100 protein-coding genes and 1 pseudogene are annotated in these 98,306 nt (G+C 66.0%); 40 read left to right on the top strand and 61 right to left on the bottom strand.

The window, feature by feature from the left end; genetic code table 11:
* Positions 1 to 284: 284 nt before the first annotated feature.
* The 5 genes from D4765_RS09075 to ychF form a co-directional block, all read right to left on the bottom strand.
* The gene (locus D4765_RS09075) at positions 285 to 1,532 is read right to left on the bottom strand and encodes an ATP-binding protein (RefSeq protein WP_136641972.1); all 1,248 of its coding nucleotides are present in this window, start codon (positions 1,530 to 1,532) and stop codon (positions 285 to 287) included.
* Between the two features lie 514 nt (positions 1,533 to 2,046).
* The gene (locus tag D4765_RS09070; protein ID WP_136641970.1) at positions 2,047 to 2,508 is read right to left on the bottom strand and encodes a hypothetical protein; all 462 of its coding nucleotides are present in this window, start codon (positions 2,506 to 2,508) and stop codon (positions 2,047 to 2,049) included.
* A gap of 168 nt (positions 2,509 to 2,676) precedes the next feature.
* A complete protein-coding gene (locus tag D4765_RS09065; RefSeq protein WP_201799269.1) occupies positions 2,677 to 3,000 on the bottom strand; it encodes a type II toxin-antitoxin system PemK/MazF family toxin in 324 nt (107 codons plus the stop codon).
* Between the two features lie 13 nt (positions 3,001 to 3,013).
* On the bottom strand, positions 3,014 to 3,241 hold the full coding sequence (locus tag D4765_RS09060; protein ID WP_136641967.1) for a ribbon-helix-helix domain-containing protein: 228 nt from the start codon (positions 3,239 to 3,241) through the stop codon (positions 3,014 to 3,016).
* A gap of 82 nt (positions 3,242 to 3,323) precedes the next feature.
* Positions 3,324 to 4,400 (bottom strand): redox-regulated ATPase YchF, encoded by a 1,077-nt coding sequence (gene ychF / locus D4765_RS09055; RefSeq protein WP_136641966.1) that lies wholly within the window; start codon positions 4,398 to 4,400, stop codon positions 3,324 to 3,326.
* Positions 4,401 to 4,489: 89 nt separating this feature from the next.
* Here ychF and D4765_RS09050 point away from each other — a divergent pair, with 89 nt between their 5' ends.
* Positions 4,490 to 5,869: a DNA recombination protein RmuC gene (locus D4765_RS09050; RefSeq protein ID WP_136641965.1), complete on the top strand. Its 1,380-nt coding sequence runs from the start codon at positions 4,490 to 4,492 to the stop codon at positions 5,867 to 5,869.
* A 28-nt stretch (positions 5,870 to 5,897) separates the two neighbouring features.
* Here the strand turns inward: D4765_RS09050 and glpX are convergent, their stop codons facing one another.
* Positions 5,898 to 6,887 carry a class II fructose-bisphosphatase gene (gene glpX, locus D4765_RS09045; protein WP_237280332.1) on the bottom strand — a complete coding sequence of 330 codons (990 nt, stop codon included), beginning with the start codon at positions 6,885 to 6,887 and terminating at the stop codon, positions 5,898 to 5,900.
* Between the two features lie 143 nt (positions 6,888 to 7,030).
* Here glpX and fbaA point away from each other — a divergent pair, with 143 nt between their 5' ends.
* Together fbaA and D4765_RS09035 are read left to right on the top strand one after the other, a co-directional pair.
* The gene (gene fbaA / locus D4765_RS09040; protein ID WP_136641963.1) at positions 7,031 to 8,083 is read left to right on the top strand and encodes a class II fructose-bisphosphate aldolase; all 1,053 of its coding nucleotides are present in this window, start codon (positions 7,031 to 7,033) and stop codon (positions 8,081 to 8,083) included.
* Between the two features lie 141 nt (positions 8,084 to 8,224).
* Positions 8,225 to 8,884: a DUF6264 family protein gene (locus D4765_RS09035; RefSeq protein ID WP_136641961.1), complete on the top strand. Its 660-nt coding sequence runs from the start codon at positions 8,225 to 8,227 to the stop codon at positions 8,882 to 8,884.
* Between the two features lie 38 nt (positions 8,885 to 8,922).
* Here D4765_RS09035 and D4765_RS09030 read toward each other — a convergent pair whose 3' ends face one another.
* Genes D4765_RS09030 through D4765_RS09020 form a run of 3 tightly spaced genes read right to left on the bottom strand, consistent with a single transcriptional unit; the run spans position 8,923 to position 12,331 of the window.
* Positions 8,923 to 10,500, bottom strand: a complete 1,578-nt coding sequence (locus tag D4765_RS09030; RefSeq protein ID WP_136641960.1) for a transporter — start codon at positions 10,498 to 10,500, stop codon at positions 8,923 to 8,925.
* Positions 10,482 to 11,252: an ABC transporter ATP-binding protein gene (locus tag D4765_RS09025; RefSeq protein WP_136641959.1), complete on the bottom strand. Its 771-nt coding sequence runs from the start codon at positions 11,250 to 11,252 to the stop codon at positions 10,482 to 10,484. The genes D4765_RS09030 and D4765_RS09025 overlap by 19 nt, the downstream gene beginning before the upstream one ends.
* A gap of 44 nt (positions 11,253 to 11,296) precedes the next feature.
* Entirely contained in the window at positions 11,297 to 12,331 is a 1,035-nt protein-coding gene (locus tag D4765_RS09020; protein ID WP_136641988.1) for a 4-hydroxy-3-methylbut-2-enyl diphosphate reductase, read from the bottom strand.
* 57 nt (positions 12,332 to 12,388) lie between these two features.
* On the opposite strand from D4765_RS09020, the gene xseA reads away from it, so the two are divergent.
* The 5 genes from xseA to D4765_RS08995 all read left to right on the top strand — a co-directional run bounded on the left by xseA (position 12,389) and on the right by D4765_RS08995 (position 16,658).
* Complete coding sequence (gene xseA / locus D4765_RS09015) at positions 12,389 to 13,633, top strand: exodeoxyribonuclease VII large subunit (protein WP_136641957.1); 1,245 nt, start codon at positions 12,389 to 12,391, stop codon at positions 13,631 to 13,633.
* 9 nt (positions 13,634 to 13,642) lie between these two features.
* Positions 13,643 to 13,879 (top strand): exodeoxyribonuclease VII small subunit, encoded by a 237-nt coding sequence (locus D4765_RS09010; protein ID WP_136641956.1) that lies wholly within the window; start codon positions 13,643 to 13,645, stop codon positions 13,877 to 13,879.
* A gap of 11 nt (positions 13,880 to 13,890) precedes the next feature.
* Entirely contained in the window at positions 13,891 to 14,553 is a 663-nt protein-coding gene (locus D4765_RS09005) for a DUF4245 domain-containing protein (protein ID WP_136641955.1), read from the top strand.
* The gene (locus tag D4765_RS09000) at positions 14,550 to 15,188 is read left to right on the top strand and encodes a carbonic anhydrase (protein WP_201799268.1); all 639 of its coding nucleotides are present in this window, start codon (positions 14,550 to 14,552) and stop codon (positions 15,186 to 15,188) included. Before D4765_RS09005 ends, D4765_RS09000 begins: the two co-directional genes overlap by 4 nt.
* 66 nt (positions 15,189 to 15,254) lie before the next feature.
* Positions 15,255 to 16,658: a class II fumarate hydratase gene (locus D4765_RS08995; protein WP_136641986.1), complete on the top strand. Its 1,404-nt coding sequence runs from the start codon at positions 15,255 to 15,257 to the stop codon at positions 16,656 to 16,658.
* Positions 16,659 to 16,712: 54 nt separating this feature from the next.
* Here the strand turns inward: D4765_RS08995 and D4765_RS08990 are convergent, their stop codons facing one another.
* The 3 genes from D4765_RS08990 to D4765_RS08980 form a co-directional block, all read right to left on the bottom strand.
* The gene (locus D4765_RS08990) at positions 16,713 to 17,276 is read right to left on the bottom strand and encodes a prepilin peptidase (RefSeq protein WP_136641954.1); all 564 of its coding nucleotides are present in this window, start codon (positions 17,274 to 17,276) and stop codon (positions 16,713 to 16,715) included.
* Positions 17,277 to 17,416: 140 nt separating this feature from the next.
* Positions 17,417 to 18,757, bottom strand: coding sequence for a PhoH family protein (locus tag D4765_RS08985; protein WP_237280331.1), 1,341 nt, complete (start codon positions 18,755 to 18,757; stop codon positions 17,417 to 17,419).
* A gap of 250 nt (positions 18,758 to 19,007) precedes the next feature.
* Positions 19,008 to 19,793 (bottom strand): isoprenyl transferase, encoded by a 786-nt coding sequence (locus D4765_RS08980; protein WP_136641951.1) that lies wholly within the window; start codon positions 19,791 to 19,793, stop codon positions 19,008 to 19,010.
* 69 nt (positions 19,794 to 19,862) lie between these two features.
* On the opposite strand from D4765_RS08980, the gene trhA reads away from it, so the two are divergent.
* Positions 19,863 to 20,585, top strand: coding sequence for a PAQR family membrane homeostasis protein TrhA (gene trhA / locus D4765_RS08975; RefSeq protein WP_136641949.1), 723 nt, complete (start codon positions 19,863 to 19,865; stop codon positions 20,583 to 20,585).
* A 17-nt stretch (positions 20,586 to 20,602) separates the two neighbouring features.
* On the opposite strand, the gene D4765_RS08970 is transcribed toward trhA, so the two are convergent.
* Both D4765_RS08970 and mca read right to left on the bottom strand, forming a co-directional pair.
* The gene (locus D4765_RS08970; RefSeq protein WP_237280330.1) at positions 20,603 to 20,893 is read right to left on the bottom strand and encodes a hypothetical protein; all 291 of its coding nucleotides are present in this window, start codon (positions 20,891 to 20,893) and stop codon (positions 20,603 to 20,605) included.
* Complete coding sequence (mca, locus tag D4765_RS08965) at positions 20,890 to 21,801, bottom strand: mycothiol conjugate amidase Mca (protein ID WP_136641948.1); 912 nt, start codon at positions 21,799 to 21,801, stop codon at positions 20,890 to 20,892. Before mca ends, D4765_RS08970 begins: the two co-directional genes overlap by 4 nt.
* A 120-nt stretch (positions 21,802 to 21,921) precedes the next feature.
* On the opposite strand from mca, the gene D4765_RS08960 reads away from it, so the two are divergent.
* Positions 21,922 to 22,398, top strand: a complete 477-nt coding sequence (locus D4765_RS08960) for a DUF4307 domain-containing protein (protein ID WP_136641947.1) — start codon at positions 21,922 to 21,924, stop codon at positions 22,396 to 22,398.
* A gap of 125 nt (positions 22,399 to 22,523) precedes the next feature.
* Positions 22,524 to 23,012 carry a transcription elongation factor GreA gene (greA, locus tag D4765_RS08955; protein WP_136641946.1) on the top strand — a complete coding sequence of 163 codons (489 nt, stop codon included), beginning with the start codon at positions 22,524 to 22,526 and terminating at the stop codon, positions 23,010 to 23,012.
* Positions 23,013 to 23,068: 56 nt separating this feature from the next.
* Here greA and ilvA read toward each other — a convergent pair whose 3' ends face one another.
* Both ilvA and D4765_RS08945 read right to left on the bottom strand, forming a co-directional pair.
* Positions 23,069 to 24,322, bottom strand: a complete 1,254-nt coding sequence (ilvA, locus tag D4765_RS08950) for a threonine ammonia-lyase (RefSeq protein ID WP_136641945.1) — start codon at positions 24,320 to 24,322, stop codon at positions 23,069 to 23,071.
* Positions 24,315 to 25,523, bottom strand: a complete 1,209-nt coding sequence (locus D4765_RS08945) for an AI-2E family transporter (RefSeq protein ID WP_136641944.1) — start codon at positions 25,521 to 25,523, stop codon at positions 24,315 to 24,317. The genes ilvA and D4765_RS08945 overlap by 8 nt, the downstream gene beginning before the upstream one ends.
* Positions 25,524 to 25,563: 40 nt before the next feature.
* On the opposite strand from D4765_RS08945, the gene D4765_RS08940 reads away from it, so the two are divergent.
* Positions 25,564 to 26,754 carry a winged helix-turn-helix domain-containing protein gene (locus D4765_RS08940; RefSeq protein ID WP_136641943.1) on the top strand — a complete coding sequence of 397 codons (1,191 nt, stop codon included), beginning with the start codon at positions 25,564 to 25,566 and terminating at the stop codon, positions 26,752 to 26,754.
* A gap of 45 nt (positions 26,755 to 26,799) precedes the next feature.
* Here D4765_RS08940 and D4765_RS08935 read toward each other — a convergent pair whose 3' ends face one another.
* From D4765_RS08935 to D4765_RS08910, 6 genes are all read right to left on the bottom strand, one after another.
* Positions 26,800 to 27,675, bottom strand: coding sequence for a M48 family metallopeptidase (locus D4765_RS08935; protein ID WP_136641942.1), 876 nt, complete (start codon positions 27,673 to 27,675; stop codon positions 26,800 to 26,802).
* 43 nt (positions 27,676 to 27,718) lie between these two features.
* A complete protein-coding gene (locus tag D4765_RS08930; RefSeq protein WP_136641941.1) occupies positions 27,719 to 28,285 on the bottom strand; it encodes a LemA family protein in 567 nt (188 codons plus the stop codon).
* A gap of 107 nt (positions 28,286 to 28,392) precedes the next feature.
* Positions 28,393 to 29,907: a glycoside hydrolase family 1 protein gene (locus D4765_RS08925; protein ID WP_323512331.1), complete on the bottom strand. Its 1,515-nt coding sequence runs from the start codon at positions 29,905 to 29,907 to the stop codon at positions 28,393 to 28,395.
* On the bottom strand, positions 29,904 to 31,232 hold the full coding sequence (locus tag D4765_RS08920; RefSeq protein WP_237280329.1) for a D-arabinono-1,4-lactone oxidase: 1,329 nt from the start codon (positions 31,230 to 31,232) through the stop codon (positions 29,904 to 29,906). The genes D4765_RS08925 and D4765_RS08920 overlap by 4 nt, the downstream gene beginning before the upstream one ends.
* Entirely contained in the window at positions 31,229 to 32,461 is a 1,233-nt protein-coding gene (locus D4765_RS08915; protein ID WP_136641940.1) for a type III PLP-dependent enzyme domain-containing protein, read from the bottom strand. Before D4765_RS08915 ends, D4765_RS08920 begins: the two co-directional genes overlap by 4 nt.
* Complete coding sequence (locus tag D4765_RS08910; RefSeq protein WP_237280328.1) at positions 32,462 to 33,712, bottom strand: MFS transporter; 1,251 nt, start codon at positions 33,710 to 33,712, stop codon at positions 32,462 to 32,464. It lies immediately after the preceding gene.
* A 248-nt stretch (positions 33,713 to 33,960) separates the two neighbouring features.
* Here D4765_RS08910 and D4765_RS08905 point away from each other — a divergent pair, with 248 nt between their 5' ends.
* The gene (locus D4765_RS08905; protein ID WP_136641938.1) at positions 33,961 to 36,402 is read left to right on the top strand and encodes a hypothetical protein; all 2,442 of its coding nucleotides are present in this window, start codon (positions 33,961 to 33,963) and stop codon (positions 36,400 to 36,402) included.
* A gap of 4 nt (positions 36,403 to 36,406) precedes the next feature.
* Positions 36,407 to 37,606, top strand: coding sequence for a glycoside hydrolase family 76 protein (locus D4765_RS08900; protein ID WP_136641937.1), 1,200 nt, complete (start codon positions 36,407 to 36,409; stop codon positions 37,604 to 37,606).
* Between the two features lie 51 nt (positions 37,607 to 37,657).
* Here the strand turns inward: D4765_RS08900 and D4765_RS08895 are convergent, their stop codons facing one another.
* On the bottom strand, positions 37,658 to 38,140 hold the full coding sequence (locus D4765_RS08895; RefSeq protein ID WP_136641936.1) for a pilus assembly protein CpaE: 483 nt from the start codon (positions 38,138 to 38,140) through the stop codon (positions 37,658 to 37,660).
* 96 nt (positions 38,141 to 38,236) lie between these two features.
* On the opposite strand from D4765_RS08895, the gene D4765_RS08890 reads away from it, so the two are divergent.
* From D4765_RS08890 to D4765_RS08865, 6 genes are all read left to right on the top strand, one after another.
* The gene (locus D4765_RS08890) at positions 38,237 to 38,911 is read left to right on the top strand and encodes a DUF2510 domain-containing protein (RefSeq protein WP_136641935.1); all 675 of its coding nucleotides are present in this window, start codon (positions 38,237 to 38,239) and stop codon (positions 38,909 to 38,911) included.
* 54 nt (positions 38,912 to 38,965) lie between these two features.
* Positions 38,966 to 40,147: an ROK family transcriptional regulator gene (locus D4765_RS08885; protein ID WP_136641934.1), complete on the top strand. Its 1,182-nt coding sequence runs from the start codon at positions 38,966 to 38,968 to the stop codon at positions 40,145 to 40,147.
* Positions 40,148 to 40,248: 101 nt separating this feature from the next.
* Positions 40,249 to 41,355: a sugar ABC transporter substrate-binding protein gene (locus D4765_RS08880; RefSeq protein ID WP_136641933.1), complete on the top strand. Its 1,107-nt coding sequence runs from the start codon at positions 40,249 to 40,251 to the stop codon at positions 41,353 to 41,355.
* Between the two features lie 113 nt (positions 41,356 to 41,468).
* Positions 41,469 to 42,392, top strand: coding sequence for an ATP-binding cassette domain-containing protein (locus D4765_RS08875; protein ID WP_136641982.1), 924 nt, complete (start codon positions 41,469 to 41,471; stop codon positions 42,390 to 42,392).
* Complete coding sequence (locus tag D4765_RS08870) at positions 42,389 to 43,642, top strand: sugar ABC transporter permease (RefSeq protein WP_136641932.1); 1,254 nt, start codon at positions 42,389 to 42,391, stop codon at positions 43,640 to 43,642. Before D4765_RS08875 ends, D4765_RS08870 begins: the two co-directional genes overlap by 4 nt.
* A gap of 84 nt (positions 43,643 to 43,726) precedes the next feature.
* Positions 43,727 to 43,942 (top strand): hypothetical protein, encoded by a 216-nt coding sequence (locus D4765_RS08865; protein WP_136641931.1) that lies wholly within the window; start codon positions 43,727 to 43,729, stop codon positions 43,940 to 43,942.
* A 3-nt stretch (positions 43,943 to 43,945) separates the two neighbouring features.
* Here D4765_RS08865 and D4765_RS08860 read toward each other — a convergent pair whose 3' ends face one another.
* Together D4765_RS08860 and D4765_RS08855 are read right to left on the bottom strand one after the other, a co-directional pair.
* Positions 43,946 to 44,305, bottom strand: a complete 360-nt coding sequence (locus D4765_RS08860; RefSeq protein ID WP_136641930.1) for a hypothetical protein — start codon at positions 44,303 to 44,305, stop codon at positions 43,946 to 43,948.
* 45 nt (positions 44,306 to 44,350) lie between these two features.
* Positions 44,351 to 44,644: a DUF7882 family protein gene (locus tag D4765_RS08855; protein ID WP_136641929.1), complete on the bottom strand. Its 294-nt coding sequence runs from the start codon at positions 44,642 to 44,644 to the stop codon at positions 44,351 to 44,353.
* Positions 44,645 to 44,831: 187 nt separating this feature from the next.
* Here D4765_RS08855 and D4765_RS08850 point away from each other — a divergent pair, with 187 nt between their 5' ends.
* Together D4765_RS08850 and D4765_RS08845 are read left to right on the top strand one after the other, a co-directional pair.
* Positions 44,832 to 45,851, top strand: coding sequence for an FKBP-type peptidyl-prolyl cis-trans isomerase (locus tag D4765_RS08850; RefSeq protein WP_136641928.1), 1,020 nt, complete (start codon positions 44,832 to 44,834; stop codon positions 45,849 to 45,851).
* A 17-nt stretch (positions 45,852 to 45,868) separates the two neighbouring features.
* On the top strand, positions 45,869 to 46,474 hold the full coding sequence (locus D4765_RS08845) for a nucleoside deaminase (RefSeq protein ID WP_136641927.1): 606 nt from the start codon (positions 45,869 to 45,871) through the stop codon (positions 46,472 to 46,474).
* Positions 46,475 to 46,614: 140 nt separating this feature from the next.
* On the opposite strand, the gene D4765_RS19185 is transcribed toward D4765_RS08845, so the two are convergent.
* Positions 46,615 to 46,782 (bottom strand): hypothetical protein, encoded by a 168-nt coding sequence (locus D4765_RS19185; protein WP_161580400.1) that lies wholly within the window; start codon positions 46,780 to 46,782, stop codon positions 46,615 to 46,617.
* A gap of 204 nt (positions 46,783 to 46,986) precedes the next feature.
* Here D4765_RS19185 and D4765_RS08840 point away from each other — a divergent pair, with 204 nt between their 5' ends.
* The 6 genes from D4765_RS08840 (at position 46,987) to D4765_RS08815 (ending at position 53,966) form a co-directional block, all read left to right on the top strand.
* Complete coding sequence (locus D4765_RS08840; protein ID WP_136641926.1) at positions 46,987 to 47,496, top strand: NUDIX hydrolase; 510 nt, start codon at positions 46,987 to 46,989, stop codon at positions 47,494 to 47,496.
* A 60-nt stretch (positions 47,497 to 47,556) separates the two neighbouring features.
* Entirely contained in the window at positions 47,557 to 49,176 is a 1,620-nt protein-coding gene (locus D4765_RS08835; protein WP_136641981.1) for an ABC transporter substrate-binding protein, read from the top strand.
* Positions 49,177 to 49,202: 26 nt separating this feature from the next.
* Positions 49,203 to 50,159, top strand: coding sequence for an ABC transporter permease (locus D4765_RS08830; RefSeq protein WP_136641925.1), 957 nt, complete (start codon positions 49,203 to 49,205; stop codon positions 50,157 to 50,159).
* Entirely contained in the window at positions 50,156 to 51,052 is an 897-nt protein-coding gene (locus tag D4765_RS08825; RefSeq protein WP_136641924.1) for an ABC transporter permease, read from the top strand. The genes D4765_RS08830 and D4765_RS08825 overlap by 4 nt, the downstream gene beginning before the upstream one ends.
* Positions 51,053 to 51,090: 38 nt before the next feature.
* Positions 51,091 to 52,788 carry a dipeptide ABC transporter ATP-binding protein gene (locus tag D4765_RS08820; RefSeq protein ID WP_136641980.1) on the top strand — a complete coding sequence of 566 codons (1,698 nt, stop codon included), beginning with the start codon at positions 51,091 to 51,093 and terminating at the stop codon, positions 52,786 to 52,788.
* Between the two features lie 206 nt (positions 52,789 to 52,994).
* A complete protein-coding gene (locus D4765_RS08815; RefSeq protein ID WP_136641923.1) occupies positions 52,995 to 53,966 on the top strand; it encodes a helix-turn-helix domain-containing protein in 972 nt (323 codons plus the stop codon).
* Here the strand turns inward: D4765_RS08815 and D4765_RS08810 are convergent.
* The gene (locus D4765_RS08810) at positions 53,929 to 55,386 is read right to left on the bottom strand and encodes an MFS transporter (RefSeq protein ID WP_338054631.1); all 1,458 of its coding nucleotides are present in this window, start codon (positions 55,384 to 55,386) and stop codon (positions 53,929 to 53,931) included. The genes D4765_RS08815 and D4765_RS08810 overlap by 38 nt on opposite strands.
* Positions 55,387 to 55,572: 186 nt before the next feature.
* On the opposite strand from D4765_RS08810, the gene D4765_RS08805 reads away from it, so the two are divergent.
* Entirely contained in the window at positions 55,573 to 56,547 is a 975-nt protein-coding gene (locus D4765_RS08805) for a phosphatase PAP2 family protein (RefSeq protein ID WP_136641922.1), read from the top strand.
* Between the two features lie 9 nt (positions 56,548 to 56,556).
* Here D4765_RS08805 and D4765_RS08800 read toward each other — a convergent pair whose 3' ends face one another.
* The 3 genes from D4765_RS08800 to D4765_RS08790 all read right to left on the bottom strand — a co-directional run bounded on the left by D4765_RS08800 (position 56,557) and on the right by D4765_RS08790 (position 58,055).
* Complete coding sequence (locus D4765_RS08800) at positions 56,557 to 56,967, bottom strand: PPOX class F420-dependent oxidoreductase (RefSeq protein WP_136641921.1); 411 nt, start codon at positions 56,965 to 56,967, stop codon at positions 56,557 to 56,559.
* 57 nt (positions 56,968 to 57,024) lie between these two features.
* A complete protein-coding gene (locus D4765_RS08795; RefSeq protein WP_136641920.1) occupies positions 57,025 to 57,429 on the bottom strand; it encodes an antibiotic biosynthesis monooxygenase family protein in 405 nt (134 codons plus the stop codon).
* Positions 57,430 to 57,503: 74 nt separating this feature from the next.
* The gene (locus D4765_RS08790; protein WP_136641919.1) at positions 57,504 to 58,055 is read right to left on the bottom strand and encodes a CGNR zinc finger domain-containing protein; all 552 of its coding nucleotides are present in this window, start codon (positions 58,053 to 58,055) and stop codon (positions 57,504 to 57,506) included.
* 113 nt (positions 58,056 to 58,168) lie between these two features.
* Between D4765_RS08790 and D4765_RS08785 the strand changes: the two genes are divergently transcribed.
* Positions 58,169 to 59,209 carry an EamA family transporter gene (locus D4765_RS08785; RefSeq protein WP_136641918.1) on the top strand — a complete coding sequence of 347 codons (1,041 nt, stop codon included), beginning with the start codon at positions 58,169 to 58,171 and terminating at the stop codon, positions 59,207 to 59,209.
* Positions 59,210 to 59,229: 20 nt separating this feature from the next.
* Here D4765_RS08785 and D4765_RS20130 read toward each other — a convergent pair.
* Positions 59,230 to 59,298 (bottom strand): annotated as a pseudogene (locus D4765_RS20130) (hypothetical protein); the annotation flags it as partial.
* Positions 59,299 to 59,554: 256 nt separating this feature from the next.
* Between D4765_RS20130 and D4765_RS08775 the strand changes: the two are divergent.
* Positions 59,555 to 60,235, top strand: coding sequence for an SOS response-associated peptidase family protein (locus D4765_RS08775; protein WP_136641916.1), 681 nt, complete (start codon positions 59,555 to 59,557; stop codon positions 60,233 to 60,235).
* A gap of 15 nt (positions 60,236 to 60,250) precedes the next feature.
* Here the strand turns inward: D4765_RS08775 and D4765_RS08770 are convergent, their stop codons facing one another.
* The 7 genes from D4765_RS08770 to D4765_RS08735 form a co-directional block, all read right to left on the bottom strand.
* Positions 60,251 to 61,798: a M81 family metallopeptidase gene (locus D4765_RS08770; RefSeq protein WP_136641915.1), complete on the bottom strand. Its 1,548-nt coding sequence runs from the start codon at positions 61,796 to 61,798 to the stop codon at positions 60,251 to 60,253.
* Position 61,799: 1 nt separating this feature from the next.
* The gene (gene nagB, locus D4765_RS08765) at positions 61,800 to 62,579 is read right to left on the bottom strand and encodes a glucosamine-6-phosphate deaminase (RefSeq protein ID WP_136641914.1); all 780 of its coding nucleotides are present in this window, start codon (positions 62,577 to 62,579) and stop codon (positions 61,800 to 61,802) included.
* A gap of 4 nt (positions 62,580 to 62,583) precedes the next feature.
* Positions 62,584 to 64,290, bottom strand: a complete 1,707-nt coding sequence (locus tag D4765_RS08760; protein ID WP_237280326.1) for a copper homeostasis protein CutC — start codon at positions 64,288 to 64,290, stop codon at positions 62,584 to 62,586.
* Positions 64,291 to 64,335: 45 nt separating this feature from the next.
* The gene (locus D4765_RS08750) at positions 64,336 to 65,220 is read right to left on the bottom strand and encodes an amino acid ABC transporter permease (protein ID WP_136641913.1); all 885 of its coding nucleotides are present in this window, start codon (positions 65,218 to 65,220) and stop codon (positions 64,336 to 64,338) included.
* Positions 65,217 to 65,861, bottom strand: coding sequence for an amino acid ABC transporter permease (locus tag D4765_RS08745; protein WP_136641912.1), 645 nt, complete (start codon positions 65,859 to 65,861; stop codon positions 65,217 to 65,219). The genes D4765_RS08750 and D4765_RS08745 overlap by 4 nt, the downstream gene beginning before the upstream one ends.
* A gap of 77 nt (positions 65,862 to 65,938) precedes the next feature.
* Positions 65,939 to 66,892 carry a glutamate ABC transporter substrate-binding protein gene (locus D4765_RS08740; protein WP_136641911.1) on the bottom strand — a complete coding sequence of 318 codons (954 nt, stop codon included), beginning with the start codon at positions 66,890 to 66,892 and terminating at the stop codon, positions 65,939 to 65,941.
* A 90-nt stretch (positions 66,893 to 66,982) separates the two neighbouring features.
* Positions 66,983 to 67,711, bottom strand: coding sequence for an amino acid ABC transporter ATP-binding protein (locus D4765_RS08735; RefSeq protein ID WP_136641975.1), 729 nt, complete (start codon positions 67,709 to 67,711; stop codon positions 66,983 to 66,985).
* Between the two features lie 213 nt (positions 67,712 to 67,924).
* Here D4765_RS08735 and D4765_RS08730 point away from each other — a divergent pair, with 213 nt between their 5' ends.
* On the top strand, positions 67,925 to 69,097 hold the full coding sequence (locus tag D4765_RS08730; RefSeq protein WP_136641910.1) for an ROK family transcriptional regulator: 1,173 nt from the start codon (positions 67,925 to 67,927) through the stop codon (positions 69,095 to 69,097).
* An 8-nt stretch (positions 69,098 to 69,105) separates the two neighbouring features.
* On the opposite strand, the gene D4765_RS08725 is transcribed toward D4765_RS08730, so the two are convergent.
* The 3 genes from D4765_RS08725 to D4765_RS08715 all read right to left on the bottom strand — a co-directional run bounded on the left by D4765_RS08725 (position 69,106) and on the right by D4765_RS08715 (position 70,791).
* On the bottom strand, positions 69,106 to 69,750 hold the full coding sequence (locus D4765_RS08725; RefSeq protein ID WP_136641909.1) for a hypothetical protein: 645 nt from the start codon (positions 69,748 to 69,750) through the stop codon (positions 69,106 to 69,108).
* A 106-nt stretch (positions 69,751 to 69,856) separates the two neighbouring features.
* On the bottom strand, positions 69,857 to 70,420 hold the full coding sequence (locus D4765_RS08720; RefSeq protein ID WP_136641908.1) for an SOS response-associated peptidase family protein: 564 nt from the start codon (positions 70,418 to 70,420) through the stop codon (positions 69,857 to 69,859).
* Between the two features lie 41 nt (positions 70,421 to 70,461).
* The gene (locus D4765_RS08715) at positions 70,462 to 70,791 is read right to left on the bottom strand and encodes a hypothetical protein (RefSeq protein ID WP_136641907.1); all 330 of its coding nucleotides are present in this window, start codon (positions 70,789 to 70,791) and stop codon (positions 70,462 to 70,464) included.
* A 184-nt stretch (positions 70,792 to 70,975) separates the two neighbouring features.
* On the opposite strand from D4765_RS08715, the gene D4765_RS08710 reads away from it, so the two are divergent.
* Positions 70,976 to 73,456: an HAD-IC family P-type ATPase gene (locus D4765_RS08710; RefSeq protein WP_136641906.1), complete on the top strand. Its 2,481-nt coding sequence runs from the start codon at positions 70,976 to 70,978 to the stop codon at positions 73,454 to 73,456.
* Here D4765_RS08710 and D4765_RS08705 read toward each other — a convergent pair.
* From D4765_RS08705 to D4765_RS08655, 11 genes are all read right to left on the bottom strand, one after another.
* Positions 73,438 to 73,893, bottom strand: coding sequence for a hypothetical protein (locus tag D4765_RS08705; RefSeq protein ID WP_237280325.1), 456 nt, complete (start codon positions 73,891 to 73,893; stop codon positions 73,438 to 73,440). The genes D4765_RS08710 and D4765_RS08705 overlap by 19 nt on opposite strands.
* A complete protein-coding gene (locus tag D4765_RS08700) occupies positions 73,890 to 75,902 on the bottom strand; it encodes an ABC1 kinase family protein (RefSeq protein ID WP_136641905.1) in 2,013 nt (670 codons plus the stop codon). Before D4765_RS08700 ends, D4765_RS08705 begins: the two co-directional genes overlap by 4 nt.
* 131 nt (positions 75,903 to 76,033) lie before the next feature.
* Positions 76,034 to 77,209 (bottom strand): hypothetical protein, encoded by a 1,176-nt coding sequence (locus D4765_RS08695; RefSeq protein ID WP_136641904.1) that lies wholly within the window; start codon positions 77,207 to 77,209, stop codon positions 76,034 to 76,036.
* A gap of 43 nt (positions 77,210 to 77,252) precedes the next feature.
* Positions 77,253 to 77,876 (bottom strand): LOG family protein, encoded by a 624-nt coding sequence (locus tag D4765_RS08690; RefSeq protein WP_136641903.1) that lies wholly within the window; start codon positions 77,874 to 77,876, stop codon positions 77,253 to 77,255.
* Between the two features lie 96 nt (positions 77,877 to 77,972).
* Positions 77,973 to 78,488, bottom strand: coding sequence for a peptide-methionine (S)-S-oxide reductase MsrA (msrA, locus tag D4765_RS08685; protein WP_136641902.1), 516 nt, complete (start codon positions 78,486 to 78,488; stop codon positions 77,973 to 77,975).
* 109 nt (positions 78,489 to 78,597) lie between these two features.
* Positions 78,598 to 79,281, bottom strand: a complete 684-nt coding sequence (locus tag D4765_RS08680) for a response regulator (protein WP_136641901.1) — start codon at positions 79,279 to 79,281, stop codon at positions 78,598 to 78,600.
* Positions 79,278 to 81,785: a sensor histidine kinase gene (locus D4765_RS08675; RefSeq protein ID WP_136641900.1), complete on the bottom strand. Its 2,508-nt coding sequence runs from the start codon at positions 81,783 to 81,785 to the stop codon at positions 79,278 to 79,280. The genes D4765_RS08680 and D4765_RS08675 overlap by 4 nt, the downstream gene beginning before the upstream one ends.
* A 78-nt stretch (positions 81,786 to 81,863) precedes the next feature.
* Positions 81,864 to 82,472: a potassium-transporting ATPase subunit KdpC gene (kdpC, locus tag D4765_RS08670; protein WP_136641899.1), complete on the bottom strand. Its 609-nt coding sequence runs from the start codon at positions 82,470 to 82,472 to the stop codon at positions 81,864 to 81,866.
* 42 nt (positions 82,473 to 82,514) lie between these two features.
* Positions 82,515 to 84,674 (bottom strand): potassium-transporting ATPase subunit KdpB, encoded by a 2,160-nt coding sequence (gene kdpB, locus D4765_RS08665; protein WP_136641898.1) that lies wholly within the window; start codon positions 84,672 to 84,674, stop codon positions 82,515 to 82,517.
* 2 nt (positions 84,675 to 84,676) lie between these two features.
* Positions 84,677 to 86,350, bottom strand: a complete 1,674-nt coding sequence (gene kdpA / locus D4765_RS08660) for a potassium-transporting ATPase subunit KdpA (RefSeq protein ID WP_136641897.1) — start codon at positions 86,348 to 86,350, stop codon at positions 84,677 to 84,679.
* The gene (locus D4765_RS08655; RefSeq protein WP_136641896.1) at positions 86,350 to 86,439 is read right to left on the bottom strand and encodes a potassium-transporting ATPase subunit F; all 90 of its coding nucleotides are present in this window, start codon (positions 86,437 to 86,439) and stop codon (positions 86,350 to 86,352) included. Before D4765_RS08655 ends, kdpA begins: the two co-directional genes overlap by 1 nt.
* A gap of 349 nt (positions 86,440 to 86,788) precedes the next feature.
* Between D4765_RS08655 and D4765_RS08650 the strand changes: the two genes are divergently transcribed.
* The 6 genes from D4765_RS08650 to D4765_RS08625 all read left to right on the top strand — a co-directional run bounded on the left by D4765_RS08650 (position 86,789) and on the right by D4765_RS08625 (position 92,011).
* Positions 86,789 to 87,298 carry a GNAT family N-acetyltransferase gene (locus D4765_RS08650; RefSeq protein WP_136641895.1) on the top strand — a complete coding sequence of 170 codons (510 nt, stop codon included), beginning with the start codon at positions 86,789 to 86,791 and terminating at the stop codon, positions 87,296 to 87,298.
* A gap of 194 nt (positions 87,299 to 87,492) precedes the next feature.
* On the top strand, positions 87,493 to 87,933 hold the full coding sequence (locus D4765_RS19180) for a hypothetical protein (RefSeq protein WP_161580399.1): 441 nt from the start codon (positions 87,493 to 87,495) through the stop codon (positions 87,931 to 87,933).
* Positions 87,930 to 89,267 carry a ferredoxin reductase family protein gene (locus tag D4765_RS08640; RefSeq protein WP_136641893.1) on the top strand — a complete coding sequence of 446 codons (1,338 nt, stop codon included), beginning with the start codon at positions 87,930 to 87,932 and terminating at the stop codon, positions 89,265 to 89,267. The genes D4765_RS19180 and D4765_RS08640 overlap by 4 nt, the downstream gene beginning before the upstream one ends.
* Before the next feature lie 50 nt (positions 89,268 to 89,317).
* Positions 89,318 to 90,268 (top strand): heavy metal-binding domain-containing protein, encoded by a 951-nt coding sequence (locus tag D4765_RS08635; RefSeq protein WP_136641892.1) that lies wholly within the window; start codon positions 89,318 to 89,320, stop codon positions 90,266 to 90,268.
* Between the two features lie 58 nt (positions 90,269 to 90,326).
* Positions 90,327 to 91,151, top strand: coding sequence for a heavy metal-binding domain-containing protein (locus tag D4765_RS08630; RefSeq protein WP_136641891.1), 825 nt, complete (start codon positions 90,327 to 90,329; stop codon positions 91,149 to 91,151).
* A complete protein-coding gene (locus D4765_RS08625) occupies positions 91,148 to 92,011 on the top strand; it encodes a hypothetical protein (RefSeq protein WP_136641890.1) in 864 nt (287 codons plus the stop codon). The genes D4765_RS08630 and D4765_RS08625 overlap by 4 nt, the downstream gene beginning before the upstream one ends.
* A 269-nt stretch (positions 92,012 to 92,280) precedes the next feature.
* Here D4765_RS08625 and D4765_RS08620 read toward each other — a convergent pair whose 3' ends face one another.
* From D4765_RS08620 to D4765_RS08605, 4 genes are all read right to left on the bottom strand, one after another.
* Positions 92,281 to 92,574: a hypothetical protein gene (locus D4765_RS08620; protein ID WP_136641889.1), complete on the bottom strand. Its 294-nt coding sequence runs from the start codon at positions 92,572 to 92,574 to the stop codon at positions 92,281 to 92,283.
* 284 nt (positions 92,575 to 92,858) lie between these two features.
* A complete protein-coding gene (locus tag D4765_RS08615) occupies positions 92,859 to 93,260 on the bottom strand; it encodes a hypothetical protein (RefSeq protein ID WP_136641888.1) in 402 nt (133 codons plus the stop codon).
* 62 nt (positions 93,261 to 93,322) lie between these two features.
* Positions 93,323 to 93,832: a hypothetical protein gene (locus D4765_RS08610; protein ID WP_136641887.1), complete on the bottom strand. Its 510-nt coding sequence runs from the start codon at positions 93,830 to 93,832 to the stop codon at positions 93,323 to 93,325.
* Positions 93,829 to 94,152, bottom strand: coding sequence for a hypothetical protein (locus D4765_RS08605; protein WP_136641886.1), 324 nt, complete (start codon positions 94,150 to 94,152; stop codon positions 93,829 to 93,831). Before D4765_RS08605 ends, D4765_RS08610 begins: the two co-directional genes overlap by 4 nt.
* Positions 94,153 to 94,468: 316 nt before the next feature.
* On the opposite strand from D4765_RS08605, the gene D4765_RS08600 reads away from it, so the two are divergent.
* Positions 94,469 to 94,855: a DUF4190 domain-containing protein gene (locus tag D4765_RS08600; protein ID WP_136641885.1), complete on the top strand. Its 387-nt coding sequence runs from the start codon at positions 94,469 to 94,471 to the stop codon at positions 94,853 to 94,855.
* A 479-nt stretch (positions 94,856 to 95,334) separates the two neighbouring features.
* On the opposite strand, the gene D4765_RS08595 is transcribed toward D4765_RS08600, so the two are convergent.
* The 5 genes from D4765_RS08595 to D4765_RS19175 form a co-directional block, all read right to left on the bottom strand.
* Positions 95,335 to 95,580: a hypothetical protein gene (locus tag D4765_RS08595; RefSeq protein WP_136641884.1), complete on the bottom strand. Its 246-nt coding sequence runs from the start codon at positions 95,578 to 95,580 to the stop codon at positions 95,335 to 95,337.
* Between the two features lie 247 nt (positions 95,581 to 95,827).
* A complete protein-coding gene (locus D4765_RS08590; protein ID WP_136641883.1) occupies positions 95,828 to 96,067 on the bottom strand; it encodes a hypothetical protein in 240 nt (79 codons plus the stop codon).
* A gap of 558 nt (positions 96,068 to 96,625) precedes the next feature.
* The gene (locus D4765_RS19955) at positions 96,626 to 96,757 is read right to left on the bottom strand and encodes a hypothetical protein (protein ID WP_272898615.1); all 132 of its coding nucleotides are present in this window, start codon (positions 96,755 to 96,757) and stop codon (positions 96,626 to 96,628) included.
* Positions 96,758 to 96,887: 130 nt separating this feature from the next.
* Positions 96,888 to 97,124: a hypothetical protein gene (locus tag D4765_RS08585; protein WP_136641882.1), complete on the bottom strand. Its 237-nt coding sequence runs from the start codon at positions 97,122 to 97,124 to the stop codon at positions 96,888 to 96,890.
* 76 nt (positions 97,125 to 97,200) lie between these two features.
* Positions 97,201 to 98,306, bottom strand: a 1,106-nt coding sequence (locus tag D4765_RS19175) for an RHS repeat-associated core domain-containing protein (RefSeq protein WP_201799266.1), incomplete at its 5' end; no start/stop codon positions are given.

Here is a 98,306-nt window from a genome sequence, read left to right as displayed (position 1 = left end):
GGTTCGGGGGTGGGCACGGCGGGCGAAGCGGGGGCCGGAACCGGAGTCGGAGTGAACCTCGGTGCGGGGGTGGGCGTGGGAGTCGGCGTCGCGGTGGGCGTCGGCGTGGCCGCGGTCGAGTGAACGGCGTTCAGGTCGAGGCCGATCGCCGCGCATCCGGTCGCACCGCCGACGATGAGTGCGCACACCAGCACGGAGCGCGCTGCGCGGGAGAAGAAAGGCACACTTCATACTGCCTTGGGCTGTGGGCGTCTGCAGTCCTCATTTGCGCCGACACCGGATGCTCACAACTCCCAGAGCGCTGAGATGGGCAACCCGTAGAGGCCCCGCGAGAACTGGTAGCCCTGGTCTGACGTGTTGAGTACGACTCCGCCCAAAAATCTTTCACCGGCTCGGGCCGCCAGAGCGCTGAGCCCAGAGAAGTGTTCGGCTTTGAACGTCTTCCCCGCCTTCACCTCGACCCCGAAAACTGAGCCGTCAGCAAATTCGATCACCACATCGACCTCGACACCGTTTCTGTCGCGGTAGTGAAACAGCTCGAACTCTTCGTCGCTCCAGCCCGACTGTTTCATCAGCTCCTGAACCACCAGGCCTTCGATGAGTGCGCCGAGATGGTCACTGCCGTCGAAAGACTTCAGCTGATTTTCGGTAAGCCGACTCAACCGCACGGCCAGAGCAGAATCGTTGACGATCGCTTTCGCTCGGCCAACCTCTCTCTTTGTGAGGTTGGGCGTCCATGGAGGGAGCGTAGCGATCAGAAACAGAGTTTCAAGAAGATCTAGATAGCCGCCGATCGACGACGCGGGAATGTTCGCTTGCGCTGCAATACGCGCCTTCACGAGCTCGCCCGACTGATTGGCGGCCAGAAGGCGCATCACAGAATCGAGACGAGCCGGCTGCGTGTCTCGTCGAATCTCGACGGCGTCGCGTTGAAGTATGCGGGAAAGATAGCTGTCGAGCCAGACATTGCGGAGCCGACCTGACAGGCCCTGGGCCTCGGGATATGAACCACGAGAAAGAGCTTCAACGTAGTCGTTGCGTTGCCAGGTAGTGGCGAAGTCGACAAACCTCGCACCCTGCCTGACAGCACTGGCGAAGTCGCCGCGCCGACGGGCCAGCTCGTCTTGGCTGAACCCGTGGAGCGCGACCGTGACGGCCCGCCCCGCCAGGCTGTCGGGCGTTCGTTCGAGTCGAAGAAGGTTCAACGAACCCGTGAGGATGAATCGCCCGGGGCGCCTGTCTCGGTCGACGCTCGCTTTGACCGCCAGGATAAGCCCAGGCGCTCGTTGAACTTCGTCGATGACGATTGTCGCTGCCGGGTTCTGATCGACGAACCCTCGAGGGTCGGCTCGCGCCGCGTCGAGCGATGCTTCATTGTCGAGGGTGAAGAGTCGGGATTCGCGGCCCTGAGCAAGTCTCTGAGCGAACGTGCTCTTGCCCACCTGCCGTCCGCCCTGAATGACGAGCACAGGAAACGCCTCCTGCGCTTCCCGCGCAAACGGCAACAGATTTCGCTCTATCAGTTCGGGCACAACCACAGCCTAGCCGAGTTGAGCATTTATCCCGCAGTTTCGCTGGCCCCTGCTCGTAGGTTCGCTGCCTCGCGCTCGTTGTTTCGCTGCCTCTTGCTCGTCGTTTCGCTTTCCCTGTGGCCTGCCGAGTAGGACATCTGCGTGTCCGCGTCAGTGCTCCAGCCGCTGTTTCGTCAAAATCAGTTGAGCCCCGCTGCCGATTGCAATCTCTACCTCGAGGTCGCTGCCCACCGGAGTGAACCGGAACAGGCTGCTGCTGATGGCCAAACCTCTGTCATACACTTTGTGCAGCCTGACTTAGTCGACCTCGGCCAGCACGAAGCTCCTGCCGTTGTACTCGAGCTCGTATGTCGTGGCTTCCATACCCGAACAGTAGCGCTCAGCGCTAAGCGGCGGCCTATATCTGGCGCGGCAGATCTTCAGACGTCATAGCGGATGCTCACTCACTGAGACCCTGCGCCGCGGCACGTGCCCTCCACACAGGTCGACGCATGATCAAGCCGTCGATGAGAGACTATTTGCGGACGCGACGCAGCTGTGAACCCGAGACCAGGAAGATGGCGCCGAGCCCACCAGCGAACAGGCTCACCCCGTACGCGAGTACCGATGTCATGAGCGATGTGCGGAGGGACGCGCCCGTCGACAGCGACAGACTCTGTTTGCGGAGTTCAGCCGCCTCGTCGCTGCCAGCCTCGACACCGCGCAGGGCCGCACTGATGTCGGCAAACGTACGCCCGCCGGCACCGCGCTCGGCGTTGCTCTTGATGACGAGCGCCTCAACGTAGGCCGTCACTGGCCCCTGTACGCGCTTCCCCGCGAGGATGGGCGCATTGGGAGGCACCGTGATCCCCTCGTCGTGCAACTGCTTGGTGACCGTGATCCACGCGCCTGCCCCGGCGGCAACGAACAACGAACCGGCAGCGATGGCGAGGGCTCCGACGCGGCGAAGGGCGAAGGCAGTGGGTAACGACGTCAACGGTCATCCTCTCGTGGCGCGAACGGCTGGAAGATCATCCGGGGCCGCACTTCGACCTTAGATGGATCCAGGAGCATGCCCAACCCGAAGCGCCCTGACGAGCTCGCTACTGGTTCGCTACGAACTCCGCAGCGTCACCGTCGTGACCCCTCCCTTGAGTCTGCGTAATCACGGCAGAGCGAGGAAATCACGAAGCCATCCGTCGACCTCACGCATTGTGGCAGCGTCAACTACACCAGCCAGGTCGAATAGGCGCTCGCGCGTGATTGCTCGCGGCTGTTCGGTCATCGCGTATGTCTGTTGAACAAGCGCGAGATTCGCACCCCTCAATGGCACGTGGTTCGGCCAGCCGCGGTTTGTTGTGGTCGCGGGCACAACGATGGCAAGCGTGTCGGCCTGTTGCAGGTAGAGGTCACTTGCTACAACGAGCGCTGGTCTTCGACCGGCCTGCTCTCGCCCGCGCACGGGATCGAGTTCAGCCCACACGACCATTCCCCGACGAAGTTCAGCCACCATTGTTCGTGTCACTCAGGGCGACATCCCAATCGCGGAACTCATCCCAATAACTCTGGTCGGCGCCTCGAAAGGCTCGACCGAACGACTCCATGCGCGAACGCCGCTCGTAGCCGTCGAGCAGCCCCTCGATGAACCCAGCAGCCGACACACCCCGCTCGCGCGCGTCGCGGTTGATTCGATCGCGCAGTTCCTCTGGAACTTTGATTGTCGTCACCATCAGGTAAGTATACGCGGAGGTATACCAAAGGGGCTACTCTTCAGGTGGTTGATTGTCGCTTCGGCGAAGCGATACCACCCTCCTAAACGTTGAAGCGGAACTCCACCACGTCACCGTCGTGCATCACGTACTCCTTGCCCTCGATGCGCACCTTGCCCCGCGCCTTGGCCTCCGCCATCGACCCGGCCTCGATGAGGTCGTCGAACGAGACGATCTCCGCCTTGATGAAGCCTTTCTGAAAGTCGGTGTGGATGACGCCGGCGGCCTGCGGGGCCGTCCAGCCCTTACCGATGGTCCAGGCGCGCGACTCTTTGGGGCCGGCGGTGAGGTAGGTCTGAAGGCCCAGGGTGTCGAAGCCGATGCGGGCGAGCTGGTCGAGGCCCGACTCGTCTTGGCCGGTCGAGGCCAGCAGCTCGGCGGCGTCTTCGGGGTCGAGGTCGATGAGCTCAGACTCGAGCTTGGCGTCGAGAAAGATGGCCTGGGCGGGCGCGACGAGCGCGGCGAGGGAGGCGAGCGCAGCGGGGTCGCCGAGAATGCCTTCGTCGACGTTGAAGACGTAGATGAAGGGCTTGGCGGTGAGAAGCCCGAGTTCGCGGATGGGTTCGATGTCGAACTTCGGTGCGCTGGAGAGAGGCTTGCCCGCATCCAGAATCGCTTGCGCGGCCCGAGCGGTATCGAGCACGATGGGCTCGATGCGCTTGGTCTTGACCTCTTTCTCGTACCGGGCGACAGCCTTTTCGAGGGTCTGCAGGTCGGCGAGTATCAGCTCGGTGTTGATGGTCTCGAGGTCGCTCGCGGCGTCGACCTTGCCGTCGACGTGCACCACGTCGGGGTCACTGAAGCCGCGCACGACCTGCGCGATGGCGTCGGCTTCCCGGATGTTCGCGAGGAACTTGTTGCCGAGCCCCTCGCCCACGCTCGCACCTTTGACGATGCCGGCGATGTCGACGAACGACACCGGTGCCGGCAGCAACCGCTCGCTGCCGTGGATGCCGGCGAGCGCCGCCAGGCGGGGGTCGGGCAGGTTCACCACGCCCACGTTCGGCTCGATGGTGGCGAACGGGTAGTTCGCCGCCAGAACCTGGTTTTTGGTGAGCGCGTTGAACAGGGTGGACTTGCCCACATTGGGCAGCCCGACGATCGCAATAGTAAGAGCCACGAGCATCCATCGTACCGGCACCGGCTGCAGTTGGCGGCGGGCCGGGGTCGTGAGGGGCCAGTGTCGGATGCCCCTGCAAGACTCTGCGCATGGAGACAATCGTTACTCTGCTCATCGGTCTGGCCGTGGGTCTCGTGCTGGGCGTTGTCGCAGCGCGCCTGCTCTTCGTTCGCGGCGCCGCAGCCGCCGCGGCCGAGACCGCCGCCCTCGCAGCCACCACCGCCGCCACCGGCGCAGCAACTGCGGCCACCGCTGCGGGGCTCCGCGAACAGCTCAGCGACGCCCGGGAGCAGTTCGCCGAGCGCCACGCGCAGCAAGAGTTGCAGCACCACACCCAGCTCGCCCGCCACGATGCCCAGTACCGCGAGCAGATCGGGCAGCAGGAGGAGAGGCTGGCCGAGTTCCAGCAACGGCTCGCCGAGATTCAGAAGACCGACGCCGAGCGCGAGAGGTCTGACGGCCGGGTGCTCGTGGCGCTGAGCCCGGTGCAGGAGAGCCTGCGGCTCGTTCAGGCGAAGGTCACCGAGCTCGAGGAGCAGCGCCGGCAGCAGCACGGCGAACTGAGCGAGCAGCTGCGCTCGGCAACCGAATCAGAGGAGCGGCTCCGCACGACGGCAGAGTCGCTCGCCTCGGCCCTGCGCTCGAACAGCACCCGCGGGGTGTGGGGCGAGACCCAGCTCCGCAACGTGGTCGAGGCGGCGGGGCTCCTCGACCGGGTCGACTTCTCGGTTCAGTCGAGCATCACGAGCGACAACGGCGCGGGGCGTCCCGACATGGTGGTGCACCTACCGGGAGGCAAGAACATCGCCGTCGATGCGAAGGTGCCGTTCACGGCGTATCTCGAGGCCAGCCAGATCGCGGCCACGGCAACAGGCCCCGAGGGTGCCCGGCGCGCCGAACTGATGAAGGGGCACGTCAAGGCCGTGCGCGATCACATCACTGCGCTTGGGTCGAAGGGGTACTGGGCCGGCCTCGACGCGAGCCCTGAGCTCGTGGTGGCGTTCATTCCGAGCGAGTCGCTCATCTCGAGCGCGATGGAGGCCGACCCGAGCATCATGGATTTCGCATTCAGCAAACGCGTCGCCCTCGTCTCGCCCGTGACGCTCTGGTCGCTGCTGAAGACGGTGGCGTTCAGCTGGCAGCAAGACGTGCTCACCCACGAGGCCAAGACCCTGTTCGACCTCAGCAAGGAGCTGTACGGTCGCCTCGCCGTGACGGCCGGCCACATCGACAAGCTCGGCCGTACCATTACGACGAGCGTGAAAGACTACAACGCCTTCGTCGGCTCGTTCGAGCGCAACGTGTTCTCCACCGCGCGCAAGCTGAACTCCCTCGACGAGTCGACGGTTCTGAAGACCGTCGAACCCATCGAGGAGACCACACGCTCGCTCACCGCCACCGAGCTGGTCGCCGAACTCGACCTGGCCAGCGACCTCTCGAGCATCGGCGACCCCAACCGATTGATCTAGAGGCGAAACGCAGCAGACGAACGGCTCGCTAGAGCCATTTGTCTGCCTGGTGGTCGGCCACGATGCGGCGAATCGTGCCCGAGTGCGAACGCAGCACGATGCTCTCGGTGCGAATGATCGGCCCCTTGCGGCGAACGCCGTTCACCAGCCCACCGTCGGTCACGCCGGTGGCCACGAAGAACGTGTTGTCGCTCGACACGAGGTCGTTCGCTTCGTACACGTGATCCATCTTCAGCCCCGCGTCGATGCCGCGCTGGCGCTCGTCGTCGTTGCCGGGGCGCAGGATGCCCTGAATGAAGCCGCCCAGAGCCTTGATGGCGCACGCGGTGACGATGCCCTCCGGGCTACCCCCGATGCCCACGCACATGTCGGTGCGCGTCTCGTACCGGGCCGCGTTGATGCCGCCGGCCACGTCGCCGTCGAGCAGCAGTCGGGTGCCCGCACCCGAGGCGCGGATCTCGTCGATCAGCTGCGCGTGCCGCGGCCGGTCGAGCACCGCGATCTTCATCTCGGAGACGTCTTTGCCCTTGGCCTTCGCCAGGGCCCGGATGTTCTCACCGATGGGCTTTCGAATGTCGACGACCCCGATGCCCTCGGCCCCGGTGACGATCTTGTCCATGTAGAACACCGACGAAGCGTCGAGCATCGAGCCGCGGTCGGAGACCGCCATGACCGAGATGGCGTTCGGGCGGCCCGCGGCCGTCAGCGAGGTGCCGTCGATGGGGTCGACCGCGATGTCGCAGGCCGGGCCCCGGCCGTTTCCGACATGCTCGCCATTGAACAGCATCGGCGCCTTGTCTTTTTCGCCTTCACCGATGACGACGACCCCGTCGAAGTTCACCGTGCCGAGCAGCAACCGCATAGCATCCACAGCCGCGCCGTCGGCGGCGAGCTTGTCACCCTTGCCGATGTAAGGCCACGCACGGATGGCGGCCGCCTCTGTTGCACGCACCAGTTCGAGCGCGAGGTTGCGGTCGGGGTGTTCGAGATAGAGGGAGGGGAGATCGATGCTGGTCACGACTGATCCTTCGTTCGCATGTCGGCGAGATGGGCGGGCAGGGTGCGGCGCGCCTCGCTTACAGATTAGCGGTCGTGCCGCGCAGACCCCCGGGTTTCTCGAGGCTCGGTATGCTGGAGGCGACATCAGCACAAAGGAGACTCATGCCCATCGCAACGCCCGATCAGTACGCTGAAATGCTCGACAAGGCGAAGACGTCGGGGTTCGCATACCCCGCCGTGAACGTGTCGTCGTCGCAGACGCTCAACGCCGTTCTGCAGGGGCTCAGCGAGGCGCAGTCCGACGGCATCATCCAGGTCACCACCGGCGGCGCCGACTACTTCGCCGGCCAGAAGGCCAAGGCCGCATCGGGCAGCGCGCGCGCCACCGGTGCTCTCGCCTTCGCTGCGTTCGCGCACGAGGTCGCCAAGAACTACCCGATCACGGTGGCACTGCACACCGATCACTGCCCGCAGGGCGCGCTCGACACCTTCGTACTGCCGCTCATCGCGGCCAGCGAGACCGAAGTGAAGGCAGGCCGCAACCCCATCTTCCAGTCGCACATGTGGGATGGTTCGGCCATCGCGCTCGACGAGAACCTGAAGATCGCCGAAGAGATGCTGAAGCGCACGAAGGCCATCAACGCCATCCTCGAGGTCGAGATCGGCGTTGTCGGCGGCGAAGAAGACGGCGTCAGCCACGACATCAACGAGCATCTCTATACGTCGGTGTCGGATGCCCTGGCCACCGTCGAAGCGCTCGGGCTCGGCGAGAACGGTCGCTACATGGCCGCCCTCACCTTCGGCAATGTGCACGGCGTGTACAAGCCGGGCAACGTGAAGCTGCGCCCCGAGCTTCTGAAAGAGATTCAAGACGGCGTCTACGCGAAGTACGCCTCGAGCCTCGGCAGCAACACGAAGCCCTTCGACCTCGTCTTTCACGGCGGCTCAGGTTCGAGCGACGCCGAGATCTCCGAAGCCGTGTCGAACGGTGTCATCAAGATGAACATCGACACCGACACGCAGTACGCGTTCACGCGCTCGATCGCCGGCACCATGTTCAGCAACTACGACAGCGTGCTGAAGGTCGACGGCGAGGTGGGCAACAAGAAGATCTACGACCCGCGGGCCTGGGGCAAGATCGCCGAGACCGACATGGCCGCCCGCGTCATCGAGGCAACACAGCAGCTGGGGTCAGCCGGGCACTCGGGCCACTAGCCTCTGCCGGGTGGTGGATGCCCGGGGCCCGTCTCCGCGCATCCACCACCCGTTCAGCCAGACCCTGCGCCCTGCCCCTGCGCAGCACCGACTTTCGCACAGCACAGACATTCGCACAGCCGAGTGGGAGAGACTGTACTCATGCCTGACGAACGCCCCCGCCCGAAGTACGGCGAGCTCGCGCCCGAAGGTTGGCAGTGGACACCACCTGCCCCTCCCGCGGGCAGCGACGTACCGGTGCCCTCCGGCGAATCCACTGGTAGACCCGCTGACGCAGAACCACGCTCGGCAGACCCCCGTGCGACCGGGACCTCGACCGATGGCCGCTACGGCGGCCCCGCAGCTCCCTACTCCGGCGCGCCCCGCCCCTACTCCCCCGCGCCGCACGGCCGCGACGGGCTCACCGGCACCGCGGCGGGCCAGCGGCCCGTGCGGGTCGGCGATGTCGCCTTCACGGCTCTGATCCTCTTTCTCGGGGTACTGTTCTCGGCGAGCATGCTTCCGGCGCTGTTCGACTTCAACACGGTGCTGGCCCAGGCCGCGGCATTGCAGGGCTACGGCACCTACACAGCGAGTGCCGCAGCGAGCACCGCGGGCGTGATCGCCGGCGTGGTGACGATCATGCTGCAGCTCGGGTCGATCGTGGTCTGTGTGCGGCGCATCGCCGTGCGGCGGCTCGCGTTCCCGTTCGCCCTTATTTTCGGCGTGGCCACGTTTCTCGCCTGGGTCGTCGCCATCTCGTTCGCGTTCTTCAACGACCCGTCGTTCGCGCAGCAGCTCATGACGCGCCCGACGCCGTAGCCGATTCCAGGGTTTTCTCGAAAGCGCGAGCGGGCGGGTCACGCCCCGCGAAGCGCCTTGAGGCGGGTGAGTAGGTCGGGGCCTGTGCGGTCGAGCAGTGCTCCACCGACGCGAATGCCCACGACCGCGAGCACCGACCCGAGCAGCACCCCCACCACGAGCGCGAGCCAGCCGAGCAACGGCAACACGAACACAATGCTCAGCACCGCGAGCACGATCTCGGGCAGAACCAGCACGAGCAGTATTCCCCAGGTCGCGAACGAGCTGAGCGCGGTTGTGAGACCCGCGCCGGGCGCCGCCTTGAACGGGTTGTCGCCCGACGCCGGCACAGCAACGATGACGCGCGCCGACGACACGCTCGTGAGGCCGAGCCCGGAGAGCATCGATCCGATGGCGAGGCCGAGCAGCGCGGGCAGGTTCGCCCACGACTGGGTCACCGCGACCGAGGCGATGGTCAGAACAACTACGAGCGGCAGCCCGAATGACCCCAGCGCTGCGGCACGGCCGAGCCGGTCATCCCGACCCCGCACGCCATCGGCGAGGTGGGTGGCGAACGCGGTGCCGTCGTACGAGATGTCGGTGTAGATCGCCAGGGTCAGCAGAAACGCGATGATCGGCCCGGTGAGGTTCAGCAACGCGAGCGAACCCGAGGTGTGCGAGTAGAAGTAGAGCAGCACGGGAATGGCGGGCACGACGATGAGCTGGCGTGCGTACCGCGGGTCGCGGCGCCAGTAGGTCAGCGAACGGGCGGCGATCGCCCCCGCCGGGGTGGCCGGCAGCACACCGAACAGGCCGATCTTTCCCCGGCTCACACTGCTGCGAGCGGATGCCCGGGGGGTCACCAGCGCAATCGCCAGGCTGCGCCGCCACACCGCGAAGAGCAGTGCGAGAGTGGCGAGCGCAATGAGCAGCTTCAGCGCCGCCGCCGCACGGTCGCCCGCCGCGATATCGGCCGGCACAGCCCAGGCCGCACCGAGCGGACTCCAGCTGAACCCCTCGGCGAGCCCCGGCAGAGCGTCGGCCGACTGGCTGACGCCGCGGGCGACCCCGAAGATGATGGGCCCCAGCAGAATGAGCGGGATGAAGATGAGAATGCCGCTCAGCTCACGAAAGCGGCGCTGCGACGACAGGCTCACGCTCAGGGCGGCGACCATGCGCGAACCGACCACGCAGGTGAGTACACCCACGACGGCGGCTACGAGCGCCGCAACCGCAGCCAGCGGCGACCGCGACCAGGTGGCGATCGTCGCCAGCGCCGCGATCGACGTGATGATGCCGGGCACGCCGAGCACTCCGGTCAGAGTAAGACCGGCGAGCATGGTCTTCATCGACAGCGGAAACTGCACGAGCCGCGCCGGGTCGAGAGTCTGTTCGATACCGGTGGCCACCAGGGGAATGACGATCCAGCCGAGCACCACGGCCGATCCGGCCAGCACCACAACCGTGCTCGCGAGCTCGACGGGCGCGAACCGCAGCGCGACGAGCCCCGACACGGCAACGAACAGAACGCCGAGGCCGTAGAGCGCCCCGATGATGACGGCCACCAGCTGCCAGGGGCTGCGCTTCAGGGAATTGCGCAGAACCAGGAACCGCAGCTTCAGGAGTGACGCAACCATTCGGGCCCCTCTGCGTGGTGGCGGCCTCCGACGAGTTCGACGAAGCGGTCTTCGAGCGATGATTCGCCCCGAACCTCGTCGACGGTTCCGGCGGCGAGCACACGGCCGGCCGAGACCACGGCGACGTGGTCGCACATGCGCTGAACGAGATCCATGACGTGGCTCGAGACGATCACGGTGCCACCGCCCCGCACGTAGTCGGTGAGCATGTCGCGGATGTTCGCCGCCGACACCGGGTCGACCGATTCGAACGGCTCGTCGAGCACGAGCAGCCGCGGGGCGTGAATCAGCGCGCAGGCGAGGGCGATCTTCTTCGTCATGCCCGCCGAGTAGTCGACGACCAGTGTTCCGGCCGCGCTCTCGAGGTCGAGCAGGCGCAGCAGGTCGGCCACGCGCTCGGCGACGGTGTCGCGGGCCATTCCGAAGAGCAGCCCGTTGTAGGTGACCAGTTGCTCGCCCGTGAGGCGGTCGAAGAGCTTCACGCCGTCGCTGAGGTTGCCGACGAGCCGCTTCGCTTCAAGCGGGTGCTGCCAGAGGTCGACGCCGTGGATGAGCGAGTGCCCGGCATCCGGTCGCAACAGGCCCGTCGCCATCGACAGCGTCGTGGTCTTGCCGGCACCGTTCGGGCCCACGAGCCCGTAGAACGAACCGGTGGGAACCGTGAGGCTCAGGTCATGAACGGCTACTTTGTCACCGAAGTGTTTGGTGAGCCCCCGCAGTTCGAGAGCGGCGGTGCTGGGGTCTGACGGCATTGGGATCCCTCCTCTTTGCAGCCCACCCTAGCGAGAGCGAACCGTCAGGGGCGGGTGCGCCCGCCGATGGCACGTGAATCGGTATTGCCGCTCGCATCGTGCCGCAGCTCTTTCGGTAGCGAGAAGATCAGGTCTTCTTCTGCCGTCTGAACGGTCTCGATGTCGCCGTAGCCGGCACCTGCCAGGTCGTCGAGCAGTTCTTGCACGAGAACCTCGGGTACGGATGCCCCTGACGTGACCCCGACCGTGTTCACACCGTCGAGCCACTCCTGCTTGACCTCGTGCGCATAGTCGACGCGGTAGGCGGCCTTCGCCCCGTACTCGAGCGCGACTTCGACGAGCCGCACAGAGTTCGACGAGTTGGCCGAACCGACAACGATGACGAGATCACTGCCGGCGGCGACCTTCTTGATGGCCACCTGGCGGTTCTGCGTGGCGTAGCAGATGTCGTCACTCGGCGGGTCTTGCAGGTTGGGAAAACGGGCGCGCAGGCGCCGAACCGTCTCCATGGTCTCGTCGACGCTCAGCGTGGTCTGCGACAGCCAGACGACACGGTCGGGGTCGCGAACGACAATGGTGTCGGCTTCGTCGGGGCTGCCGACGAGCGTGGTGTGCTCGGGCGCCTCTCCGGCGGTGCCCTCGACCTCTTCGTGGCCGGCGTGGCCGATGAGCAGAATCTCGAAGTCGTCGCGGGCGAAGCGCACGGCCTCACGGTGAACCTTGGTGACCAGCGGGCAGGTGGCGTCGATGGCCTGCAGGCCCCGGTCTACGGCCCCCTGCACGACGGCAGGCGACACTCCGTGGGCGCTGAAGACGACGTGCGAGCCCGGCGGAACCTCATCGACCTCGTCGACGAAGATGGCTCCCAGCTTCTCGAGAGTGCTCACCACGTGGATGTTGTGCACGATCTGCTTACGAACGTAAACCGGCGCGCCGTACCGCTCGAGCGCCTTCTCAACGGCGACCACCGCCCGGTCTACTCCTGCACAGTACCCGCGGGGGGCGGCCAGCAGAACCCGTTTGGGGCCACTGACAGGGGTATCCTTTAGCCTGTTGCGTACGCCGGGAATTCTCGGCATTGGCAGGCTGATGGTTGCGTTACTCACGTGCCAATTCTACGTGCAGGAGGTACGCGCATGGCCGACACGAATGACGTTCCCGGCGCACCCACATTCGAGAGCCCCTGGCCGGTCTCGCTGTTCTCGAGCAAGATCAAGGCCTACATCGACCGGCTCGGTACGGCATGGGTCGAGGGCGAGATCACCCAGTGGGGCGTCAGCGGCGGCAATGTCTACGGCAAGCTGAAAGACACCACCGACGATGTCACGGTGGGCTTCAACATCTGGTCGTCGGTGCGCGGCAAGATCCCGGCTGACCTGAAACAGGGCGACCGGGTCATCGCGCTGGTGAAGCCGAACTACTGGCTGAAGGGCGGCACGCTCACCATGCAGGTGTTCGAGATGCGCCACATCGGCCTCGGCGACCTGCTCGAACGTCTCGAACGCCTGAAACAACAACTGGCGAGCGAGGGGCTGTTCGACGCGTCTCGCAAGAAGCGGCTGCCGTTTCTACCGGGCTGCATCGGGCTCATCACGGGCAAAGACAGCGACGCCGAGAAAGACGTGCTGCGAAATGCCCAGCTGCGCTGGCCGTCGGTGAAGTTTCGTGTCGTGCACGCGGCCGTGCAGGGCGACCGGGTGCCGCGCGAGGTCATCTCGGCGCTGCAGCAGCTCGACGCCGATGCCGAGGTCGACGTCATCATCGTGGCCCGTGGCGGCGGCGACTTTCAGAACCTGCTCGGCTTCAGTGACGAGGGGGTGCTGCGAGCGGCGGCGGCGTGCGCCACCCCGCTGGTGAGCGCCATCGGGCACGAGGCCGACCGGCCACTTCTCGACGAGGTGGCCGACCTTCGGGCATCCACTCCCACCGACGCCGCGAAACGGGTCGTGCCCGACGTTTCAGAAGAGTTGAACAAAGTCGAACAGGCCCGTGCCCGCCTCAGCTTGAGGGTGACCGCGTTCGTGCGCGGTGAGATCGACCGCATCGAACAGGTGCGCTCGCGCCCAGTGATGCTGAACCCCGCCTACATCGTCGACTCGCGGGCCGAAGAACTCACCCGTTACGTGTCGCGCGGGGTCGAGCTCATGCACCGTACGCTCGAACGTGCGTCAACGTCGACCAGCGAACTGTCTGCTCGGCTTCGCGCGCTCTCACCCCAGAGCACGCTCGACCGCGGGTACGCCATCGTGCAGGTCGACGGCCGGCACATCGTGCGCCGGGCTCCGGATGCACCGCGAGACTCCTCGCTCACAATCACTCTTGCCAGCGGTTCTGTACAGGCTCGCTCGCTGGGTGAGGTCACCTCCACCACCCGCGATTAGGATTGAGTCATGCCACAGACCCCTGTTTCAGGCGATGCCCGCCTCGACGTGAGCGCCCTCAGCTACGAAGAGGCCCGCGACGAGTTGGTACGCGTCGTGAGTGAACTCGAGCGGGGCGCATCCACCCTCGAGCAGTCGCTCGAACTGTGGGAGCGGGGCGAGGCGTTGGCCGGCCGGTGCGAAGAATGGCTCATCGGCGCAAAGACGCGGCTTGATGCTGCGCGCGCGGCCCAGGCCTCGGAGTAGGTGCGCCGGTCGTGAGCGCACAGAAGGCACCCCGGGTCGTCGCCGAGCTCGGCCGCCCCGAGACCTATGAAGAGACGGCCGCCCGCAAGGCCGAACAGTCTCGCAAGTACCGGGCGAACAAGACCATCAACAATCTCTGGCTCTCGCTCATCGTCTGCGTGGGCGTGGTGATCGTCATCGTGCTGCTGGTGCCGCGCAACGACTCCTCGCAGCTGGCCTCCGTCGACTACCGCTCGGTGGCCACGAGTGCCCAGGCTGCGCTGCCCGTTCCACTCGCCGTGCCCGACCTGCCCTCGAACTGGAGCGCGAACGCCGCCGAGATTCGCACCGGCATCGACAAGACCCCGGCCTGGTACATCGGCCTCATCACCCCGGTGAACACCTTTCTCGGGCTGAGCCAGGGTGTCAACGGCACTGACAACTGGCTCGCCGATCAGGTGCACAACACCATCGCGTCGGGCACGACCACCATTGCCGGCGTGCAGTGGACCATCTATGACAACCGCACCGCTACCAGAGATGTAGGCAACGTGAATTACGCACTCACCACGCAGTCGGGCGCGAGCACCTACGTGCTGTTCGGCAACGCCAGCGACGGCGACTTCAGAACCGTTGCGACAGCCCTCGCTGCGAACGTCGAGGCACAACCCGCGACGGCGATGGTCGCCAAATGAGCGCCTTCGACGCCACAGAGCCAGCAACACCGGCCAAGGTGTGGGCCGAAATGATGCGAGGCAACGAGCGCTTCATCGCCGGCACGCCACAGCATCCTCGGCAAGACGTCGACCGGCGTCACCAGCTGGCCGAACGCCAGACGCCGCGCGCCGCCCTCTTCGGCTGCAGCGACTCGCGACTCGCCGCCGAGATCATCTTCGACAAGGGGCTCGGCGACCTATTCGTTGTGCGAAACGCGGGTCAGGTCATCTCCGAATCGGTCGTCGGCAGCCTCGAGTACGCGGTGAGCGTTCTCGGTGTGAAGCTCATCGTTGTACTCGGGCACGATGCGTGCGGCGCCGTTCAGGCCGCCGTCGACTCGGTCGATCCGTCGGTGGCCTCCCTGCCGCCGCACATCGCGAACCTCATCGACAAGATCGTTCCGTCGGTGCGCCGTGTCTCCCAGGAGAGCGACGGCCCCATCGACCCGAGCGTGGTGGGCAGGTACCACCTCGAAGACACCGTCGCCGAACTGCTCGAGACCTCCGAGTTGATCTCAGAGGCCATCGCTGAAGGGCGCCTCGCCATCGTCGGCGCCAACTACCGGTTGTCAGAGGGTCGGGCCACGCCCGACCTTGTTGTCGGCAACATCTAACGAAAGGAAAACCACGAAGTGGTGGAGAACTCCCCCAACGGCACGCCCAGCAGCACGCCGCCCAGCATCGAGAGCAATGCCGAGTACCGCATCGAGCACGACACCATGGGCGAGGTGCGTGTACCGGTGAACGCCTTGTACGGCGCACAGACACAGCGTGCCGTCGAAAACTTCCCGGTCTCGGGCGACGTTCTTGAATCGGCCCAGATCGCAGCGCTCGCGCGCATCAAGAAGGCGGCGGCCCTTGCCAACGCCCGGCTCGGCGTGCTCGACGAAGCCATCTCCGCGGCCATCGCAGCGGCCGCCGACGACGTCATCGCTGGTGGCTACGGCGACCAGTTCCCCATCGACATCTACCAGACCGGCAGCGGCACCTCGACGAACATGAACATGAACGAGGTGCTGGCCTCGCTCGCCACCGCCCGTCTCGGTTCGAAGGTGCACCCGAACGACCACGTCAACGCGTCGCAGTCGTCCAACGACGTGTTTCCCACCTCGGTTCACGTCGCCGTGACCCAGGCCCTCATCCACGACCTCATTCCCTCGCTCGGGCACCTCGCCGAGTCGCTCGAGGTCAAGGCCGAACTGTGGAAGACCGCCGTCAAGTCGGGGCGCACCCACCTCATGGATGCGACGCCCGTCACCCTCGGCCAGGAGTTCGGCGGCTACGCCGCCCAGATCCGTCTCGGCATCGAGCGCGTCGAAGGCACGCTCAAGCACGTCGCGGAGGTTCCCCTCGGCGGAACAGCGGTGGGCACGGGAATCAACACCCCCGCCGGCTTCTCGCAGCTCGTCATTCAGCTACTCGCCGAAGAGACCAAGCTGCCCATCACCGAGGCTCGCAATCACTTCGAGGCGCAGGGTGCGCGCGATTCGCTCGTCGAGGCATCCGGAGCCCTGCGGGTGCTCGCGGTGAGCCTCACCAAGATCTGCAACGACCTGCGCTGGATGGGCTCTGGCCCGAACACCGGTCTCGGCGAACTGCACATCCCCGACTTACAGCCCGGTTCGTCGATCATGCCCGGCAAGGTCAACCCCGTGATTCCCGAAGCGGTGCTGCAGGTGTGCTCGCGTGTCATCGGCAACGACGCCTCGATCGCGTGGTCTGGTGCGTCGGGTTCGTTCGAGCTGAACGTGGCCATTCCCGTCATGGGCACAGCGCTGCTCGAGTCGATCCGCCTGCTGTCAACCTCGTCTGTACTACTGGCAGACAAGACCATCGACGGGCTCGAGGCCAACCTCGAACGCGCCCGAGCGCTGGCCGAGTCGTCACCGTCGATCGTCACCCCGCTGAACCGCATCATCGGCTACGAGGCTGCGGCGAAGATCGTGAAGCACTCGGTGGCGAAGAGCCTCACCGTGCGCGACGCTGTCATCGAGCTCGGGTTCGTCGAACGCGGCGAGCTCACCCTCGAGCAGCTCGACACCGCGCTCGACGTGCTCTCGATGACGAGGCCGCCCCAGGCCTGACCTGCGCCGCCGGCACACCCGCCGCGCGACCGGCAACCGTCGAGAGGGTATTCATCAGGTGAGTGCGGCGTAGGCCACCCAGAACCCGAACAACAGAGCGGGGCCGAAGGCAATCGTCTTCGGCCCCGCTCTGTTCGTCACCCGTGCCCGGGCAGCCTGGCCGAGCGCCAGCACTCCCCCGGCCGCTACCGCCATCACCAGAGCGCCCGCCATCGCGGCCACGAGAGCCGTCGGGCCGCGATCGGCCGTGGCCAGCGTTCCAGAAAGCAGAGCGGCAAGCTTCACGTCACCCATACCGACCACCCCGGTGGCCCTGAGCAACGCGAACAGCGCAAAGCTGCCCGTCGCGGCCAGCAGCACAGCGGGCATCCGGGGGCCGAGCGCTGCCGAAACCGTGAGCGCTGCGAACCCGACCGCGATCATGCCATTCGGCAACCGTCGCCACGCCAGGTCAGCCGCGACAAGCGGCGGCGTCACAACCGCCATTACAGCCGCCGCCAGCAGCGGTGCCGCCAGCGCCACCGCGCCCGACCCGGCTGCCGCCCACGCCTCACCTGGGCGCAGCACCACTACCAGGGCCACCACAGCGCCCGCCATCCAACACGCTGCCTTCTCCATGCGGCGACTGTAGCCACCCTGCCCCACGCCGCGCAGAAGTTATCCACAGCCCGCGCACAAGACGGCCACGAGGGGGCGGCGATCGTGCCCCCCGGTGGCCGTCTCAGCGCGGCGCCAAGCCCATTCGCCAGGCGCAGCCGCTAGGCGAGCTCGTTCGACTCAAGCATCTCGGTGACGAGCGCCGCGATGGCCGAGCGCTCCGAACGGGTCAGGGTGATGTGCCCGAACAACGGGTGACCCTTCAGCGTCTCGATGACCGACGCGACGCCGTCGTGCCGGCCGACGCGCAGATTGTCGCGCTGCGCCACGTCGTGCGTCAGAATGACGCGCGAGTTCTGCCCGATGCGCGACAGTACGGTGAGCAGAACGTTGCGTTCGAGCGACTGCGCCTCATCGACGATCACAAATGCATCATGCAGCGACCGGCCACGAATGTGGGTGAGCGGCAACACCTCGAGAATGCCGCGCTCCACTACTTCGTCGAGCACGTTCTGCGACACCAGAGAGCCGAGCGTGTCGAACACCGCCTGCGCCCACGGGTTCATCTTTTCCGACGCGTCGCCCGGCAGAAAACCGAGCTCCTGGCCACCTACTGCGTACAGCGGCCTGAACACCATAATCTTCTTGTGCTGTTGCTTCTCGAGCACGGCTTCGAGCCCCGCACACAGGGCCAGAGCAGACTTCCCTGTACCGGCTCGACCCCCCAGCGAGATGATGCCGACCTCTTGGTCGAGCAGCATGTCGATCGCGATGCGCTGCTCGGCAGAGCGGCCGTGCAGCCCGAAGACGTCGCGGTCTCCGCGCACCAGCTGAAACGTGTTCTTGCCATTGACCCGCCCGAGTGCCGAACCGCGATCCGAGTGGATCACCAGGCCGGTGTTGATCGGCATCTTCTCCACCAGCGGGGTTTCGAGCTCTTCCTGATCCCACAGCTTCGACATGTCAGAGGCACTCAGCGTGATGTCATCGAGCCCCGTCCATCCGGAGTCGACGGCGAGTTCTGCCCGGTACTCTTCGGCTGCCAGCCCGATCGAGGCGGCCTTGACCCGCAGCGGCAGGTCTTTCGAGACTACGGTGACGTTGAGCCCGTCGTTCGAGAGGTTCATGGCCACAGCGAGGATGCGCGAGTCATTGTCGTGCAGCTGCAGACCCGATGGCAGCACCGACATGTTCGAGTGGTTCAGCTCGACCCGCAGGCTGCCGCCAGCGTCACCCACCGAGATGGGAAAGTCGAGGCGCTCGTGCAGTACCCGCAATTCATCTAGGTTACGGAGGGCCTGCCGGGCAAAATATCCGATCTCCGGGTCGTTGCGTTTCGCTTCGAGTTCAGAGATGACCACGACAGGCAAAACCACCGGATGCTCGGCGAACCGAAAGATGGCCTTGGGGTCAGACAGCAAAACCGAGGTATCTAACACGTAGGTACGCTCGGTTTGGGCGGTGCTGGTCGTGACGGACTTTTGAGTTTTCTGATCGGGCACAAGTACTCCAACCCCGGGCGGCGAAGCTCGCGCCCGGATTTCTCCGGCGAAGCGGCCCTTCAGTCTCTTTCAAGACCGAGTCGGTATCGAAACGTACGTATGTGGCCGCTTCGATCAGGTGCCATACCTGATGGCTTCAAGCTACGACCGTCAGCGCCGCTCTGGCGAATCGACACGCCACCCTTGCATCTTCAGGAAGGTTAACATTGCGTTACGCGATTCACCCTCAGGTGGAGGGTTAGAGAGGCCGTCAGCTGCCGAAGCGGCGGTGCCGTCGGCTGTAGTCGCGGAGGGCTCGCAGAAAGTCGACCTGGCGAATGTCAGGCCCCAGCGCCTCCATGAAATAGAACTCACTGTGGGCGCTCTGCCAGAGCATGAAGTCGCTCAGCCGCTGCTCGCCCGAGGTGCGGATGACGAGGTCGGGGTCGGGCTGGCCGCCGGTGTACAGGTGGGCGCCGATGAGGGCAGCGTCGAGGTTCTCGGCGAGGTCGTCGAGCGTGTGCCCGGCCGCCTGGTGACTTCGGATGATGCTCAGCACGGCATCGGCGATCTCTGTTCTGCCGCCGTACCCCACCGCGAGATTGACGTGCAGGCCGGTATTGCCTGCCGTTGCCCCTTCGGCTGCGGCCAGGGCATCCACCAGCCGCGTGGGCAGGCCCTCGTTGCTGCCGACGTGTTTGATGCGCCAATTGCGCCCGTTGGCGAGTTCTTCGGCGAGCCGCGCGATGATCTCGATGAGAGCGACGAGTTCTTCTTCGCTGCGGCTCTTCAGGTTGTCTGTCGACAGCAGGTAGAGCGTCGCGACGGAGATGCCCAGGTCTTCGCACCACTGCAGAAACTCGACCACCTTGGCCGCCCCGGCACGATGGCCGTGCGCGGCGGTTTCGAGAAAGTTCTGCTTGGCCCACCGGCGATTTCCGTCGATGATCATGGCGACGTGGTGCGGCAACTGGCCCTCGTCGAGTTCGCGGCGCAGGCGTTTCTGGTACAGCCCGTAGAGCAGCCCTCGCCCCGGGGAATCCTGCCTGTTTCGCACGCACCTACGCTACCGGTCGCTGGCGCAAACTCCCAGCGGGCTGCAGGCGAGCCCCAGTACTCTGGGAGTATGCCTGAACCCATCCCGCACCTGCCGTTGTTCGAGGCGGCCGATGCCGATGCGAATGGGGCAACGGGCGCCCCGCCGCTGGAGGTCAAACCCACTTGGCGCGGGTGGATTCACGCCGGCACGTTTCCGGTGGCCATCGCCGCGGGCATCGTGCTCGTCATCGTCGCCGAGGGCCCGGCCGCGAAGGCGGCGAGTGCGGTCTTCGCTCTCACCTCGCTGTTGCTGTTCGGCAATTCGGCGCTCTATCACCGCTTCAACTGGAAGCCGACGACCAAGCGGCTGTTGAAGCGCATCGACCACGCCAACATCTTTCTGCTGATCGCCGGCACCTACACGCCCATTGCCGTGCTGGCCCTGCCACCCGGCAAGGGCACACTGCTGCTCATCCTGGTGTGGGTGGCCGCCGTGCTGGGAATTGGTTTCAGAGTGTTCTGGATCGACGCGCCACGCTGGCTCTATGTGCCGCTGTACGTGCTGATGGGCCTCGCCGCGCTGCTGTTCATCGTCGACATCTTCAACGCGAACGCGGCCACGATGACGCTGGTGCTGGTGGGCGGCCTGAGCTACACGATCGGCGCGGTCATCTACGGCCTGAAACGGCCGAACCCGTGGCCCGGCGTGTTCGGGTTTCACGAGATCTTCCACGCGCTCACGCTGATCGCGTTCGCGTGCCACTGGGTGGGTATTCTGCTCATCGCAACGCACCCGCCGTTCAACGGCTGAGCCGGGCGGGGCGCGCCTCAGCCCCTGCGCTTGCCCTTCGCTGCAGCCTCAGCAGCAGCAGCCGCTTCGGCGTCGAGCTTCTCGGTGACCTGCTGGCGCAGGTTCACGCGCCTGATGCGACGAACCATGTCGATGATGAGCAGAACCGCCGCAACAGCCACGAACAGCGTGATGACAAAACCGATCGTGCCCGGAGTCACGGTGTCGGGGTTGTAGTTCGGGTCGGTGGTGGGAGTGGGAGTCGGGGTGTCGTCAGCGAGCAGGGTGAAGGCCCACGACTGCACGGTGGAAACCGCGTAGAGCATCATTCTGCGGCTCCGCTCGGTGCAGCGTCAGCGGCCTCAGGTACCGGCAGAGCGTCGTCGATGATGCCCTCGAAGAAGTCGGCCTCGAACCCGTCACCGCGCTCGGGCAACGGCACCTTCGAGTCGACCAGCTGAAAGTCTTCGTACGGCCAGGCCTCCCGCTGCAACTCGTTCGGCCAGAAGAAGAACGAGCTTTCGGGCGAGACCTGCGACGCGTGTGCCAGAAGCGCTGAGTCGCGAGCCTCGAAGAAGGCCCCCGCGGGAATCTGTGTGGTGGCGAGAAACGGGCTCTCGGTCATCCAGCGCCGCATGCCGGTGAAGGCTTCGAGCAGCGGGCTCTCGGGGTCGGTCGCCACGAGAAGTGTGTGAATCGACTGCATGCGCTGGTAGCTGAAGATGCGGTCGTAGTAGAGCTTCGAAACCTGCCAGGCCTCGCCGAGTTCGGGAAACTGCTCAGGGTCGGCCGCTGCGGCGTACGCCAGAACCGAGATCTCGTGGCAACGGATGTGGTCGGGGTGCGGGTAGCCGCCCTTCTCGTCGTAGGTGACGAGCACCTGCGGCTTGAACTCGCGAATGAGCTTCACGAGCGGGCGCACGCTGATCTCGGGCGGGATGCTCGCGAAGGCGTTGGCCGGGAGAGGGTCTCCCTCTTCGGGCAGGCCTGAATCGGCGTAGCCCAACCAACGATGCTCGAACCCCACGGCCGCCTGGGCTGCCGCCATTTCGACCCGGCGGAGCCCGGTCATGTCGCGCTCGGCGCGCGGGCGCTCGGCGAGGTTGTCGTTCAGCACACTGCCGCGTTCGCCGCTTGTGCAACTGACAACCATCACCTCATCGCCACGATTCACGTAGTAGGCGTATGTTGCGGCGCCCTTACTCGACTCGTCGTCGGGGTGGGCATGGACGGCCATGAGACGCAGTGACAGGTGTCTCAACTCCTCAGGAAAGCGAACTACCCTAATAACTAGGTCGTGCCAGCGATTTCTGCACCCGACCAGACTAACGTTTTCAAGAAGAGAGAATCGAACGCTGTGAGCGAAGACGAGCTGAGCGAAGACGGGCCTTTCGCCGCCACGATGGCGCCGCTGGCACCATCGTCGACGGCCGCCCCGGCCTCCACCGTGCGGGCCGAACGCTACGGCAGCACGCAGAAGACCCGGCATCGCGGGCGGGTCATCGCACTCGCCTTCGGCGGAGCAGTGGTACTGGTGATCGGCTCGTGGGTCATCTGGGCCGGGCTCGACGGAACACAATCCACGGTTGATGCACAGGATAAGGCGCACACCATCGTGAGCAACACCCGTGTCGACGTCACGTTCGACGTGTCGGCCGACCGCGGAAAATCGATGGCCTGCGCGGTGGAGGCGCAGAACGAGTCTCACGCGGTGGTGGGCTACAAGATCGTCGACATTCCGGGCTCACAGCAGCGCACGCAAGAGATCACGACGACCGTACTCACCGTAGAGCCTGCCGTCACGGGTTTGATCGACAGCTGCTGGCTCACGTAGACTTTCGTGATCGCTCGGGAGACGCCACTAGGCTGCCCGGGCTCATCACTTTTAACACGGTGCATGACGGCCCACCACGGCCCATCACGCCCCACCAGCACACACGCAACGACAAGGGAGTTTTCATGGCAGAGCAACCAGACGTCAGCTGGCTGACGCAGGCGGCATACGACCGCCTTGCGAACGAGCTCGAATACGCATCGACGACGGGCCGGCAGGAGATCACCGACAAGATCCAGTCGGCGCGCGAAGAGGGCGACCTGAAAGAGAACAGCGGGTACCACGCCGCGAAAGACGAGCAGGGTAAACAAGAGGCGCGCATCCGGTTTCTCATCAACCTGTTGAAGACCGCACAGGTCAGCGAGGCGCCAGAGAGCCACGGCGTGGTTGTTCCCGGCACCGTCATCACGGCAACCGTCGCCGGTGACGAGACCGTTTTTCTCCTCGGCAGCCGCGAGATCGCAGGCCAGAGCGACCTCGACGTCTACTCGGAGAAGAGCCCGCTCGGTGCGGCCATCATCGACCTCAAAGTGGGCGAATCAACGACCTACGAGGCACCCAATGGGCGTGCCATCTCGGTGAAGATCCTCAAGGTCGAGAACTACACCGGCTGAGCCATCGAGGCAGATGGATGCTCAGCCGGCGCAGTGCGCGTCGCCGGCGCTCTGCCTCAGTCTTCGTCGAGCTGCACGTCGTAACCGGCCTCGACCAGCTTCGCCACCACCTCGGCGCGATGCTCGGGGCCCCGCGTCTCGACGCTGAGCTCGAGTTCGACCTCACTGAGTTGAAGCCCACGCCCGTGGCGCGTGTGCAGAACCTCGATCACGTTGGCGTTCGCTTCTGCCACGATCTCGGCCGTGCGGGCGAGCTGGCCCGGCCGGTCGGGAAGCATGATGCGGAGCTTGAGATAGCGGTCTGACGCGGCCAGGCCGTGGCTGATGACCCGCTGCATGAGAAGCGGGTCGATGTTGCCACCCGAGAGAATGACGACCGTCTGCCCCGAGGCCGGGATGAGACCGGCCAGAATGGCCGCCACTCCCACCGCGCCGGCCGGCTCGACGACGAGCTTCGCCCTCTCGAGCAGCACCAGGATCGCGCGGGCGATATCGGCCTCGCTCACGGTGACAACCTCGTCGACAAGCTCTTTGATGATCTCGAAGTTCAGCAGCCCCGGCTTGGCAACCGCGATACCGTCGGCGATCGTGGCGGAGGTGTGGATGAGTGTCGGCTCACCCGCGGCCAACGACACCGGGTACGCGGCCGCGTTGGCCGCCTGCACACCGATGACCCGCACGGTTCGACCCTCGGCCGCCGCGCGCTGCTTGACCGCGCTCGCCACGCCGGAGATCAGGCCGCCCCCACCGATCGGAACGATGATCGTCTCGAGCCCGGGCGCCTGGTCGAGAATCTCGAGCCCCAGGGTGCCCTGCCCCACGATCACATCGGGGTGATCGAACGGCGGAATCAACACCGCACCGGTCGCAGCCGCGTACTCCGCCGCCGCCTTCAGCGGTTCTTCGACAGTGTGGCCGCGGAGCAGCACGTCTGCGCCGTAGTCTCGGGTCGCCTGCAGCTTCGGCAGGGCCACGCCCAGAGGCATGAAGATCGTCGCCTTGATGCCGAGTTCACGCGCGGCGAAGGCCACACCCTGTGCGTGGTTTCCGGCCGAAGCCGCCACCACACCGCGGGCCTTCTCTTCATCGGTGAGCCTCGACAGCCGGTAGTACGCCCCGCGAATCTTGTACGCACCCGTGCGCTGCAGGTTCTCGAGCTTCATCAGAACCTCGGCCCCGAGCACCTCGGTGAGGTAACGCGAACTCTCGAGTGGCGTGACCTGCGCCACACGCGCCACCACCGCACGAGCCGCTTCGATTTCGGCCAGCAACGGTACGGCCGACAGGGTCTGTGCGGGGGTCTCAGGCATTGAGTTGGGGTTCTTTCGGTTCGGCTCGTGAATGCCAGACGCCACTCGCGATGTACTTCACGATCACGTTCAACACGGCGATGAAGGGCACCGCGAAAAACGCGCCCGGTATACCAGCGATAATACTTCCCCCGGCTACAGCCAGAACGACGGCGAGTGGATGCACTTTCACCGCCGTTCCCATCACGAGTGGTTGCAGCACATGCCCCTCGACCTGCTGTACGAGCAGAACGACTCCCAACATGATGAGTGCCACCACCCAGCCGTTGTAGATCAACGCAATGAACACGGCTACGGCCCCTGTGAGCACGGCGCCCACCACGGGAATGAACGAGCCGAGAAAGACCAGTACCGCGATGGGAATCGCCAGCGGAACCTGCAGGATGAGCGCGCCGGCACCGATTCCCACGGCATCGACGAAAGCCACCAGTATCTGCACCCTGATGAAGCTCTGCAGGGTGCTCCAGCCGGCCTTACCCGCGCCGTCGACCGCCTGGCGAGCTCGCTTCGGGAAGACCCGAACGACCCACTGCCAGATGCCCTGGCCGTCGATCAGAATGAACAGCGTCGAGAACAGCACCAGCAGCACCCCGGTGAGCACGTGCGTCAGCGTCGAACCGACGCTCAGCGCGCCGCTGACGAGAGCCGAGCTGTCGTTCTGCAAAGCGGTGAAGATCTGGCCGATGTAGCCGTTGATCTGGTCGTCGGAGAGCTGCAGCGGGCCCGTGTGCAGGTAGTCGCGCAGCATGTTGTACGACGCGGTGCTCTGCGTCTTCAGGTCGGCGTAGCCCGAAGACACCTGCGTGGCCACCAAGAACCCCAGACCTCCGATGACGATGAACACGCTGAGAATCGGCACGACAACGGCGAGCCACTTCGGCCAGCCGTGACGCACCAGAAGGTTCTTGAACGGTACGAGCAGCGCCGCCAGCACCACGGCGATGAACAGCGGAATGACCACCAGCGAGAACTGGGCGATGAGGTACAGCAGCACAGCCAGCGCACCGGCAATGACCAGCAGCCGCCACGCCCAGGCCCCAGCGATCTGCATTCCGGGCGGCACCGACCCCACTGCTTCGGCTGCATTCGCCGCGGCGTGCGCCACGGTCTCGGTTTCGGCTGCGACCCGTTTGCGGGGTGCCACTGCGGGCCGCCGAGAGAAGAGCCCCGGGCGGCGGCGGGCCTGGTCTGAGTCTGACATGACCTCATTCTAGACAGCGCCTCACGCTACGCTCGAAGACGTGGTTGCAACGATTTCGCCGGGTTTGGCTCGCAGGGTGGCGCTGGGGGCGCAGGGGTTCGGGCGGGCATCCGGAAGCCAGCCGGGCGTGCGCCAGCTCAACGCACTGGTGGGGCGGCTCGGGCTGCTGCAGATCGATTCGGTGAACGTGTTCGAGCGCAGCCACTACATGCCCGCGTTCTCGCGCCTCGGGGCGTACGACAAGGCCGAACTCGACCGCGTCACCTACGGCAAGCGCATGATCGAGTACTGGGCGCACGAGGCGTCGTTCATTCCGCTCGAGACGTTGCCTCTGATGCGCTGGCGCATGAACGACTACCGGGTTCGGGCCCTCGCCGAAAGCGATTCGTGGGCGGCGGCGAACCCACAGATGATCTCGTGGCTGCTGGCCGAGCTCGCCGAGAAGGGGCCCCTTGCGGCGAGTGCCATCGAGCACGAATCGAACGTTCGCAATGGTCCGTGGTGGGGCTGGTCAGATGTGAAGCGGGGGCTCGAGACCCTCTTTCGCTGGGGCGATGTGGTCACCGCGGGCCGCACCCGCTTCGAGCGGGTGTACGCGTTGCCGTCGCAGGTGCTGCCGCCCGCCATTCTCGATGCCGAAGTGCCGCGCGCTGAGGCCGTGCGCCAGCTGGTCTCGATCGCGGCTCGTGCACACGGTATCGGTACCGCCGCCGACCTCGTAGACTACTTTCGGCTGAAGGGGGTGGATGCCCTGCCCGCCATTCACGAGCTCGAAGAGTCGGGCGAGCTGCTGCCCGTCACGGTCGCTGGGTGGCAGAAGCCGGCCTGGCTGCACCGCGATGCCCGGCTGCCACGGCGCATCGAAGCGGATGCCCTGCTCACGCCATTCGACCCCGTGGTGTGGCTGCGATCGCGGGCGGAACGCATGTTCGACTTTCACTACCGCATCGAGATCTACACGCCCGAGCCGAAACGCGTGTTCGGATACTACGTTCTGCCGGTGCTGCTCGACGAGCGCATCGTGGGCCGCGTCGACCTGAAGAACGACCGCCAAGCGGGGCTCCTGCGCGTACAGGCGGCCTGGATCGAGCCGAACCCGCCCGACGGCACCGCCGAGCGTCTCGCCGCACTCCTGCGCCGCACCGCCGCCTGGCAGAACCTCTCTGACGTCACGGTCGCTCCCCGCGGCTCCTTCGCCGCGCCCCTCGCCGCGGCCCTCGCCGCCCCCTGACCCGCCCGCACTCACCCCGCTCGCCGGTGAGGTGGGGCCTGAGTGCTAGAAGCTGCCGCCCATTTTCTCGAGGCGGGCGACCCGCTCGGGGATGGGCGGGTGGGTGGCGAAGAGGCGGTTCATGAGGCCGGGCTTCAGGGGGTCGGCTATCCACATGTGAGCCATGCTGGTCGACTGCTTCTGCATGGGCCGACCGTAGGTTTCGAGTTTGACGAGGGCGCTGGCGAGCGCGTCGGGGTGGCGCGTGGTCATGGCACTCGTGGCGTCGGCCAGGTATTCACGCTGGCGGGAGACGGCCAGCTGTACCACGGTTGCCACCAGGGGCGCGATGATGGCGGCGACGAGGCCGAGCACCAGAACGACCGGATTGTTGTTGTTATTGTTGCCGCGGCCGAAGAAGGCCATGCGAAAGAAGAAGTCGGCGATGATGCCCACCGCCACGACGAGCCCATAGACGATGAGCGACACCCTGATGTCGTAGTTCTTGACATGGCCCATCTCGTGCGCCATGACACCTTCGAGCTCGGAGTCGGTCATGAGGTCGAGAAGCCCGGTGGTGACGGCGACGACGGCGTGTTTCGGGTCACGCCCGGTGGCGAAGGCGTTCGGCGCCTGGTCGTTGACGATGTACACCTTCGGCATCTCCATGCCGGTGGTGATGGCAAGGTTTTCGACGATGCGCCAGAGACGCGGGTTGTCGGACTTCTGTATCTCGACAGCGCCGCTCGAGATGACGGCCTGAGAGGCGGCGAAGAAGTACTGTACGACGGCGAACCCGAGCGCGAACACGAGGATGACCGCGGTGAGGCTGAAGCTCTTGTAGAGCAACCCCGCGAGGTAGCCGAGACCGCCGATCACGATGATGAACACCACGAGGATGATGACGGTGTTGCGCTTGTTCTGCGCTATGGCTTTGTACATTGAGTTTCGGGTTCAGCCGCTCTGTGATGGTGCGGAACGCGGGCTAGAACTGTACGCGCGGCGGCTCTGCGATGGCGGCCAGGTCGGCCACCTCGAAGAAGTCACGCGAGGTGAAGCCGAGGCGCTTCGCGAAGACGTTGTTCGGGAAGACCTTGATCTTGGTGTTCAACTCGCGCACACCGCCGTTGTAGAAGCGGCGTGACGCCTGCACCTTGTCTTCGGTGTCGACCAGCTCGGCCTGCAGCTGAAGGAAGTTCTGCGAGGCCTGGAGCTGCGGGTAGGCCTCGGCCACCGCGAAGATGCTCTTAAGGGCCGTCTGCATGTGGTTCTCGGCGACGGATGCATCGGCGGGGCCCTGCGCGCTGAGAGTCTCGGCACGGGCCTTCGTCACTGCCTCGAAGACACCCTTCTCGTGGGCGGCGTACCCCTTCACCGTTTCGATGAGGTTCGGCAGCAGATCGGCTCGTCGTTTCAGCTGGACGGTGATGTCACTCCACGCCTCGTCGACGCGCACGTTCAGCGTGACCAGCGAGTTGTAGGTAGCCCACAGGTAGATACCGATGATCACGACGAGTACAACAACGACGATAAGTGCGATTAGCCATCCCATAGCCACCACTATAACGACTGAGGGCTTCTCACACAGACCGCGTCAGGCAAGCTCTCAGCGACACATCAGTCTCGATCGATTCCGCCGAATTACCGGGCAAGCGGCCCTTACGAACGAGCCTCGAGAACCCGTTGCAACCACGCGAATGACTCTTTGGGAGTGCGGTCGCCGGTGCTGAAATCGACGTGCACGAGGCCGAAGCGCTGACTGTACCCCGCGGCCCACTCGAAGTTGTCGAGAAGCGACCATACGTAGTAACCGAGAAGGGTGGCTCCGCCGGGCGCGGCTGCCGCTTCGAGCGCGGCTTCGAGGTGCGTGGTGAGGTAGTCGATGCGGGCGGAGTCGACGATGCGGGTGACGCCGGTCTCGGCATCCGGTGCCGCCTCATCGGGCAGACTCACACCGCCCTCAGTGACGAACACGGGCGGCAGCGCGTCGCCGTAGCGGGCCGCGAGCTGTTCGAGCGCGACCGTCATGAACTCGGGGGCGACCGGCCAGCCGAAGTTGGTGCGCTGGAATTCGGGCCACGCCCCCAGGTGGAACGGCAGCGACGTCATGGCAGAGGCCTCGCCGTCGGGCGACGCCACTCCCCCGCTGCCCGACGCGATGCGGGTGGGAAAGTAGTAGTTCACCCCGTAGAAGTCGAGCGGCTGGTGAATCGTGGCTAGGTCAGCGGGGTCGGCCTCGACGATCGGCCGCAGCAGCCGGGCGAACGCATCGGGCACCTCGGGGTACCGGCCGAGGAGCACAGCGTCACCGAACATCGTGTTGTGCACGGTGTCGAACAGCCCGGCGAACGCCACGTCGTCGTCAGAACTCGTGACCGGCGAGGTCGGCGAGTACACATTGGCGATGCCGATTGCCCCCTTCACCGAGGCTGCCCGCAGCGCCTGTACCGCGAGCCCGTGGCCGAGCAGCTGGTTGTGGCCGGCCGGCAGAGCGTCGAACAGCAGTGTCGAGCCGGGCGCATGGATGCCCAGCGCATAGCCGTTCAGCATGACCGTCGCCGGTTCGTTCAGGGTCACCCACCGGTCGATGCGGTCGCCGAACACCTCACCGACCTCGTACGCGTAGTCTCCGAACCGGTGTGCGGTGTCGCGGTTCAGCCATCCACCGCGGAGTTCCACCGGGGTGTCCCAGTGGAAGAGCGTGGCCATCGGGCTGATTCCCGCGGCCAGCAACCGGTCGAGCAGCCGGTCGTAGAACGCGATGCCCTCGGGGTTCAGCGAGCCCGAGCCACCCGGCTGCAGTCGCGGCCAGCCGAACGAGAACCGGTAGGAGTCGATGCCGAGCTCGGTCATCAGGTCGACGTCTTCGGCGAACCGGCCGTAGTGGTCGGCCGTCGTGTCGGCGTTCGCGCCGCCCCGGATACGGCCGGGCTGGTGGCTGAAGTCATCCCACACCGAGAGCTCGCGCCCGCCGTCATGCACGGCCCCCTCGACCTGGAAGGCGCTCGTTGCCACGCCCATCACGAAGCCGGTCGGCAGGATGCCCGCGAACGCCTCAGCCTCCGGCCTCGCGCTGTCGCGCGTGGCACTCGTGGCGGTGGGCGCCGCGCTCAGGTTCGCACCCCGCACCCGCGCGCCGGGAACGGCCCGCCGGCCGGTATCGCCCCCGCTCACGCTCCCAGCACCCGGTCGACATAGTCGTTCGTGAACAGCCGCGCCGGGTCGAGTCGATCGCGAACCGCCCCGAACGCGTCGAAGTGCGGGTACACCTCACGCAACGACGCTGCGTCTCGCGTGTGCAGTTTGCCCCAGTGCGGCCGGCCGGCGTACGCCATCATGATCTCCTCGACCGCCTCGAAGTACTCGGCGTGGCTTTCACGAAAGTAGCGGTGAACTGCAATGTATCCCGTTTGCCGCCCCTCTGCGGTCGACAGCCAGAGGCCGTCGGCGGCCGCGAAGCGCACCTCGACCGGAAACGAGATGCGCCAGCCCCGCCGCTCGATCAACGCGTCGATCTCGCGCAGAACGGCCGGCACGGCCTCTGCCGGCAGCGCGTACTCCATCTCGCGAAACCGAACCGTTCGCCGCGAGGCGAAGACCCGGGCCGAGTGGTCGCTGAATTGGCGCGTACCGGTCAGCTTCTCGGCTGTGCGGTTCAGGCTCGGGATGATCGAGGGCACCACCCTCGCCACCGAACACGTCACCCGAAACACCTGGTTCGCCACCAGCCAATCGTCGATGAACCGTTTGCCCGCCCCGAGTGGCGCACGCGGAGCTTCGCCGGGCAGCCGCGTATTGGTCTTCGTCAGCGCCGTCTGGGTGTGCGGAAACCAGTAGAACTCGAAGTGGTCGGCCGCTTCGACGCGCTCATCGAGCCCCTCGAGCACCACGCCGAGCGGCTCGGCGGCCTCGCGGGCGTGCAGCACGAAAGCAGGCACGCACTGCAGCGTCACCGCCACGATGATGCCGAGCGCACCGAGCCCGAGCGCCACCGCCGGCAGCAGCTCGGCATTGTGCGTCTCGTTCACGGTGAGGAGCGACCCGTCGCCGATGACGAGCACCGCGCCGACGACCTGCGTCGAAATGCCGCCGAACAGGCGACCGGTGCCGTGCGTTCCGGTGGAGATCGCCCCGCTGATGCTCTGGCGGTCGATGTCGCCGAGGTTCGCCATCGCGAGCCCGAACGGCTTCAGCAGCGCCGGCACCTGGTGGAGAAACGTGCCGCCCCCGAGCGTCACCCGCTGGCGCGCGATGTCGACGGCGAGAACTCCGCTGAGGGCCGAGACGTCGAGCTGCACCCCGCGCGCCACAGCGATGCCGGTGAAGCTGTGCCCGGCACCGACGGCCTTGATGCGGAGCCTCGAGCGCCCGGCAGCCACGACCGCGCGCTGAACCGCTTCGACGCTGGCGGGCCGCTCCACTCGCAAGGGCGTCACCTTCTCGGTGCGGGCCCAGTTCTTCCACACGGCACCCGTGGCACCGGCGCCACCGGCGCTCACAGAAAGGCCTTGCCTTCGCCGCGATAGGTGGGCAGGGCATCCAGAACCGTCGACCCGTCGACCAGCTGGAACTCGTTCACGTGTTCTGACAGCTCGCCCGACTTCGTGTGCCGTAACCACACCCTGTCGCCCACCTGGAGCGCCCGTGCTGCGGCTCCCGAGAGCGGGGTCTGCACCTCGCCGGCCATCTCGCGCGGCTGCATCGAGAGCCCAGTGGGCCAAGCGATCTCGGGCAGGCGGTCGGGCTGCGACGGGCCAGAGGCGATCCAGCCGCCGCCCAGCAGCGTAGCCATGTCGGGGGTGGGCTTGCGCACAACAGAGAGCGCGAAAGCGGCGGCGGGAGCCGGTCTGAACCGCGAGTATGTGTCGAACAGGTGCCCGCCGAAGAGACCGCTGCCGGCCGCGATCTCGGTCACCGAGCCATCGGCAGAGGTGCTCTCGATGGAGCCCGTTCCGCCCCCGTTCACAAATTCGAGGTCGGCCACGTCGCGCACCGCGGCCACCACGGCGCCTCGGCGATCGGCCAGTTCGGCGATCGACCGGCGCTGCATCCAGTCGAGCACCCGGCCACGTGCCGGGTTGCCCCTCGGCCGATTGCCGACCCCAGCGATCTGCGCCTCGTAGCCCAGCAGGCCGACCAGCTCGAAGCCCCGCCGCGACGCGATGTGCTGCGCGAGCACACGTGCCTCACCCGCGGTGAACACCGGCGAGCGCCACACCCCCACATGCCCGAGCGCGCGAGTGACATAGGCCGTGTCGAGTTCGATGCAGACCCGGATGCCCGCCCGCTGCCCCGGCGCGACAACCGAGTCGATCAGGTCGAGCTGCGCGGCCGAGTCGATCATCAGCGTGACCCGCGCCGCCAGCCGCTCGTCGGCCCCGAGTGCCCGGATCGCCCCCCGGTCTGCCGTCGGATACCCCACCACCACGTCATCGATGGTCTCGGCGAGCCACAGCGCCTCGGGCAGGGTGTAGGCAAGCACCCCCGCGTAGCCGGGCAGTGCGAGCACGGCGTCGAGCACCTCGCGCACACGCACCGATTTGCTCGCCACCCGCAGCGGCTTGTCGGCCGCGCGATCGAGCATCGAGAACGCGTTGTGCGCCAGCGCCGGCAGGCTGAGGGCGGCCAACGGCGTGTCGAGGTGGGCCGTGGCCGCGGTGAGCTCCCCCCAGTAACGGGCCGGATTCTGCCAGACGAACTCGCGGGGGCGGGTGAGGGTGAAGGGCATTCAGCGAACCGATTTCACTCGGGCGACGGCGAGAGCACCGGCGAAGGCGAACAGGGCAGAGAGAACGAAGAGCCCGGTGAACCCGCCGAACAGGGCGACCACTCCTGCACCGAGCAGGGGCGCCATCGCCTGCGGCACCGCCGTGGCGATGTTCATGATGCCGAGGTCTTTGCCCCGGGTGACCGGGTCGGGCAGCACCTGGGTGGCGAGCGCCTGGTCGACCGAGAGAAAGCAGCCGTAGCCGAGACCGAGAAGCCCCGCGGCGACCATCGCGACGGTGAGGTTCGGAACGAAGGCCAGCAGCAGCGCGGCCACCGCCTGCAGCGCCGAAGCAGCGAACACGAACGCGCGCCGACGCTCGAGCCGGTCAGAGAGGGCGCCCGCGCCGAGCGAGGCGATGATGACGAACACCATGTAGATGAGCGTGAGCACGATGAGGTCGTCTTCGGGAGTGCTGTCGTTCAGCCCGAAGGTGAGAAAGTACAGCAGCAGCGCGGTTCCGAGTGCGTTGCCGGTGTTCACGAGTACGCGGCTCAGCAGAGTGAACCCGAAGTCGGGGTGGCGCTTCGGGTTGATCCAGAACCCGTCGACGAAAGCGCGGGCGGTGACCCGGGCACGCGCTTCGGGCGGCAGGCGGGCGTCGGGCATCCAGATACAGAAGGGAGCGACAAGCAGCACAAGGAGCACGGCCACCACGAGGTAGCCGGCGAACTGTGCGGTGAAGACGGTGGTCACCAGCACGAGCCCCAGAATCGTGCCGATGGCCTGGGGCGCTGAGAGCCAGCCCGACACGTACCCGCGCTGGCCCACCACCACCTGGTCGGAGATCACCGCGGTGAATGAGGCGGTCAGAATGCAGAAACCGATGATCGAGAGAGTCCAGAACACGCCGATGCCGACGAGAGAGCTCTGGATGCCGAGCAGAACCAACGCGACAGCGAACAGCAGTGCGCCGGCGGCGATGAACGGGCGTCGACGGCCCCATCGCGACGTCGAGCGGTCGGAGAGTGCGCCCGTCAGCGGAAAGGTGACGAGCGCGGCCACCCCGGCGATACCCGAGATGATGCCGAACGCCACGACGCTGTCGACCCAGTTCTCGGTGTGCACCCGGTTCTCGATCTGCAGAGGCAGCAGCAGCTGGATCGGTGTGAGCTGGGCCATCCAGATACCGAGCCAGGCCGCGGCGAAGAGGGCGATCCACCCGCCACCGACGCGCCGGGTGGGTTCGGCGAAGACGGTCTCGGTTTGCACTGTGACCCTTTGCACTGTGACCATCTCTTTCGTCGGCTTCTGCCAGAGAACGCCGAAGCGCCGCCGCGGGCTACGTGATCGAGCGATTATGTCGGCATTTGCGCGCCATTGTCTACCCTGGCACGCCCTTCGAATACCATCGCGGTGATCACCGGATGCCCGCGTAACCCTTTAGGGTGACGGTTTTGTTTGCATACAACCGCATGGTGCTTTGACTTTGCGCGGTTTTCCTTGCTAAATGGAACAACGTGACTGATTTGAGAAAGAGCACCGACCCGGGCGCGCCGACACGATCGGCGCCCGCCCGTTCTCATTCTCGCGCCCGATGGGTGCTTGCTCTCGCCATCATCGCCATTGCGCTGCCTCTTGCTGCCACAGCCGGTTTCGGAGCCCCGGCCGCCTCGGCAGAAGAGGCCCCCTCGGCACCGCCGAGCAGCACGGCGGCCACGCAGAGCACCCAAAGCACGCAAGCCACTCCGAGCCAGACTGTCGACCCTTCGACGGCACCAGCGCCAGCTCCGGCTCCCTCGCCGACATCGACGACCCCCACCGACGCCCCGGTGGCCAGCCCTTCGATCTCTTCGCCCAGCACGGGATCACTGCTCAGCGACTCAGTGATCGTGACGGGCACCGCCGAGCCGCGAAGCGACATCCAGTTGTCATCGAACACGCAGACCGATCCGCTCTGCCTCACCACGGCGGCCGCCGACGGCTCGTTCAGCTGCTCGAGCGGGAGCCTGCCGAGCGGCCCGGGAGTCGTTCTACGCATCACGCAGCTCGTCGCGGGCCACGACAACCAGAGCGCATCGGTGAGCGTGAACCTTCTGAACGCCCCGACGGCCGGTTCAGGCTCGAGTGGCGGCGTCACCACCGGGTACGGCACCGTGCGCGGCAACGGGTATCCGCAGGCCACCGTCACGGCCACGGCCGGTGCCTACAGCTGCTCGGCGATCGCCGACGCACGCGGCGGCTGGGCGTGCAACCTGGGGGCCGACATTCCCAGCGGAACGCTGGTGCTGCGTGCCAGTCAGGTCACTTCGTGGAGCGGGGGCTCATCGCCGTCGAGCGCGGGCGTGACCATCACGATTGACTCAGAGTCGCCTCAGCCGCCCACGATCACCTCGCCCACCACTGGCGGAACCGTCGCACTCACCGGAGCACTCATCTCGGGTGGCGGCGAGACCGGCGCTCTGGTCACCGTCTTCGCAGGCGCCTACGCGGCCTGCACGGCAACCGTCGTCGACTCCCTCTGGAGCTGCACTGCGGGAACGGTGGCAGCGGGTACAGCCCAGATGTCGGCGCTGCAGCAAGACGCGGCGGGCAACATCAGCAGCGAAAGCACTCCGTTCGCGCTCACGTTCAGTGCGGCATCCACCACCCCGACAGCACCGACGGGAGCCGGAACGGGAACGCCCAGCGGCACGCCCGCACCCGGGGCGGGAAGTACCCCTCCCACGCCCGGCCAGACCCCCTCGGCGACCGGATCACCCGGGGTGGCCGGCACGCCGCCGACCGGCTCGAGCGGCTACGGCGACGGCGCAGCACCCGGCGCCGGCGCCCCCTCGACCCCGGCGACCCCCACCGCGCCGAGCAGCCCGGGCGACTCCGGCAGCGCTGCTCCCCCAGCGGCAGGCCACACCCCCGGCACGTGGGCTGGGGCCACGCGGTACACCTCTGCGCTGCAGCCGGTCTTCGGCCAGGCGACTGCGTCGAACTGGTGGATCGCGTTGATCGTGGCGATGACGGCTCTCGTGCTCGTGGCGGCACCGGCACGGCTGCTGGCCAACGCCTTCGGTTCGGCTCGATCGGCGCTGGCCTCCACGACGGCAGCAAGCCAGGCGCGCTCTGCCCTTGCCTCGTCAGGGGCAGCCGTGGCCCTCCGCCAGCGGGCCGAACGTCGCGGCGCACTCACCGGCCGCAACCGGTCTCGCGACGAGTTCGACCGCGTTCCCGACATCGCGGTCAGCCCGAGGGTGATAGCGGTTCTGGCGCTCGTGGCGTCGGCTGCCATCGGAATGCTGTCGGGCCCCATCGACAATCAGCCCGCCTACCTTCGCCTGTTCGGCGCGATCATCGTGTCGTTCACCGTACTGAACCTCGTCTCGGTGGTGGTGCCGAGAGTGTTCGCGCGGCGCGCCCTGGGTGTGACCATCACGGCAGTCTTCGCGCCGAAGTACCTCCTGCTTGCCGCCGCCGCAACCGGGGTGTCACGTCTGTTCGACCTCGACCCTGCCCTGCTCTTCGGGCTTGTGCTCGCGGTGGGCGGTGCTGTTGAAGCCTCGCGGCGCATCCAGGGCCAGCTGGCGCTTGTGCAGACGGTCTCGCTGCTCGTTCTGGGCGGCGCCGCATGGGCCTCGAGTGGTCTGGTCGATGCCTCGTCGGGTGCCTTCAGCTCCTTCGTCGCCGAAGTTCTCAGCACCCTGACCCTCGGGTCGTTCGGCGCCGCCGCGATCGCGCTCATTCCCCTGGGTCCCCTCGCCGGCCGGGCGCTGTTCGCCTGGTCACGGGGCGTCTGGCTCGCCAGCACCGTGGTCTCATTCACACTGCTCGCGGCCGTACTCTGCTCGTCGATCGAGCGCGCCGGCGTCATGCCGACCGCGGTGCCCGTGCTGCTGGCGGCCATCGCCTTCGCGGCCGTGAGCGTGTCGGTCTGGGCCTGGGTCAGATACGTGGCGCCCGCGCTGCGCTGACCCGATGAGCACGCCGATGTCCTCGCACACGCCCTCGCACACGCCCTCTGCCGAGACTTCTCCGCCAACCGCGGCCGAACAGTGGGCCGACCGCGCCGATCTGCTGCAGAACGCCCTCAGCACCGAGTTCGGTGGCCGTTTCGGAATCCTGTTCGGCAGCCGCTCTGGCAGCCATCACGGCGGGCGGCTCCGCAACACGGCTCCGCTGCGGCTCTCACAGGTCGCGGCGTTCAACTACTGGTGGCTGGCCCACGCCGTGGAGGTGCGGGTCGACGCGGCCGAGCGCAGCGGCAGCACGGGGCCGCTGCGGGCCGCCCAGAAGACCTACGCGGGCATCCGGTCGCGCAATCACGGCAGCCTGTTCAACCATTATTTCGACGATATGGGCTGGCTCGGGCTCGCAGCCCTGCGGCTGTTCGACGCCCTGCCGACGGTGGCCGGCGAGCCGGGTGACCGGTACCTCATCGACGCCCAGGCCCTCTGGCTGCACCTCGTCGACCGCGGCTGGAACGACGCGGGCGGCCCGAGCCTGGCGTGGCGCACCCAGCAGCTCGACTATAAGAACGCCCCGAGCAATGGAGCGTTCGCCCTACTTTCGGCACGGCTGTTTCGTCGCACCCGACAGCAGCGCTACCTCGACTACGCCGAGCGGGCCCTGCACTTTCTCGAGACCACGCTCGTCGATGCCGACACCGGGCTGGTCGCCGACGGCCTCAACCGCACCGGAGACCACACACTCGACCTGGATTGGCGCTTCAGCTACAACCAGGGCCTCTACATCGGTGCACTGATCGAAGCCTTCGACCGTACCGCAGAGCCGGCACTGATCGAACGCGCGCTGCAGACCGCCCGAACCACCATCGGCACCCTGGCACCCTCGGGTGTCTTCACCGGCGAGAACGTGTCATTCGATTCGCACGGCGGCGGTGACATCGGCCTCTTCAAGGGCATCTTCGTGCGCTCCCTCGAGCGCCTCATCGAGGCCCTCGCCGCTGTCTCTGGCGAGGGGCTCCGGATGCCCGCCGGGTTTCTCACCGTCAGCACCGACCTGCTCTGGCAGAACCTCACGCCGCCGCGCTTTCTGGCGAACGACACCTGGACAACGCCCGCCGCCCCCACCACGTTTCTCGCCACGCAGCTGAGCGCTGTGCTCGCCGTCGAGGCGCGAGCCCGGTTCGAGGCGCGAGTCGCCGATACGCGCTGAGCCGCGTCACCCGCGTCACCCGCGTCACCGGCGTCACCGGCGTCAGACTCGTCAGAGCGAGGGCTCGACCGAGTCGCTCGATGCGCCGATGAGCACCAGCAGCGCTCCCGCATACGCGTCGGCTGGGTCGATGGCGGCGAACACTCGGGTCTGGCCGGCGAGAACGATCTCGACCTCGTACTCGTCGCCACCATCGTCTCCGAGCCCGAACGAGTCGTCAGAGCCGTCACCGGCCGCGCCGGCCGCGATACGACGGAGCACCCGAAAGGTCGACCCCAGCAACGCTCGCAGCTGGTGTTCGGCCGGCAGCCACAGGGCGTCGTCGAGGGCGACTGAGTCGAGCGCCCACTCGGTGGTGCCATTGAAACCGAGCACCGTGCCCGTTGCGAATTCGTGCGCTTCGATGGTCATGTCGCTGAGTGTGAAGACGTCGCCTTCGAAACCCGACTGATCGATGACAAACATGTCGCCGGAGGTCGGCCGCCATCGCAGGCCGGCAACACCGAGGGCGCGGGCGAGCTGAGGAGAGATCATGCATTCATTATCGACCGCAAGCCTGAATGAGCGGCGGCGATCTCGCATAGGATAACCACCGCGAGCGCCCGATCTGCGCTGGCGCTCGGAGGAGACATGACGACACCAGACGCATCGATCGCGCCGGCGGGCTGGTACCCCGACCCCGCGGGCCACCCCCAGCAGCGCTGGTGGAACGGGTCGGTGTGGACCGAGCATGTGTTCCCCGATACTTCCGGCGCGTATGCGGCCCCGCAGGCGGGTTTCGCCGCTGGCCCCGGCACCGCGGCTCTGGGCGGGGCTGCGGCCGGGGCTGTAGCCGGCGCTCCCGGCCGGGCCGTCTACAACGCCTTCATCTGGATCATCACGCTTCTCCCCGTGGTGTCGATTCTGTCGGCGCTCACGAACGACTACTCCGGGGTCGCCCGCGCGGTCACTGCGCTCTCCCACCCGGGTCGGGTTCCTGCCAGCGCATCGTCGACGGCGAACGTCGGGCTGTCGCTGCTCGGTCTGCTGGTCTACGGCGCTGCGGTGGTGCTGGCCTACTTCGACTGGAAGACGCTCCGGCGGCGCGGGTTCGAGAGGCCGTTCCACTGGGCTTGGGCGTTTCTCCTCACCGCCGGCGTCTATGTCTTCGGCCGCTCGATCGTCATGAAGCGCCGCGCCGGGCGCGGAATGGCCCCGATCTGGCTGTGGTCGGCGCTCGTCGTGCTCGGCTGGGTGGTCGCGGCCGTCAGAATCGCGCTCGCCCTCAGCCCGCAGAGCACCGGTGTTCCCACGCTGGGAGCCTGACACTGAACCGCGCATCCGGGCGGGGCGGCTTGACACGCGCTGTATGTTGTTCAAGTGGAAGACCAAAGGCGCACTCCCGGATCACAGACTTCACTTCGTGAAGCCAACCGGGCGCGCATTGTTGACGCCATCAAGAAGCACGGCGGCCTGACCCAGGTCGAGCTCGCCGGCGCAACCGGGCTCTCACCCGCCACGGTCTCGAACATCGTGAAAGAGCTGTCGAGTTCTGGTCTGCTGCACACCGCCCCGAGCACTCGCAGTGGTCGCCGGGCCCAGCACGTGACTCTCGCTCACGCCCTGGGGCTGTTCGTCGGTGTGCATTTCTCCACCCGACACATGCGCATCGCCCTCGCCGATGCCGCCCACACCGTGGTCGCGGAGCACCACATGCCACTGGCGAAAGACCATCGCGCCGACAACGAGCTCGACAAGACGACCCTGTTGCTGGCCGACATGCTCGACTCGGTCGACGCGTCGATGCAAGACCTGCTGGCGGTCGGCATCGCCGTACCGGCGCCGATGGATGCCGAGACCGGTACCACCGCCCGCAGCGGGATCATGCGCGGATGGGACGGCGTGGCCGTCGCCGACGTCATGGAGCGCCGCCTCAAGAGGCCTGTCTACGTCGACAATGCGGCGAATCTGGCGGCTCTGGCGGAGTTTCGGCTGGGCGCGGCGCGCGGCAAGAGAAACTCCGTGACGCTCGACATCGGCGACGGTATCGGGGCCGGCCTCATCTTGAACGGGGAGATCTTTCGCGGGCACAACGGTGTCGCCGGCGAGTTCGGGCACACGACCATCCTCGAGGACGGCCCGCTCTGCCGCTGCGGAAACCGGGGATGCCTCGAGGCCATCGCCGGCGGTCCCGCGCTACTCGACGGCCTGCGCGACCAGCTCGGCTCGCTCAAACTCAACGACATCGTGCTGCGCGCGATGGCCGGTGACCCCGTGTCGATGCGCGCCATCGCCGACGCGGGGCGGCACATCGGTGTTGCAGCGGCGAATCTCTGCAACCTGCTCGACCCCGAACGCATCGTGGTGGGCGGCGAGCTCTCGCGCGCGGGCGAGCTTCTGCTCGGCCCGCTGCGCCATGCGGTCGAACGATCGATCATCGTGGGACGCGACCTGATGCCCGATATCGTGCAGGGCCAGCTCGGCGCACGCGCTGCCGCTCTCGGGGCGGCGATATTCGCCATCGACCGAGTGAACATCGTACCCGACGACAGAAGTGTCTAACTTGTTATCTAATGCTTGTCTTCAAGACTTGACGACAAACTTGAAAGATGCAAAGCTCGCTCCAGTCGCCAATGAGGGCGACATTTACGGGAGGTTTCTCAATGAAGATCGCCACCACGAGAGCGGTCATTGCCACAGCCGCAATCCTGCTCGCAGCCGGCTCACTCACCGCGTGTTCGAACGGGTCGTCGAACAGTAACTCTGCTTCGACCGCCAGCGCATCGAGTGCCAAGATCGGTCTGCTTCTGCCCGACTCCGTGACAGCACGGTACGAAAGCGCAGACAAGCCCTACTTCGAGGCCAAGGTCAAAGCGCTCTGCGCCGGCTGCACGGTTCTCTACTCCAACGCCGACGGCGACGCATCGAAGCAGCAGCAGCAGGCTGAGTCGATGTTGACCTCGGGCGTCAGCGTGCTGGTACTCGACCCGTTCGACGGTGAGGCCGCGGCATCCATCGTTGCTGAGGCGAAGGCCAAGAACGTGCCGGTCATCTCGTACGACCGGCTCATCAACAGCCCCGACTCGTCGTACTACATCTCGTTCGACAACGAGAAGGTCGGCCAGCTGCAGGGCCAGGCACTCGTCGACAAACTGAAGAAAGACGGCGTCGCAGCTGGCGCTGGCATTCTGATGGTCAACGGCTCACCGACCGACAACAACGCCACGCTGTTCAAGAAGGGCGCCCACTCGGTCATCGACACCTCGGGCTACAAGATCCTCGCCGAGTACGACACACCCGGATGGGACCCGGCTCAGGCCCAGACCTGGGTTGCCGGCCAGATCACCCAGTTCGGCAGCCAGATCACCGGTCTGTACGCAGCCAACGACGGTACCGCCGGTGGCGCCATCGCCGCCCTCAAGGGTGCGAATGTCAGCCCCCTGCCCCCCGTCACCGGTCAAGATGCTGAGCTTGCAGGCATCCAACGCATTCTTGCCGGCGACCAGTACATGACCATCTACAAGGCGTTCAAGCCCGAAGCAGAGCAGGCTGCCACGCTGGCCGTCGGTCTCGCCCAGGGCACCAAGCCTGCTGCCAGCGCGACCACCACGACCAAGGGCGGGGCTTCCATTCCCTCCGTTCTGCTGGTGCCCGTGGCTGTCACGGTCGACAACATCGAGTCGACCGTCGTGGCCGATGGCTTGTACAAGGCTTCTGACATCTGCACCGCAGACTACGCAGCCAAGTGCGCCGCCGCGGGAGTCAAGTAACCCCGTAAGTAAAAACCCGGCCGGGGGTGTCTTGACACCCCCGGCCGGGTTTACTTTGGCGTAACACGTTTGTTCACACCCCACCACCGCAATTCAAAGGAGAAATCGTGACGATGGAATCCGCCGTCGCCGATACCGAAGGTGCTACCCGCGAGCCCGTTCTCTCGCTCAAAGGCGTATCAAAAGGTTTCGGCGCTGTTCGCGCCCTCACAGACATCAATCTCGACATCTATCCGGGCGAAGTCGTCGCCATCGTCGGCGACAACGGGGCCGGCAAGTCGACCCTGGTGAAGATCCTCGCGGGTGTGCACCCGCAAGACTCGGGCACCATCATGTTCGACGGCCAGGTGGTGAGCATCCCCACCCCTACGGCCTCGCGTGCGCTCGGAATCGCCACCGTCTTTCAAGACCTCGCCCTCTGCGACAACCTCGACGTCGTGTCGAACCTCTTTCTCGGTCGCGAGATCAGAAACGGGCTCTCGCTCGACGAAGAAGAGATGGAGCAGCGCGCGTGGAGCCTCCTGCGCCAGCTCTCAGCCAAGATTCCCTCGGTGCGCATCGCGGTCGCCTCGCTCTCGGGTGGCCAACGCCAGACTGTCGCCATCGCACGATCACTGATCGGCGAACCCAGCGTCGTCATTCTCGACGAGCCCACCGCCGCCCTCGGCGTGGCCCAGACCGCTGAGGTTCTGAACCTCGTCGAGCGACTCCGCGAACGCGGGCTCGGCGTACTGCTGATCAGCCACAACATGGCCGATGTGCAGGCTGTCGCCGACCGCGTGGTGGTGCTGCGCCTCGGCCGCAACAACGGTGACTTCCACGTGGCCGATGTGAGCTACGAAGAGATCATCTCCGCAATCACCGGAGCCACCGACAACGTCGTCACCCGCCGCGCAAGCGCACACGCAGGGTCAGCCTCCGCCGCTGCAGCCGCAGCCGATGCCTCGGGCACCGGCACTGTCGAATCCGGCATCACCGAAGATTTCCGCACCCACGAGACGCCTGCACCCGGCACCGAGGAGAACCCGCAGTCATGACCTCCCCCTCAGAAACCCCGGCCGAACGCGCCGCAGACCTGCAAGACGAACGACTGGTCAGAACCGAAGGCCTGCGCGGCGCCGTACTGGCGTTCCGCCAGCGGGTGCGCGGCGGAGACCTCGGGTCGCTACCGGTCATCATCGGGCTCGTTGTCATCTGCGTCATCTTCCAGATTCTCAACCCGAACTTCCTCTCGGCGAACAACCTGGTCAACCTCACCCTGCAGTGTGCCGCCGTAGGAACCATCTCCATCGGCATCGTGCTCGTACTACTGCTCGGCCAGATCGACCTTTCCGTCGGATCAGTGAGCGGCCTCGCCGCCGCCATTCTCGGCGTCGGTCTCACCCAGCTGAAGTGGCCCGTCGCCCTCGCGGTGATCGTCGCTCTCGTGGTGGGTGCCGCCATCGGTTACCTGTACGGTCTGCTCTTCACCCGGTTCGGTGTTCCGAGCTTCGTGATCACCCTGGCCGGGCTTCTCGCCTTCCTCGGCCTGCAGCTCAAGGTGCTCGGGCCGAACGGCTCGATCAACCTGCCCTACGACTCATGGATCGTTCAGTTCGCCCAGGCGACCTTTCTGCCACCGTGGGCGGCATACGCCCTAGCGGTGATCGCCGCAGCAGCGCTGTTCCTGTCTGACTACAGCCGGTCACGTCGCCGCCGCAAGGCGGGCCTGTCAACCGGCGCGCTGTCGGTCATGCTGCTGAAGGCCGTGTTGCTGCTCATTCTGTTGCTCCTCGCGGTGTCGTATCTGGCCACCGACCGCGGGCTCGGCGCGATGTTCCTGCTCTTCGTTGTGCTCGTCGTCGTGATGAACTACTTCCTCACCCGCACCAAGTGGGGCCGCTCGGTCTTCGCCGTCGGTGGGTCTGTCGAAGCAGCACGCCGCGCCGGTATCCGGGTCAACCGCGTCTACATCTCGGTGTTCATCCTCACCTCGACGTTCGCCGCTCTCGGTGGTCTGCTCGCGTCGGCACGGCTCACCTCAGCCAGCCTGTCGAGCGGTGGTGGCGACACCAACCTCAACGCCATCGCAGCAGCTGTCATCGGCGGTACGAGCCTCTTCGGCGGTCGGGGCAGCGCCTGGTCTGCGCTGCTCGGCATTCTGGTCATCCAGTCGATCTCGAGCGGACTCACGCTGCTCAACCTCGACTCGTCGATTCGCTACATGATCACCGGCGCCGTGCTTCTTCTCGCCGTGATCATCGACTCGCTGTCTCGGCGCTCACGCGCCAGCCACGGTCAGGCGTAGGCACACGTAAGTCAAGGCCTTCCTTCGCTGTCAGTAGCAAAGGAGACTTCACTTGACACGAATGCCAACACACAAGGAGTCACCATGATCGAGAAACTGAACGAACTCGGCTTCAAGAGCGAGTGGGCGTATGCCGGTGGATTCAGCTCCATCCTGCTGTCGTTCATCACGTACTTCATCAGCCGGGCACGCAAAGGCGACGACAAGGCTCAGTCTGACCGCTGGGGAATCTTCATCGGGCACTGGGCACCCACGTTCTTCGCCCTGGGCATCGCCCTCAAGCTCGAAGAGAAGAAGTAAGAACTACACCTCGTCGACGACGCCGACGAAGCGGCTGCCGACCCCGTCGTATTCTCTGCGAACTGCAGAGGGTGCGACGGGCGGCAGTTCGTCAGGGTTGTGAAAGTCGCAGCTGAGGTAGGTGAAGGCGGGCCACCATTTTTTGGGCCTCGCTGCCTCTGAGAAGCCGCAGATCGAGCATGTCAGCTGAATCCACACCGGTTTGGCCCCGGTTCTGTTCGCTCGTGACTGAACGAGCCACGCGGGTGGGTCGGCGTCGATAGCGGCAAGCTCAGCCTCGCTCATACGCGAGGGCAGGCCGTGCCGCGAGGCCATCTCGAGCGGAATATCGAGCCTCAGTGCTGCTTCTCGTCGCGTGATCATCGCCTCAAGCCTACGGCAGCGGTTCCGGATGCCCGGCGGAGGCCCTCACGCCGGCTCAGCGACGGCCGACAGCCCTCCCCCGCTGTTGGCGCTCTGCATGAGCGCCTCGATCCATGCTCGGTTGAGCGTCGGGCGCTCGGCTCCATCGAACCGGAATACCAGCGGAATGGCCGGGTGCACCCAGACCGACACGTATCCGCCGCCGTCGCCCGCCGAGCAGGTGAACCCGAACTTCTCGTCGCGACGCAGCTTCGCCGTGATCACCGCTTGCAGGTGAGCGAGAAGCCGGTCGTCGAAGTGAAGATCTGTGCCGGGTGATCCGTAAGTGAGCATGCCCATGACGTGTGTGTGATTCCTCTGTCTGTCGTCGGTCGCAGGCTGCGCCCAGTACTCAGGTAAGACGTACGTCGGGGGCAGATCGTCACACAATCCATCTCACGACTGTCAGCGAGCCCCTCGTTCAGCTTGTTCATAGCCGCCTGCACCAAACTGAACGGGTTTGGTTATAACTCAGATCTGAGGATTCATGCGCAAAATCGCCCTTTTCGCGGCTGCAGCCGCCGTAGCTCTCGCCCTCGCAGGGTGCAGTGGCTCTTCCGCGAGCCCCACCGCCAGCGCCGTTCCGTGCACTCCGACCGCAGCGGGTGCGAACTCCGCCGCCGTGCAGGTGACGGGGGCACTGGATGCCCTGCCCACCACCACGTTCACGGCACCCATGACGACAACCGCCACCGAGCGCACAGTCAACTTCGTCGGCACCGGCACAGAGGTTGCCGTCGGCTCCATCGCCACGGTTGACTTCACCCTCTACAACGGCACGTCGGGTGCGCAGCTCTTCACCACGACCGATGCCGAGATCGGCGCCCAGGCCGTCACGGTCGACGCCACACAGTTTCTGCCGGGCATCGTGAAGGCCGTCTCGTGCGCCACCGTCGGGTCGCGCATCGTCGCGGTCGTTCCCCCGTCAGATGCGTGGGGCACCAACGGCAACACCACGCTCGGCGTGGCCGCCAGCGACACCGTGGTCTTCGTCATCGATGTGAAAGACGACCAGCCCGCGCCGGTCTCGACTGCCACCTCGTCGCCGTCGGCCACGCTCGACCCGAACATGCCCACCAAGGCCACCGGCGTCGACCAGCCGGCTCCGGCCGGGTTCCCCACGGTTGCCCTCGCGGCCGACGGAACCCCGACGGTGACCATTCCCAGCACCCCGCAGCCCACCGCACTGCAGATCGGTCTGTTGAAGAAGGGTGACGGCAAAACGGTTGCCGACGGCGACAGCGTCACCGTGCAGTACCAGGGCGTCATCTGGTCGACCGGCAAGGTGTTCGACGAGAGCTGGGGCAAGTCGCCGGCCACTTTCGGAACCGGCCAGGTCATCAAGGGATTCTCAGCCGCTCTCGTGGGCAGCACGGTCGGCTCGCAGGTCATCGTCGTGATTCCGCCCGACCAGGGCTACGGCTCGGCGGGCAACAGCTCGGCTGGCATCAGCGGAACCGACGACCTGGTGTTCGTGGTTGATATTCTGGCCACAGCCGCAAGCTGATCATCCGGAGGAGACCGATGAGAACCCGCCTCAGCCTCGAACTGCCCGCCTGGCTCGTCACCGAGCTGCCGGCCATGCCGACCCAGCTCGGTACGGCCGGCGAACGCATGGCCCTGGTCAATGCGCTCGCCGACCGAAACTATCGAGAAGGCAATGGCGGGCCATTCGCGGCTCTGGTGGCCGACCGGGCCACCGGCGAGATCATCTCAGTCGGGGTGAACGTCGTGCTGCAGAGCGGCATCGCGTCTGCCCACGCCGAAGTCATGGCGCTGAGCCTGGCGCAGGTCGAGACCGGCAGTTGGGATCTCGGCGCCGACCGTGACCGTGAGCTCGAACTGGTGGTGAACTGGCGGCCGTGCGTCATGTGTTACGGCTCGGCCATGTGGTCGGGCATCCGGCATCTCGTCGTTGCAGGTTCTGGCCCCGAGCTCGAACGCCTCACCGGCTTCGACGAGGGCCCGATGCGCGATGACTGGGCCGAGCAGTTCGAGGCTCGGGGCATCACCGTGACGCAGGGTGTGGGTCGAGACGAGGCGCTGGCCGTGTTCCGGGGCTACGGCGAAGCCGAGACGCTCGTGTACAACGCCCGCTCGGGCGACGGAGTGGTGCTTCCCGGCGCGTGATACCCGGTGAAGCAGGCGTCAAGCGGTGAGCTGGTCGAACACCAGCGAGGGCTCGTCGTCGACCGACAAGGTGAGTACCGTCTGTTCGACCCGCTCGTCGGTCTCAATCGAGCCGATCGAGTCGTACGCCGCATCACCCGTCAGCTGGTGCGGCGAACCTCCACGAGCGACTGCACCAGCGAGACGCCCTCGAGTACCGCAGAGACACCCAGCACGACATAGGCGATCGCGAAGTCACTGGCCGGTTCGGGGGCGAACAGCTGCTGCACCCCGTGCATGACCGAGATGACGGCGCCCACTGTGAACACGCCGATGGCCGCCAGCGGCCACCGGTGTGGCGAGGGCCACCAGAATGTTGGCGATGAAAGCGATGACGACGATCATGCAGACCCCTCTTCAGAAGACGTGTTCCCAGCCTAAGCTGCTTGCGCGGGCGGCGCGCGCGAGCACGTTTCTCGAGCAGCGGGGCTGATTCGAACGACCCTGCGAAACACGGGAGAGAGGAACACACTATGGCGGGCACGACGAGCGCGGGCATCCTGCTCTATCGCGGCGACGCGAATTCGACCGAGGTGTTCATCGCGCACATGGGCGGCCCGTTCTGGGCGAAGAAAGACGCTGCGGCGTGGTCGGCGCCGAAGGGTGAGTACACCATCGAAGACCCTCTGGCGGCCGCGCGGCGCGAGTTTCGTGAGGAGATCGGGGTGGATGCCCCCGCCCTGCCCTACGTTCTGCTCGGCGATTTTCGGCAGCGCTCGGGCAAGGTCGTTCGCCTGTTCACCGCCCGCTGCGAGCAGCCGATCGCGTTCGCCCGAAGCAACACCTTCGAGCTGGAGTGGCCGCGCGGCTCGGGCCGCCTGCAGCAGTTTCCCGAAATCGACGACGCGCGCTGGGTCGCCCGAGCTGATGCCCTTCGCAAGCTGGTTACGGGCCAGGTGCCGGCCCTCGACGCGCTCACTGCCCTGCTCGAACAGAGCGAACAGGGCGGGCAGGGGCCGGGGCGCGTCTCAGCCGTGATGTAATTGTGGACTGAGTCCATCAATCGCAGCATCGACGAAAGTTTTCGAGTGAACCGCCTTTTCATGCCCCTCCTGGCCGCCGCAGCCGTCACCGCCGTGCTGGCCGGCTGCACCGCCAGCCCCGCTTCGACCGCGACCAGCACCCCTGTCGCGGGCGGCACGCTCGTCTACGCGACCGGAGACGCCGAACCCACCTGCCTCGACCCGCACGTGGGCGGCAATTACCCGCAGGCGCTGGTGGCCACCCAGTACCTCGAATCGCTGGTCTCCCGCGATTCGACCGGCAAGATCATCCCGTGGCTCGCCACAGCGTGGACGACCTCAGCCGATGGCCTGAGCTGGGACTTCACGCTCAAGAACGATGTGACCTTCACCGATGGCACCCCCTTCGACGCCGCAGCCGTAGCCGCGAACGTCGCCCACGTGCAGAACCCCAGTACGGCCTCGTCGACCGGCTACCTCGCTCTGGCGAAGGTCACATCTGTCACCGCTCCGGATGCCCACACCGCCCACTTCACGCTCAGCCAGCCTGACAGCGCCCTGCTCGAATCGCTCTCGATGCCATGGGTCGCCATGGAGTCCCCCACCGCGCTGAAGCGTTCGCAGGCCGACAACTGCGCCTCGCCGATCGGCACCGGCCCGTTCACCGTGACCACGTGGAACCGCCAGCAGTCGATCACGCTGACCCGCAATGACGCCTACAACTCCCCGCCCGCTGACGCAGCCCACCAGGGCCCGGCGTACCTGCAGAGCATCGAGTGGCGCTTTCTGCCCGACTCCGCCTCGCGCTACGCAGCTCTGCAGGCCGGCACAGTCGACGTGATCGACAATGTGCAGCCCGACACCATCGTTCAGGCGCAGAAGTCGAGCGACCTCAGCTATCTCTCCGCACCGCGGCCGGGCGCCTCTGACCGCATCGAACTGAACTCGTCGATCGCGCCGTTCGACGACGCGAACGTGCGCGAAGCGTTCATTCGGTCGGCCGATGTGAACGACGCCGTGACGAGCCTGTTCTTCGGCACCGCAACCCGCTCGTACTCGGCGCTGTCGAGCATCGAGCCCCTGGGCTACTCCGAGCCCGGTATCTTCGGGTACGACCAGGCTGCCGCCGCCACACTGCTCGACAAGGCCGGCTGGACCGACCGCAACACCGACGGCTACCGCGTGAAGAACGGCCAGGTGCTCGAACTGAAGTTTCCGGTCAGCACCAACCAGTCGATTCCCGCCGAGCAGTCACTGTTCGAACAGCTGCAGGCCACCTCTAAGCAAGCCGGCTTCAAAGTCGACCTCGAGCCGCTCGACCTCTCGAGCTGGTACGGAGCGCTCGGTTCCAACAGCTACAACCTTGTGAGCGCGCCCTACACGAAGGTCGGCCCAGACGTGCTGCGAACCCTCTTCGACTCGGCCAGCACGAAGCCCGCACCCAGCGGCTACTTCGCCAACCACGCGCAGGTCACGAACCCCACGCTCGACGACCTTCTCACCCGTGCCAGCCAAAGTTCTGATGCCACCGAACGCGCCTCGCTCTACACGCAGGCGCAGAAGATCGTGCTCGAAGGGTTCTACATTCTGCCGCTGTACGACCAGCAGAACGGCTACCTGCAGCGCTCGGTCGTGAAGGGTCTGCGGGCGATGCCCACGGTCTCGACCCCCACTCTCTACGACACGTGGTTACAGAAGTAGGCGCTCTGCCGCGCTACGGTCGGAGCATGACACCCGCCGCTCCCCTGCTGCGCTGGCTGCTGCTGCGCCTGGGCGGCGTGGTCTTTGTGCTCTGGGCGGTGTCGACGGTCACGTTCTTCGCTATCCGGCTCATCCCGGGCGACCCCGCCGAAGCCATCGTCGGGGGTCCCGGTTCAGAGGCGAGTGCCGACGCACTGGCGGATGCCCGGGCCGAGTACGGCCTCGACCAGCCGCTTCTTCTGCAGTACCTCCGTTTTCTCGGGCGACTCGCCAGCCTCGACCTCGGTCGCTCGTACGCCCTGCACCAGAGCGTGGCCAGCGTGATCGCCGACACACTGCCACCCACGCTCGGCCTGGCCGTGGTTGCACTGAGCGTGGCTGTCGTCATCGCTCTTGCAGTGGCCGCCTGGTCTGTGCGGGGCGGCCGTGCCGCCTCGGCCGTTGCCTCGTTTCTCGAGGTGGTGGCCGCGGCCGTGCCACACTTCTGGCTGGCCATTCTCGGCATCGTGCTGTTCAGCACAGCGCTCGGCTGGCTGCCCCCGGTGAGCGTGCCAGGCCCCAGCGGGCTCATTCTGCCGGCGTTGACTCTCGCCGTTCCCCTCGCCGGGTTTCTCGGCCAGGTGATGCGCGAGGCGCTGCTCGATGCGATGTCGTCGCCGTTCGCGCTCTCGGCCCGCGCCCGTGGCGAGAACGAGAACGGCGTCTTCTGGAGGCACGCGCTGCGGCACTCCGCGATTCCTGCGATCGGCCTGGCCGGCTGGGCGTTCGGTTCGCTTCTCAGCGGCGCGGTGGTGGTCGAGACCATCTTCGCCCGGCCGGGCCTTGGTCGCAGCCTGCTGCAGGCGGTACAGGGGCGCGATGTTCCCCTCGTGGTGGGTGTCGTCATCGTCGTGGCGCTCGGCTACATGCTCGTCACGACCGCGACCGACCTTGCCGAGCGACTCATCGACCCCCGGCTGGCCGCTCGGGCGGTGTCGCGATGATCATCTCGCCGAGCCTGACAGAGCCGCCTGCCGCCCAGCGCGGCCGGCAGCGCAGCAGCCAACGGAGGCATCGTCGCGGCCACCGTCTCGCCCGCGGTGTGAGCGTGGCCGAAGTGCTCGCCGGCGCCGTCATTCTGCTGCTGGTCGTGGCGGCGGTGGCGCCGGGGCTGATCGCTCCGGGTGATCCGCTCGGCATCAACCCGCTGCAGAGCTTTCAGCCGCCATCGGCCAACCACCTCTTCGGCACCGACGAATCGGGGCGCGACATCTTCACACGGGTGATACACGGTGCCCGGGCATCCGTGACCATCGGGCTCACTGCCACGGCCATCGGTATCGGACTGGGGTTGGTGTTCGGGCTGCTGGCGGGCCTCGGGCCGCGCTGGCTCGACTTCTCGACGACCCGGCTGCTCGAAGTGCTGTTCGCTTTTCCTGGGCTGCTGCTGGCGTTGCTCTTCATTGTGATCTACGGGCCGGGGGTGGTCACGTCGACCATCGCGGTGGGGCTCTCGACAGCACCGGGATATGCCCGGCTCATCCGCAGCCAGGTGCGGCAGGTGAGGGCAGCGCCCTACATCGAGGCCGCTACCGTGCTCGGGCACGGCCCCGCGTCACGTCTGGTGCGCCACCTGTTGCCGAACGTCGCCGGCGCACTGTTCGTCATCGCAACCCTGGGCATCGGGCAGTCGATCGTGTGGGCTGCCTCGCTCAGCTATCTGGGGCTTGGCGCGGTGCCTCCCGCACCCGAGTGGGGCGCCATGCTGTCAGCGGGCCGCACCTACATCTCGTCGTTCTGGTGGATGACATTCTTTCCCGGTCTCTTCATCGTGCTGAGCGCCGCCGCGACGACGCTGCTCGGGCGTGCCCTGCAGCAGCGGAAGCGCTCATCGTGAGCCCGCGGGTGGCGGGCTCACCGGTCGTGAGCCCGCAGATGGTGCGACCGCTGGTCGAGGTGGGCGCTCTCACCGTGCGGTTCGCCCGGCAGGAGACACCGGCCGTCGCCGGCATCTCGTTCGACATCGAGCCGGGCGAGTGCGTAGGGCTGGTGGGGGAATCGGGTTCGGGCAAGAGCGTCACGGCGCGGGCGCTGCTCGGGCTCGCGAGCGGTGCCTGCGTCGACGCCGACATGCTGCGGTTCGGTGACACCGATCTGCGCGGTCTCTCGCGAAGCCGCTGGCGAGCGCTCCGCGGCAGCGCGGGGGGCATCGGCTACATTCCGCAGGCCGCGCTCGTGGGGCTCGATCCGCTGCGGCCGGTCGGCCGTGAGATCGCCGACACCCTGCGGCTGCACACGCGTGCGTCAGCCGCCGAACGTGCGGCCCGCGTCATCGAGCTGCTCACGGCTGTCGGTATGCCCGAGCCCGAACTGCGGGCGGGGCAGCGCCCCTACGAGCTCTCGGGCGGCCTTCGCCAGCGCGCGCTGATCGCCTCCGCCATCGCCCTGGGCCCCCGACTGCTCATCGCCGACGAGCCGACGACCGCGCTCGACAGCACCGTACAGGCCGGGATCCTCGACCTGCTTCACCATCTGCAGAGCGAGGGCACGGCCATTCTGCTCATCAGCCACGACCTTGCCGTCGTGAGCCGGCTCGCCTCGCGCGTCGCTGTCATGCAAGCCGGTTCACTCGTCGAGTTCGGCCCCACCCGCCGGGTTCTGGATGCCCCACAGCACCCGTACACCCGCCGCCTGGTGGCGGCGGTGCCCACCAGCCAGCCTCGCGGCCGCCGCCTCTCCCCCTCTGCCCTGCCCGTCGCTCTGCCCGTCGCTCTGCCCGTCTACACCCCGCCCGTAGCCGAACCCACAGCGCCACCGCGCGAGATCGTGCTCGAAGCCAGAGGCCTCAGCCGTCGGTTCGGCGAACGGCAGGCCGTCGACAGCGTCAGCTTCACGCTGGGCCGCGGCGAGACCCTCGGCATCGTCGGCGAGTCGGGGTCGGGCAAAACCACGCTGGCGAGGCTGGTACTCGCTCTGGAGCATCCGGATGCCGGAGAGGTTCGACTCTTCGGCGAAGAGTGGAGCACCTCCCCCGAGGGGCAGCGCCGCAGCCGACGCCCGTTGATCGGAGCGATCTACCAAGACGCGCTGAGTTCGTTCGACCCGAGGCTGACGGCGGGTCAGATTCTGGGCGACGCCCTCAGGGTCGGTGCGGGTGTGGGCGAAGCGGCTGCTGTCGAGACAGCAACCCGCACGCCAGCCAGCAGAGCGGCCGGTGGTGACAACCCGTGGCGCACCGACCTGGCGGGCCTGCTCGACGCGGTGCACCTGCCCCAAGCCACGGCCACCCGTCGGCCGAGGTTCTTGTCGGGCGGCCAGCAGCAGCGGGTGGCCATCGCCCGCGCCATTGCCGCGCGCCCGGCGATCATCGTGTGCGACGAGCCGGTCTCGAGTCTCGACGTCTCGGTGCAGGCCCAGATTCTCGACCTGCTCGATGACCTGCAGTCGACCCTCGGGCTCAGCTACCTCTTCATCACCCACGACCTCGGCGTGGTTCGGCACGCCAGCGACGATGTTCTCGTCATGAAAGACGGGCGCGTTCTCGAAAGTGGCCCCACCGAGACGGTCTTCTCAGCTCCGACGGCCGACTACACCCGAGCCCTCCTCGCGGCTGCGCCCGAAGTGAGCAGCTGACTGCTGGCAGCTGGATGGGCTTGGCCGGTGGCGGTGATGCGGCCAGAGCGGGGCTGCCCACGGCGAGAAGCCGCTCGTTGGCTGAGGGCACAATCAACCCCATTCTCAGATCGTGACCGCATGCGGTCGAAAACGAGCTACGGTGAAAGACGAATCCAGGTAGCCCAAGACCCCGGTCACCGCAAACTCTCGAAGCGAGCGCGAAAATGACCGGCAGCAGTAGGCGATCTTCGTTCGTCTTGAAAGGCGCCATCGGCATCGGCCGCCTTCCTGCTACCGTGACTCCGGCTACAGACCCGGCAGCGTTCTCGATGACCGGCGCTCGCTGGAGCTTCGACGACGTCACTCTCGTCGACTGCGTTCAGACCGCCTTCACCTCTGCCATCACACTGGTTCCCGATGCCGGCCCCGATACGGTGACCGCGGCATTCGTGCGAAGCGGTGACTTCACGGTTCACCATGCAGGCCGTCAGCTGCGCTTCCTCGAAGGCTCGGTCGCCTACTTCACGGGTGAGGCAGAGGTACGTGTCGCTTCGACCGTCGACACCCATCTGACCATTGTCTCGATCCCGCGCACGCGGCTCACCGAACAGAATGTGGTGCTGGCGAACACGTTCGGCAGCTTTGCGTACTCCACGGCGAGGCGCTCGCCCATCCTCTCGTTTCTGAGCGCCCTGATCGACATCGTGCAAAACCACTCGATACCGGCCGAACCCACCGCCAGCGTGGTGGCACAGCTCGTCGGCGCACTGTTTCTCGAAGACGAGAACTACCATCTGCGCGCAAACCAACATGACCTCGGTCTGCGCGCTCAAGCAGAGTCTCTGATCGCCCTCGGTTCTGCCGACACCAGCTTTCGCGCCCATTCGCTGGCTACTCAGCTCGACATTTCGCTTCGCCAGTTGGAGAAGAACTTCGTCTCGACGAGCGTGGGAACGACGCCCACCGACGCCATTCGAGACCGTCGCATCATGATGGCAATGCTTGGCATGCAATCGCCGGCCGAGAACCACCGCACCAGCGCCGAGGTCGCCGAGCAGGCGGGTTTCTCGAGTGTACGTGAGCTCGGCCGGGCCCTGAAGAACGCCTACGGGCTCACCGTGAAAGAGGTGCTGCTCAGTCAGATAGCCGATTCCACACTCACTTCGGGGCGTCAACAACAGAGAGCGGCCGAGTGATCGATTCGAGTGAGCGCCGTTCAGCATCCACACCGAAGACGAGTGCGACGATACCGCCCACGATCATGATGCCGGCCCCCAGAAAATAGCCGAAGGTGAGCGGGCCGCGGTCTGAACCGTCACCGATCAGAATGCCGTAGAGCAGCGGCGCGCCGGCACCGGCGATCTGGCCGAGGGCGAAGAAGTACGAGATGGCCTGGCTTCTGATTTCAAGCGGGAAGATCTCGCTGACCGTCAGGTAGGCGCTCGAGGCACCGGCTGAGGCGAAGAAGAACGAGACGCACCAGAAGATCGTCTGCGTGGCGGCGTTCAGCGTGCCAGCACTGAACAGAATGGCCGACACCGCGAGCACGACGCCCGAGATGCCATAGGTGAGAAAGATCATGCGCCGCCGACCCCACACATCGAAGAGATGACCGAGCAGCAGCGGCCCGAGCAGGTTGCCGAGGGCGAACGGAAAGAAGAAGTACTGCGTCGAACTCGGGCTCGTGCCATAGAAGTTCTGCAAGACCAGCGCATAGGTAAAGAAGATGGCGTTGTACAGAAACGACTGGGTGACCATCATGGTGGCACCCACGAGGGTGCGCTTCGGGTACTGCTTGAACAGAATGTGCAGAATCTGCCGAAACGGGATGCTCGCCGTAGCCTTCACCGTTATCGCGAGTTTCGGGTCGACGGGCGTCAGCACACCGCCCTCGCGCTCGACGCGACCCTCGATGTCATCGACCGTCGCTTCGGCCTCTTTCTCTCGACCGTGGGTCATCAACCAGCGTGGGCTCTCGGGGATGTGCCGGCGCAGATAGATGATGGCAAGGCCCAGCACCGGGCCGATGAAGAAGCCGATGCGCCAGCCGATGTTCTCGGTGAAGATGTCGGGGTTCAGCAGAAAGAGGTTGGCGGCCGACCCGAGGGCAGCACCTCCCCAGTATGTGCCGTTGATGGCGATGTCGACGCGCCCCCGGTAGTGCGCGGGAATCAGCTCGTCGATGGCCGAATTGATGGCCGCATACTCACCACCGATACCCATGCCGGCGAAGAAGCGGAAGAAGAACAGGAAGTACATGTTCGGCGAGAGCCCGGCCACTGCGCTCGCCACGAGGTAGATGGCGAGGGTGAGAATGAAGAGCTTCTTGCGGCCCAGCTTGTCGGAGAGCCGCCCGAAGATGATCGCCCCCGCAATCTGGCCGAGCAGATAGATCGTGCCGGCGAGGCCCACCTCGGCGGCCGACATGTGCAGTTCCTTCTGAAAACCGGCCGAGGCCACGATTTGAATCTCGAGCCCGTCGAGCACCCACGAAAATCCGAGGCCGACGACGATCGACCAGTGAAACCTGGTCCATGGCAGTCGGTCCATACGGGCCGAAACCATGCTCTTGACACCTTCGGTACTGTTGCTCGCGGCATTGCTCACAGTCGACACGCTTTCTCCTCGTCGCTCAGAGCACGACTGTAGGCCCGGCGAACGCACCAATCAAAGGCGTGACGAGCGAGCGAAGAGCGTGTACTGTGCGGCCAGCGACAGGGGCGCTTCAGACAACGAACGCTTCATAGGAGGCACCGAGCGTTCATTCGGCCCGCTCCCCGGTTCACTGCATAGCGTGTAAGCATGTCGGCTACCACTGTCTCCGCGACCACTGTCTCCGCCAGTACTGCTCTTGCCACCACTGCGGCCGCCGGCCGCGCTCCCGTCACCGACCCACCCTCCCGCACCTTTGATGCTGCCCGCAGCTCCCACATCGCCGCCGCCTCGACGACAGCGATGCGGCTGTTCATACCACTGGCCTCGACAACCGTTCTACTGTGCGTGTACCTGCTCGCGGTGCTCACCCGTACCGGCCAGAGCTTCGAAGACAAAGCGCTCGCGGCCGCCGGTCTCGTACAGAACGCCACGGTGCTGCTCGAGCTCGTGTCGATTCCGGGCCTGGCCGTCGCCGCCGCTTTCATCACGGGAATCGCGCTGTTTCGAAGGCGGCGAGGCCGGGCAGTTGCAGCCGTGCTCGTCATCGCCGTGTCGAACGCGCTCACGCAGATACTGAAATACGTCGTATTCGATCGCCCGATGTTTCAGTCACCGTCTGGAGACAATACATTCCCGAGCGGGCATATGACAGCGTACGTATCCGTCTGCATCGCCCTGCTGCTGGTGCTTCCCGCTGCGCTTCGAGCTCTAGCCAGCATCGCCGGGGCCGTCATCAGTTCCATCGTTGTCGTGCAGCTGCTCGCCTTCGGCTGGCATCGGCTGAGCGATGTTGTGGGGGCCGTTGCCCTCGTGCTGGCGGTCTCCACCTTCGTTCGACTCCCACTTGGCGCCGACCGCCGAAGCGCGCGCGGCAGCGGCGGGGGCCGTTCAGGCTCAGGCCGTTCTGCCAGTGCCACGTTGAGGCGCGTGAGCATACGGGTGCTGATGGCTGGCTTCGTCGCGGCGCTGGCCGCGGCGGCCGCGAGCTTCGTAGCGGCGTTCGTCGTCGACACCGGATCGGCGGGGCTCACCCTGCTGGGCACCGAATGCGTGGCCGTTGCAGCGACGGTTGGGGCATTCATGGTGCACGAGTGGCTGCCCGATCGAGCGACTGCGATGTAGCTGGTCGCCTCAAACGCCGCCCGTGATGCGCACGATCAGGCGCGGCTTCTGCTGTCGGGCGACCAGCCGTTCGATGAAGTTCACAATCGAAAACTCAAAGCCGTACTTCCCTCGGAAGTTCGCACGCAGCCGTGCGGTCTCTGAGTCGGGAAGGATCTCGGCCACACCGTCGACCACCGGGGCGCCGGCCTTGGCCGTTCCGCGCCGCCCGCACGCCTGTAGCTGCACCCGGCCGCTGTTGCGGAGCCGCTTGACCTTGCCGCTCTCGCTGGGGGTGATAACGAGGAGTGCGTCGCCGTCGCGGGCCACCCACACCGGTGTCGACACCGGCACGCCGGTCTTCCGGAACGTGGTGAGCAAAACAAACGACTCGTCACCGAGGGCGGCGAACCGAGTGTTGTCGGCGGACTGATCGGTCATGGGTGGCCTCCGGTGGCGTCAACTCGACTTTAGCGCCAGCGCAGCGCTGCGCTGCGGTCAGCTGGCGGCGGAGAGGTCGACGACCTCGAACTCGAGGAGCTCTGCACCGGTCGCGACGGGCTTGGCGCTGCCGCCGTGGCCGGGGGTCGACCCGCCCTCGTGCGCGGGCGCAGCGTGAGGCGCGCTGCCGGCAGCAGTGGCAGCGCCATGGCCTGCAGGGGCCGTCGCACCGCTGCCGTGAGTCGCCATCGACTGGCTCGAGAGCCAGGCCTGAAAGTTCTCTTCGGTGTCCCACGTGGTCACGACGAAGTAGCGCGATTCGCCTTTCACCGGGCGAAGCAATTGGAAGCCCTCGAAGCCGGCGAACCCGTCGACGGCGCGGGCGCGGGCCGCGAAGCGCTTCTCGAGCTCGGCACCGGCCTGTGCGGGAACACTGATGGCATTGATCTTGACGACAGACATGGGTTCTCTTTTTCTCTTCGACTGACTCTCGAGGGCCATGCTATCTATGACCGCTGGAGGTGCGCCGCGTGGCGTTAGTCGAGAAGCGCGCGTTCGCGAAAAGCGATCATGTTCATTCGGTTTCCGCACCGGATGCTGCAGAACCGTTTCGACCCGTTGCGGGAGAGATCTACGAGAATACCTTCGCAGTCATCCGCCGCGCAGGCTCGCAACCGACCGTTCTCATCGGTGCGGATCACGTCGACCAGAGCCAGCGAGACCTCGACCCGAATGCGCTCTGCCAAGGGCGCAGCCGGGTCGGTGGCGTGCAGGTGCCAGTCGGAGTCGTCGTGGCGAACCAGGTGCGGCAAAGCCCCCGCGTCAGAGAGCATTGCATTGACCTCGGTGACGGCGAGGTCTCGCTCGAGCATCCAGACGCTCCTGAGCCGGCCTCGGGTCTGTCGAACATTGGCCAGTTCGAGCTCGTCGTGATCGATGCGCCCCGAGTACTGGAAGCGGCTGAGCAGCAGCGAGAGCTGCGCCACGTTCGACAGCTCGTCGGTGCCGGTTCGCGTAGCTCCGGCGACCGTATTGGCCAGCGCCACGGTGAACGCCAGAGTGTCTTCGGTGTCAGGGGCAAAATGCAAATTGACTCCTTACTCCTCGTGAGACTACCGTCGATCTCGAAGGGCCCGCAAGAGCGGCCCGCACCGCTCTGCAACAAACCGGAGCCACACCCCGAGAATGGTCAGGAGTGCCCGTGAAGAACCCGTCGACGTCGACCGGTCTGGTCATCGCTGTGATCGCCGCCGCCACCTTCGGCACGTCTGGCGCGCTGGTGAAGCCGCTACTCGAGGCGGGCTGGAGCCCGGCTGCTGCCGTCACCATTCGTGCTCTCGTCGGCGGCGTGGTACTCATGCCGGTGGCGGCATACTCGCTTCGCGGTCGGTGGTCGGCGCTCTGGCGCGCCCGGTGGCGTGTACTCGCCATGGCGGCCGTCGGTGTGGCCGGAACACAGTTGGCCTACTTCGGTGCCATTCAGCGCATTCCGGTGGGTACGGGCATTCTGATCGAATACATGGCACCGCTCCTCTTGGTGGCGAGTGTGTGGGCGATCTCCCGCCGCCGACCGAAACCGGCAGTGCTCATCGGGTCTGCCGTGGCGCTGATCGGCCTGGTGCTGGTGGTGTCGCCCACCGGCGCGGGCGGGGTGGATGCCCTGGGAATCATCCTCGCCCTCATCGCCATGGTCGGCTGCGCTCTCTACTACGTGGTCGCCGCCCGCCCGAGTGACGGGCTGCCCGCGGTCGCCTTCGCGGGGTTCGGGCTGCTGCTCGGCGGCATGCTTCTGGGCGCGGTAGGCCTCACCGGGCTGGTGCCCTTCACCCTGACATTCACCGACGTGAGCATGTTCGGCGCCCAGAGCCCGTGGTGGTTGCCCCTCGTCGTGGTGGGTGTGGTGAGCACCGCCGTGGCGTATGCCGCGAGTATTTCGGCGAGCGAGATTCTCGGTTCGCGACTGGCCTCATTCGTGGGGCTGCTCGAAGTCGTGGCAGCGACCTTCTACGCGTGGCTGCTGCTCGGCGAACAGCTCACGCCGGCGCAATTGGCCGGCGGAGTGCTCATTCTGCTGGGCATTGGCTTTGTTCGTTCAGATCGGCCCGCTGCGTCATCACGCAGACTGGCCAGGAAGTCGATGACGATGATGCGCGCATCCGGGCCCGCCACCGGATACCCGACGTCAGGGCCGGTGAGAATGACATCGGCGAGCAGTGCGTCGCGCTCAGGCCAGTGCTGGTAGATCGTCTGGCGGGTCACGCCGCTGCGGCTCGCAAGAGAGGTGTAGGTCAGCCCCGCTGGGCCAAGCTCGTCGAGCAGCTCGTGCGCCACCTCGAGAACACGTGTCTTTGTGCGTTCGACCCGCGGATTCACGCGTTTTTCGACCACTTAGACCTCTCTCACGCACTCGTCATACGGCGTGTATGATGTGATCGATTTCCCACGTATGCACCAGTGCTGAGCGATAGCGCGACAGCTTTCATAGAAACGAATGGCCATTATGCCCGATTCTGCAGCCGCAGCCGCAGTTATCCCCTCGTGTTTCAGACGCTGACCCCGCCACCACGGGTATCACGGAAGAAATAGCGTGCGCACCGCATTCGCACTCGCCCACACCGCCGCAGAGATCAGCGAGTTCTACGGCGCCGCGACCAGCCGTACTTCTGGGTGGGGGCCGTCGTATCATTTCGCCGCCAACAGAAAAATCGTCGTTGTTCGGCAGCGCCTCGAGCACGGGCTTCGAACGCTCACTCTCGAGACGGCGAGCTGGGGGCTTTCGCCCGCGTGGAATACCGGCGAGCTGAAGCCGGTGTATGCCATCGGCGTCGACCGCGTGGGCAACAACGGGCTGTTCGCGGCCGCGCTCGCCCGCCAGCGCTGTCTCGTGCCGCTGAACGGTTTCTACGCGTGGCAGCGCTCGGGCGCAGTCGCCGAACCGCGCTACGTTCACGGAACCGAACCGATTCTCTCGGCAATGGGCGTCTTCACGACCCGCGTCGTGAATGGGCGCGCCATTCTGACGGTGGCACTGCTCACGGGCGAACGCCCGGGGGCGCAGTCGCGCGAGTGGCCCTCTGTTCTCACCCCCGCCGATGCCCGGCTCTGGTTGAACGGAGCCGTCGATACCGCGGTCGACCTGCCCTTGGCCGAGTTTCAGGCCCGCTCGGCTGCATTGGCCGAAGGGCTGCTGAGCTACCGCATCGGCGACGGAATCAATGCCGTCGTTCCGCGCGACAGTGCCCGTCTGGTGCGACTGCTCGGCAGCTGAGAGCAGCAGGGCGGCTCACTCTGCCTCACCGATGAGCCGCGCGCCGAGATCAGGCTCGGGCATGTCGGCATCGAACGGGTAGATGGGCCGCTCGACCCGGCGGTGACCGAGTCGTGCGATGTCTTGGTCGACGCCGCCCGGGGTGAGGGCGAGCACCCACCCCTCTGACAAATCGAACAGCTGCGGTTCGAGATAGCCGATCTTGACGATGACGATGGCACTCGAACGCGGGTCGAGGTTCAGCTCGGTGAAGTCACGTTCGAGGTGATATGGCTTGCGCAGCCCGGTCAGTATGACGAACACGCTGCCGGTTCGAATGACCACCTCGGTGACCGCATTCGGGTCGCCGTGCCGGATGCTGTGCACAACCCCCTCGAAGGTGACCGGCCCCGCGTGGCGGCGGTCGACCTCGGCTCCCGCAGAGACGGTGACCGTAGCGCCCACCCCTGCCCGCACGGCCTCAGCTACGGCATCGGGGGCCGGAAGGGAGGCGTAGATGACACTCGGTGCGTCAGCCGACCTGAATTCAGGCCGTGCGAGCAATTCCCGCAGCCCCCACGACACGTCGCCGGCGCCGCCCGCGGTGGGGTTGTCACCGGAATCGCTGATCAAGAACGGGCGACGATCGCTCGCGAGCGCCGTGTCGAGCGCCCCTGCGAACGTGTCGGTGGCTGCGACGAATTCGAAGTCGGCCCTGGCCTTCCAGAAGGCGGCGGCCAGGCGTTCCGCTCCAGCCGCCACGGCTGCGGCATCTCTGCCGGTGACGACCACCGCCGCCCGGTTGCGCGGCTCGTCGGCCCAGGCATAGCCCACCCACACGGCCGCATCGAGCACACCGTCGGTCGCTTCGACCTCTGGCACCAGGGCGTAGACACTCTTCGCCGGGTCGAGGCGCGTCGAAGTCTTCTCCCCCGGCAGCAACAGCGGCAGGGGAACCCACGCCTTGAACGGCTTCGGGCCACCCGACCCGAGCTGCCGAACGAGATTGCCGACCGCTCGCTCGCGCGTCTCTTCGGTGTCGACATGGGGGGCGGTGCGGTCGCAGGTGATCAGGTCTACGAGCTCAACGAGCCGCCGCGACACATTGCCATGCAGATCCATCGAGGCAGAGACCACCGCGGCGGGGCCGATCACCGCGCGAATGCGCTCGAGCAGAACGGCTTCGGGGTCATCGAGGCCTTCGACGCTCATCGCCCCGTGAATGTCGAAGTAGAGGCCGTCGAGCGAAGGCATGACCGAGAGACGTTCGACGATCTCGCCGGCGAGCTCATCGAACGCAGCCGCGGTGACCATGCCGCCGGGCAGAGCCCTGCCGGTGAGGGCCGGAAGCCAGTTGGCGGCCCGGCGAAGGGGGGTGCCTGGCGCGAGGAAGGGGTACTCCTCGAGCACCTCGGCACCCCGCCGCGGCCGGAAGGCGGCGGCATCGGTTCGCGCCGGCGAGAACGTGCTCGACTCGATGGCGAGGCCCGCTATTGCGACGTTCGGCAGCGCGGCGCTCGGCAACGCAGGGCTCGGCAACGCAGGGCTCGGCAACGCAGGGCTCGGCAGGTTCGCACTCGACATGTCAGATACCCTGCCAGGCGGGCTTGTTCGCGAAGACGTATTCGTAGAACGCGGTGTCGACGAGCTGGCTCGCGGCGGCGCGATCGACGATCACCGTGCAGTGCGGATGCAGATGGATGGCCGTGGCCGGCACCCGCGCACTCATCGGCCCCTCGACCGCCCGCGCCACGGCCTCTGCCTTGGATTCGCCGAACGCCAGCAGCACCAGATGGCGCGCCTCGAGGATAGTGCCGAGGCCCTGGGTCAGCGCGTGCCGGGGCACCTCGTCGACCGAGGCGAAGAATCGGGCGTTGTCGCTGCGGGTCTGCGGCGTGAGCGTTTTGACCCGGGTGCGCGAGGCGAACGACGAGCCGGGTTCGTTGAAACCGATGTGTCCGTCGGTGCCGATACCGAGCAGCTGCAGGTCTATGCCGCCGGCAGCCCGGATGGCCGCGTCGTACTCGAGCGCAGCCTGTTCGAGATCGTCGGCCTGGCCGTTGGGCACCTGCACCAGCCCGCGCGTGAGGCCGAGGGGTACCGTCACCTGGGCGTCGATGATGCTGTGGTAGCTCTCGGGGTGGTCGCGGGCGATTCCCACGTACTCATCGAGCGCAAAGGCACGCACCTGTGACACGTCGCGCCCGGCCAACCGCTCCCGAAGGTCGGAGTAGACCGGCAGCGGCGTCGAACCGGTCGCGACCCCGAGAACCGCGTCGGGTCGGCGGTCGACGAGTAGCGCAATCGCCGCTCCGGCCACCGCGCCCGCGTCAGCGGGGGTGTCGACGATGATGATTTCAGCCATGGGATCAGTTCTTTCGAGAGGCAGCGGGCAGGGCGGGAACGAGCGACTCTGTGGGGTGGCCGAGCAGGTTGTCGAGCATCCACTCGGCGGGCGTGTCAGGTCGCCCAGCGGCGCGGAAGGCCAGTACTGAGGCGCCGATACGACTACCAGAGGTGCCGAGAACCGAGGTCTCGACGGGCGGTGCCGAGCGCCAGGCCAGCGCGGCGGCGAGCTGCTCGCGAACGGGGTCGAGCAAAGCGGCGCCGGCACGCGACACTCCGCCGGTGAGCACGATGACGGCAGGGTCTAGAAGAAGGGTCACTGTCTTCAGACCCAGTGCGAGCGCCTCGACGCCGTCGCCCCACACCCGTCGGGCAACCGCATCGGTGCCCTGCCGCTCGACGATCTCAGCCGCGGTGAGGCTGTCGAGCCCGCCGAGCGCTTGGTACCGCCGCGCGAGCCCCGCACCCGACATGTAGACCTCGAGGCAGCCGCGCTGCCCGCAAGTGCAGTCTTCGCCGTGCGGCAGCGCCGGAATGTGACCGAGTTCACCGGCAGACGTCAGGTGCCCCACCACGGGAAGGTCGGTACTGAGAATGGCAGCAGCAACCCCGGTACCGATGGCGACGAGCACCGAGTTCGAGACCCCGGCTGAGGCACCGAAGAGCGCCTCGGCAAGCCCTGCCGAGCGCACATCGTGGCCGATGGCCACGGGAATACCGAGGTCGGCGCTGAGCACAGGGCCGAGCGCTACATTGGTCCACTCCAGCGTCGAGGCGTACCGCACAGTGCCGGTGGCCGGGTCGATGATGCCGGGCGTCACGACGCCGGCGCCGATGACGTTCCAGCCCGCCTCCGAAGCGTGCTGCTTGAGCCTCAGCAGCAGCGTACGCACGAGCTCGAGAGACTCGTCGCCCGACGCACCCGCATCCAGCGTCTCTGCCAACACGACGCGGCCGAGCGAGTCGACCACGGCGCCCTTGAGGTTGGTGCCGCCGATATCGAGCGCGAGCACCGCCTCGATGTCGGGCGCTGCGTCAGGACCCACTGCCGCGATCAGTTGCTCGACGAGGGCGCGGTCGGTCTCGAGCGTTCCGTCGCCGCGGGCAGAGGGCACTTGGGCCCGCAGGTGCACCTCGCCTGCACCGGTGGCAGCGACGAGCGCCCGAACGTTGTGCGGTCGAACGCCGCCACCCACGAGCATCCGGGGGCCTGACGCCGAACGTTCGATCAGCAGTTTGAGGGCGGCAGCACCCTTCTCGGCGGTCGGCGCGCCCCCTGAGCTCAGGATGGCCGTCACCCCCAGCCCCGCCAACACGTCGGAGCTCGCGGCCAGGTCGCCCGTCTCGTCGAACGCCTTGTGAAAGGTGACGGGCAGCTCGCCGGCCGCCGCGATCAGCTGCCGCATCGCGGCGACGTCGACCCGGTGACCGGTCGTCAGCGCGCCGAGCACGACACCGATACGGCCCGGAATAGTTTCGGAGACCGCCCTGATCTGCTCGAGATCGAGACACATCACGGCCAGCTCGGCCGCCGAATACACGAAGTCGCCGCCCCGCGGGCGCACCATGACCTGAATACCGATGGTCGATGTTTCGCGAGCCACTGCTCGCAGCAACCCGAGGCTGGGCGTGGTGCCGCCCTCGACGAGGTCGGCGCAGAGCTCCACGCGCTGGGCGCCGGCGCGTTCAGCCACGAGGGCACCGGCGAGGTCGTCGATGCAGATTTCCACGACGGTCGGTCGCGGTGCATCGGTGGGGGTAGTGATGTGGTGCTCCTAGCGGATCGACGAGTCGGTGACGGGGACGCCGACCACAGGCGCACTGGTACTCGGTTCTGCGAGGCTGCGCTTGCCCGGTCGGCGACGCAGTTGCGACGCCAGGGTCGACAGCGCGCCGTTGAAAACCAGGTAGATGACCGTCACGACAACGAAGGTGGGAATCAGAAAGTGGTTGTATGCCGCGAGCACCTGCCCGCGGTAGAGCAGTTCGGTGAACGCCACGATATAGCCGAGCGAGGTGTCTTTGACGAGGCTCACGAGCTGGGTGACGAGCGAGGGCGTCACGAACCGCAGGGCCTGCGGCAGAACGACGAGTCGCATGGCTTGCCCGCGAGAGAGGCCGAGGCTGGCCGCCGCCTCTGACTGGCCGGCGGGAAGCCCGAGGATGCCCGCCCGAATGATCTCGGCGAACGCCGCCGCATTCGCCACCGTGAGCGGGATCACCAGCTTCCACAGCAGCGGGAAGTTCAGACCCAGCTGCGGCAGCCCGAACAGCATCAGATAGATCAGCAGCAGCACGGGAATCGTGCGGGCGATCTCGATGTAGGCGGTGCTGACCCAGTGGATGACCGGGTTGCGACTCAGCCGGCCGAGTGCCAGAACCAGCCCGAAGGCCCCGCCCAGCACCGCCACGAGGGCGGCGGCCTGAATGGTGCCCCACAGCCCCACGAAGAGGTACTGCCAGATTCCGGCGCTCAGAAACGGCGTCCAGCGCTCGGCGTCGAGTTGGCCGTGCGAACCGAACTGCACCGCAGCGGCCACGATCAGGGCGATGACCACAATGACGGCGACAACCGACCACAGCCGGATCGCACGTTGTGCGCGAGGCCCGGGTTCGTCGTACAGCGAGACCGCAGGCTGGTGCGAAGAAGATGCACTCATCGTTTGATCGCCACTCTCTTTTCGATTCTGCCGGCGCTCAGCCCGATGATCAGCGCGAGCGCCATGTAGACGAGGCCCGCGACGCTGAAGATGAGAATGGGCTGAGCCTGAACGAGGTTGAGTTTGTTCGCCTCTGAGGTGAGCTCGACCACACCAATGGCCGCGGCGAGAGCCGTATTCATCGTGAGGGCGATCATCACGTTGCCGATCGGCTGCACCGCCGCGCGGAGCGCCTGCGGCACCACCACGAGCCGCAGCGTCTGCACGAGGGTGAACCCGAGCGCCCGGCTCGCCTCGATCTGGCCCGTGCCCACGGTGTTCACACCACTGCGGATCGCCTCGGCGACATAGGCCGCTTCGTAGAGGGCCAGAACGATGATGGCCGTCGGCGTGAGCGGCAGCAGCAGCCCGGCGTCGGGCAGAGCGAAGACGGCGAGGATGAGAAGAACCAGCAGGGGAACGTTCACGAAGAACTGCACGTAGACGAACGCGATGCCGCGCAGCACCGGAATGGGGCTGATGCGCGCGGCCGTCACGATCGTTCCGAGCACGATCGCTGCGACACCGGCGATCACCGCCATCATGATGGTGGTGCCGAGTGCCGACAGCAGCGGGCCGGCGCTGTCTGCGAAGATGTTCATCGCGTTCCTCTGCTGGTCGATCTCATCGTGGGTCAGGCCCGGGCTCTCGCCCTGCCTTCGGAATCAGGTGGTGCTGATCAGGAACCGGGAACCGACCCGATGGCGGGCGGGGTGGGCGTCGACGACGTCACGGCTGAGCCGAGCGTGGCGTTCCACACCTTCGCCCAGTCACCGCTGGCTTCGATTTTGGTCAACCACGCGTTGATGAACGACTTGAACTGCGTGTCGTTGTTCTTCAGACCGATGCCGTACGACTCGGTCGTGAACGGCTGGCCCACGACCTTGATGGCCTTGTTCGAGGCAGCATCGCTGGCGAGCAGCGTGAAGTCTTGAACGTAGGCGTCACCACGGCCCTGGGTGAGAGCCAGCACGGCCTCGGGGTCGGTGGCGAAGCTGACGACCTTGGCGGTCGGCTGCTGCTCGGGAACAGCGGTCACGGCGGGCGTGTTCGCACCGACGATGACCGTCTTGCCACCGAGATCACTGACGCTCTGGATGCTCGTGTTGTCGCTCTTCACCGCGACGGCCAGCCCCGACTGCAGGTACGGGCCCGCGAAGTCGACCTGCGCGTCACGCTCGGTGGTGATCGTGTAGGTGTTGAAGACCACGTCGACGGTACCGTTCTGCAGCAGCGCCTCGCGCGTCTCAGAGGCGGGCGGAATGATCTCGACGCTCGGTGTGCCCAGAATGTAGATGGCCAGCAGCTTGGCGAGGTCGGCATCAAAACCCTCGACATTGTCGGGGTTCGAGGGGTCTTGCTGCGAGAGCAGCGGTGCATCGAGCGCTTCGGCGACGATCAGTTTGCCGCGCGCCTTGATCTTCGCCATTGTCGAATCGGGAATCAGGTCTGCAGCCGAGGCCACGGCCGCGTTCGAGTACACCGACGACAGTGCGTTCGAAGCGCTCGACGTCGGGTTGGAGGTGGGCACAGCTGAGCTGTCTGACGAGCACGCGCTGAAGGCCAGGGCGGCGGTGACGGTGATGGCGAGCAGGGGGATGCCTCGCGTGAGGGTTTTTCGTGTGCTGGGCACGGGTGGAACCTTTCTTTCGTTTCGCGTTTCGTTTTTCGGTGCAGGGTGAAGCTGTTGTGGGGCCTGGGGTCAGGGGCCTGGGTTCAGGAGTCAGTGCGGCAGGATTTTTGACAGGAAGGCCTGGGCGCGGGGGCTCGACGCCCGGTCGAAGAAGTCGGCGGGGGTGTTCTGCTCGACGATGCGACCGTCATCCATGAAGATGACCCGGTCGGCTGCGCGGCGGGCGAAACCCATTTCGTGGGTGACCACCACCATGGTCATCCCCTCACTCGCCAGCGACGTCATGACGTCGAGCACTTCGCTCACCATCTCGGGGTCGAGGGCGCTCGTGGGCTCATCGAAGAGCATCACCTTCGGCTTCATGGCGAGCGCGCGGGCAATGGCGGCGCGCTGCTGCTGGCCGCCCGAGAGTTGGGCCGGAAACTGGTCGGACTTGTCGGCGATACCCACCCGCTCGAGCAGCTGAAGACCCTCGGCCTGGGCCTCTTTGCGGGGCTGGCCCAGAACCTTGATGGGCGCCAGCGTCACGTTGTCGAGAATGGTGCGATGCGCGAAGAGGTTGAACGATTGGAACACCATTCCCACCTCGGCGCGGAGCCGGGCGAGGGCCTTGCCCTCGGAGGGCAGCTCGACACCGTCGACCGAGATGCTGCCGGAGGTGATGGTCTCGAGCCTGTTGATGCATCGGCAGAGTGTCGACTTGCCAGAGCCAGAGGGCCCGACAACCACGACGACCTCGCGCGGTGCGATGGTGAGGTCGATGTCTTTCAGAACGTGGTGATCGCCGAAGTGCTTCTGCACGGCGGTCATCTGAACCATCGCCGGTGCCGTACTGGTCGGTGCGTGAGCCACAGGTGCCGCCTTCGAATCATGATGCGGCCTGGCCGCATCGCCACTGTCATCGTGATCTACCCACCCACGGTCATCCATGAGCATGTTGCTGGTAAATCAAACTAACAATCTATTGTTGCACGCATATTTCGAGTTTCTTTGTTTGATTATGGAGTAAGCTCGGGCAAATGGATGGATCGAATGGCTTCTAGAGTGCCCCCCTCGTTCACCCGGTTCTCGGCCCAGAACCTGGCGATCCTCGGCCCGCTTCGTGCGGGCCTTGCCGACTCGAAGGCCGACTTGGCGAAGATCACGGGCCTGTCGCCGTCGACGGTAACGGCCCGGGTCGACGAACTGATCGGTCTCGGCCACGTTATAGAGGTGGGTGACGGCGTCTCCCGAGGCGGCCGCCGACCCCGCCGATTGGCGCTTCGCCACGACGGCGGCATCGTGGGGTGCATCGACCTCGGAATCGACCGAACCTCCATCGGGCTCGTCGACCTCTCGGGGCAACTCGTGGCGCGCATCGACATCGAACTCGACGTCGCCGCCGGGCCGCACCCCGTGCTGCAGCGCGTCTGGGCCGAATTCGAGACAATGCTGGCCGAGAGCACCGCCTACTCGCAGCTCTTATTGAGAGGGCTGTCGGTGGGTGTGCCGGGGCCGGTCTCGGCCGAGACGGGCCGAGTGATCGCTCCGTCGCGCATGCCCGGCTGGAACGGCATCGACGTGGCCCAGATTCTGGGAGCACTCGCGGGGGTACCGGTTCTGGTCAACAACGACGCGAATCTGATGGCCCTCGGCGAGTATGCCGCGAGCGATCGCAGAGAACCCGACCAGGTTTTTGTCAAAGCAGGCTCGGGCATCGGTTGCGGCATCATCGCCCGCGGTGAGCTGTTCACCGGCAGTCGCGGGGCGGCTGGCGACATCAGTCATGTCTCGGTGCCCGGCGCGCCGCCCGTTGCCTGCTCGTGCGGTCGCACGGGCTGTCTCGACGCCCTGGCCAGCGGCAACGCGCTGGTTCGCGAACTGCAGGCGGCAGGGCGCGAGGTGGCGACCGTCGAAGACATGATCGCCCTTGCTCGCGACGCCGACCCGGTGGCCACCCGCCTTCTACGGGAGGCCGGCAGTATGACGGGCGGCGTGCTCGCTACCATCGTCAACTTCTTCAACCCAGACCGTCTGGTGCTCGGCGGCGTGCTCAGCCAGTCGGAGGTCTTCGTCACCGGCGTGCGTGCGATGCTCTACGCCGAGTGCCTGCCCCTGGCCACCGACAGGCTCACCATCGCCACGGCAACCCGCCCCGACGACTGCGGCCTGCTGGGTGCGGGCACCGTCTTTCTTGACCGCATGTTCTCGCTTCAGGGCATCTGAGCCCCGCTTCAGAACGCGCCGGGTACGGGCCCGATCAGGTCGCTGAATTTCACCTGAAAGTCGTTGAAGCTGGTGCTGTCCACCTGACCGGCGCCGATACTCCCGTTGTCGAGCGTCTCGCATCCCGTGTCGTGGTAATACAGGTCGGTGTCGGCGCCGTCGGGGTAGTGAAAGACGATCAGGGCAAATGTTCCGCCCGCATCCATCGGGCACCCCGCAACACCGAACTGCGGCGCGAGCGACAGCGTCAGGATGCTCGTGGCGAGCGCCACCGCATCGGTCTCCTGCACGTGTACACCCTGCATCAGGGTCACGACGCCCGCAGGCCCCTCGGTCGAACCGGCCGCATCGACTGCACTGGCTGTATCGGCCGTATCGACACCATTCGTCGTCGCCTCGTAGGTGCACAACAGCGCAGCGGTGGGCCGTGCATCTTCGCGCAGTAACAACCGCGTCAGCGGTTTGCCATTGCTCACATCTCGCACGGCGCCGGGCAGAACCGGGCAGTCATCGACCGAGATGTGCAGCGCGGGTGCGGCCGGTTTGAACCAGGTTCCCGCGCATCCAGAGAGCGTCGCGGCTGTAACCACCGCGAGGATGGCGGCGCCGACGGCAACACGCCCTCGGCTGCGTCGCCTGGTTCGGCACCTCATGCACACAGTCTAGAGGCCCCCCACACGGGGCTCACTGCTCAGGCGGGAGCGACCCTCAGCGGAGAGCGTCAGCGACGGCGAGTGTGGCGGCGGACTCCGCGCCCCCTCAGTGTGACACCGCGGCGCGCAGGCCGGCCAGCGCGCCCGCGGTGCTCGCGTGCGGGTCGAGCCAGGCCGCACGGCCGGCCGTATCGAGCAGCGCCGGCAGCCCGTGCCGCTCCCCCGTTCCGGCGGCGGCCTCAGCGGTGAGCAGTGCGACGCTCACCCGCTCATGCCCGTCGACGAGACGAATGCTCGCCAGCGCGGCCGCGGCCACGACGGGAGCCGAGCCGAGGGCGTCAGGCAGAGCCCCGGGCACGGCAGGCGCGCTCATCGGAATGAGACAGCGCCCGTGCCGCAGGGCATCCCGAAACAGGCCGTTCGTCTCGACCCGACGAATGCCCACCTGCGACAGCGGTTCGAGTTCGCCGTCGTGCCACGCGGGCACAAAGCCCCATGACGCAGTGATGACCTCGCGAGCACCGGCGTCACCGAACGAGCGCACGATCAGTATCTTGCGTTTCGGCTGGAACCACGAAGAGGGCCGCCACCCCATGCCGCGGGAGCGTGCGGCGCCGAAGAGAGCGGCCACCGTCTCGGCAGAGGGGGTCAGGGCGAACGAAGTGAGCATGATGGCGTGGCGTGGCTGTCGTCGTGTGGTGGTTGTCGTCGTTACGCGCTCGTGCCGACCCACGAGAGATCAGAGGTCTTCTCTGAGCCCACTTGGTAGCTGCCGAGAATCTTCACGCTCGTGTCCCAGCTGAGTACAGTGCCGTCGTCGACGGTACCGGCACCGAGCAGAACCGAGAGCGCGAAGGTCTGCGAGCTGCCCGCGGCGATGGCGAGACCGAGGCTGAACGTGATGGTCTTGGCCGGGTATGTGCCCACCGGAGCGGCATAGGCCGCGCCACTGATTGCGGCGATCTGGCGGCGAGTGAGGCCTTGGCGAACAGTGCCCTCGGCCGTCTCGTCGACGGGCTCGGCTGTCTGGAACTTCTTCATCACGCATTTCCTAGTCTTTTCGGGGGTCGTACGCGGCCCACACACGGGCCTCCACCTGTTAAGACCATCAACGCAGCAAAACGTGACGCGGTACGCGGGGTGAGTTTGCGAAGGGCGGCTCGTGAATCGACACCAGCAGGCGATTCAGTAGCGCGGCCCCGCCCCCTCAGCCCAGAATGGAGCCATGACGCCGACCCCCGTTCACACGACCGCGAGTGGGTCGACCTCAGGCCGGTCGACCTCAGGCGGGTTGACCTCGGGCGGGTTGACCTCAGGCGGGTTGACCTCGAGCGAGGTGGCCACGCGCGTCGCCGAGAATCGCACCAACGCGTATGTGCAGGGGTCGAGCCGCAGTGTGTGGAGCATCCTGCGCGCCAACGTGCTCACCCTGTTCAACGCCATTGTTGCGGCATGTTTTCTGGTGCTCATCGTGGTGGGTCGCTGGCAAGACGCGCTGTTCGGCTTCAGCGCGGTGGTCAATGCCGTGATCGGCACGGTGCAGGAGTACCGGGCGAAGCGGGCGCTCGACCGTCTGGCCGTGCTGAACGCTCCGAGCGCCCGGGTGCTGCGTGACGGTGTCGAGGTCGAGATAGCCATCGGTGAGGTGGTGATGGATGATCTGCTCGTGCTGCGCGCCGGCGACCAGGTCTCTGCCGACGGCCGTGTGCTCGATGCCCGCGGGCTGCAGCTCGACGAATCGATGCTGACCGGCGAGAGTGACGCCGTAGAGAAAGTGGCCGGAGCCGAAGTGCTCTCAGGTTCTATCGTGGTGGGCGGCGAGGGCCGCGCCACCGTCATCCGGGTGGGAGCCGACTCGTATGCGAACACGATCGCGAACGAGGCGAAGAAGTTCTCTCTCGTCACCTCTGAGCTTCGGTCGTCGATCAACCGCGTTCTGAAGTGGATCTCCTGGGTGATCGGCCCGCTCGCCGTGATCGTGCTGAACTCGCAGATGATCGCGCAGGGTGGGTGGGGCGAAGCCATTTCCAGCGGCCGATGGAAAGACGCGGTGGTCGCGACGATCGCGTCGGTCGTGGCAGCCGTGCCGCTGGGCCTTGTTCTGATCACGAGCATCACGTTCGCGGTGGGGGCCGTGAAGCTGTCGCGCCAGCAGGTGTTGGTGCAGGAGCTGCCCGCCGTCGAGGGCCTGGCCCGCGTCGACATCATCTGCCTCGACAAGACCGGCACCCTCACACAGGGTGACATCGTCTTCGACGGGGCTCACCCGCTCGGCGAACGAGCCGGCTGGCGCGAGGTGCTGGGCTGGTACGGGGTTCAGAACGACGCAAATGCCACGGCTCGCAGCCTGGCAACGGAGTTCACGGTGGCGCCTGACGCGACCCCCACGGGCACGGTGCCGTTCTCGTCGGCACGCAAGTGGAGCGCCGTCATCTTCGATGAGAGCATGTGGATACTGGGCGGCCCCGAGATGGTCTTTCCCGCTGACCACCCGGCCCTCCCTGATCACTCAGCCCTCACCCACCGGGCAGCCGAGCTCGCCGCCACCGGCCGGCGCACCCTCGTGCTCGCGCACGGCACACCCACCGACGACGAGACCGTACCCGGCGACGCAGTGCCTGTTGCACTGCTCACGTTCCGCGAGAACATCCGGCCCGACGCGCGTGAGACGCTCGACTTCTTCGCGGAGCAGGGCGTTGCCGTGCGGGTCATCTCGGGCGACAACCCGCAGACCGTGGCGGCGATCGCCCGCGATGTGGGCCTCGATGTGCCGCACGGTTTCGACGCCCGCGAACTGCCCGACGACCAGGATGCCCTGATCAGGGTGCTGCAACAGAACATCGTCTTCGGCCGGGTCACCCCCGAGCAGAAGAAGCGTATCGTCATTGCACTGAAAGCGGCCGGACACACCGTGGCCATGACCGGCGACGGCGTGAACGACGCACTCGCCATCAAAGAGGCCGACATCGGCATCGCCATGAATTCGGGCGCGGCGGCGACCAAGGCGGTGGCTCGCCTGATTCTGCTCGACAGCAAGTTCTCGCACCTGCCGCACGTGGTCGCCGAAGGCCGGCAGGTCATCGCGAACATCGAGCGGGTGTCGATGCTCTTTCTCACCAAGACCGCCTATGCGGCGTTTCTGGCGCTGGTGTTCGGCGTACTGCTGCTGCCCTTCCCGTTTCTGCCGCGGCAGCTCTCGATCACCGACGGGCTGACCATCGGCATTCCGGCGTTCTTCTTCGCGCTGCTGCCGAACAAGAAACGCTACGTGCCCGGCTTTCTGCGTCGCTCGCTGACGTTCGCCATTCCGGCCGGGGCCGTGGTGACGGTGGGGCTCGCCGTGTTCGCGCGGGTCGCGGCGAACCTGGCGATTCCCGAAGCCGAGATTCGCACGGGATCGACCCTCATTCTCACCATCGTCGGACTCTGGATTCTGGTGGTGCTCTCACGGCCCATCGGCCCGATCAAGGCGGCCGTGATCGGCGCCATGATGATCGGGCTGGTGTTGGTCTACGCGATTCCGCTCGTCAGCGACTTCTTACAACTCGTCGACCCGACGCTGCCGACGGCGGCGCTCGTGCTCGTCATCTCGGCGGCCAGCATCGGGCTCATCGAGGTGGTGCGCTTCGTGCACCGCAGGCTGACGGCCCGCGACGAACTGCGTGCCCTGCAGAGCCTCGACGCGGTTCAGGCGTCGACGAAGTAGCGGCCACCCCGCCCGAGCCAGAGCGGGGCGATCACCACCGCACACGCGACGGCCTGCGTGACAACGCCGGAGAACCCGTCGCCGGGCTCGGCGATCGCGAACACCACGGTGAGCAGCAGCCCGGCCAGCAGCAGACCGCTGACACCCCAGCGGGCAAACCTGCTGCCGCGGGAGACTCCCGACGCAAGCGCAATACTCAGGAGGCCGAACAGCACGGTGGCGGCCCCGACGAGTGTGACGATGAGCCGGGTGGTGGTGCCGGCCGCCACGACTTCTGGCAGGTACCGGGCGAAGATCGCCGCCAGCCCCAGGCCGATGTCGACGAACCCTGCCACGTAGATCAGCACCACGACCAGAGTCACGATACCGGGCCGGCGCGGCGGGCCCGTGGCCCCGGTCGGGCGGCCCGTCGCGGGGCCGGGCAGCTGCCTTGTCATCTGCCGCCCACCCGCCGAACGAGGGCGTTGCGCACAACCCGCATGACACCGAGGAATCCGAACAGCCCGATGACCGCGCCGAGCAGGTCGAACAGGTGCAGGTTCGGGGCCAGCAACGGGCCAGAACCCACCACGACCAGCACGATCGACACGACAATGGCGGCCACCGAGACGAAGGTGCCCACGATCTCGCCGACGATCGCGTTGACGAAGAGCCGGTCATCCGGAGCCGAGAAGTGCCTCACCTTCACGCCCAACGTGCCACTCTCGAGCTGCGACACCAGTGAGTTGAGGCGGCGAGGCAGGGTGCGCGCGTAGGCTGCGGTGTTCGACGCCTGCGCCTGCGCCGTGGCGGCAATGCGTTTCACGCTCAGCATGCGCAGAAGAAGCGTTGGCACGCGGTCGAGTGCGCTGCCCATCATGTCGAAGTCGGGCACCAGCACGCGCAGGCAGCCCTCGAGGGTGGCGAAGCTCCGAAACGCCGAGGCCAGCGTGGCGGGCAGCGCGATGTGGTGCTGGCGAATCACGTCGAGCATCAGGGTGAAGATCGACCCGCCGCCGCCCGCGCGGTGTCGCACGATGGTCAGCACGATGCCGATGTCGTGGCGAAACGAGTCGATGTCGGCATCCGGTGGCACATCGACGATCAGCAGCAGGGCGTCGGTCGCCGCGATGTCGTCTTCGTTCGACGCGGCGAGCAGCAGCGTGGCGAGGCGCTCGCGCTGGCTGCGCTCGATGATGCCGATCGCGCCGAAGTCGATGAGCCCGAGCGTGTCGTTCTCGCGCAGAATCACGTTGCCGGGGTGCAGGTCGGCGTGAAAGACCCCGTAGACCAGAATCTGTTCGAGCACGGTGTTCATCAGCCCCACCGCGAGCGTGTGGCGAAGCTCGGGCGTCATGAGAGCGAGGCGATCGGATGCCCGGCTGAGCGGCACGCCGTCGACCAGGTCCATCGTGATCATGCGCCCGCTGCTCGCCTCGGGGTACACCGTCGGAACGGTGATGGTGACGCCCGGCGTGCCGTGGTGCTCGGCTATGCGCATCAGAGTCGAGCGGATCATCTCGGTGTTGTTGTACTCGATCGTGTAGTCGAGTTCGTCGAGCAGAGTGGTAGTGAACCCGCGGGCCACCGACTCGGCGCGCAGCTCCCGGCCCTGACTGGTCTGCTCCTCGGCCCGGCGGGCGAGTCGCAGAATGATGTCGACGTCGGCCTCCACCTGGTGGCGGGCGGTGGGCCGCTGCACCTTGATCACGACGCTCGTGCCGTCGAGCAGGGTCGCCGTGTGAACCTGTGCCACCGAGGCGGCGGCGAGCGGCTCTTCGTCGACGTGCAGGAACAACTCAGCGATCGGCCGGCCCAGTTCTGCCTCGACCGCCGCGCGGATCGCGGGCCAGGGCAGCGTGGTTGCGCTCGACTGCAACGATGCGAGCGCGCTCAGGTAAGGCTCGGGCACGAGGTCGCGCCGGGTCGAGAGCACCTGGCCGATCTTGACGAAGGTCACGCCAGAGGCATTGATCGTGGCGATCACAGCGTTTGCCCGCTGCTGGGCTGTCGACAGTTCAGAGCTTCGTCGCGACCGCCCCGAGAACACGAAACCGGCGCCGTGGCGCGAGGCGATCTCGAGTATCTGCAGGTAACGCTGGGTGCGACGGCGCTGGGCAAGCGCACCGCGAACCACGTCGATGGGGTTCACCAGAGGTCGGGTGGGGAGCAGAACCTCAAGGCCGGCCAGAACGGCCACCCCGAGGGCGAAGATCCAGGCCACGCTGACGACGATGACGACGATGCCGATCAGCGACGAACTCTCGAACGTGTGGTCGGTGTTCGAGACTGTACCGGTCTGCTCACCCACCCACAGTGCGAATGGCGAACCGCAGACGAACACGAGCAGGCCGACGATGATGCTGCGCGGCCAACCCACCGGGCCGCCGAGAACGCGGCGACTGACCAGGCCGACGAGCACGGCAGAGACGACGCCGACGATCACGAGCACGACGTTTGCGAGCATGCGCGTTCTCCCCCCTGGCCCCACCGGATGAAGGGCCTGTTGCCCTGACGATCATCTTATTGCGGAGGCTCGAACCCCGGCATCGTGTACGTCAACGCAGCCCGCGCCTGGGCGGCCAGCACCTCAGCACCTCAGCGGCACTGGCCCGCCACAGAGATCTGCTCGTCGGTGGGGCGGCCGTACGCTTCGATGCCGGAGCCCGGCACATCGAACCCTTGGCTGATCGACCACGCTGTCGCCCAGATCTCAGAGTTCTGGTGAAAGGCGTCACCCGAGAACAGCGGCCAGCAGCGGTAGACCTGCGTGTGCCCCACCTCGTGGGCCACGAGGGCGCGGGCGTTTCGGCCGTTCTCCCACTCCCGTTCGACGGTGTAGTTGAGGCTGATGATCGACCACCCGCCGTCGCTGTCGTACGACTCCGCCGTTCCCGACAGCCAGTTGTCGCCGAGCCCCGAGACTTCGGGTGCCCAGACGAATTCGAGAGCGACGCCGTTGCTGAGCGAGCGAGCGTAGGCCTCGACCTCGCGGCGCACGGCCCAGGCCGGGTCGTCGAGCTCGGACTGCTGCGTGGCTTGAGACGCGACGACCTGCGCTTCGGCGTTCGCGAGCGAATCGACGAAGGCGCCGTTGCGGCTCTCGCTGAGAGTGGAGTTTCGGGCCTGCTCGATGAGGCGAAGCAATGGCACTTGCACCGAGCGGTTCGACAGCGCGTTGCTCGAGATGGTCTGCTCGGCTGCCGTCGCCGCGTTGCCGAAGTACGCGGTCTCAGCGGCGTAGACGCTGGTCTCCGCGGCGGCCGCATCGCTCGCCAGCGTGCGCAGGCTGCCCTCGGTCTGCTGCGAAGCCCGCGTGCGGCCCTCGAACTGCTCGGCTTCGGTCACGAGCTGCCAGGGCGGGCGGTACGCGCTCTGGTCGATGTGAACGGCGGCCGGCACCTCAACGGGCTGCGCCGCGGCCAGCGGTTCGAGAACGCCCAACGCCTGGCTGAGCGTTGCCGCTTCGGTGGCGCCCTGACCGACGAAAGCGGGGCTGTCGACGACCGACCGGATGCGCTGCGAGACCAGACTCACATCGCGCAGCCGCGCGTCGTAGGCGTGCACGGCGCTCGTCTCGGCCGCCTGCTGCGTGGCGAGCGACGCCGACGCCTCATCGAAGCGGCTCTCGCTGGCCGCACTCCAGCCCCAGAACCCGCCCGCGAGGGCTCCAGCCGCCACAACGACCGAGGCCGTCACGATGAGCCTGTGTCGCCAGCGCGGCCGAGGTGCCGGCACCGGCTCCGTCACGCCGCCTTCGGCCTCGTCGGTCATGCCCCGATGTTAGCGCACCCGTATTCGGCCGCAGCGCCGCGCCTCAGGGCTGCACGCTGAGGTGCGTACTCATCTCGAGACCGGGTGACGCCGCCACGCGCACCGGCGGCACGTAGCTCAGAAAGTCGGCGAGCAATTCGTCGATCGAGGCGGAGAACTGCAGCATCGCCGTGTAGCGCGGGTGGGTGAACCCGCGATCCCGCATCGCCTCGACGAGCGTGATGAACGGGTCGTAGTAGCCGGCCACGTTCAGAAAACCGCAGGGCTTCTCGTGGATTCCGAGCTGCGCCCAGGTCCACTGCTCCGTGATCTCCTCGAGTGTGCCCGGCCCGCCCGGCAGCGCCAGAAACGCATCCGACTTCTCGGCCATGAGCGTCTTGCGCTCGTGCATCGTCTCGACGACGATCAGCTCAGTGACGTCGTCGTGCATGACCTCACGATCGTGCAGGGCCCGCGGAATCACCCCGGTGACGTGGCCGCCCGCCGCGAGCGCGGCGTCGGCAACCGCCCCCATCAGCCCGACGTGCCCGCCGCCATAGACCAGCCCCATGCCCCGTTCGGCGAGCGTTCTGCCCACCTGCCGGGCCGCATCGAGGTAGACGGGATCGTTACCGGTACTCGAGCCGCAGAAGACAGCGACGGTGAACGGGCGTTCGACTGGTGACATGGGGGTGGCCTTTCGGGCGATTCGGTTCACACTCGCAGCTGACGGTAGCCGACGAGCGTTTCGGGGCGGTTGCCGCGAAACGACTTCCAGCTGCCGCTACTCTGCGAGCTGCCCTTCGCGGTGCGGCAACTTCCAGCCCGGTCGCACGTAGTGGCAGGTGTACCCGGCGGGGTACTTCTCGAGGTAGTCCTGGTGCTCCTCCTCGGCCAACCAGAAGTCGCCGACGGGCTCGACCTCGGTGACAACGGGGCCGGGCCAGAGGCCCGATGCGTCGACATCGGCGATCGTGTCGAGCGCCACCCGCTTCTGCTCGTCGTCGGCATAGAAGATGGCCGAACGATAGGCGCGCCCCACATCGTTTCCCTGGCGATTCTTCGTCGACGGGTCGTGAATCTGAAAGAAGAACTCGAGCAGGTCGCGGTACGAGATGATCGACGGGTCGAAGACGATCTCGACAGCCTCGGCGTGGTCGCCGTGCTTGCGGTACGTGGCGTTCGGGGTGTCGCCACCCGAGTAACCCACCCGGGTCGAGATGACGCCCGGGCGTCGGCGCACGAGCTCCTGCGCGCCCCAGAAGCATCCGCCGGCGAGAATTGCGGTTTCAGTAGCCATGGTCTGGCCTCCTTCATCGTGAACAGGCCGCGGCGATCACCGGGCCTTCTGTCTATCAAACAGTGCTCGGCTTCGAAAAGTTCCCGCTTGCTGAAAGCTCACCGAACAGTCACGGGCTGAAGCGGTACCCCATTCCCGACTCGGTGATGAAGTAGCGCGGGTTCGACGGCACGGGTTCGAGCTTCTTGCGCAGTTGACCCACGTACACCCGCAGGTAGCCCGAATCGTTGGTGTGGTGCGGCCCCCACACGTGCGTGAGCAACGCATCGCGCGTGAGTAGCCGCCCGGGGTTTCGAAGCAGCACCTCGAGAATGGCCCACTCGGTGGGGGTGAGCCTGATGGTCTCGGGCGCCGAAGCGCTGCCCCGGTAGACACGTTTGGCCGAGAGATCGACCGTCACGTCGGCAAAGGTGACCACCGGCAGATCGTCGGGCGCGGCCGTACGCCGAGTGAGGGCCCGGATGCGCGCCAGCAGCTCATCGATCGAGAACGGCTTGGTGACGTAGTCGTCTGCCCCCGCGTCGAGGGCCTCGACCTTGTCGGCCTCGCCGGTACGGCCCGAGACGACCAGGATCGGCACGTCGCTCCAGCCCCTGATGCCGTGGATGACCTCCACGCCGTCGAGTCGCGGCATCCCGAGGTCGAGCATCACGAGGTCGGGGTGGTGCTCGATGGCGCGGTTGAGCGCTTCGACCCCGTCGCCCGCGGTGACGATGTCGTAGCCGCGGGCGCGGAGGGTCACGTTGAGCGCACGCAGAACCTGCGGGTCGTCGTCGGCGATGAGAATCTTCATGGGGCGGGCTCCGGCACGGCAGTTTCGGTTCGCTGGTGGGCGGGCAGAGAGATCACCATGGTGAGCCCGCCGCCAGGGGTGTCTTCGGCCTCGAGGGTACCGCCCATGCCTTCGACAAAGCCCTTCGACAGGGCGAGCCCGAGCCCGAGCCCGGTGAGGTTGTCGGTGTCGCCGAGGCGCTGGAACGGCACGAAGATGTCGTTGTGTCGTTCAGGCGGCACCCCCGGGCCGTGGTCGGCGATCCTGATCTCCACCGCGCCGCCGAACTCGCTCGCCGAGATCAGCACGCGCTGGTCGGGGGGCGAGAACCGAATGGCGTTCGAAAGCAGGTTCACGACCACGCGCTCAAGCAGGCCGTGGTCGGCTTCGACAGCAGAGGTGTCGTCGGGCAGGTCGAGCTCGACGACGGCCGGGCCGAGATCGAGCTCGTCGAGGGCCGGCAGAATGACGTCTTCGACGTCGACCGGGCTGAGGAAGACCGCGAGCGCGCCGGCCTGCAGCCGTGTGACATCGAGCAGGTTGGTGACCAGCAGCGAGAGTGAATCAAGGCTCTCCTGCGCGGTGGTCAGCAGCTCGTCGCGGTCGGTCTGCGTGAGGGTCACATCGGTGGCGCGCAACCCACTGACGGCAGCGGTCGCCGCGGTGAGGGGGCGCCGCAGGTCGTGGCCGACGGCAGCCAGCAGGGCACTTCGAACGCGGTCTGCCTGCGCGAGGGGCGCTACTTCGCCTGCCGTCTCGGCCAGGTCGCTGTACTCGAGCGCGGCGTCGAGCTGGGCGGCGATCACGCTGAGCAGCCGCCGTTCTGACGCGGCCAGGTCTGCGCCGTGCAACTCGAGCTGGGCGCGGGTGCCCACCGCCACCACGGTGACGCTGTCGGCCGGCACAGTGTCGCCGTCGACGTGAGTGGGCTGCCCGTCCACGAGCAGGCGCACCGAACTCAGAGCGAACGCCTCCCTCGTACGCGTGACCAGCGCCTGCAGCGCATCCTGCCCGCGAACCACACTGCCGGCCACCGTGGCGAGCAGCTCTGACTCGGCTGCCGCCCGCCGGGCGCTTCTGGTTCGACGCGCAGCAATGTCGACAACCACGCTGACCAGCGACGCATTCAGAACGTAGAGCCCGAGCGCGAGCAGATGCACCGGCTCGGTCACGGTCACCGTGTAGATGGGGTCGACGAAGAAGAAGTCGAGTGTGAGCCCCGACAGCAGCGCGGCGAACAGCGCCGGGCCGAACCCTCCGACCAGGGCGACGACGACCACGAGCAGCTGGTACGTCAGAACGTCGCTGGTGATCGAGTCTTTGGTCTGCACAGCCACGAGCAGCCAGGTGACGAGCGGGCCGCCCACCAGTGCGACGGCGAGCCCGATCATCCGGCGCCGCAGGGTGAGGGCGCCCCCGAGGCGAGGCAATGCGAACCGACCGCCGGCCGCCGCGTGCGTCACGATGTGCACGTCGATGTCGCCAGATTCGCGGATGACCGTGGCACCGATTCCCGGCCCCGTGAGCGCCGCGCCCACCCTGCTGCGGCGACTCACGCCGATCACGAGCTGGGTGGCGTTCTCGGCCCGGGCGAACTCGACCAGCCCGCGCGGCACATCGTCGCTGATGACCTGGTGGTACGAGCCGCCGAGCGAATCGACGAGCGCTCGTTGGGCTGCCAGCGCACCGGGGTCGGCCCCCCGCAGGCCGTCGTTGCTCGACACGTGCACGGCCAGCAGCTGGCCACCGGCCGAGCGGGCTGCGATGCGGGCGCCTCGGCGCAGCAGAGTCTCGCCCTCAGGCCCGCCGGTCAGCGCCACCACGACACGCTCGCGCGCCTCCCAGGTGCTCTGGATGCGATGCTCGGCGCGATACGACTTGAGTGCGCTGTCGACTTCGTCGGCCAGCCAGAGCAAGGCGAGCTCGCGCAGTGCCGTGAGGTTGCCGAGCCTGAAATAGTTCGACAAGGCAGCGTCGATGCGGGTGGCCGGGTACACGAAGCCGCCCGCCAGCCGGTCGCGAAGGGCCTGGGGGGCGAGGTCGACGACCTCGATCTGGTCGGCCGAGCGCAGTACGCTGTCGGGCACAGTCTCGCGCTGCTTGGCGCCGGTGATCTGCTCGACGACATCGGCGAGCGAGTCGATGTGCTGGATGTTGACGGTCGAGATCACGTCGATGCCGGCGGCCAGCAACGCCTCGACGTCGTGCCAGCGCTTCTCGTGGGTCGAGCCTGGCGCGTTCGTGTGGGCCAGCTCGTCGACGAGCGCGACGCCCGGCTTACGCGCCAGAACGGCCTCGAGGTTCATCTCGCTGAGCTCGACACCGCGGTGAACGCTGACGCTGCGCGGAACGACCTCGAAACCGAGCAGCATGCTCGACGTGCCCGCGCGGCCATGCGTCTCGACGACCGCGACAACCACGTCGGCGCCCTCGCCCTTCAGGCGCCGGCCCTCTTCGAGCATGCTGTAGGTCTTACCGACCCCGGGCGCGGCACCGAGCAGCACGCGAAAGTGCCCGCGTTTCACTGGGCGATCACCATCGTGTCATCGCCGCTGAGCCATCGCTCGGCTTCACTGCCCGCATGTCCGCCCGCCGCACCGTGCTCAACCGGCCAGGCCGGCCAGCGCGATGTTCAGGCGCAGCACGTTGACGGTGGGCTCGCCCAGAAACCCGAGATCGCGTGACGTCGTAGCGTTGCTGACCAACTGTTGCACCTCGTCTACGGGCAGGTTTCGAGCGGCAGCAATGCGTGCCACCTGAATCTGAGCGTACTCGGGGCTGATGTGCGGATCGAGCCCCGAGGCCGAGGCTGTGACGGCGTCGGCCGGAATCTGCGCGACCGAAACACCGTCTGACGCGGCGATGGCGCTCTGGCGGTCGGCGATCGCGGCGAGCAGGTCGGAATTCTCCGGGCCGTAGTTACTGCCGCTCGAGGCGGCTGCGTCGTACCCGTTGCCGGCGGCCGACGGCCGAGACTGGAACCACTCCGGCAGAGCGTTGCCGTCGGCGTCGGTGAACGACTGCCCGATCAGGGCCGAGCCCACCGCGGTGTTGCCCGAGCGGACAATCGATCCGTTGGCCTGGGCGGGCAGCGCGAGCTGCCCGATACCCGTGATCAGGGCTGTGTAAGCAACCCCGAGCACGAGGGTGAAGACGATCATGGCTCGTACGGCGACACCGTACTGCCGGGCGAACGTTCGTGAGGTACTCATGTGAATGACCTTTCTGCGGGCTTCTGTTCTGGGGGGCTTCGGTCAGAAGCCCGGAATGAGAGTGACGATGAGGTCGACGATCTTGATGCCCACGAACGGTGCAATCACACCGCCGACGCCGTACAGCAGCAGGTTGCGGCTGAGAATGCGCGACGCACTGAGCGGGCGGTACTTCACTCCGCGTAGCGCCAACGGAATCAGCACGATGATGATGACCGCGTTGAAGATGACCGCGGAGAGGATCGCCGACGACGGTGAGTGCAGCTGCATGATGTTCAGCACCTGCAGCCCGGGAAAGACCCCGGCGAACATGGCCGGGATGATGGCGAAGTACTTTGCCACATCGTTCGCGATCGAGAACGTCGTGAGAGCTCCGCGGGTGATGAGCAGCTGCTTGCCGATGCGCACGATGTCGATGAGCTTGGTGGGGTCGCTGTCGAGGTCGACCATGTTGCCGGCCTCCTTCGCAGCCGAAGTGCCCGTGTTCATCGCCACCCCCACATCGGCCTGCGCGAGCGCCGGGGCGTCGTTGGTGCCGTCGCCGGTCATCGCCACGAGGTTTCCGCCGTCTTGCTCCCGCTTGATCAGCGCGAGCTTCTGCTCGGGCGTGGCCTCGGCGAGAAAGTCGTCGACCCCCGCCTCTGCGGCAATGGCCGCCGCGGTGAGCGGGTTGTCACCGGTGACCATGACGGTTCGGATGCCCATCGCACGCAACTCGGCGAAACGCTCTGTGATGCCCTCCTTGACCACATCTTTCAGGTAGATGACGCCGAGCACACGAGCCACTCCCGTGGCGTCTGCGCTCGCAACAACCAGCGGAGTACCGCCGGCGTTCGAGACACGTTCGACGTGCGCGTCGAGCTCGCTGCGCACGGTGCTCGACAGCGCCGCAGAGCTTTCGACCCAGGCGATGATCGACGAGCCGGCACCCTTTCGAATCTGCGATCCGTCGGGCAGGTCGAGCCCCGACATGCGGGTCTGCGCCGTGAACGGTACGACGTCTCCCGACACCGCGATCTGGCGGTCGAAACCCTGCCGGGCGGCGAGGTCGACAATCGATTTACCCTCGGGCGTGGGGTCGGCGAGCGATGACACAGCGGCAGCGTGCCGCAGGGCATCCGGTGCCACCCCGGCGAGCGCGATGAACTCTGCGGCCTGGCGGTTGCCGTAGGTGATGGTTCCGGTCTTGTCGAGCAGCAGGGTGGTCACGTCGCCGGCGGCTTCGACCGCACGGCCCGACATGGCGAGAACGTTGCGCTGAACGAGGCGATCCATGCCGGCGATGCCGATGGCAGAGAGCAGTCCCCCGATGGTGGTGGGGATGAGGCAGACCAGAAGTGCAACCAGAACGGTGAGGCTCACCTGCGACCCGGCGTAGCCCGCGATGGGGTTCAGCGTGAGGGTGACGATCACGAACACGATCGTCAGGCTGGCGAGCAAGATGTTCAGGGCGATCTCGTTCGGCGTCTTCTGCCGTGACGCGCCCTCGACCAGCGCGATCATGCGGTCGACGAAGGTCTCGCCGGGCTTCGAGGTGATCTCGACCACGATGCGGTCGGAGAGTACGCGGGTTCCGCCGGTGACGGCGCTGCGGTCGCCGCCCGACTCACGAACTACGGGGGCCGACTCGCCGGTGATGGCCGACTCGTCGACCGAGGCGATGCCCGCCACGATGTCGCCGTCGCCGGGGATCAGCTCGCCGGCCGTGACCACAACCACGTCGCCGAGCGTCAGGTCTGCCGACGAGAGTGCGACGAGGGGCGTCGATTCGGCCATCGGGTCGACCGCGGGGTCGTACCCGGTGACCCGGTTCGCCGTTGTGCTCGTGCGCGTCTTCCGCAAGCTGTCGGCCTGCGCCTTGCCGCGGCCCTCTGCGACCGACTCGGCGAGGTTCGCGAACAGAACGGTGAGCCAGAGCCAGATCGCGATACCCCAGGTGAACGAGGCCGGCACTGCGGTGCCGCCCGACGACCCCGAGCCGCCGATGAACGGCTCGGCGATGGCGAGCGCCGTGGTGAGCGCGGCACCGATCTCGACGATGAACATGACCGGGTTGTGCCACATCTCACGCGGGTGGAGCTTGCGGAATGCCCCCGGTGTGGCCTCGAGGAGCTGGGCGACGCCGAACGCGGCCTTCTTCTCGGTGGCCTCGTGCGCGGTGGGGTGGGATTCGGGGGGTCTGAGGGGGGTGATGGTCGACATGATTACTGAAGCCCTTCCGCTAGCGGTCCTAGCGTGATGACGGGAAAATAGGTGAGAGCAACGATGACCACGGTCACCGCGACGAGCAGCCCGACGAACTGGGGCCGATGGGTCGGCAGGGTTCCGGCGGTGCTCGGGATGCGGTCTTGCTGTGCCAGAGAACCGGCGAGCGCCAGCACCAGCACGATGGGAATGAACCGGCCGAGGAGCATCGCCGCCCCGAGCGCCGCATTGAACCACGGCGTGTTCGCGGTGAGGCCGGCAAAGGCTGAACCGTTGTTGTTCGAGGCCGAGGTGAAGGCGTAGAGCACCTCCGAGAGGCCGTGCAGCCCCGAGTTGTAGATCGAGGTGCTTGTGACGTCGTCTCGCACGGCCGGTATCGCGAAGCTGAGTGCAGTGCCGGCGAGCACAAGGGTGGGGGTGACGAGAATGTACAGGCTCGCGAGTTTGATCTCGCGCGGGCCGAGCTTCTTGCCGAGGTACTCGGGGGTGCGGCCCACCAACAGCCCGGCAATGAACACCGCGATGACCGCGAGGATGAGCATCCCGTACAGACCAGAACCCACGCCGCCCGGAGCCACTTCGCCGAGCATCATGTTGAGCATCGGCATCATGCCGCCGAGCGAGGTGAATGAGTCGTGCATCGAATCCACAGCACCGGTCGAGGTGAGCGTGCTCGTTGTGGCGAACAGAGTCGAACCGAAGATGCCGAAGCGGTCTTCCTTGCCCTCCATGGCCGCGCCCGCCAGCTGCGGTGCCGAGCCGGCACCCGACGCCTCGAAGATCGACAGTGCCGACAGCGACACCACGAAGATGGTCGACATCACGGCCAGAATCGCGTAGCCCTGGCGGTTGTCGCCCACGATGCGGCCGAACGCCCGCGGCAGGCTGAACGGAATGGCGAGCATCAGCACGATCTGCAGCAGGTTGGTCCAGGCCGTGGGGTTCTCGAACGGATGCGACGAGTTGGCATTGAAGAACCCGCCACCGTTCGTGCCGAGCATCTTGATCGCCTCCTGTGAGGCCACCGGGCCACCCGGAATGCTCTGCGTGCCGCCCGTGAGAGTGGTCACGTCAGTGAAGCCGTTGAAGTTCTGAATCACGCCGCCGGCGATCAGAATGACGGCGGTGACGATCGACAGCGGCAGCAGCAGCCGCAGCGTGCCGCGGGTGAGGTCGACCCAGAAGTTGCCGATCGTGCCCGAGCGCCGGTAGGCGAACCCGCGAACCAGGGCGATCGCCACGGCGATGCCCACCGCGGCCGACACGAAGTTCTGTACCGCGAGGCCGGCCAGCTGAACGGAGTACCCCATTGTCACGTCGGGCGAGTACGACTGCCAGTTCGTGTTCGTCACGAACGAGATGGCCGTGTTGAACGACAGGCCCTCTGGAATGGCCGGCATACCCAGTGAATACGGCAGAACCGCCTGCAGGCGCTGGATGCCGTACAGAACCAGCACGCCCACGAGCGAGAACGCCAGAACCCCGCGCAGGTAGGTACGCCAGGTCTGTTCAGAGGTGGGGTCGACTCCGATCATCCGGTAGAAGCCGCGCTCGACGCGCAGGTTCTTTGTGCCCGTGTAGATGTGGGCGATGTAGTCACCGAGCGGCCGATAGAGCAGAACGAGGAACAGAACGAGGGTGGCCACCTGAAGGATGGCGAACAGGGTGTCCACTAGAACCGCTCGGGTTTGACGAGCGCGAACACCAGAAAGCCGAGGGCGGCAACCGCGAGGGCGGCCGCAATGATGTCGAAGACGATCACAGCTTGCCGACCCCCTTGGCGATGAGGTCGACAACCGCGAACAAGACCACGATGCCGAGAACATAAATCACGTCAAGCACAAGAACTCCATTCCACTCACACAGGCCGTGCGACTCGTCAGGTCAGACGATCTCGCAGGGCACAGCACCTGAGTAGACACCGAAGTGTTACAGCGCGCTCGGGCCTTAACGGTTCTCTAACGCCCGCGGAGGCATTGTTAACGCATCTCGTACACCCCGTCGCTCCCGCCTCCCCCGCCGCAGCTGGGCGCACCACAACTCCTCGGTTGTGGAGGGCGGGTGGCTCGTGCGCAGATGTCGGTTCGGGCGGTGTGCGCCAGACTGGATCCATGCTCCGCCGACTCTCACTGCCCACCGAGCTTGCAGCGTCGAACGGCTCGCTGACGCTTCGCTCGGCAACCGAACTCGACCTCGATGCTGTCATGCTGCTGCTGTCGGATGACCCGGTCAGTGCCGCCCGCGGAGACATCGCTTCTCCCGCCGACCGGCCCGTCTACCTCGCGGCCCTTCTCGCGATCGTCGCCGACCCCGCGAACGCCCTGCTCGTCGTCGAAGACGCTTCAGGCGCCGTGGTGGGCACCATGCAGCTCACCCTGATTCCCGGCATGGCCCGCCGCGGGTCGACCCGTCTCCTGGTCGAAGCGGTCCGCGTCAGCGGCCTGCATCGCTCGAACGGCATCGGCGGCGCGATGATGCGCTGGGTCACCGACACCGCGGCCCCCGCACTTGGGGCCGCCCTCGTTCAGCTCACGTCAGACGCCTCCCGCACCGACGCCCACCGTTTCTACGAGCGCCTCGGCTTCACCGGCTCGCACCTCGGCTTCAAGTACTCCGTCTGAAATGGCCTTATCTAGTACGCTCCACCTCCGCGGCGAGCGCCGCCTCGGTGTTCAGCCTCGCAGAGAACGTCGATTCGGCACCGGGGTTGCGCGTTCGCGGCGACCGGATGCGTGGGCTCCGCAATCGGCGACAGTGCGGTAAGAGTCGCCGATGAATCGCCCCCGTCGAGCGCAGTTGCACGCACCATGGAGTCATGCCCCTCTCCCCGCCCCGCCACGGTCGCGCACCAGAAGACGATGTCGACCCGCCCGCGCCGGCACGCCCGCGGCTCAGCAGCAAGCGGTGGTCGAGCCTGACGAAAGTGACGACGGCGGGCATCTTCGTGTCGGCCACGGTGCTCGGGCTGCAGCTGGCGGTCGAGGCGCCCGGTACGACGCCGCTCACTGTGGCTGTGGGCAGCTCAGCCGTGCCGGCCGCTGGGTCTGCTGCGGCGGACGCGGTCGACGCTGCGGACGCGGAGGCCATTGCCGCCGCCGCTGCGGATGCGGGGGCCACTGCTGCTGCCGCCGCTGCAGCTACCGCTACCGCTGACGCCGCAGGCCGAAGCGGCTCCGGCCACGAACCCGACGACCTCACCGATCACCGCTCGAACGCACCCGGTCGCGGCCCCGCTCTACCCCCAGCCACCTCGTGACCCGCCCACTCGGCCCCCGGCCACGAACCCGTACGCGCATCCGCGCCGACCACCTCGTTTTGACGGCGCTCGTTGGCGGCGGTGTTCTCTCCCTCTCCCTCGCGGTTCTGAGCGCACCCACCCCGCTGATGCTCACCCTCGCGCTCGCCGCCCACGTGTTCGGCCTGCTCGCCGGGTACTTCGTCGCCGTCATGCTCGTGCTCATGTCGCGCGCGCCCCTGCTTGAGCGGGAGATCGGCGCTGACCGCCTCGCCCGGTGGCACGGCCGCCTCGGCCGGGTCTTCGTCGCCACCATGATCGTTCACGTCGTGGCGGCCACGGCAACCTGGATCGCCCTGCGACACGACACCATCATCGGCGGCGCCCTCAACCTGATGAGCCTGCCCTGGCTCTGGCCGGCCCTCGCTGCAACCGTTCTGTTCGTCGCCGTTGGCGCGCTCTCGATTCGCGCCGCGCGCCGGCGGCTCTCGTACGAGCGGTGGCACAGCATCCATCTGCTCACCTACGTGGCCATCGCGCTGTCGTTCGGGCACGAGCTGGCGGGGCCGAACCTTGCCGGATTCCTGCCCGCCGAGGTGTTCTGGAGCCTGCTCTACGTGTACGCGTTCGCCTTGGTTCTCCGCTATCGGGTGCTGCGACCGCTCGAGCAGACCTGGCGGCATCGGCTGCGGGTCGAGACGGTGCTTTCTGAGGCTCCGGGGGTGGTGAGCATCGTGTTTCGGGGCCACTACGTCGATGACCTGCACGCTGTGCCTGGCCAGTTCTTTCGCTGGAGATTCTTGACGCGACGCACGTGGCTGTCGGCGCATCCATTCTCGCTGTCGGCGCCCGCCCAGAACAACCGACTTCGCATCACGGTCAAAGACCTCGGCTCGGGCAGTCGCCTGCTGCACTCGATCACGCCGGGCACACTGGTGCTCGCCGAGGGCCCGTACGGCGCCATGACCTCGCGGCGGCGAACCCGGCCCGACGTGCTGCTCGTGGCCGGCGGCGTGGGCATCACCCCCATGCGCGCTCTCTTCGAGACGCTCGACGCCGACAGCGGCGCCATCACCCTGCTCTACCGGGCGTCGACGGTTGACGACATCGTCTTCAGAGACGAACTCGAAGAGATTGCCGCGCACCGAGGCGTCGAGATCGTCTGGATGATCGGTCGCTCGTCTGACCCCGCAAACAGGTTCAGCGCCGAACGCCTCACAGAGCTCATACCGAACGTGCGCACGCGAGACGTGTACCTGTGCGCGTCACCCGCGCTCTCTGACGCGGCTCGCACCGCACTGCTCGCCACCGGTCTGCCCCGGCGGCACCTGCACGAGGAGGTCTTCTCGTTCTGAGGGTGTGAAAACTCCCAGTTCGAGAAGGGGCGAACGAGTGCACTGAGTGGTTGGATGAAGACGTGGACGAATGGATCGATGGGCTCCCGCCAGCAGCGCACGAGCGAATCGCGCGTCAAAAAGCTGGCAGTACCGCCGGGTCGTTGCTCTCCGCGCCCGCTGCGGCCAGCGTCCACAGCGCCGGCCTCATCCCTGTGGGCGAAGTGTTCGGCTGCGTGGTCATGAACCTCGGCTGGACGGGCGGCGGCTGCTCGTGGTGGAACACCGGCGGGTTCGGCATGGCGAGCATGGGAATGGTCACCCCCGTCACCACCTCTGGCGCCGGCGGCAAATACGGGAGCTTCGCGCCGTACGTGAACGCCTTCGAGCGCGGCTGGTACGGCTCGCTGAAGCGCATGATGACCGAAGCGGTGGCGCTCGGCGCACACGGCGTGCTGGGGGTTCGCATCGTTCGCCGTCAACTCGAGGGCTCGTCGTGGGAGTTCAGCGCGCTCGGCACAGCGGTTCGGTCGATCGACCCGTCGCTCTCGCCGATTCCGCGCACAGCGGCCGACGCGTGGAGCACCAACCTGAGCGGCGAAGATTGCGCTGCGGCGATTCTGTCGGGCTACATTCCCCGTGAGATCGTGCTCGGCGTGTCGATCTCGACCAAACACGAAGACTGGCAGCTGCGGCAGCAACGCTCGAGCTGGGTGAACGGCGAAGTGACGGGCATGACCGAGCTGATTCAGGCCGCACGGCACGAATCCCGTGAGCGCCTCGCCGCCCGCGCCACCCACATGGGAAGCGCCGAACTGGCCGTGACCAGCATGAGCCTGTCGGAGTTCGAAACGCCCTGCGGCGGTCAAGACGGCCGCGACCTGCACGCCGAATCTGTGGTGGTGGGCACCACCCTGCTGGCGATGCCGGGTGCGCGGCGACGAGCATCCGGGTCGTCGGCCCTCACGATTCTGCCGCTCCGCGACGCACCGCCACCACCGGCCAGGCGGGGCGGCGCGTGAACGCACGGCAGCCGGCCCATCGCATCCCTCTCTCACCTCTCGAACGAAAGTGCAACCGATGACTGACCCCTTCTCCGGTATCTCGCTCCCCGCAGACGCGCGTGCCCGCCTGGCAGATGGCAAGAAGAACCTGTTCACCTCCGATCTCTCGGTGAACGAGTTTCTACTGGTGAAGCAGGCCGGCTTTCGCCCGGTGGGCCTCGTGCTGGGTTCGAGTGTCTACCACGTCGGCATCCAGGCCCGGCGCTGGGGCAAGAACATGGAACTCGACAAGCTGAGCGGCGCGATGTACCACGCTCGTGAGCTCGCGATGACCCGTATGGAAGCCGAAGCAGACGCCCTCGGCGCCGACGGAGTGGTCGGGGTGCGGCTCGAGATCGAGTTCAAAGAGTACGGCAACGACCTCGCCGAATTCATCGCCGTGGGCACGGCCGTCACGGCCGAGAAGCCTCCGGAGAAGGGCACCTGGCGTAACAACAAGGGGCTTCCGTTCACCTCAGACCTGTCGGGCCAAGACTTCTGGACTCTCATTCAGTCGGGCTATGCGCCACTCGGCCTGGTGATGGGAACCTGCGTCTACCACATCGCCCACCAGGGCATGATGACCTCGCTCAACAACATCGGCGCCAACGTTGAGATCACCCAGTTCACCGAGGCGCTCTACAACGCTCGTGAGCTCGCGATGGGTCGCATGCAGACCGAAGCTGAGGCTCTGGATGCCGAGGGCATTGTGGGCGTGCAACTTCTGTCACTGCCGCACCGCTGGGGCGGCCACACCACCGAGTTCTTCGCCATCGGCAGCGCTGTGCGCTCCCTGCGGCCCGACCATGTGATCGCGACGCCGAGCCTCGTGCTGCCGCTGACCGACGGCGGGCGCTGGTGAGCAAACCGTCTGACAGCGTTGCGCTCACGGGCGCGGCACCGTCGGCCGCCACCGCCCTGGCCGACCCGCAGGCGTTCCTGGCCTCCCTCGTCGACGGCGCCACCCGGGCCCTCTCCGAGCCCGTCGCGGCAACGGTACTGCTGGTCGAACGCACGCGCACCCTCGGCGACCGGCTCGCCGGCCGGCCAGGCGACATCACCGAGCTGAGCCTGTCTGCCGGCGGCGAGACCCTGTCGCTGCGCCCAGCCGCCCGCGGCCAATGGTCAGCCGAAACCCGCCGGGTCTCTGGCGGGGTTGTCATCGCCCGCCGCACCCAGACGCTCGGCGAGTGGCTGAGTGCGTTTGCTGGGCACGTTGCTGCCGCCGCGGGAGACGCGGCCGGTGACGCCGCAGCATCGACGCGGGCTCTGCAGACCCTCGGCATCCACTCGGCTGAGGCCGGCGTCTCTGTCGGCGAGGCCAGCCTCGAAGCCGATCTGCGGAGCCTGGCCAGCCGGGTCTCTGGGCGCATACCGGCCGATGCAGAGGCGCAGGTTGCTCAGATCGTCGAGCTGCTGCTCGATACGGCCCCGCGGGTTCGGTTGAACTCAGAAACCGACCTGATCGTGCGTCGAGCGGCGACCGTCTACCTCCCCGACACCCTGCGGGCCTACCTCGCGCTGCCCGTCGAGTGGGCGCTCGGGCACGTGTTCAGCGACGGCTCGACTCCCCCTGGCGCGCTGACCGCGCAGCTCACCGTGCTTCAGGGGGCCGTCTCGAAGCTTCGCGATGCGGCCGTGGCCGACGACGCGAATGCGCTGCTCGTGAACGGGCGGTTTCTGGCTGACCGGTTCGCGGTGTCGAGCCTGGATTTGCGGTAACGGGCCTTCGAGGACAGTCGTGGCGGCGGCCCGTCGCCGGATCTCAATGCTGACGGCCCTGGATCGGTCGGACGAGGTCGGTCAGATCGACTCGGTGGGCGCCGTCGGCTGCGGCCATGACCAGCCCGGTTATGAGAGGCGGCCAGTTCATCTATTCCTCTTTCTGCGAGCCATCGAGGAAAACGAGCCGCCGTTTGGATTCTGGTAGCAACCACCAGCAACCTTCCATTGGCGTCCACATTCAAACCAAACTTCACGCGGTGCCGAGGTCATGAGGGATCCATGAGGCTCATTCGATGCGTGACGCTGCGGATGCGGTGAAAAGGAACCCGCACAGGAAGCGCCCCTTCGGAGAAGGGCCTGAGGATTGTCAGGGTGATAAAGACCATGAAATTGAAATCGACCCAGCCGAAAAATCTACCCATGCTCGCTCCGCGACGAACAAACCAGTAACAGGCAAGAAGCCAGACTACGAACGTCGTAGGGATGATCACCCACAACGCCAATCCGCGGATGCACAGCAAGCAGAGCATCCCGAATATGCCAAGGTTCATTTCTTTCACAGTCCACCTCCCATTGCGTCTTCGATTTGTCGGAATTCGGTGCCTTCTATTGACCGAGTCGCTCGCTCAGGAATGAATCACGAAGTTGTTGACGATTGTGAAGACGATCCAGCATCCTGCAGCCACTGCGATGACGATGTTGGACGTCGCCAACAAGAAATACAAATACACAGCGGGATTATCACTATCAACTCGAGAAAGCCCAAGGATGCCACTAAGTCTCTTCCGTCTCGTTCCGGCACTGATCGATTCCCGCGTAGCAGCGCAATACGTCACGGCACAGTTCATCTCTTGGCAGCCACGAAATAGGTCAGGCCGCTCGCGACGGTCGAGACGAAAGCGACACCGGCGACCATCGAAGTCAGACCCAAAGCAAAAAATGGAACCGTAGCTGCGGCGCAACTGAACAAGACAACGAACGGCCCGCGTGCCCAGAATGAATTGGCTCCGCAGCGTGATGCAACCGCATATCCGGCCACCCCTCCTGCCGCAGAAAACGGCCCGAGAAACAAACCAACCAGACCGCCGAGAATCGCCGCAGTCCAGGAGACGGGCGCTATTCCACCCCTGGCTATCACATCCACTGAAAGCGCGCCGATGAAGCCGCTCAGCACGCCTATCGGCGCCGAAAGCGCTAGGGCCACCTTGATTTGCCGTGTCGCGAGTTCATATCTCATCTTGACCACACACGGCTTCCGTTCCTGATTATGCAGCTCTCCAACCATCGTGACTTCAGCAGTCGCCGGTCTCAACGATGCCCCATCTTCTTCAAGCTATTCAGCGTCGAAGGCAATGATCCTGCACGTTCAAGATCGACTACCCGCGACAGTGAGGTCGCGATCGGCGCCACCGCGCGCCACCTGACTGATCTACAGGCGAGAGCGCCTCCCCCGAAAGAGAACACGATTCCGGCGGCAGCTAGCAGGATCCATACGTCGGTGTCAGGCTTTAGAGCCGACCACGCCAGCACAACACACGGGATGGTCCCGATCAGCAGGCTCAGGCTTTGAACGAAAAAGGAGCTGGACGGCGATCGGTTGTCCGCAAGAAACACTCGTGCCGCCAGACCCGCAACAACCCCGTTGAACAAAGCGAAAGGCGTCGCGATGACGCAGTAGATAAGCGAGAAGTAGATGTAGAGGCCAAGATCGGTCCACGTCTCACCCCCCGCGACGAGTGAGACGATCGCAAGAACATAGCCTAGAAAAAGTGAAGCTCCGACCGCATAGCCACAGCAGCGAACCGCAAAGCTGCTCATTCCGCCTCCTGTTCTTTTCGCTCGCTCAACTCTCCATTGGTCAAATAAATCGGATTCTCGAGGTTCGAGATGGACCAGAACGACGTACCGGCCAGAATGAAGAAGGGAGCTATGTAGAAAAGATGAAATACCGAAAATGAAAGCGCGACGAGAACCACGCCGCCGACGAACGAGCCGCACACAAGAACGAAGCACACTAGAGAAATGACGCGTAGTCGTCGGCGCGACCTGAAGTGTTTCTCTACGACGAGACGAACATCGTCAGGTTCCGTCCCAAGTTGCTGACGGGGCGCCCAAGTTGACAGAAATCGCTGGTGCATTCGCCAATCCTTGTTCGTCCGAACTTTCCTCGTTGATAGTGAGCAATACTAGTCTTTCTTATTCTTCCGTGGCATTGGGCTCAGCCCTTGAGGTGGACTAGGTAGCTACGAATGAGCAGCGAGCTACGTGTCAGCGACGGTTCGGACTGCGAGCCGCTCTTCAACGATTGGGGCCATTCTCGGTGAATCAACGAGTTGTTCCGCTGAGGGTCGGCTTAGCGAAATTCGCCAAGCACTCGTCCTCATACCCCTCGTGGTCGCGGCTCGAATGCGGCCGAGCTGACTGGCTGGAGCTGTTCTGCGCTACATTTCACCCATGACTGATACCAGCGACCACACACTCCTGCCTGCCGCTGCTGAGGTGCCGTCAGCGGTGCCTCTGAGTGTCCCGAACAGGGGGCGAACCATTGGGATCGTGGGGTTCGCGTTATCGTTCTTCGTTCTGCTGAACCTCGCCGGACTGGTGCTCAGCATCATCGCCCTGGTGAAATCTCGGCGCGACGGCTTCAGGAACGGGTTCGCTCTGGCCGGAATCATCATTGCTGGCATCGGGGTGACGATCACTCTTCTGATTGCCGCGATCGCTGTACCTACCCTTGTCAACGCCGGTGAAACCTGTGGCCGGCTCGGCAACGGTGTTCATCAGGTCGGGAACGCGACCTATACCTGCACTCCTAGCTCGTTCTTCGTCAGCTACCACTGAGCATCCCGTAGGGCACCGTGTTGTTGGAGTCGGCCGAGGAGCGCGACGATCTGTTGACCTGATGCGACAGGAAACCCAGACCGTGTATTGGCATGAGTTCGTGGCCGTGATCAAGCAGATGTAGGGGCAGCAACAGGATCAAGTACTATCAGCGCAACTAGTGCACTCCGTAAATCGTGCATGCGCAAAGTATTACGCCTACGGCTATCCAGTTGAGCCACAGGGGGAATCCTCGCAGGAGGGCAAACTTCTCGTTTCGGCGCCGTGTTTTCGCGATTCGACGTGATGACGGCTTGGATCGCATCCAGACAGGCAGACTGAGCTTCTGTAGCCCAGCGTTGATCAGTAAAACGCCGATTGCGAATATTGCCCAATACGAGGCTGGCATCATCGCCTCTCAAGAGATCCGGGGTGTGTCTCTGGCCGAGTTCGGTGCCGACCAACTGGCGCGATACGGCGAGGGTTGCGGCCCGAATCAGTCACAACCATGGCTCTCTCGTTTCGGCTCTGCTGAACAGCACACTCAGGGCGCCAAGAACACCCGCGATAGAGCCCACCACCAAGCCGCCGATGAAACAAATTGAGGCAAAGGTTCCACCGAAGTCTTTGCCGCTGTATTCGGCGCCGCCAAGCATATTCGCTACGACGAGGTAGCCGATTGAACCCAGCAAGATACCCACAGAAGCAATAGCGACGATAAACAACCACTTTGCAGTTCTCTCCACTGAATCCCTATCTTTCCGTTCACAGCTCAAAAGAGCGGCGTTCTGAACCAGTTTTGAAACGCATTAACGCGCCCCGCGATGTCGCTGGTCACTCCCAATGCGTCTATCGCAGTTGCTGCGACCTTTGCGATACCCGCTACGTGTTTTCCGAAGCCGATAACCGAAGTTCCGAATCCTTGGGCTCCAATAAATAGGTCGCAGTCACGAAACAATCGGGAGAACCTATACGAGTCTTTCGGATTCACCACTACTGTCTGAAAATTCCGGTCAGCACGAATGCAATCCCACCGAGAATAAAAATGAATCCGACGGACCCCATGCGTTTAGGGGTCGAATGCACAGCGGCGCGTTTTCCCTGCCTTCCGAGAAACGCTTTTTGTGTGTCTGCCTGCCAGCTTGCGACTTTGGCTCGGTTTTTAATCAGAAATAGTCCAACCAAAGCCAGAACCGGCCCGGCGATCAGCGCTATCCAGTTTGCGATCTGCATATTCAATCCCTAGTCCAGAACAGCTCCTACTTAAGACGCATAGCCGATTTGCCTACCGCATCCGGCTTCTGCACCGAACGCGACTCCGCCGCCGTATCCCTGAATCGAGCCGGCTGGGCCATACGCCCCACCCTCTGCTGCCATCGAGGCCAGCTTTGTGGGATGCGGTGCCCAAGAAACTGGGCTACCGGAATTTGTGGAGTTTTTAGCGCCTATCTCACCTTCATCACGCAACGATCCGTTTTGTGATTTCTCCGACCGCCAGATTTCGTTTCAGCATCCGATGTCGCCGGCTCACCAGCCCTCCGCATCGGTGGCGCCGTTTTTCACCATGACCGGCGACCCGTCAACGGCGTAGAGGTGGACGAATTGCTCATGGCAATGATCACTTTTCACCGGTTAGAACTCCCTGAACGACCAGAAGAATGCCAAACGCCGAGCAGACCGAGACAATGATGACAAAGACTGTTGGTGTCACAGTTCGCAAAACCCCCCGTGACGCCCGCCCGTCGGCAGCTTCAACGGCAAGAGCAACGGCTTCAGCGACTTTTCTTCTTGTCAACGCAGGCCAGCCCATGATCGCGCGCTGGCATTGATTTTGGTGAGCGGCTTGTTCTTACGGTAGACAGACATCCAACCGGTCAAGAAAACTGCGCCGATGATGATCTTGATCAACCCCAGCAGAATCATCGTTTCTCCATCCCGGAGGATTACCGCGCTTGAGTGACATCAGAATGAGCAAAACGCGATCCTGCACCCGCGAAATACGGCCGTTCCGTTCGAGGGAAATAGAAGTCGCGGTCGGTCGTGGCCCGCTCGATCATCGAGTTGTAGGCGACGGCGACGGAGGCGCATATTCATAATTGGTCACGCTGGCAGTCATCAGAAATGTCGCGAAGAGCAGGCCTGCGACAGCGATAAATAGCACCATAGCCGGGGTCGAATTGCGCGCCACCCGCTCGCCCACCGAACCGAACATCGCTCGTTGGCCTTTAGCCGTCAACTCGGCATACTGGCGACGGAAAATAATTAACAGCACCATGATTATGGTGGTCACGAGTCCGATGATAAAAAACGGCCAATTCATAATACTTTTGTCCCTTGAGTGCGTAGGCGAATAGATTTACCAGGTTCTACCATGTGTACCCAGCGCCCACACTGCATCCCACTTCGGCGCCGACGGAGTAGGCAACGCCCGAATCGCCCGCGGTGACGCCAACCGGTCCAGCTGCAAGAGTGCAATCGTAGGTAGCGGCCCATCCCGGACTTGATTTTTCCGGTTTCCAGCCAGCGCTCAGAGACGACCCGACTCTCGGCCCCACGGAGAATCCTGTCGTTAGGTTGTGGTCCCAGGTCAGAGCGCCGCAGATCACAATAAGACAGAGAGAACCGCTGAGCGACGCCGTAGAACTCGAGGGCAAGTCGATAAGTGGCACCGTGCAACCGGGCGTCCCACAAGAACCTCGGAACACTGGAGACGCGACTGTGATGCTGCTGGATTGCGCGAACGGCTTCTCAAACGAAAAAGGCTTCGCCTTCCCCGGAGGAGCGTTGGAATGAGAAACGGGGACTCCGCCGCCGGTTTGGGCGTTGTGGAAATCGCTGTAGTAGGCCTTGTTCACGCTCGCGGAGCCCGAGTCTTGGCGGTTGCCCGAGAGGTCAAAGTGGTTGATGGGGTCGCCAGGGTACGTGTATGAGTCAGAGTTGCCGCCCTCGACGGCGTCAGTGCTGAGGAAACGGCCGAGCGCTGCGACGTATTGGCGGGCACCCATTTCGATGGTTGCGATCGAGCCTTGGTGTTCGTAGAGTTTGCTACTGCCGCCGACCCAGGCGTTGTCGGCGGTGCCGGGTAGGTTGTCGGGCACGGTGATGTCGCTGGTGGTGGTGCCGATGACGCCGGTGGGGCTGATGGGCTGGCCGTAGGGGTCGTAGCGGTACAGCGCCGACCGGATGCCGGCCTGGGTGGCGGTGACGACGATGTCGCCGTGGATGTTCGGGTACGACCATGACTGATTTCCGGTGCCGGGGATCGTGATGCTCACCCCGCCGGGGAGGCTGAGCATCCGGCTGACCGTACCGGTGGCGCCGTCTTTCACCATGACGGGTGAACCGCCGGCGGCGTAGAGGTAGTACACGATGGTGGTGCCAGTGCCCGGCCCGCTGCCGGGCACGACGGTGGTGCGCGAGATCACACGGTCGGTGGCATCGCGTTGGTACGTGATGGTGGTGCCACCGGTGA

Origin of the sequence: Subtercola vilae (assembly GCF_004923255.1) — a bacterium.
Lineage (GTDB): Bacteria > Actinomycetota > Actinomycetes > Actinomycetales > Microbacteriaceae > Subtercola > Subtercola vilae.
This window is presented reverse-complemented; position numbering and strand designations above follow the sequence as displayed.

Bases quoted from the DNA above. Each gene is read 5' to 3' on its own strand.
- trhA (WP_136641949.1), top strand. From the start codon at position 19,863: ATGCCTGAACCCATCCCGCACCTGCCGTTGTTCGAGGCGGCCGATGCC.
- D4765_RS08605 (WP_136641886.1), bottom strand. From the start codon at position 94,152: ATGCACCAGCGATTTCTGTCAACTTGGGCGCCCCGTCAGCAACTTGGG.
- D4765_RS09060 (WP_136641967.1), bottom strand. From the start codon at position 3,241: ATGGTGACGACAATCAAAGTTCCAGAGGAACTGCGCGATCGAATCAAC.
- D4765_RS08840 (WP_136641926.1), top strand. From the start codon at position 46,987: ATGGCGGGCACGACGAGCGCGGGCATCCTGCTCTATCGCGGCGACGCG.
- D4765_RS08735 (WP_136641975.1), bottom strand. From the start codon at position 67,711: ATGGTTCAGATGACCGCCGTGCAGAAGCACTTCGGCGATCACCACGTT.
- D4765_RS09065 (WP_201799269.1), bottom strand. From the start codon at position 3,000: ATGGTCGTGTGGGCTGAACTCGATCCCGTGCGCGGGCGAGAGCAGGCC.
- D4765_RS08850 (WP_136641928.1), top strand. From the start codon at position 44,832: ATGCGCAAAATCGCCCTTTTCGCGGCTGCAGCCGCCGTAGCTCTCGCC.
- nagB (WP_136641914.1), bottom strand. From the start codon at position 62,579: ATGGCTGAAATCATCATCGTCGACACCCCCGCTGACGCGGGCGCGGTG.
- D4765_RS08710 (WP_136641906.1), top strand. From the start codon at position 70,976: ATGACGCCGACCCCCGTTCACACGACCGCGAGTGGGTCGACCTCAGGC.
- D4765_RS08930 (WP_136641941.1), bottom strand. From the start codon at position 28,285: ATGGGATGGCTAATCGCACTTATCGTCGTTGTTGTACTCGTCGTGATC.
- D4765_RS08865 (WP_136641931.1), top strand. From the start codon at position 43,727: ATGATCGAGAAACTGAACGAACTCGGCTTCAAGAGCGAGTGGGCGTAT.
- D4765_RS08795 (WP_136641920.1), bottom strand. From the start codon at position 57,429: ATGTCTGTCGTCAAGATCAATGCCATCAGTGTTCCCGCACAGGCCGGT.
- mca (WP_136641948.1), bottom strand. From the start codon at position 21,801: ATGGCCGTCCATGCCCACCCCGACGACGAGTCGAGTAAGGGCGCCGCA.
- D4765_RS08990 (WP_136641954.1), bottom strand. From the start codon at position 17,276: ATGGAGAAGGCAGCGTGTTGGATGGCGGGCGCTGTGGTGGCCCTGGTA.
- D4765_RS08935 (WP_136641942.1), bottom strand. From the start codon at position 27,675: ATGTACAAAGCCATAGCGCAGAACAAGCGCAACACCGTCATCATCCTC.
- D4765_RS08680 (WP_136641901.1), bottom strand. From the start codon at position 79,281: ATGAAGATTCTCATCGCCGACGACGACCCGCAGGTTCTGCGTGCGCTC.
- msrA (WP_136641902.1), bottom strand. From the start codon at position 78,488: ATGGCTACTGAAACCGCAATTCTCGCCGGCGGATGCTTCTGGGGCGCG.
- D4765_RS08805 (WP_136641922.1), top strand. From the start codon at position 55,573: ATGTCGGCTACCACTGTCTCCGCGACCACTGTCTCCGCCAGTACTGCT.
- greA (WP_136641946.1), top strand. From the start codon at position 22,524: ATGGCAGAGCAACCAGACGTCAGCTGGCTGACGCAGGCGGCATACGAC.
- D4765_RS08705 (WP_237280325.1), bottom strand. From the start codon at position 73,893: ATGACAAGGCAGCTGCCCGGCCCCGCGACGGGCCGCCCGACCGGGGCC.
- D4765_RS08800 (WP_136641921.1), bottom strand. From the start codon at position 56,967: ATGACCGATCAGTCCGCCGACAACACTCGGTTCGCCGCCCTCGGTGAC.
- D4765_RS09035 (WP_136641961.1), top strand. From the start codon at position 8,225: ATGCCTGACGAACGCCCCCGCCCGAAGTACGGCGAGCTCGCGCCCGAA.
- D4765_RS08915 (WP_136641940.1), bottom strand. From the start codon at position 32,461: ATGCCCTTCACCCTCACCCGCCCCCGCGAGTTCGTCTGGCAGAATCCG.
- D4765_RS19955 (WP_272898615.1), bottom strand. From the start codon at position 96,757: ATGATTCTGCTGGGGTTGATCAAGATCATCATCGGCGCAGTTTTCTTG.
- D4765_RS08900 (WP_136641937.1), top strand. From the start codon at position 36,407: ATGAGCACGCCGATGTCCTCGCACACGCCCTCGCACACGCCCTCTGCC.
- D4765_RS08825 (WP_136641924.1), top strand. From the start codon at position 50,156: ATGATCATCTCGCCGAGCCTGACAGAGCCGCCTGCCGCCCAGCGCGGC.
- D4765_RS08835 (WP_136641981.1), top strand. From the start codon at position 47,557: ATGCCCCTCCTGGCCGCCGCAGCCGTCACCGCCGTGCTGGCCGGCTGC.
- xseA (WP_136641957.1), top strand. From the start codon at position 12,389: ATGGCCGACACGAATGACGTTCCCGGCGCACCCACATTCGAGAGCCCC.
- D4765_RS08875 (WP_136641982.1), top strand. From the start codon at position 41,469: ATGGAATCCGCCGTCGCCGATACCGAAGGTGCTACCCGCGAGCCCGTT.
- D4765_RS08600 (WP_136641885.1), top strand. From the start codon at position 94,469: ATGACTGATACCAGCGACCACACACTCCTGCCTGCCGCTGCTGAGGTG.
- D4765_RS08650 (WP_136641895.1), top strand. From the start codon at position 86,789: ATGCTCCGCCGACTCTCACTGCCCACCGAGCTTGCAGCGTCGAACGGC.
- kdpB (WP_136641898.1), bottom strand. From the start codon at position 84,674: ATGTCGACCATCACCCCCCTCAGACCCCCCGAATCCCACCCCACCGCG.
- D4765_RS08745 (WP_136641912.1), bottom strand. From the start codon at position 65,861: ATGAACATCTTCGCAGACAGCGCCGGCCCGCTGCTGTCGGCACTCGGC.
- D4765_RS08700 (WP_136641905.1), bottom strand. From the start codon at position 75,902: ATGCTCGCAAACGTCGTGCTCGTGATCGTCGGCGTCGTCTCTGCCGTG.
- D4765_RS08720 (WP_136641908.1), bottom strand. From the start codon at position 70,420: ATGCTCACTTCGTTCGCCCTGACCCCCTCTGCCGAGACGGTGGCCGCT.
- D4765_RS08750 (WP_136641913.1), bottom strand. From the start codon at position 65,220: ATGAGTGCATCTTCTTCGCACCAGCCTGCGGTCTCGCTGTACGACGAA.
- D4765_RS09000 (WP_201799268.1), top strand. From the start codon at position 14,550: ATGAGCGCCTTCGACGCCACAGAGCCAGCAACACCGGCCAAGGTGTGG.
- fbaA (WP_136641963.1), top strand. From the start codon at position 7,031: ATGCCCATCGCAACGCCCGATCAGTACGCTGAAATGCTCGACAAGGCG.
- D4765_RS19180 (WP_161580399.1), top strand. From the start codon at position 87,493: ATGCCCCTCTCCCCGCCCCGCCACGGTCGCGCACCAGAAGACGATGTC.
- D4765_RS08725 (WP_136641909.1), bottom strand. From the start codon at position 69,750: ATGAGGTGCCGAACCAGGCGACGCAGCCGAGGGCGTGTTGCCGTCGGC.
- kdpC (WP_136641899.1), bottom strand. From the start codon at position 82,472: ATGAGTACCTCACGAACGTTCGCCCGGCAGTACGGTGTCGCCGTACGA.
- D4765_RS08690 (WP_136641903.1), bottom strand. From the start codon at position 77,876: ATGTCACCAGTCGAACGCCCGTTCACCGTCGCTGTCTTCTGCGGCTCG.
- D4765_RS08630 (WP_136641891.1), top strand. From the start codon at position 90,327: ATGACTGACCCCTTCTCCGGTATCTCGCTCCCCGCAGACGCGCGTGCC.
- D4765_RS08870 (WP_136641932.1), top strand. From the start codon at position 42,389: ATGACCTCCCCCTCAGAAACCCCGGCCGAACGCGCCGCAGACCTGCAA.
- D4765_RS08830 (WP_136641925.1), top strand. From the start codon at position 49,203: ATGACACCCGCCGCTCCCCTGCTGCGCTGGCTGCTGCTGCGCCTGGGC.
- D4765_RS08610 (WP_136641887.1), bottom strand. From the start codon at position 93,832: ATGAGCAGCTTTGCGGTTCGCTGCTGTGGCTATGCGGTCGGAGCTTCA.
- ilvA (WP_136641945.1), bottom strand. From the start codon at position 24,322: ATGCCTGAGACCCCCGCACAGACCCTGTCGGCCGTACCGTTGCTGGCC.
- D4765_RS08880 (WP_136641933.1), top strand. From the start codon at position 40,249: ATGAAGATCGCCACCACGAGAGCGGTCATTGCCACAGCCGCAATCCTG.
- D4765_RS08730 (WP_136641910.1), top strand. From the start codon at position 67,925: ATGGCTTCTAGAGTGCCCCCCTCGTTCACCCGGTTCTCGGCCCAGAAC.
- D4765_RS09030 (WP_136641960.1), bottom strand. From the start codon at position 10,500: ATGGTTGCGTCACTCCTGAAGCTGCGGTTCCTGGTTCTGCGCAATTCC.
- D4765_RS08715 (WP_136641907.1), bottom strand. From the start codon at position 70,791: ATGAAGAAGTTCCAGACAGCCGAGCCCGTCGACGAGACGGCCGAGGGC.
- D4765_RS08815 (WP_136641923.1), top strand. From the start codon at position 52,995: ATGACCGGCAGCAGTAGGCGATCTTCGTTCGTCTTGAAAGGCGCCATC.
- D4765_RS08945 (WP_136641944.1), bottom strand. From the start codon at position 25,523: ATGTCAGACTCAGACCAGGCCCGCCGCCGCCCGGGGCTCTTCTCTCGG.
- D4765_RS08590 (WP_136641883.1), bottom strand. From the start codon at position 96,067: ATGCAGATCGCAAACTGGATAGCGCTGATCGCCGGGCCGGTTCTGGCT.
- D4765_RS08860 (WP_136641930.1), bottom strand. From the start codon at position 44,305: ATGATCACGCGACGAGAAGCAGCACTGAGGCTCGATATTCCGCTCGAG.
- D4765_RS09025 (WP_136641959.1), bottom strand. From the start codon at position 11,252: ATGCCGTCAGACCCCAGCACCGCCGCTCTCGAACTGCGGGGGCTCACC.
- D4765_RS08855 (WP_136641929.1), bottom strand. From the start codon at position 44,644: ATGGGCATGCTCACTTACGGATCACCCGGCACAGATCTTCACTTCGAC.
- D4765_RS08845 (WP_136641927.1), top strand. From the start codon at position 45,869: ATGAGAACCCGCCTCAGCCTCGAACTGCCCGCCTGGCTCGTCACCGAG.
- D4765_RS08695 (WP_136641904.1), bottom strand. From the start codon at position 77,209: ATGACCGACGAGGCCGAAGGCGGCGTGACGGAGCCGGTGCCGGCACCT.
- D4765_RS08970 (WP_237280330.1), bottom strand. From the start codon at position 20,893: ATGATGCTCTACGCGGTTTCCACCGTGCAGTCGTGGGCCTTCACCCTG.
- D4765_RS08820 (WP_136641980.1), top strand. From the start codon at position 51,091: ATGGTGCGACCGCTGGTCGAGGTGGGCGCTCTCACCGTGCGGTTCGCC.
- D4765_RS08895 (WP_136641936.1), bottom strand. From the start codon at position 38,140: ATGATCTCTCCTCAGCTCGCCCGCGCCCTCGGTGTTGCCGGCCTGCGA.
- D4765_RS09020 (WP_136641988.1), bottom strand. From the start codon at position 12,331: ATGCCGAGAATTCCCGGCGTACGCAACAGGCTAAAGGATACCCCTGTC.
- D4765_RS08890 (WP_136641935.1), top strand. From the start codon at position 38,237: ATGACGACACCAGACGCATCGATCGCGCCGGCGGGCTGGTACCCCGAC.
- D4765_RS09010 (WP_136641956.1), top strand. From the start codon at position 13,643: ATGCCACAGACCCCTGTTTCAGGCGATGCCCGCCTCGACGTGAGCGCC.
- D4765_RS08770 (WP_136641915.1), bottom strand. From the start codon at position 61,798: ATGTCGAGTGCGAACCTGCCGAGCCCTGCGTTGCCGAGCCCTGCGTTG.
- D4765_RS09050 (WP_136641965.1), top strand. From the start codon at position 4,490: ATGGAGACAATCGTTACTCTGCTCATCGGTCTGGCCGTGGGTCTCGTG.